The organism is Oribacterium sp. Sow4_G1_1, assembly GCF_052116105.1.
Classification (GTDB): Bacteria; Bacillota; Clostridia; order Lachnospirales; family Lachnospiraceae; genus Oribacterium.
The window spans coordinates 57,672-154,798 of sequence record NZ_JBQKLS010000005.1 but is presented as its reverse complement, the minus strand read 5'-3'; the positions used below and the strand labels follow the sequence as shown (position 1 = coordinate 154,798).

At 54.5% G+C, this 97,127-nt stretch carries 77 protein-coding genes (1 of these 77 only partly in view); 14 read left to right on the top strand and 63 right to left on the bottom strand.

All coding sequences use genetic code 11. The features are described 5' to 3' along the window. Positions 1 to 249 precede the first annotated feature (249 nt). The 24 genes from ACTQ52_RS05410 to ACTQ52_RS05295 form a co-directional block, all read right to left on the bottom strand. Complete coding sequence (locus tag ACTQ52_RS05410; protein ID WP_410042314.1) at positions 250 to 1,179, bottom strand: AEC family transporter; 930 nt, start codon at positions 1,177 to 1,179, stop codon at positions 250 to 252. Positions 1,180 to 1,298: 119 nt separating this feature from the next. Further along, entirely contained in the window at positions 1,299 to 2,738 is a 1,440-nt protein-coding gene (locus tag ACTQ52_RS05405; RefSeq protein ID WP_441981993.1) for a M28 family peptidase, read from the bottom strand. A 107-nt stretch (positions 2,739 to 2,845) separates the two neighbouring features. Beyond that, positions 2,846 to 3,076, bottom strand: coding sequence for a hypothetical protein (locus ACTQ52_RS05400; RefSeq protein ID WP_410042312.1), 231 nt, complete (start codon positions 3,074 to 3,076; stop codon positions 2,846 to 2,848). 24 nt (positions 3,077 to 3,100) lie between these two features. Then, positions 3,101 to 4,666, bottom strand: a complete 1,566-nt coding sequence (locus ACTQ52_RS05395) for a HAMP domain-containing sensor histidine kinase (RefSeq protein ID WP_410042311.1) — start codon at positions 4,664 to 4,666, stop codon at positions 3,101 to 3,103. Continuing rightward, positions 4,663 to 5,346, bottom strand: a complete 684-nt coding sequence (locus ACTQ52_RS05390) for a response regulator transcription factor (protein WP_441226976.1) — start codon at positions 5,344 to 5,346, stop codon at positions 4,663 to 4,665. Before ACTQ52_RS05390 ends, ACTQ52_RS05395 begins: the two co-directional genes overlap by 4 nt. Positions 5,347 to 5,443: 97 nt before the next feature. Further along, a complete protein-coding gene (locus ACTQ52_RS05385) occupies positions 5,444 to 7,435 on the bottom strand; it encodes an ATP-dependent helicase (RefSeq protein WP_441981992.1) in 1,992 nt (663 codons plus the stop codon). Between the two features lie 150 nt (positions 7,436 to 7,585). Then, positions 7,586 to 9,040 carry a glutamate--tRNA ligase gene (gltX, locus tag ACTQ52_RS05380; RefSeq protein WP_441981998.1) on the bottom strand — a complete coding sequence of 485 codons (1,455 nt, stop codon included), beginning with the start codon at positions 9,038 to 9,040 and terminating at the stop codon, positions 7,586 to 7,588. A gap of 10 nt (positions 9,041 to 9,050) precedes the next feature. Beyond that, positions 9,051 to 11,144 (bottom strand): polyribonucleotide nucleotidyltransferase, encoded by a 2,094-nt coding sequence (locus tag ACTQ52_RS05375; protein ID WP_410042308.1) that lies wholly within the window; start codon positions 11,142 to 11,144, stop codon positions 9,051 to 9,053. Between the two features lie 235 nt (positions 11,145 to 11,379). Then, positions 11,380 to 11,646, bottom strand: coding sequence for a 30S ribosomal protein S15 (gene rpsO, locus ACTQ52_RS05370; protein WP_410042307.1), 267 nt, complete (start codon positions 11,644 to 11,646; stop codon positions 11,380 to 11,382). Between the two features lie 168 nt (positions 11,647 to 11,814). After that, positions 11,815 to 13,422 carry a bifunctional riboflavin kinase/FAD synthetase gene (locus tag ACTQ52_RS05365; protein ID WP_410042306.1) on the bottom strand — a complete coding sequence of 536 codons (1,608 nt, stop codon included), beginning with the start codon at positions 13,420 to 13,422 and terminating at the stop codon, positions 11,815 to 11,817. Positions 13,423 to 13,429: 7 nt separating this feature from the next. After that, positions 13,430 to 14,407: a DHH family phosphoesterase gene (locus ACTQ52_RS05360; protein WP_410042305.1), complete on the bottom strand. Its 978-nt coding sequence runs from the start codon at positions 14,405 to 14,407 to the stop codon at positions 13,430 to 13,432. Between the two features lie 39 nt (positions 14,408 to 14,446). Then, positions 14,447 to 14,884, bottom strand: coding sequence for a 30S ribosome-binding factor RbfA (rbfA, locus tag ACTQ52_RS05355; RefSeq protein WP_410042304.1), 438 nt, complete (start codon positions 14,882 to 14,884; stop codon positions 14,447 to 14,449). Next, positions 14,881 to 17,637 (bottom strand): translation initiation factor IF-2, encoded by a 2,757-nt coding sequence (infB, locus tag ACTQ52_RS05350; protein WP_441981991.1) that lies wholly within the window; start codon positions 17,635 to 17,637, stop codon positions 14,881 to 14,883. The genes rbfA and infB overlap by 4 nt, the downstream gene beginning before the upstream one ends. Further along, the gene (locus tag ACTQ52_RS05345) at positions 17,627 to 17,947 is read right to left on the bottom strand and encodes a L7Ae/L30e/S12e/Gadd45 family ribosomal protein (protein WP_410042302.1); all 321 of its coding nucleotides are present in this window, start codon (positions 17,945 to 17,947) and stop codon (positions 17,627 to 17,629) included. Before ACTQ52_RS05345 ends, infB begins: the two co-directional genes overlap by 11 nt. After that, a complete protein-coding gene (gene rnpM, locus ACTQ52_RS05340; RefSeq protein WP_410042301.1) occupies positions 17,937 to 18,203 on the bottom strand; it encodes an RNase P modulator RnpM in 267 nt (88 codons plus the stop codon). The genes ACTQ52_RS05345 and rnpM overlap by 11 nt, the downstream gene beginning before the upstream one ends. 5 nt (positions 18,204 to 18,208) lie before the next feature. Beyond that, positions 18,209 to 19,354 (bottom strand): transcription termination factor NusA, encoded by a 1,146-nt coding sequence (nusA, locus tag ACTQ52_RS05335; RefSeq protein WP_410042300.1) that lies wholly within the window; start codon positions 19,352 to 19,354, stop codon positions 18,209 to 18,211. Then, positions 19,354 to 19,758: a ribosome maturation factor RimP gene (gene rimP / locus ACTQ52_RS05330; protein ID WP_410042299.1), complete on the bottom strand. Its 405-nt coding sequence runs from the start codon at positions 19,756 to 19,758 to the stop codon at positions 19,354 to 19,356. Before rimP ends, nusA begins: the two co-directional genes overlap by 1 nt. A gap of 132 nt (positions 19,759 to 19,890) precedes the next feature. Then, positions 19,891 to 21,267: a sodium-dependent transporter gene (locus ACTQ52_RS05325; RefSeq protein ID WP_441981990.1), complete on the bottom strand. Its 1,377-nt coding sequence runs from the start codon at positions 21,265 to 21,267 to the stop codon at positions 19,891 to 19,893. 122 nt (positions 21,268 to 21,389) lie between these two features. After that, positions 21,390 to 22,658, bottom strand: coding sequence for an AfsR/SARP family transcriptional regulator (locus tag ACTQ52_RS05320; RefSeq protein WP_441981989.1), 1,269 nt, complete (start codon positions 22,656 to 22,658; stop codon positions 21,390 to 21,392). Positions 22,659 to 22,780: 122 nt separating this feature from the next. Further along, the gene (locus ACTQ52_RS05315; protein WP_441981988.1) at positions 22,781 to 23,806 is read right to left on the bottom strand and encodes a putative manganese transporter; all 1,026 of its coding nucleotides are present in this window, start codon (positions 23,804 to 23,806) and stop codon (positions 22,781 to 22,783) included. Between the two features lie 126 nt (positions 23,807 to 23,932). Continuing rightward, complete coding sequence (locus ACTQ52_RS05310) at positions 23,933 to 25,528, bottom strand: CTP synthase (RefSeq protein ID WP_441226968.1); 1,596 nt, start codon at positions 25,526 to 25,528, stop codon at positions 23,933 to 23,935. A 361-nt stretch (positions 25,529 to 25,889) separates the two neighbouring features. Continuing rightward, a complete protein-coding gene (locus ACTQ52_RS05305) occupies positions 25,890 to 26,729 on the bottom strand; it encodes an ABC transporter ATP-binding protein/permease (protein WP_441981997.1) in 840 nt (279 codons plus the stop codon). Between the two features lie 188 nt (positions 26,730 to 26,917). Next, entirely contained in the window at positions 26,918 to 28,078 is a 1,161-nt protein-coding gene (locus ACTQ52_RS05300; RefSeq protein WP_441981987.1) for an efflux RND transporter periplasmic adaptor subunit, read from the bottom strand. 12 nt (positions 28,079 to 28,090) lie between these two features. Further along, positions 28,091 to 29,194, bottom strand: a complete 1,104-nt coding sequence (locus ACTQ52_RS05295; protein ID WP_441981986.1) for an S-layer homology domain-containing protein — start codon at positions 29,192 to 29,194, stop codon at positions 28,091 to 28,093. Here ACTQ52_RS05295 and ACTQ52_RS05290 point away from each other — a divergent pair. Both ACTQ52_RS05290 and ACTQ52_RS05285 read left to right on the top strand, forming a co-directional pair. Further along, a complete protein-coding gene (locus ACTQ52_RS05290; RefSeq protein WP_441981996.1) occupies positions 29,166 to 29,837 on the top strand; it encodes a response regulator transcription factor in 672 nt (223 codons plus the stop codon). The two genes, ACTQ52_RS05295 and ACTQ52_RS05290, sit on opposite strands and share 29 nt — an antisense overlap. 78 nt (positions 29,838 to 29,915) lie before the next feature. Further along, on the top strand, positions 29,916 to 31,328 hold the full coding sequence (locus tag ACTQ52_RS05285) for a sensor histidine kinase (RefSeq protein ID WP_441981985.1): 1,413 nt from the start codon (positions 29,916 to 29,918) through the stop codon (positions 31,326 to 31,328). Positions 31,329 to 31,385: 57 nt separating this feature from the next. Here ACTQ52_RS05285 and ACTQ52_RS05280 read toward each other — a convergent pair whose 3' ends face one another. The 13 genes from ACTQ52_RS05280 to ACTQ52_RS05220 form a co-directional block, all read right to left on the bottom strand. Continuing rightward, positions 31,386 to 32,399 carry an asparaginase gene (locus ACTQ52_RS05280; RefSeq protein ID WP_410042293.1) on the bottom strand — a complete coding sequence of 338 codons (1,014 nt, stop codon included), beginning with the start codon at positions 32,397 to 32,399 and terminating at the stop codon, positions 31,386 to 31,388. Then, a complete protein-coding gene (gene nudC / locus ACTQ52_RS05275) occupies positions 32,396 to 33,262 on the bottom strand; it encodes an NAD(+) diphosphatase (protein WP_410042292.1) in 867 nt (288 codons plus the stop codon). The genes ACTQ52_RS05280 and nudC overlap by 4 nt, the downstream gene beginning before the upstream one ends. A gap of 103 nt (positions 33,263 to 33,365) precedes the next feature. After that, positions 33,366 to 34,781: an MATE family efflux transporter gene (locus tag ACTQ52_RS05270; RefSeq protein ID WP_410042291.1), complete on the bottom strand. Its 1,416-nt coding sequence runs from the start codon at positions 34,779 to 34,781 to the stop codon at positions 33,366 to 33,368. A gap of 320 nt (positions 34,782 to 35,101) precedes the next feature. Beyond that, on the bottom strand, positions 35,102 to 36,112 hold the full coding sequence (locus tag ACTQ52_RS05265) for a LacI family DNA-binding transcriptional regulator (protein ID WP_441981984.1): 1,011 nt from the start codon (positions 36,110 to 36,112) through the stop codon (positions 35,102 to 35,104). Positions 36,113 to 36,294: 182 nt separating this feature from the next. Next, positions 36,295 to 38,766 (bottom strand): ATP-binding cassette domain-containing protein, encoded by a 2,472-nt coding sequence (locus tag ACTQ52_RS05260; RefSeq protein WP_410042289.1) that lies wholly within the window; start codon positions 38,764 to 38,766, stop codon positions 36,295 to 36,297. A gap of 29 nt (positions 38,767 to 38,795) precedes the next feature. Beyond that, positions 38,796 to 39,986 carry a DUF3990 domain-containing protein gene (locus tag ACTQ52_RS05255; RefSeq protein ID WP_441981983.1) on the bottom strand — a complete coding sequence of 397 codons (1,191 nt, stop codon included), beginning with the start codon at positions 39,984 to 39,986 and terminating at the stop codon, positions 38,796 to 38,798. 126 nt (positions 39,987 to 40,112) lie between these two features. Continuing rightward, on the bottom strand, positions 40,113 to 41,420 hold the full coding sequence (locus ACTQ52_RS05250) for a D-alanyl-D-alanine carboxypeptidase family protein (protein ID WP_441981982.1): 1,308 nt from the start codon (positions 41,418 to 41,420) through the stop codon (positions 40,113 to 40,115). Between the two features lie 106 nt (positions 41,421 to 41,526). Continuing rightward, positions 41,527 to 43,383, bottom strand: coding sequence for a YgiQ family radical SAM protein (locus tag ACTQ52_RS05245; RefSeq protein WP_441226960.1), 1,857 nt, complete (start codon positions 43,381 to 43,383; stop codon positions 41,527 to 41,529). A gap of 16 nt (positions 43,384 to 43,399) precedes the next feature. Beyond that, positions 43,400 to 44,836 carry a M20 family metallopeptidase gene (locus tag ACTQ52_RS05240; RefSeq protein ID WP_410042285.1) on the bottom strand — a complete coding sequence of 479 codons (1,437 nt, stop codon included), beginning with the start codon at positions 44,834 to 44,836 and terminating at the stop codon, positions 43,400 to 43,402. An 88-nt stretch (positions 44,837 to 44,924) separates the two neighbouring features. After that, complete coding sequence (locus ACTQ52_RS05235; protein ID WP_410042595.1) at positions 44,925 to 45,659, bottom strand: amino acid ABC transporter ATP-binding protein; 735 nt, start codon at positions 45,657 to 45,659, stop codon at positions 44,925 to 44,927. 4 nt (positions 45,660 to 45,663) lie between these two features. Then, the gene (locus ACTQ52_RS05230) at positions 45,664 to 46,443 is read right to left on the bottom strand and encodes an amino acid ABC transporter permease (RefSeq protein ID WP_410042284.1); all 780 of its coding nucleotides are present in this window, start codon (positions 46,441 to 46,443) and stop codon (positions 45,664 to 45,666) included. 241 nt (positions 46,444 to 46,684) lie between these two features. Continuing rightward, a complete protein-coding gene (locus ACTQ52_RS05225) occupies positions 46,685 to 47,677 on the bottom strand; it encodes a transporter substrate-binding domain-containing protein (protein WP_441981981.1) in 993 nt (330 codons plus the stop codon). A 387-nt stretch (positions 47,678 to 48,064) separates the two neighbouring features. Beyond that, the gene (locus tag ACTQ52_RS05220) at positions 48,065 to 48,655 is read right to left on the bottom strand and encodes a histidine phosphatase family protein (protein WP_441981980.1); all 591 of its coding nucleotides are present in this window, start codon (positions 48,653 to 48,655) and stop codon (positions 48,065 to 48,067) included. Between the two features lie 1,478 nt (positions 48,656 to 50,133). Here ACTQ52_RS05220 and ACTQ52_RS05215 point away from each other — a divergent pair. Continuing rightward, on the top strand, positions 50,134 to 51,714 hold the full coding sequence (locus ACTQ52_RS05215) for a glucose-6-phosphate isomerase (RefSeq protein WP_441227366.1): 1,581 nt from the start codon (positions 50,134 to 50,136) through the stop codon (positions 51,712 to 51,714). A 178-nt stretch (positions 51,715 to 51,892) separates the two neighbouring features. Here ACTQ52_RS05215 and ACTQ52_RS05210 read toward each other — a convergent pair whose 3' ends face one another. From ACTQ52_RS05210 to fumC, 6 genes are all read right to left on the bottom strand, one after another. Next, the gene (locus ACTQ52_RS05210; protein WP_441981979.1) at positions 51,893 to 52,639 is read right to left on the bottom strand and encodes a YoaP domain-containing protein; all 747 of its coding nucleotides are present in this window, start codon (positions 52,637 to 52,639) and stop codon (positions 51,893 to 51,895) included. Between the two features lie 233 nt (positions 52,640 to 52,872). After that, entirely contained in the window at positions 52,873 to 53,637 is a 765-nt protein-coding gene (locus ACTQ52_RS05205) for an amino acid ABC transporter ATP-binding protein (RefSeq protein ID WP_441227365.1), read from the bottom strand. An 11-nt stretch (positions 53,638 to 53,648) separates the two neighbouring features. Further along, positions 53,649 to 54,299 carry an amino acid ABC transporter permease gene (locus ACTQ52_RS05200; RefSeq protein WP_441227364.1) on the bottom strand — a complete coding sequence of 217 codons (651 nt, stop codon included), beginning with the start codon at positions 54,297 to 54,299 and terminating at the stop codon, positions 53,649 to 53,651. A gap of 223 nt (positions 54,300 to 54,522) precedes the next feature. Next, positions 54,523 to 55,416, bottom strand: coding sequence for an amino acid ABC transporter substrate-binding protein (locus ACTQ52_RS05195; RefSeq protein WP_441981978.1), 894 nt, complete (start codon positions 55,414 to 55,416; stop codon positions 54,523 to 54,525). A 354-nt stretch (positions 55,417 to 55,770) separates the two neighbouring features. Beyond that, complete coding sequence (locus tag ACTQ52_RS05190) at positions 55,771 to 56,946, bottom strand: NAD(P)-dependent malic enzyme (protein ID WP_410042275.1); 1,176 nt, start codon at positions 56,944 to 56,946, stop codon at positions 55,771 to 55,773. Positions 56,947 to 57,124: 178 nt separating this feature from the next. Beyond that, positions 57,125 to 58,489, bottom strand: coding sequence for a class II fumarate hydratase (gene fumC / locus ACTQ52_RS05185; RefSeq protein WP_441981977.1), 1,365 nt, complete (start codon positions 58,487 to 58,489; stop codon positions 57,125 to 57,127). Positions 58,490 to 58,716: 227 nt separating this feature from the next. On the opposite strand from fumC, the gene ACTQ52_RS05180 reads away from it, so the two are divergent. From ACTQ52_RS05180 to ACTQ52_RS05160, 5 genes are all read left to right on the top strand, one after another. Further along, positions 58,717 to 60,057, top strand: coding sequence for a TrkH family potassium uptake protein (locus ACTQ52_RS05180; protein WP_410042267.1), 1,341 nt, complete (start codon positions 58,717 to 58,719; stop codon positions 60,055 to 60,057). A 122-nt stretch (positions 60,058 to 60,179) separates the two neighbouring features. Next, positions 60,180 to 60,827, top strand: coding sequence for a potassium channel family protein (locus tag ACTQ52_RS05175; protein ID WP_441981976.1), 648 nt, complete (start codon positions 60,180 to 60,182; stop codon positions 60,825 to 60,827). Between the two features lie 10 nt (positions 60,828 to 60,837). Next, the gene (locus ACTQ52_RS05170; protein ID WP_410042265.1) at positions 60,838 to 60,960 is read left to right on the top strand and encodes a hypothetical protein; all 123 of its coding nucleotides are present in this window, start codon (positions 60,838 to 60,840) and stop codon (positions 60,958 to 60,960) included. 113 nt (positions 60,961 to 61,073) lie between these two features. Then, positions 61,074 to 63,197, top strand: coding sequence for a DUF4118 domain-containing protein (locus ACTQ52_RS05165; protein WP_441227359.1), 2,124 nt, complete (start codon positions 61,074 to 61,076; stop codon positions 63,195 to 63,197). A gap of 113 nt (positions 63,198 to 63,310) precedes the next feature. After that, a complete protein-coding gene (locus tag ACTQ52_RS05160; protein WP_410042263.1) occupies positions 63,311 to 64,012 on the top strand; it encodes a response regulator in 702 nt (233 codons plus the stop codon). Between the two features lie 127 nt (positions 64,013 to 64,139). On the opposite strand, the gene ACTQ52_RS05155 is transcribed toward ACTQ52_RS05160, so the two are convergent. Further along, entirely contained in the window at positions 64,140 to 65,180 is a 1,041-nt protein-coding gene (locus ACTQ52_RS05155; RefSeq protein ID WP_441981975.1) for a hypothetical protein, read from the bottom strand. A gap of 241 nt (positions 65,181 to 65,421) precedes the next feature. Between ACTQ52_RS05155 and ACTQ52_RS05150 the strand changes: the two genes are divergently transcribed. Then, entirely contained in the window at positions 65,422 to 66,183 is a 762-nt protein-coding gene (locus ACTQ52_RS05150; RefSeq protein WP_441981974.1) for a sialate O-acetylesterase, read from the top strand. Between the two features lie 35 nt (positions 66,184 to 66,218). Here ACTQ52_RS05150 and ACTQ52_RS05145 read toward each other — a convergent pair whose 3' ends face one another. The 4 genes from ACTQ52_RS05145 to ACTQ52_RS05130 all read right to left on the bottom strand — a co-directional run bounded on the left by ACTQ52_RS05145 (position 66,219) and on the right by ACTQ52_RS05130 (position 71,044). Continuing rightward, positions 66,219 to 68,615: an ATP-binding protein gene (locus ACTQ52_RS05145; RefSeq protein WP_441981973.1), complete on the bottom strand. Its 2,397-nt coding sequence runs from the start codon at positions 68,613 to 68,615 to the stop codon at positions 66,219 to 66,221. Positions 68,616 to 68,720: 105 nt separating this feature from the next. Continuing rightward, on the bottom strand, positions 68,721 to 69,410 hold the full coding sequence (locus tag ACTQ52_RS05140) for a response regulator transcription factor (RefSeq protein ID WP_410042259.1): 690 nt from the start codon (positions 69,408 to 69,410) through the stop codon (positions 68,721 to 68,723). 359 nt (positions 69,411 to 69,769) lie between these two features. Continuing rightward, positions 69,770 to 70,324 (bottom strand): cupin domain-containing protein, encoded by a 555-nt coding sequence (locus tag ACTQ52_RS05135; RefSeq protein ID WP_441981972.1) that lies wholly within the window; start codon positions 70,322 to 70,324, stop codon positions 69,770 to 69,772. A gap of 129 nt (positions 70,325 to 70,453) precedes the next feature. Continuing rightward, positions 70,454 to 71,044, bottom strand: a complete 591-nt coding sequence (locus ACTQ52_RS05130) for a hypothetical protein (protein ID WP_441981971.1) — start codon at positions 71,042 to 71,044, stop codon at positions 70,454 to 70,456. Positions 71,045 to 71,440: 396 nt separating this feature from the next. Between ACTQ52_RS05130 and ACTQ52_RS05125 the strand changes: the two genes are divergently transcribed. Next, positions 71,441 to 72,805: an MATE family efflux transporter gene (locus tag ACTQ52_RS05125; protein ID WP_441981970.1), complete on the top strand. Its 1,365-nt coding sequence runs from the start codon at positions 71,441 to 71,443 to the stop codon at positions 72,803 to 72,805. A gap of 128 nt (positions 72,806 to 72,933) precedes the next feature. After that, on the top strand, positions 72,934 to 73,503 hold the full coding sequence (locus tag ACTQ52_RS05120; protein WP_441981969.1) for a TetR/AcrR family transcriptional regulator: 570 nt from the start codon (positions 72,934 to 72,936) through the stop codon (positions 73,501 to 73,503). Positions 73,504 to 73,678: 175 nt separating this feature from the next. Here ACTQ52_RS05120 and ACTQ52_RS05115 read toward each other — a convergent pair whose 3' ends face one another. The 10 genes from ACTQ52_RS05115 to ACTQ52_RS05070 form a co-directional block, all read right to left on the bottom strand. Continuing rightward, positions 73,679 to 74,617, bottom strand: coding sequence for a cysteine ABC transporter substrate-binding protein (locus ACTQ52_RS05115; RefSeq protein WP_441981968.1), 939 nt, complete (start codon positions 74,615 to 74,617; stop codon positions 73,679 to 73,681). Between the two features lie 209 nt (positions 74,618 to 74,826). Beyond that, a complete protein-coding gene (locus ACTQ52_RS05110; protein ID WP_441981967.1) occupies positions 74,827 to 75,597 on the bottom strand; it encodes an amino acid ABC transporter ATP-binding protein in 771 nt (256 codons plus the stop codon). 129 nt (positions 75,598 to 75,726) lie between these two features. Further along, positions 75,727 to 76,551: an amino acid ABC transporter permease gene (locus tag ACTQ52_RS05105; protein ID WP_441227351.1), complete on the bottom strand. Its 825-nt coding sequence runs from the start codon at positions 76,549 to 76,551 to the stop codon at positions 75,727 to 75,729. Then, on the bottom strand, positions 76,532 to 77,191 hold the full coding sequence (locus ACTQ52_RS05100) for an amino acid ABC transporter permease (RefSeq protein ID WP_410042247.1): 660 nt from the start codon (positions 77,189 to 77,191) through the stop codon (positions 76,532 to 76,534). Before ACTQ52_RS05100 ends, ACTQ52_RS05105 begins: the two co-directional genes overlap by 20 nt. A 620-nt stretch (positions 77,192 to 77,811) precedes the next feature. Further along, positions 77,812 to 79,122 (bottom strand): phosphomethylpyrimidine synthase ThiC, encoded by a 1,311-nt coding sequence (gene thiC, locus ACTQ52_RS05095; RefSeq protein ID WP_410042246.1) that lies wholly within the window; start codon positions 79,120 to 79,122, stop codon positions 77,812 to 77,814. Positions 79,123 to 79,478: 356 nt separating this feature from the next. Next, a complete protein-coding gene (gene glpK / locus ACTQ52_RS05090) occupies positions 79,479 to 80,981 on the bottom strand; it encodes a glycerol kinase GlpK (protein ID WP_441981966.1) in 1,503 nt (500 codons plus the stop codon). 24 nt (positions 80,982 to 81,005) lie between these two features. Next, a complete protein-coding gene (gene alr, locus ACTQ52_RS05085) occupies positions 81,006 to 82,190 on the bottom strand; it encodes an alanine racemase (RefSeq protein ID WP_441981965.1) in 1,185 nt (394 codons plus the stop codon). Continuing rightward, the gene (locus ACTQ52_RS05080) at positions 82,187 to 83,140 is read right to left on the bottom strand and encodes an aldose 1-epimerase family protein (protein WP_441981964.1); all 954 of its coding nucleotides are present in this window, start codon (positions 83,138 to 83,140) and stop codon (positions 82,187 to 82,189) included. The genes alr and ACTQ52_RS05080 overlap by 4 nt, the downstream gene beginning before the upstream one ends. A 342-nt stretch (positions 83,141 to 83,482) precedes the next feature. Beyond that, a complete protein-coding gene (locus tag ACTQ52_RS05075; RefSeq protein ID WP_441981963.1) occupies positions 83,483 to 85,828 on the bottom strand; it encodes a hydratase in 2,346 nt (781 codons plus the stop codon). Positions 85,829 to 85,851: 23 nt separating this feature from the next. Next, positions 85,852 to 86,985 carry a 2-methylaconitate cis-trans isomerase PrpF family protein gene (locus ACTQ52_RS05070; RefSeq protein WP_441981962.1) on the bottom strand — a complete coding sequence of 378 codons (1,134 nt, stop codon included), beginning with the start codon at positions 86,983 to 86,985 and terminating at the stop codon, positions 85,852 to 85,854. A gap of 229 nt (positions 86,986 to 87,214) precedes the next feature. Here ACTQ52_RS05070 and ACTQ52_RS05065 point away from each other — a divergent pair, with 229 nt between their 5' ends. The 3 genes from ACTQ52_RS05065 (at position 87,215) to ACTQ52_RS05055 (ending at position 88,854) form a co-directional block, all read left to right on the top strand. After that, positions 87,215 to 88,093: a LysR family transcriptional regulator gene (locus ACTQ52_RS05065; RefSeq protein WP_441981961.1), complete on the top strand. Its 879-nt coding sequence runs from the start codon at positions 87,215 to 87,217 to the stop codon at positions 88,091 to 88,093. A gap of 50 nt (positions 88,094 to 88,143) precedes the next feature. Continuing rightward, on the top strand, positions 88,144 to 88,575 hold the full coding sequence (locus ACTQ52_RS05060; protein WP_441981960.1) for an Rpn family recombination-promoting nuclease/putative transposase: 432 nt from the start codon (positions 88,144 to 88,146) through the stop codon (positions 88,573 to 88,575). Positions 88,576 to 88,662: 87 nt separating this feature from the next. Then, on the top strand, positions 88,663 to 88,854 hold the full coding sequence (locus tag ACTQ52_RS05055) for a hypothetical protein (RefSeq protein WP_441981959.1): 192 nt from the start codon (positions 88,663 to 88,665) through the stop codon (positions 88,852 to 88,854). Positions 88,855 to 88,922: 68 nt separating this feature from the next. Here the strand turns inward: ACTQ52_RS05055 and ACTQ52_RS05050 are convergent, their stop codons facing one another. The 5 genes from ACTQ52_RS05050 to ACTQ52_RS05030 all read right to left on the bottom strand — a co-directional run. Beyond that, entirely contained in the window at positions 88,923 to 89,333 is a 411-nt protein-coding gene (locus ACTQ52_RS05050) for a VOC family protein (protein ID WP_441981958.1), read from the bottom strand. Positions 89,334 to 89,629: 296 nt separating this feature from the next. Next, positions 89,630 to 90,835 carry a Spy0128 family protein gene (locus ACTQ52_RS05045; RefSeq protein WP_441981957.1) on the bottom strand — a complete coding sequence of 402 codons (1,206 nt, stop codon included), beginning with the start codon at positions 90,833 to 90,835 and terminating at the stop codon, positions 89,630 to 89,632. A 10-nt stretch (positions 90,836 to 90,845) separates the two neighbouring features. Next, positions 90,846 to 91,733, bottom strand: coding sequence for a class C sortase (locus tag ACTQ52_RS05040; RefSeq protein WP_441981956.1), 888 nt, complete (start codon positions 91,731 to 91,733; stop codon positions 90,846 to 90,848). 153 nt (positions 91,734 to 91,886) lie between these two features. Beyond that, a complete protein-coding gene (locus ACTQ52_RS05035; protein WP_441981955.1) occupies positions 91,887 to 93,455 on the bottom strand; it encodes an isopeptide-forming domain-containing fimbrial protein in 1,569 nt (522 codons plus the stop codon). Between the two features lie 43 nt (positions 93,456 to 93,498). Then, positions 93,499 to 97,127, bottom strand: partial view of a SpaA isopeptide-forming pilin-related protein gene (locus ACTQ52_RS05030; RefSeq protein ID WP_441981954.1) — the 3' portion only. It continues 1,732 nt past the right edge of the window; only the last 3,629 of its 5,361 coding nucleotides appear in the window; the start codon falls outside the window, past its right edge — the gene reads right to left on this strand; it ends in the stop codon at positions 93,499 to 93,501.

Below are 97,127 nucleotides of genomic sequence, written 5' to 3'. Positions count from 1 at the left end.
ATCTTCAACTGCTTTTATCTTGAGTACTGGGTCTATCTTACTTTTCCTGGACATAACAATACCCCCAAGTAGGTTTCATTTTTCAATGTCCTACTTAGGGGTAGCATATCAGTATGTCGGTTCGGGGATTTTTTCAGCAAAAGAGCCACCCGTCTGACAGGTGGCTCTCTCACGCCACAAGCAGAATATGATTCGATGTCCGTCAGAAGTACCGCGACAGATCGTCGTACACATGTACAGCGGACGGTATTACAGCAGTGTTGTGATGATATAGGCCATCACCGGCAGGGTCAGGATACTGAGCACGGTGGACAGGATGACGGCACCGGCGACCTTCTCTTCATCATAGTGGAACTGCACGGCGAAAACCGTACTGATGGCGGCGCACGGACAGGCTTCGAGCAGCAGGACGACCTCGGAGGCCATGCCGAAGCTGATATGCAGGAAGCCATAAATCAGCAGGCATACCGCCGGAATCAGTATCAGGCGAATGCCGATGATGGCGAGAACGGCTCTGTCCCGGATCACCTTCGAAAGCTCAGAGCCTGCGAGTATCATACCGGTGATCATCATACTGATCGGAGTGTTCAGCCCACCAATCTGTGAAATCGGCTGATGGATCAGTTCAGGTACAGGAATCTGGAAAAGATAGAGCACAAGGCCGACGACTACTGCAATCATAGCAGGAGCACGGACGATCGTGTTCACTACCTTTTTCGCGTCGGTCTGACCGGAGACTCTCGCATAGCCATAGGTCCAGATCAGGATATTGAAGACGGTGTTGTAGCTGCTGGCATACAGGAGACCTTCGTTTCCGAACAGTGCCTGAATCAGCGGGAAGCCCATGTAGCCGGCATTGGAAAAAATCATCGCAAATTCGAAAATCGCCCGATTATCCTTTCCCATTCGTCGTGCGGCCAGCACAGCGATGACGAGACCGATCATAATCAGAATAAAGGAATGGATAAACGCCAGGACGATCCCGTGAAAAACCTCTGCATCAAATTCTGCGATATAGGAATTCACGAGCATGCAGGGTACGACGATCGATACCAGCAGACTGGAGAAGTGATGTCGCGCTTCCGGTGTCAGTACCTTCGCTTTGATCGCGAAATATCCTGTCATAATCAGCATAAAAAAGACGACGACCTGGCGGGCCGAGATGAGTGCAAGTTCCATGCGGGTTCCTCTTCGGTACAAAAAAGGTGGCTGACACATATCCATCGCGGTCAGGACGGTTTGTCCTGCAGCCGACATCAGAGGATATGTGTGCCACCTGTGAATGATATGATGACTGCTTACGCCGCTGTAATCGAGAGCGTATCGCCACTGACTGTCGCATCGGCACCTGTTTCCTGTGCCGTGGTAGCACTTACATGATACATCGCCTGTGCACTTGAATCAAGGAAGACTGTTTCATGGCTTCCGTTTTCTGTGTTTTTTTCACTTCCTTCACCGAAGAAGTTCCTCAGCATCGGACGAAGCATGGCCTCCTCCACCCCCAGTGCGGACGTGTCCACCGTGATCTGCTTCACACGTTCCGGCGTGGTCGCCACGTGTACCTCGACGGCGACCGGCGCATCCTGCTGCAGGATGTACAGCGCGGCGGTATAGATTTCGCAGCCGTCTGCATCACTTTTTCCGGTATCCGTCAGGCGTGTGCCGAGCTGCTGCTCGATCGCCGGGATCCCTGTGCCGGCTGGCCATGCATCCACCTGCGGCTGGAAGGCACCTGCAGCACGGACGTCCATCGGCGTCGCCTCCACTTCTGTTCGGAAGCGGCCACTCTTCTCCCGCATCAGCCCCTGCACGGTATCCCCGACGATGGCCGCTGCCTTCGCGAGCTCCTCCATCTCCGGAGCATCGCCCTCATCCTTCGATGACGGAACGCGGTTTCCTGTCTGTTCACTTTCGCCACGCTTCGGTTCAGTGCCGGCACTTTCCGTGTTTCTGTCTTCACGAGAGGCATCCGCGCCACCCTCCTGCAGGAGCATCGCCGCCGGGATGCCATCCATGCTGAACGCCGTATGATCCGACAGCTTATCCACGCGCATCGTCGCCTTCTGCCCGCTCATCCGCTTCACAGATTTCACGAGCCGGTCCGTGAGTGGATTTTCATGGCCGTTGCTCACGGCGATTTGAAAGGCGCCGGCGTCTGTATGGCCAATGTCGCCGACCTGGATGTCGGCGACCACCCGTGCCTTCTCTTCGTCCGGGAGGCTCTCGAGGTAGTTTCGTGCCCCCGTCTGCACATCCGCTTCTCCGTTAAATGCGATATAACGAAGCTCGACGGCACTCTTCTGTTTCTGTGTCTGCTCTGAAACGGCCTTCAGCACCGCAAGTCCAGCCGCGTTCGGCGCACCCTCCGGTGTATAGAGCGCTGTGGACAGCACCACGATGTCCGCAGCGACCGGATCTGTAGCGCCCTGCTGGATCGCGAGGAGCGTATAGCCGTCGCCCGTCTCCGGGATCGCATCGGCTTCGCTCTGGTAAGCCGTCGTCACGGCCTTTTTATAGTCCGAGGCATCGAGGCGAAGCTGATGATAGACGATGCGCGGTGCGAGCAGGCTGATACCGAGGAGGAGCGCCCGCACCCCATCGCGCCGGGCCTTCGTATCCTTATAGAGGACGGCATGCAGGAACTGCATCGCCGCGAAAATCAGCACCAGTACGCCGATGACATAGATAAACAGAAACACGAGATCCAGCGGATCCCGTAGCATGTAGGCAATCTTCATAAAACCTGTCTTTCCCTTATGGTGCCCTGAGGGGCGTTTCATCGGACGTAAAAGCCCTTGCCGTCCGGACGCGTCCGTCGGCAAAGGCTTTTACCGTCGATCATTCATTACTTCTGCATATTCTTCAGAGCTTCCACCATCTCGACGTCGTCCTGCAGGACGCGGAAATTCGTGGTCACCGGATGCTCACCCGGCTTCGTGATCGTGATCTCGATCACTGAGCCCTCCGGGATCCCGGTCGAGACAAAATGCTGGACATAGGAGACCACCTTCGGGTGATCTGCCTGGAACTTCTTGAAAAGGCCTGCGACCTTCATCATCGCTGCTGGATTCATCATCTGTTTTTCCTCCGTTATCATTTTTTAATTATAGCTTTTCTTCTCGGAATCGAGCGTGAACCAGAAATCCACACCGGTCCGTGTATTCTTCACACCGCACTTCTGGTGGTGGGAATCCATGATGGCCTTGACGATACTGAGGCCGAGGCCACTGCCGCCATAGGAGCGGGTATGCGCCTTGTCCACCTTGAAGAACTTCTCCCAGATCTGCTGCAGGTCCTCCTCCGGAATCGGCTTGCCGGTGTTTGACACATGGATGGAAACCGTGCCATTCAGCGCCTTTTCGGAAAACAGGCTGATATTGTTCGGTTCCTGCAGATGGTTGAGCGCGTTGTTGAGGTAATTTGTGATGACCTCCTCGATTTTAAATTCATCTGCCCATACCATCGTGCCTTCCGGAATATCGATTTCAACATGTGCATCCTTCTGACGAATCAGAATCTCCGATTTCGTCACGACGCCATGGACGACTTTTGAGATATCGAAGAGTGAAAAATCCGGCAGGTCTTTTCCCTGCTCGATGGAGCTCAGGTTCATAAGCTCATGCACCATGACATTCATACGCTTCGCTTCATCCACGATGACACCACAGTAGTATTCCCGTGCCGCCGGATCGTCCGCAAGTCCCTCATTGAGTCCCTCCGCGTAGCCCTGGATCAGCGCGATCGGTGTCTTCAGCTCGTGGGAGACATTGGCGATAAACTCCTGCTGGCGCGCCGCGATCTTCGTTTTGTTCTGAACATCCGACTGTAGTTCGTTATTTGCAGTTTTGAGCTCAGCGATGGCGCTCTCCAGTTTATCAGACATCACATTCATAGAATTACCGAGTACACCGATTTCATCACAGCGGCAGCCGGTATAACGTGTTGTGAAGTCCAGTCTCGACATCTTCTCACTTAGGCTGGCGATCTCGTTGATCGGCTTTGAGATTTCACGACTCATGAAGTAAACGATGATGGAGCCGATCACCATCGCACAGATGCCGATGATCAGGAGGAAACGGTTAAAGAAGGATACCGACTCGCGCAGGCTGGAAATCGGCATCGACATAATAAATGTTGTCGTATTATCCGAAAAGTATCCCCAGCTCTCTATGTAGAGGTTTCCACTGTTCTGGTCGCGGTTCCGCTCGATGATATAATTATCAAAGCTCGCAAGGATCTTTCCCTTCTCACCGAAACGGTTTCCGAAAATATACCGATTCAGCTTCTGGGACTGACGATTCAAATCGCCGAAGGTCGAGAATACCCGATCCGTCTGCGTGTCAATGATGATGACGCTGACATTACTCGTCTCTGAGAGTGACTTCAGATACGTTGTCGCCGGTGTTTCTGTTTGAGGATTCGAGGTATCGTAGTTGCTCGGAAACAGCTGACCGACGCGGTCGTCTGTATCCGTGCTGCTTCCCAGCATTGCATCGAGGGTCGAGTAGGCGTTCTCCAGGGTGCTGACCTTCTGCATCGTGTAGGAGCCTTCCAAAAAGAAGGAATTTGCCATCAGAATGGCGATGAGCAGCACTGCGATGAGACCCATAAAAATACCGGTGAAGCGCCATTTGATACTGCTTTTAAAACGATTCTGCTTTTTCATGCCTTCTCTTCCACTTCGAACTTATAGCCCATGCCCCAGACGGTCTTGATATAATCACCCTTCGTACCCATCTTCGCACGCAGCTTCTTCACATGCGTGTCGATCGTCCGGGCATCTCCGAAGTAATCATAGTTCCAGACGTTATTGAGAATCTTTTCGCGGGACAGCGCGATGCCCTTGTTTTCGATGAAGTAGAGCAGAAGCTCATACTCCTTGAAGCTGAGCTCGATTTCCTTTCCATCGATCTTCACGGAGTGTGCCGACTTATCGACCTCGATACCGCCGACACGTACGACCTCATCCTGGTTCACGCCGGAGCGGCGAAGGATCGCCTCAACACGGGCCACCAGGATCTTCGGTGAAAACGGCTTCGAGATATACTCATCGGCACCGTACTCGAAGCCCTTCAGCTCGTCCGTCTCCTCCGTGCGCGCCGTCAGCATGATGACCGGCACCTTACTGTGCTCCCGCACAGTTTTCAGCACCTCCCAGCCATCCATCTTCGGCATCATCACATCGAGGATGATGAGTGCGATCTCCTTATCTGCGAAAAAGACGTCGATCGCTTCCTCGCCGTCACCGGCCTCCACGGTCTCATAGCCCTTGATCTTCAGGAAATCGGAAATCAGCTTCCGCATCCGCTCTTCATCATCGACGACCAGTACTTTTAATCTATCCATCTTCCTACCTCTTACTATTTCATGCACGCGTATTCTGCTCCTTCGGCGCGCTCATCCGCCTCAGGGATCGTGATGCCGGTGATGCTTCCGCCATGGTTCAGCTCCTTCGTCTCCGGAAAATCTCCGGAAGCGAGCGCACCCAGCCATCGTGCTTCGGCTTCACATCCGACAGCCCGTCCAGCAGAAAGCGGCTCGGGCTGCATTTTTTAGCATAGCGACTCTCTGTGAAATAAATGTGAAGTTCTTTCTTCGCCCGCGTACAGGCGACATAAAAGGCCCGTCGCTCCTCCTCGATCTGCGCCGCCGTGACCGCCTTCGTATACGGTGTCACGCCCTCCGTCGCGTCGATGATATGGACGATATCGAACTCGAGCCCCTTACTGCCATGGAAGGTCATGAGCCGTATACCTCGCCCCGCCTCGTTTCGGGCAGCTGCCCGCTTCAGCTCCTCCCCGTAGTTCTCCGCATAGCTGAGCCACTTCCGCTTATCCGGCTCCTGCCGCGCGGACAGCTCCAGCGCATCCATTATAGCATGAACGCCGTCCAGCTCCGTATGATTTTCGCGGGCACGATCCTCCAGGTAGCTGATATACCCCACGCGCAGACCAATGTAGATGACCGCAGCTTCGGATGGCAGGGCACGGATGGCCTTTAAATCCTCTACGAAGCGGTCGAGAATCACGTCCATCCCGCGCTTATCGCGGTAGTAGCGCCGGAGCTTCTCGAAATCCATCGCCCGATCCCGGACGGCCTCCCGCGAGATATAGCGGTTCGGCTTATTCATGATGCGGAGGAAGTCCCGGCGGGTGCCCATGCCGAGGGCGAGCCGGATATAGGCGAGGATGTCCTGCGCCACCGTACTGTCATAGAGATTTTTCGTATGATCTCGCGTTGTATACGGAAGCTGCAGCCGTACAAATTCGGAGATCAGCGGACGCGCCAGGGTCTGGGTACGGAACAGAACGGCGATCCGCTCCGGTGGGATCCCGCGCGCGAGCTCCTCCCGGATGTTCTTCAGCACGAGCGCATACTCCTGCAGCGTGTCGGGCGCCTGATAACGCAGTGCGCGTCCACCCGGCCCCTGTACGGCTGTGATTTCCTTCGGGAAGCGATGTTCGTTCCGGGCGATGACCTGCGCCGAAAATGTGACGATTTCCTCGTGCGAACGGTAGTTATTGGAGAGTGTGATGCGTGCCGCACCTGGATAATCGCGCTCGAAGCCGAGCATGATGCCGGGATCCGAGCCCCGGAAGGCGTAGATCGACTGGTCGTCATCCCCGACGATGAAGAGATTGTTTTCCGGCAGGGCAAGCATGCGCACGATTTCATACTGAAGAGGCGAAATATCCTGGAACTCATCGACCATGACATAGTGGTACTTCTCCTGCCAGCGACGAAGCTCCGCCGGCTCGTCGCGGAAGAGCTGACGACAGCGAAGGAGCATATCATCGAAGTCCACGAGGCGCTGCTGCCCCAGGCTCTCCTGGTAACGCAGCATGAGGGCCGTGAACTGCTCGTTCGAAAGCAGGTTCGAATCAAATTCCGAGAGCAGCTTTCCGCTCCCCTTGAAACGCGAGATCTCGCCGATCAGAAGACGCAGAAAGTCCTGATCATAGCTGCAGTCGATACCGATGGCCTCCGCGATTTCACGCAGCATCTGCGACTGCGTCCGTTCGCTCAGGATGTTTTTATACGAAAAGTGATAGCGGATGCGGAGGATGAAGAAAAAGATCGAGTGGAAGGTGCCGAAGTTCACCTGGCCGTCGGCATCGCACAGGCTGCCCGGGAGGCGCGCATCCTCAGCGGACGAAAAAGCCGGACGATGCCCGGCTTCTGCTTCGTAGGCGTCCCCCAGCCGCTGCTTCAGCTGCTCCTCGAGGTAGAGCTTCCGAAAGCGGCTCTCCATCTCGAGGGCCGCGGCCTTCGTGAAGGTGATGACGAGGATGTCCTCCGGGCGCACGCCGCTCCGGATCAGCTGCAGGATGCGGTGCGTGATCACCGTCGTTTTCCCGGAGCCTGGTCCGGCCAGCACCATCGCCGGCCCGTCTCTGTGTTCGATTGCCCGTTTCTGATCGATAGAAAAACCCATGGCAGTATTCTACCATGGGTTTCTGAAATCTCCTATAGTCGTCCAAGCGACCATATTTTCTGCAGCTATATGTGGATGCGATACGCATATCAGCGTATGCAGCGGACACATCTGCCGCACGTGTCGCTCCGATATATGGAGCGATATGTCTTACGCCTCGAGGCGACGGATGCCCTCAGCGATACGCTGGAGGGACTCCTCCTTACCGAGGACCTCCATGATCTCGGTCGCACCGGCCGGGGTCATCTGACGACCGGAAAGCGCGATACGGATCGGCCACATGACGAAGCCGGTCTTGTAGCCCTTCTCCTTACCATATGCGGAAAGCAGCTCGAACAGTGCGTCGTTGGAGAAATCCTCCTGCGCACTGAGAAGCGGCTGTACCTCACGGAGAAGCGCGAGCGAATTCTCAAGGGTTGTCTTCGACTTCTTATTCACATAGAGATCTGTGCTGTACTTCGGAAGGGTCTCGAAGAAGCCGATCATTTCCTCGTTGATGTCCGGGAAGATCTCGATACGGGTCTTCACCATGGTCGCGATGTGACGGAGATCGAGCGGCTTCGTGATGATCTTCTGGATATATGGAAGCGCACGCTCGTAATACGAATCGAAATCCATCGCCTTGATGTACTCGCCATCCATCCAGCGCAGCTTCTCCATGTCGAAGACCGCCGGGCTCTTCGAGATACGGTGATAGTCGAACTTCTCGATGAGGTCCTGGAGGGACATAATCTCCTCGTTATCCTCCGGAGACCAGCCGAGGAGGGCGACGAAGTTCACGACGGCCTCAGCCACGAAGCCCTGATCGATCAGGTCCTCGAAGGAAGCATGACCTGAACGCTTGCTGAGCTTCTTGTGATTTTCATCCGTAATCAGCGGACAGTGCACATACTTCGGAATCTCCCAGCCGAAGGCCTCATAGAGACGATTGTACTTCGGGCTCGAGCTCAGATACTCGTTGCCGCGAACGACGTGGGTGATGCCCATCAGATGATCGTCGATGACATTGGCGAAATTATAGGTCGGATAGCCGTCGGACTTGATAAGAACCATATCATCGAGCTCGGCGTTATCGACGGTGACGTCTCCGTAGAGCTCGTCGTGGAAGGTCGTTGTGCCCTCGGTCGGGTTGTTCTGACGGATGACATATGGCATGCCGGCAGCGAGGTTTGCCTCGATTTCTTCCTTCGAGAGGGAGAGACAGTGCTTATCATAGTGCATGATCTCTTCGCCGTTGACCACGGTCTTCAGCGACTCCAGGCGCTCCTTCGTGCAGAAGCAGTAGTATGCCTTGCCCTCATTGACGAGCTGCTTCGCATACTTCATATAGATGCCCTGTGCACGACGCTCGGACTGCACGTACGGACCGCAGTCGCCCGGCTTATCCGGGGACTCATCCGGGATCAGGCCGGTATCGGCGAGGGTTTCATTGATAAGTTCGACAGCACCCTCAACGAAGCGCTCCTGGTCCGTATCCTCGATACGGAGGAGGAAGTCACCACCCTCATGCTTCGCGATGAGGTAGGCGTAGAGTGCGGTACGAAGGTTACCTACATGCATCCTTCCGGTCGGGGATGGTGCATATCTCGTTCTGATTTTCATAATATAGAACTCCTTAGTCTCTCAGATCCTGTGGACGCATGGTGAGATTGATACGGCCCATCTTGTCGATCTCCTGAACCTTGACGGTTACTTCGTCGCCGATGTTGACCACATCCTCTACCTTATCAACGCGACCATCGGCCAGCTTCGAGATGTGTACCATACCATCCTTATTCGGGCTGAGCTGTACGAAGGCACCGAAGTTCATGATACGAACGACCTTACCGGTCAGTACCTGACCCGGCTCGATGTCGTTGACGATCGACTCGATGATCTTCTTCGCCTTCTCGAGCGCGTTCTTATCGATGCCGGAGATGGAAACCATACCGCTGTCGTCGATGTCGATCTTTGCACCGGTCTCGTCGATGATGCCGTTGATGGTCTTACCCTGCTTACCGATGACATCACCGATCTTCTGCGGATCGATCTGCATGGTGATGATCTTCGGAGCGTACTCGGAAAGCTCGGCACGCGGAGCGGCGATGGCATCCTTCATAACGCCATCCATGATGACGAGACGTGCCTCGTGAGCTCTGTGGATCGCCTCGGTCACGATGTCTCTGGTGAGACCGTGAATCTTGATATCCATCTGGATCGCGGTGATGCCCTCATGTGTACCGGTTACCTTGAAGTCCATGTCGCCGAAGAAGTCCTCGAGACCCTGGATATCGGTCAGTACGATGTAGTCATCATCGGTGTCACCGGTTACGAGACCGCAGCTGATACCGGCTACCGGCTCCTTGATCGGAACACCGGCTGCCATCAGAGACAGGCAGGATGCACAGGTCGAACCCATCGAAGTCGAACCGTTGGACTCCATGGTCTCGGATACGGCACGGATCGCATATGGGAACTCCTCAACGGAAGGAAGAACCGGAAGCAGTGCCCTCTCAGCGAGTGCGCCATGACCGATCTCACGACGTCCCGGTCCACGGCTGGCCTTCGCCTCACCGACAGAGTAGCCAGGGAAGTTATACTGGTGAAGGTAACGCTTCTCGGTGATGTACTCATTGAGTCCCTCCACCTTCTGAACCTCGGAAAGAGGTGCCAAGGTGACGATATCGAGGATCTGGGTCTGGCCACGCTTGAACATCGCGGAGCCATGGACTCTCGGAATCAGATCCACCTCTGCCTCGAGCGGACGGATCTCCTCGATCTTACGACCATCCGGTCTCTTATGATCCTTCAGGATCATCTTACGAACAGTCTTCTTCTCATACTGATATACAGCATCCGGAAGCTGCTGAAGGGCATCCTCGTCATCCGCGAGTGCCTCCTCGAGCTTTCTGGTCACCTCGGCCATGTTGGCATCACGCTGCTGCTTATCATCGGTGAATACCGCGTTCTCCATCTCCGCCTCTGGAACGATGGACTTGATCTTATCGAAGAGCGCCTGCGGAACCGCATAGCTCTCATACGGAGTCTTCTCCTTACCACACTCGGCGATGATGGAATCGAAGAAGCTGATGATCTGCTTGTTGATCTCATCTGCCTTGTAGATGGCCTCGATCATCTGATCATCGGAGATGCAGTTTGCACCGGCCTCGATCATGATCACCTTATCACGGGTGGAAGCAACGGTCAGGTTAAGATCGGATACGGTCTTCTCTGCGTTGGTCGGGTTGATGATGAACTCACCGTTGATCATGCCGACCTGTGTGGAAGCGCATGGACCATCCCATGGAACGTTGGAAATCGCGGTTGCCAGGGAAGAACCAAGCATCGCAAGAAGCTCTGGTGAGCAGTCCTGATCGACGGACATCACGAGGTTGTCGAGCAGAACATCGTTACGGAAATCCTTCGGGAAGAGTGGTCTCATCGGACGATCGATGACACGGGAGGTGAGGATCGCATTATCGCTTGCGCGGCCCTCTCTCTTCTTAAATCCACCCGGGAACTGTCCTACGGCATACATCTTCTCCTCATACTCCACCTGGAGCGGGAAGAAATCGATACCGTCACGTGGCTGTGCCGATGCGGTACAGGTGGACAGAACGGTCGTATCACCATAGTGCATCAGTGCTGCACCATTTGCCTGGGCACATACACGGCCGATATCGACGGTCAGTGTTCTGCCGGCGAGTTCCATTGAATAACTCTTGTACATTCGTACCTCCTTTTATATAGACAGGGAGGTCCAAAAACACTGATCAGGCTCCCTTTTCGTGCGGGTCGGGCTCCTGCTGAAAACCGGGCCTCATCAGTGGTCTCGGATACTTCCCTGTCGATGATTTCGATAAATCCATGTGCACGATCGCAGAAAGGCACATAGTCCATACGATTATAGTATAAAAAAAGGACGGAGAAAAGTATCTCCGCCCTTTTTCTTTATGAGTTTTAGATTACTTTCTGATGCCGAGCTTCTCGATGAGGGATCTGTAGCTGTCCAGATCGTTCTTCTGAAGGTAAGCAAGAAGGCCTCTTCTCTGACCAACCATCATGAGAAGACCACGTCTTGAGTGGTGATCCTTCGGGTTCTTCTTAAGGTGCTCAGTGAGCTCGTTGATACGTGCAGTCAGAATGGCGATCTGAACCTCTGGTGAACCTGTGTCACCAGCCTTACGGCCGTACTGCTCGATGATCGCTGTCTTTTTCTCCTTGGAAATCATGGTAAATCCTCCTGATGTTAAACTATGTCACGCATGGTGACGACTTACGTTAACAGAGCTGCCGGATGGAGTTCCGCGCAACCATGCCAACGCGCATACGAATGTACTTTAACAGAAGTGCCACGGCTTGTCAATCGCCCATTGAGCGAAATACCGTCTTTTTTCGTGTTATTTCAGCCTGCCCGGGTCGAGCTCCATCGGCCAGGCTGCCGTGGCTGCGACATCCCTCTGGAGCTGCGCCTTCAGCTCGTCGATCGAGGCGAACTTATGCTGGTCACGAAGCCGGGTCATAAACTCGACGCGGATCTTCTTTCCATACAGGTCGCCATGGTAATCGAGGATATAGGTCTCGATGGAGGTCGGATTATCGTCGGCGATGGTCGGGTTATTTCCGACGTTCGTCATGCCACGATACAGCTGTTGCCCGATCAGGACACGGGTGATGTAGACGCCCGGCTTCGGATTCAGCTTTCCTTCCTTCGGGAGGATATTCGCGGTTGGGAAGCCGATCGACGCGCCGATCTCCTTTCCGCGCATCACGGTGCCGCTCAGCGCTACATGACGGCCGAGCAGTTCGGCGGCCTTTTCGACATTGCCCTTCTCGATCTCCTCGCGGATGAAGCTGCTGGAGATCTCGCGCTCCTGTCCGTTCTCATCGAGGACTTCCTTTTTCTGAATCACATGGACCGCGTAGCCGTACTTCGGTGCACGTGCTTCGAGGAGCGCGGCAGTACCCTGCGCCTTATACCCGAAGGAACAGTCCGTGCCCACGACGATATCCGACGCGTGCATCCCCTCGACCAGGACGGTGCGCAGGAAATCCTCCGCAGAGACACCCATGGTCTCCTGGTTCACAGGATAGGAAAAGACATAGTCGAAGCCGAGGTTCCGAAGGCGTGTCAGGTGCTCTTCGCTGCTCGAAATCGTATCCTGACGGACGCCGGTGAGGACGTCCGTCGGATTTGCGCTGAAGGTCAGGAGCGCCGTCTTCCGGTGCTTTTCCTTCGCGATACGGAACATGTTTTCGAAGATGAGCTGGTGCCCGAGATGGCTGCCGTCGAACTTTCCGAAGGAAACGACCGCCGCCTCCGGGACGTACATCGGTGGCTTCACGATACGGATCAGCTCGCCCCGCGCCTCATAACCGGCGATCTCCTCGATGGTCCGGCTGTCGGAGATCGAGAACTGACCGACACGTGTACGCTTCAGTGCAGACATCGCGGCACCACAGCCGAGCTTCTCCCCGATATCCTTGATCAGTGTACGGATATAGGTGCCCTTCGAGCAGGTGACGGTCATCCGTACGTATGGGAGGTCAATGCTGTCGACCGTGATGTCGTGGATGGTGATGCGGTTCGGCTTCCGCTCGATGACCTTTCCCTGCCGGGCGAGGTCGTAGAGCTTCTGTCCGTTCACCTTTTTCGCACTGTACATCGGCGGAATCTGGTCATAAGAGCCGACGAAGCTCTGCGCGGCTGCGCGGAGCTCCTCTTCGCTGATATCGACCGGATGCTCGCTGAGAATCGTTCCGGTCGTATCCTCGGTATCGGTCAGGATGCCGAGCTTCATCTCCGCCTCATAGACCTTTTCCGTCGCTTCGATCGAGGAGACCAGCTTCGTCGCCGTGCCGGCACAGATCACCAGTACACCCTCGGCCATCGGGTCGAGGGTGCCGGTATGTCCTATTTTCTTTTCATGAAGGATGGCACGAAGCTTCTTCGTGACGTCGAAGCTCGTCCAGCCCTTCTCTTTATAAACATTGATAATTCCGTCCATAGTTCCCTTAAAGCCGATTGGATACGAAATCCGGTGCATCCATCTGCTTCGAAAGCTCCTTCGTAATGTTGTTCATCACATCATGGTAGGAGCCCTGAAGTGTACAGCCGGCGGCCATTTTGTGGCCACCACCACCGAAGGTCATCGCCACCTTCGCTACATCCAGCTGGTTATTATTACTCCGGAGACTGACCTTGAAGTTCTGATTGCTCATTTCATACATGAACATCGCACAGTCGATGCCTCTCGTCTCCCGCATGGTGCTGACGACACTGTCTACATCCCGGGAGGTGACCTGGTAGAACTTCATATCCGTACAGGTCAGCCAGCCGGCGATACAGCGATGATCCATCAGCATCAGGCTTTCCATCAGTACGCGACCAAGTACCTGCTGCTGTGCATAGGTTTTCGTATAGTAGCTGTCGTCGACGATCCGGCAGAAATCGATGCCCTTCGCCATCAGGAAGCCGGCGATTTCCATCGTATGCTGCGAAGTGCAGCTGTACTTGAAGATGCCGGTATCATGTGCGATGCCGAGATAGAGGCACTCGGCTACCTTTGCATCGATGTAGCTCGTATCCATCAGATCATAGACGACCTCGGAGGCACTCGAAGCATCCGGGCGGATGGAGCCATGCGGGAACTGCTGTGCGCCCGGAACGTGATGATCCGCCACAAACAGCTCCTTCGCATTCTCTGCGAGGCTTCGGAAATCGCCGACACGATCATAGCCGTTACAGTCACAGATAATACAGAGATCATACTTCCGATCGGAAGGTGTATGCACGATGGTATCGATGCCCGGAAGGAAATCATACTTTTCGTTTGCAATCTGCAGGTAAACATTCACCTTCTTATCAGGATACTGATTCAGAATATAATGCTTCGTGCCCAGGGTTGAGCCGAGACAGTCCCCGTCCGGGTTCGTATGGCCCAGGATGCAGATACTGTCTGCCCTATTAATCATCTGCTGAAATTCATTCATCAATCGTACCTTCTCCATATATCAACATATCAAGCGTGATTACGCTTCGTCCGACGGCGCTTCCGAAGAATCCTCTGTATCCTCTGCGGATACCGAAGCGTCCGCCTCCAGACTGCGCTTCGCTGCATCCTCTTCATTCACCTTACGGATCAGCTCGTCCATATGCGCTCCATACATGATGGAGTGATCAGCGACGAACTGAAGCTCTGGTGTGTGCCGGAGATTGACGGTCTGTGCAAGCTCACGGCGCAGGAAGCCACTGGCGGCCTTCAGGCCCTCCATGGTCTTCGCAAGCGATTCCTCACTGCCGAGCACAGAGATATATACCTTACAGTACTGGAGGTCCGGTGTGACCTCGGCGTCGGTGACCGACGTCATCGGGGACACACGCGGATCCTTCAGGTCACGGATCGCTACGGAAAGCTCTCGCATGACCTCTGCGTTAATTCTTGTATTTTTTACAGAACCTTTTTTCAACGCTTAACCTCTTCCATTACATATGCTTCAACATAATCCTCAAGCTCGATCTCATTGAAGCCCTCGAATACAAGACCACACTCGTAGCCGGCCTTGACTTCCTTTACATCATCCTTGAAGCGCTTTACAGATGCGATTGCGCCCTCCCAGATCTTATCCTGCTTCGGGCCGCGGAAGATGCGGGCCTTGGCACCTCTCTGTACGAGACCGTCCTTGACCATACATCCTGCGATGTTGCCGACACCGGACGCCTTGAAGATCTGACGGATCTCGGCGTGGCCGATCACCTTCTCCTCGAAGACAGGGGCCAGCATGCCCTTCATCGCATTCTCGATATCCTCGGTTGCCTTATAGATGATGTCATAGAGACGAACATCGACATGCTCACGCTCTGCGATTTCACGTGCGGTCGCATCCGGCTTGACATCGAAACCGATGACGATGGCGTTCGACGCACTTGCGAGTACGACATCGGACTCGTTGATCGCACCGACACCGGAGTGGATAACCTTTACGGCTACCTCCTCGTTTCGGATCTTCTCAAGCGCATCCTTGACGGCCTCTACAGAACCCTGAACGTCGGCCTTGACCACGAGCGGAAGCTCCTTGATCTCGCCGGCCTTGATCTGATCGAAGAGTGCATCGAGGGATACCTTCTTCTTGGACTCCTCGACCATCTTCTGCTTGCTCTCCGTGACGAAGGCGGCAGCATAGGCCTTGGCCTCCTTCTCGTTGTCCTTCACCTGGAAGATCTCGCCCGCATTTGGAACAGAGCTGAGACCGAGGATCTCACACGGCTGTGAAGGTACGGCCTTCTTGATGCGCTTACCCTTATCGTCGGTCATCGCACGAACCTTACCGTATGCAGAACCGACGGCGACGACATCGCCCTGGTGAAGCGTTCCCTTCTGCACGAGGAGACGTGCAACCGGGCCCTTGCCGCGGTCGAGCTCTGCCTCGATGACAACGCCATACGCTGCACGGTTCGGGTTTGCCTTCAGCTCCATCACATCCGCCTGGAGAATGATATTCTCGAGCAGGTCATCGATGCCCATACCGGTCTTCGCAGATACCGGAACACAGATGACATCTCCGCCATACTCCTCCGGGATGAGGTCATACTTCATCAGCTCCTGCTTTACCTTATCCGGGTTTGCCGTCGGCTTATCCATCTTATTGATGGCTACGATGATCGGTGTGTTGGCGGCCTTTGCGTGGTTGATTGCTTCCACGGTCTGCGGCATGACACCATCATCCGATGCGACGACGAGTACAGCGATATCGGTCGACTGTGCACCACGCATACGCATCGCGGTGAAGGCTTCGTGGCCCGGTGTATCGAGGAAGGTGATGACTCTGTCTTCGTCATTTACATTGACCTTTACCTGGTAAGCACCGATGGACTGTGTGATACCACCGGCCTCGCGTGAGGTCACATTTGTATTACGGATGGCATCGAGGATGGATGTTTTACCATGATCGACGTGACCCATAACGCAGACGACAGGCGGTCTGGTGACCATCTCGTCATCGGAGTCCTCGACGTCATCCTTTACGAGCTCGGCGATGACATCGACCTTCTCCTCCTTCTCGCAGAGGATCTCATAATCAACCGCGATGTTCTCTGCATCCTCGTAGGAGATCTCTGTGTTCAGGGTAACCATCTTACCCTGCATAAAGAGCTTCTTGATGATTTCAGCCGCCTTGATGCGCATCTTGTCCGCAAGATCCTTGATGGTGATCACCTCAGGAATCGTGATGGACTTGATCTCCTCCTCTACCGGCTTCACAACCTCCGGCTTGATGAACGCGCCCTTGCCGGTCTTCTTCTTGTAGGAGACCTCATCGGCTCTCTCGTAGGACTGCTCTGCCGTATACTTGTTCTGCTTACGGTTGTTCCGGTTCCGCTTTGCTGCCTCTGCCTTCTCGTTATCGAAATTCTTATTTCCGAAGGTCTTTCCGGCCACCGGCTTATGCGCTACGCGGTTCTGAGTCGGCTTCGAAGCGACATCGACGGCTGGTGCAGCACCTGCGCCTGCCGGACGTCTCGTACCGAAACCGGCACCTGCCGGACGCTGACCCGGTCTCTGCTGACCATTGCGGTCGCCGAATGGACGGCTGCCCTGCGGACGATCACCGCTTCTCTGGCCATTACGATCACCGAATGGTCGCTGCTGACCATTGCGATCACCGAAGGAAGGGCCATCCTGCGGACGATCACCGCTTCTCTGACCGTTACGGTCACCGAAGGAGCGTGTCCCCTGCGGGCGATCACCGAAGCTGCGGCCACCCTGTGGGCGCTCTGCGGCTGGCTTCGCCTGCGCTTCCTTCGCATGCTCTGCGAGGGCCTTCGCGGCTGCGGCTGCCTTTGCAGCTTCTTCCGCCGCCTTCCGTGCGGCCTCTTCCTCTGCAGACTTCCGTGCCGCCTCTGCTCTTGCCTCCTCGGCCTCCTGACGCTTCTGGATCTCATTGAGCTCCTTCAGCGGTGTTACGCGTGCGGTTCCAGGTGGCAGCGGACGACCATTCGGGCTGGCCTTCCGTGCCGGCTTCTCTGCCTCCTGCGACTTCCGTGCGCCCTGAGATGCAGCGGTGCCGAACTTCGAGCCCAGTGGGCGATTTTTATGATTTGCGGAATTCTGCGAATGGAAAACAACAGCAAGTTTCTTTTTCTTAGGCGCATCTCCTGCCTTCGACTTATCCTTACTTCCTTCCCTGCTGTTCATTCCCAAATCTTTCTGGTTATCATCTGACATTCACATTACCTCCGTCAATATATTTGATCATCGCCTGGGCGAAGCCCTGATCTTCAATGCTTATCGACGATCGTTCGGATCGTCCCAGCTGGTGCCCCAGCGTTTCCTTGGTGCCCAGTTCCTGATATGGCACACTGCGATAGGTGGTCATATTTTTAAACTTCTTTTTCGTATTATCGGATGCATCCTCCGGGATGATCACGAGAAATGATTTGCCACTTTTGATGGACTTCTCCACGGCGAACTCACCGCTTTTACATTTCCCGGCCCGCTGACACAGTCCGAGCAATCCATAGATTTTATCTGTCAAGCTGCTCCAGTTCCTCTCTCAGTGTATCCAGGGTCTCCTTCGTGATCGCTTCCTTAAAGGACCGCTCCAGAGCCTTCCGCCGGAATGCCTTCTCGAGGCACTCCGGATTCTTACAGATGTATGCGCCACGACCATTCTTCCGGCCGCTCGGATCGATCGAGAAGCTGCCCTCCGGCTCATGTACGATCCGGATCAGCTCCTTCTTCTCTTTCTTTTCACCACAACCGATACAGGTTCTCTCAGGTACCTTCTTCATCTTCGTTACTCGTTCTCATCCTCCGAAGTCGTCTCGTCGTATGCGATATCGTCCTCATACTCGCCCTCGGCGCCCTCACTCTGATAGTCGATACCCATCTCGTCGAAGATGCCCTGCTCCTGTGCCTGGGACTCCGACTTGATATCGATCTTATAGCCGGTCAGCTTCGCGCTGAGACGTGCGTTCTGACCCTCCTTACCGATGGCCAGGCTCAGCTGATTATCCGGCACGATAACCATCGCCTCGTTGTTATCCTGATCGGCGATGACCGCGATCACCTTCGCCGGTGACAGTGCGTTCTCGATCAGGTACGCCGGGTTCTCATCATAGTTGATGATATCGATCTTCTCACCGTGAAGCTCATCGACGATGGCGTTTACACGGGAACCGTTCAGACCGACGCATGCACCTACCGGATCGACATCCGGATCGTGGGACATGACCGCCATCTTCGTTCTGGAGCCGGCCTCACGTGCGATTGCCTTGATCTCGACGGTACCGTCACGAACCTCGGCGACCTCATCCTCGAACAGACGCTTTACAAGCTCCGGATGCGTTCTCGAGATCATGACACGCGGACCACGCGGCATATCTCTGACCTCGACCACATACACCTTGATGCGCTCGTTCGTCACGAGGGTCTCGCCCTTGATCTGCTCGTTCTCTGCGAGATAGCCATCGACCTTGCCGAGATTTACGATGACAGAACGTCCGGTATCCCGCTCGACGGTACCAGTCACGACCTCCTTCTCCATGGAGTAGTACTCCTTATAGAGCACCTTACGCTCCTCCTCACGGATCTTCTGTACGATCACGCCCTTTGCGTTCTGGGTCGCGATACGTCCGAAGCTCTTGGAATCCACCTTCACCGGAACGATGGAGCCCAGCGTGTAGGCCGGATTGATCAGTCTGGCATCGGCGAGTGAGATTTCTGTGTTCTTATCGAAAACTTCCTCTACGACGGTCTTATCCGCGATGACGGAATAATCACAGGTGTCCGGATCTACGTTGACACGCACATTATCGGCAGAACCGAAATGGTTCTTGCATGCAGTCTGGAGTGACAGCTCGATCGCCTCGATGAGAGACTGCTTCGAGATTCCTTTCTCCTTTTCCAGTAAATCGAGTGCTTCGCTGAGTTCAGTGTTCATTAGTTTTTACCCCTCCCGGTAAGTGTATCTTCATTTGTATCTTCATGGCTGTCTTCGGAATCTGCAGCGGCGCCTTCATCGACCGCCGCTTCCTCCTCTTCAACATCCTCTGGAATCACATCTTCATTGCCAGGCTGATCCTTGAATCCGAGCGAACATACCTCCAGCATGTACTGCTCATCGATGAAATCCTCCTGGTCCAGCCATTTGGAAAGCCGTCTGGATACCTTCGCACAGTCGTTTACGGTCATGTCCACCTCGTCGAGACGATAGATGAACGCACGCAGATACCACTCATTATTTTCATAAGTGAAGGTAACGCTGTCGACTCCGTAGCCCTCCTTCGGACAGAAGCTGTCGAGGTACGTTTTTACTCTTTCAGTATAGTTGCCCTTTGCCTGCATTGAATTTTCCTCTAAACTTAAGTTAAAGGAGCGGGCGAAACGCCTGCTCCTTTAACTAGTCAACAAATACTCTATATTTATAGCACGGTCCTCAGGACAATGCAAGGCTTTTCGTGTGATTCAGCGAACAGCTCAGAGCAGGCCCTGGATCAGAATGATCAGAATCAGTACCGGAAGGACGAACTGGAAGTACGGCTTGATCGCCGCCGGCAGCTTCAGTCCTTCACCCTTGTTGCACTCTGCGAGGTAGTGATCGAAGCCCCAGCCCCAGCGGCTCACACAGAACAGAAGGTAGATGAGCGAACCCGCCGGAAGCAGGAGGTTTGATACGATGAAATCCTCGGAATCCAGGACGCCACGGGCACCGATGATATGGAGATCTGACCAGAAATTAAAGCCCAGAACGCACGGCACACTGGCGAGCAGCACGAAGATGCAGTTCAGGTAGACGGCCTTCTTTCGCTCCCATCCGAAGTTGTCGATGGAGGTCGAGAGCAGATTCTCGAAGACGGTGATGACGGTGCTGAAGCTTGCGAAGCTCATGAACAGGAAAAACATGGCGCCCCAGAGGCGTCCACCCGCCATATTCATAAACACCTTCGGCAGGGTCAGGAAAATCAGACTCGGACCGGCATCCGGCTGCACGTTAAAGGCGAAGCAGGCCGGGAAGATGATCAGACCGGACATGATCGCAACGAAGGTATCAAGCACGCAGATACGCGCAGACTCGCCGACCAGTGTATAATCGTCCGACATATAGGAACCGAAGATCTCGATGCATGCGATGCCGAGGCTCAGTGTGAAGAAGGCCTGATTCATCGCGGCGGAGATCACGGAGCCGAGTCCCTTCAGCATACTGCCGCCGCCCTGCTCTGCGACACGCACGAGGCTCGGAATCAGGTAGAAGCGTGTGCCCTCCGCCGAGTTCGGAAGCGTCAGGCTGTGGAAGGCCAGTATGACGATCAGTGCGAGCAATGCCGTCATCATGACCGTTGTCACCTTCTCGAGACCCTTCTGAAGACCGAAGGAGCAGACCAGGAAGCCGACCAGTACGGTCACGGCCATGCTCAGCATCATCTCTTTCGGAGCGTTCATCAGCTTCGCAAAGACCTCATCAGCGGCTTCCGTGCGGATGCCATCGAAGACGCCCAGGATGAACTTGAAGAAGTAGGACAGCATCCAGCCGGATACCGTCGTGTAGTACATCATCAAAAGATAGGAACCAGCGGTCGCAAACCAGCCATGAATATGCCACTTACTTCCCTTCGGTTCCAGTGCCTCATAGGCGCGCACGGCACTCTTATGCGATGCCCGTCCGACGGCGAGCTCCATCGTGAGCACCGGGATCCCCATGATGACCAGAAAAATCAGATAGAACAGTACGAAGATACCGCCGCCGTTCTGTCCGACGAGATAAGGAAACTTCCATACGTTTCCGATGCCGATGGCACATCCGGCACTGACCAGGATGAAGCCGATGCGGGACTTAAAGCCTTCCCGTTTACCCATAGTGTTTTCCCCCATAAAAAAAGTGTATCTGTCATTCCATATCTGAAACATCGAAGGTAAAGCGATATTTCAGATAAACTCAGACAGATACACTATTTTATACAGTTTCTGATTATTTTGCACTAACCATTTTCAACATTTTTCGTTTTGTCCAGGACAGCCGGGATCTCAGCGAGCGATACGATGCGATAGCGAAGCTCTGCGCGTGGTCCGGTCAGCTCCTTCAGCTTCCGTGCGAGGCGCTGATAGATGATGCTGCAGTCCTCCTTTTTCGTACCGATCAGCAGGAGCAGATACTGGCTCGAGCTGTACTTCGTAAACACATCGCCCTGACGCAGTCCTTCATACAGTGCCTGCTTCAGCGCCTCAGAGCGTGCGTTCAGCTTTTCCGGATTCTGAATCGGCTTTCCCTCGTAATCGACGAGGGTACAGAGCATCATGAAGATGCTGCTGCCACGGCGGGACATATTCCGACGAAGCACATTATAGACATCGATGAAGCTTGCGTACGCACAGTAGTAGGAACCGGTCCGCGGCTCCGTATCCTCACAGCTCTTCAGTGCCGCATCCCGCTTCAGAATATCCGCCTGGATATCTCCGATGTTCTCCGACACGACCTTCAGCTCCTCATAGATGCGGGCGTAGCACTGCACGAGCTCATCCGGAAGTGGAACCTCCAGCTCGTCCAGATAGTAGTGGGCGGTTTTATTATACAGCTCATAGGCTTCCTTCGTCTGTTTCTTCAGAATCAGCGCATCGATCAGCTGAATCTGCCAGCCGCTCTCCGGGTAAATCCGGGCCGCCTGGGCATACAGCTGGTATAAATGATCATAATCCTGCTTTTTACGGTAAAAATCACCGAGGAAGCGTACCAGCTCATCATAGCTTTCCTTCAGTCGGATAGACTCGACGATGACCCAGTTTTCGGTCGCAAAATCCGGCAGAAGCTCGCCCTGGTACAGCGCACCAGCCTGCTCGTAGAGGGCCGCCTTCTCTTCCGGTGCGACGGCCTCCTGGGCCCTCTGACAGAGTCGTCGGAAGTCTGCGAAATCATACGAAAAGCGATAGCCCTCCGGCCGCTCTGGTGTATATATGCCCTTCTTGCCTTCGATATAGCGCTTCCCTGGCATCCCGCTTTTTTTCAGCTGCGTCCGTGCCTGATGAAGCAGATTATTCAGGCTGTTGTTTTCATCCAGCAGCTCCTTATAAGCGAATACATAGTCGATCAGCTCCCGCTTCGCGATTCCGGTCTCATGATGTAAGAAAATCACCTGGATCAGCTTCAGAAAATTCGCCTTACTGTTTTCTCCGAAGTAGAGCTGCTGCCCATCTACCGAAACAGCAAACTGCCCCAGCATCTGTATAACGATACGCTTTTCATCTGTCGGCATACGTTTTCCCGCCCTTCTCTTTCTGATTGAAAGTTCTTATATTTATAGTAGTCGGCTGGAATCAAAAAGTAAACGAAAAAATTAAAAGCGCATCCATATTTAAGATTTTTACGTATCCGTCATCAGAATACGATGCCCAGATACTCGATCACGAGCCCCCAGAAGACACCGAGCCCATACAGCATGATCGTAATCCGGAGATTCTCATTCGGATGATCATTCGTACGGAACAGAACGAGCAGTCCGACACCGGCACCGACCAGGAGACCGGCCATCATCTGCCCGGCGTTCAGTATCCCCATCAGGTACAGCTGGGTGATGCTGACGGACGCAGCACAGTTCGGGATCAGACCGACGACGCCGGCCAGGAAGACACCGACGATCGGCTTTCCGGAGAGGAAGTGACCGAGGGCCTCGGCACCGATGCCCTCGACGAGGAGCGTGATGATCAGGGTGATGAAGAAGATGAAGCCGGTGATCTGAACCGTATGATGGAGTGCCGGCATGGCGATGCCCATGAAGCCCTTCTGATGATGGTGATGATGATGTCCTGCATGGGCGTGGGCAGCTGCATGCTCGTGGCTGTGGTGCTCCTCTGCGACATGACGATGTGTGTGGTCGTCTGCATTGGCCTCGTGCGTATGCGCCGCCTCTGTATGAAGCTCTTCCTCTTCATCATCGTCGCAGTCACAGTGCTCATGCAGACAGAGATCGTGAATATGCTTCTCCGGTGCCTTCGTATGGCGGCCATGCCGCATGAAGACGTCGAGCAGGAAACCACTGATGAGGCCCAGGATCGCCTTCGTCGCCAGAACCCGCAGCATCGTCGCCGGATGTACACCCTCCGAGATAAAAATCGGCAGCATCTCATCTGAGGTCGACAGGAAGACGGCGATCAGGGTGCCGACCGAGATCACGCCGCCCGCAAACAGACTGGAGGCCGCCGCCGAGAAGCCACACTGCGGCAGGATACCCACAGCCGCTCCGATCAGCGGACCGAAGTGACCGGCCTTCTCCAGCATCCCCGTCGTATGCTTCTCTGCCTTATGCTCGAGGTACTCCATCCCCATATAGGTGATCAAAAGGAACGGAATCAGCTTCGCTGTATCCAGTACCGCATCGAACAACGCGTCTAAAATCATTTCCATCTAATGTTTACTCTCCTTTATGTCATTCTTTATCGCGTTCTCTAGAATAACACAGGTGTCAACACGTAAATCATCATATGAACACACGTAAATATAAAAAGGGCCCCGAAGGGCCCTGAGTGAAAATTATTTACGAAGAGACGCCTCGATGAGACCGCGGAACAGCGGATGCGCGTTGTTCGGGCGGGACTTGAACTCCGGGTGCGCCTGGGTAGCGACGAAGTACGGATGATCCGAAAGCTCGATCATCTCTACGATATGGCCGTCCGGTGACTGACCGACGAGCTGCATACCGGCTTCCTCGAGCTCTGCGCGGAAGTCATTATTGACCTCATAACGGTGACGGTGACGCTCGGAGATCTGTGTTGTACCATAGAGGGCATGGGCCTTCGAACCGTCGCTCAGTACGCACGGATATGCGCCGAGACGCATCGTGCCGCCGAGATCCGTGACACTCTTCTGCTCCGGCATCAGGTCGATCACCGGATGCTCGGTGTTCGGATCGAACTCCGTCGAGTTGGCATCTGCCCAGCCGAGCACATCCCGCGCGAACTCGATGATCGCGATCTGCATACCGAGGCAGATGCCGAGGTACGGAATCTTATGCTCACGCGCGTACTGTGCTGCCATGATCATGCCCTCGATGCCACGGGAGCCGAAACCGCCCGGAACCAGAATACCATTGACTCCGGCGAGCAGCGTCTCTGCGCCGGACTTCTCGAGCTCCTCAGAATCCACCCAGCGGATCTTCACCTTCGCACGATTGGCGATGCCACCATGCTTCAGGGCCTCCACGACACTGAGGTAGGCATCATGCAGCTGCGTATACTTGCCGACGATGGCGATGACCGTCTCACGGCTCGGATGACGCAGATTCTCGACCATATGTGTCCAGTCGGAGAGATCCGGCTCCGGGCACGGCAGGTGGAGACACTCGAGGACCGACTGCGCGAGATGCTCGTGCTCCATCATGAGCGGCACCTCGTAGATGAACTCCGCGTTCGTGTTCTGCAGTACATGGTTCGCCGGCACATTACAGAAGAGGCCGATCTTCTCACGAATCTCCTGTGGAATCGGATACTCGGTACGGCAGACGAGGATGTCCGCCTGGAGGCCGAGTCGCTGGAGCTCACGTACGCTCATCTGCGTCGGCTTCGTCTTCAGCTCCTCCGACGCATGCAGGTACGGAATCAGCGTCACATGAATCATGATGGCATTCTCATGACCGACCTCCTGCTGGAACTGACGGATCGCCTCGAGGAACGGCTGGGACTCGATATCACCGACGGTACCACCGACCTCGATGATGGCGATGCGATCCTCGTTCTTGTCATCTGAATGATAGAAATCACTCTTGATCTCGTTCGTGATGTGCGGGATAACCTGCACGGTGTGTCCCTCATACTCGCCGTGGCGCTCCTTGTTGAGGACCGACCAGTAGACCTTACCGGAGGTGACATTGCTTCTGTGATCCAGAGACTCGTCGATGAAACGCTCGTAGTGACCCAGATCGAGGTCCGTCTCCGTACCATCATCCGTGACGAAAACCTCACCATGCTGAATCGGGTTCATCGTACCCGGATCGATATTGATATACGGGTCGAACTTCTGCATGGTAACCTTATAGCCACGGGCCTTCAGAAGACGACCGAGCGAAGCGGCTGTGATACCCTTTCCGAGTCCGGAAACGACGCCACCGGTGACAAATACGTACTTGATCATATGCTCCCCTTTCATGATCCCCCATGAAGCAGGCCAATGCCTCATGCGCCATGCACTCACCACCCACAGTAACGCCGGCAGCGATGCACAAAAAAAGAGGTGACCTAACGCAGGGACACTCTTCCTTGCCCCTGTGACGCCATTGCCACCTCACATCATATAAATATCGATATGCTTTTATCTTCGTTTCAGCCTTCTCAGCTTCAGAAAATAAAAACACGAAAATAATACCACCGCTCCCCCCGAATTGTAAACAGAAACTTCACGAAAAAAGACCAGTACCGGCCTCTCGTCAATGAAAGGGGTCAGACCCCCTTGCGTACCGGAACGTCGTGAAAAAGGCGCACAGAATACGTGTGCATCAATCGGAGCGGAGCGCGTCGATCGGGTTCAGCGCCGCGGCACGACGGGCCGGAAGATAGCCGAAGATGAGACCGATCATCACAGAGACCATGAAGGAGACCAGCACCGAAAGGAAGGTCGGCGAGGCATCGATCCCCATGATTTTTCCGGCAGCACTCGTGCCGACGAAGCCGACGGCGATGCCGATGAAGCCACCCAGGGAGCTCGTGACGGCGGCCTCGATGACGAACTGCGAGAGAATCGTCCGACGCTTCGCACCGAGGGCCAGCGCTTTATCGTGCGTGATCATGACGACGGTCGTTCCGTCCTGATTGATATCCTGTAAAAAGCCCATGACCTGGCGGGAGGTTTTCGTGTCCAGCGCACCGGTCGGCTCATCCGCGAGGATGAGCTCCGGATCACCGGCGAGGGCACGCGCGATGGACACACGCTGCTGCTGACCGCCGGAGAGCTGGGCCGGATGCTGCATCCACTTGTCCGCGAGGCCGACCCGCTCGAGCTGCTTCATCGCACGCTTCCGCTGATCCGACTTCGAGAGTCCGGCATAGAGGAGCGGCAGGGAGACATTGTCCACGAGATTATCCTTCGGAAGCAGGTTGTACTGCTGGAAGATGAAGCCGATCTTATGATTCCGGATGGCGGCGAGCTCGTCGTCTGCCATGTGGGAGGTGTTGACCCCCTGAATCAGATACTCTCCCTTCGTCGGCACATCGAGGGCACCGATGATGTTCATGAGGGTCGACTTGCCAGAACCGGACTTGCCGACGATGGCGACGAATTCCCCATGGTAGATGTTTACGCTGATACCGTCGTTCGCATGCACCTCCTCGGAACCCATCTGGTAGATTTTGTAAATGTCTTCGAGCTGCAGGAAAGGCACCTCCCCGTCATGCTCCGGCGGGATATAGGGACCGGCTGCACCATCGACGCCCTGGGCCGCCTGCGCGGCCCGCAGCTTCGCGATTTCCTCGTGATTTTCGGCGTATTCGTCGACTGTATTTATCACACTCATAGCATCACCTCCGTTTAACCCATCGGAGCGCCGCCACCTGGGTTAGCGCCACCCATACCGCCGCGATTACTACTGCCGCCAGCGTTAGCACCACCCATGCTGCCACCACCTGGGTTACCACCACCCATGCCGCCGCCCATGCCTGGCATCATCGTGTCAGTTGAGCTGCTGACGCTGGACTGTGAAATATAGACTTCATCGCCTTCGGAGAGATCACCGGACAGGATCTCGACGTACTCGTCGGAGGTGAGACCCGTGGTGACCGCAACTTCGTGGAAGCCCTCCGGCACATTGCTGCTCTTCGTATTTTGATCGCCGGACGTTTCACTCTTACCGGAGCTCTTTGTATCCGTCGACTTCTCGGCATTCGTCGGCTTCTCGCCCGCTGCATTTCCTTCCGGCTGGCCATCTGCTGTACCTTCCGGCTTTCCATCACCTGCAGCAGCGGTACCCTGAGTGGAAAGCTCGGCCTTCTTCGACGTCGTGGAATCCTTTACATAGACCTTGTTGCCACGCTGGAGTGCATCCACCGGAATCGCGAGTGCATCCTCCGCCTCATCGAGGATGATGACGCCGGTGACGTTCATGCCCGGGAGCAGATCACCGTACTCCGTCATCGTGACGGTGACCGGATAGTAGGTGACACCGTTCGCCGCCGTACCCTCCATGGACACCTTCGTGACGGTGCCCTCGAAGGTCTGATCCTCGAAGGCATCTGCCGTGACCTCGACCTTCTGTCCGACCTTCACGTTCGAGATATCGAGCTCATCGATGTTCATCTCGAAGGTGACCTCGGAAAGGTCATAGATGACGGCCAGTGCGGTCGCAGAGTTTCCGTTCTGCACATTCTCGCCGACATTGACGTTCTTCGTCGTGACGGTACCGGAAATCGGTGCGGTGATCGTATAGTTTTCGTAATTGTCGGTCGTCGTGTCGAGGTTCGACTGTGCATTCTCGAGGGAGGACTTCGCATCGGAGACCTTGTTCTTGTAGGTCTTCAGGATGTCGCTCGCATCCTCGGCGTCCATCGAGAAGATAGCCGTACCGACGCTCACATAGTCACCGGCACGGACGAGCAGCTTCTTGACGCTCACGGAGCCGGAAAGATCACCCGCCCGCAGCGTTCCGGCACCGGATGGCCTCACGGCATCCGCGTCTCCCGCCACATTCACCATGCTCGTATCGCATTATGCGATCGCGATGACTTCCTTCGCACCGCTCTGATCGAGATCCCAGACGATAGTGATCTCATCCGAGGTATCGATGGAACCGTAGATTGAGAACGCGTACTGCATATCCGAATTGTTAATGTTGTAGGTCTCGCCGCCGATCTCCACCTGAGTCGGGGTCATGATCTGACTCGAGCTGTAGTAGATCTGATCGACTGTGCCGGTCGCCGTACCCATGGTGCTGTCTGCATTGCCCGACTCCGAGTAAGCATAGACCGATTTCGTCGAGGTATTGTAGTACACGACCACGGCACAGCTCGTCGCTTCATCCTCGATGGCTTCCACACTGGAGGTCTCCCCGTTCAGATAGCAGCTGGCAACGCTCTTACTGAATGGCAGAATCGAGTTCAGACTCTTGCCAGACTTCAGGACATGCGGACCGTTCAGGTTCGCAGACAGCGTATCGAGCAGATTCAGCTCGTTGCTGTCAGACAGTGTAAAGCCGAACAGCGAACCGTAGATCGTCTGACTGCTCTTCGTCTTCCCATCGTTCTGGGCGGTGTTTGCCATCAGCAGATTGTAGAACATGTAGACGCAGTCCTCGTACGTCAGCTCGTCATTCACGTTCGTGCTGACCCGATCCGTGAGACCGATGGCGATGGCCTTCGCATTCCGGTTCGCGACGATGTTCCCGCTGAACTGATCGCTCGTGTAGCCGAGCAGCGTCAGCATCGCCTTCTCTGCCTCGGCGAGCTTGATGCCCTGCTCCGGCTTGAAGCTGCCACCGAGATAGGCGCTCATCCAGCCCTTCGAGGTCGCGATCCGTATATAGCCAGCGTACGGTGAGCTCTGCAGCACATCACTGAAGACAGAAACATTCGACTCCGCTGCAACGTTCGTCGCATAGCTCGAGGCATGCACCAGCATCTTCGCAAACTCCGCACGCGACACGGTGACCGCATTCAGACTCACATCGAAATTATCGATGATCCCGGCGCTCACCAGTGCCTTCTTCCGCTGCTCCAGCGTCGTCGAGGCCAGCGCACACATCGGCATGCCCGCCACCACCGTGACGACGCCCGTCATCGCTGCAATCGCACCACGCATCAGATATCTGTTCATAACTGCTCCTTTTTCGATCCGGGATCTGCTGACGGAGCAGGGCTATCAGGCCGAGGCGGTGTATGATGGAGAATCCGGGGTCGCTTATGCAGCAACCGGGGTCTATGATCTCCTCATCCTGGATGTCATGATGCCGAAAATGAATGGATACCAGGTGGCACGGGTCCTGCGCCAGCAGCACATCAGCACGCCGATCCTCATGCTGACAGCGAAGTCCGAGCTGCTGGACCGTGTACAGGGGCTCGATTCCGGGGCGGACTACTACCTGACGAAGCCCTTTGATGCGCGCGAGCTTTTCGCCTGCATCCATGCGCTGCTTCGCCGGCAGGGTGCTGAAGTCGATACCCTCAGCTTCGGAAACACGACCCTCGATCTCGCGACGAGTACGCTTTTATGTGAAGAAAAGTCTCTCCGCCTGAGTGCGAAGGAGTTTGATGTGATGCGTATGCTGATGCAGCAGAAGGAAAAGAATCTGTCGAAGGAAGCCATCCTCCAGAAGGTCTGGGGCTTCAATTCTGACGCCGTCGAGAACCATGTCGAGGTTTATGTCGGCTTTCTCCGGAAGAAGCTGCACTCCATCGGCTCGAATGTGCAGATCGTCGCTGCGCGCCGACTCGGCTATCATCTGGAGCTGGAGGGATAAATGATGAATAAAAGAAGCAGCAGAATGGACGGCCCTTATCCGATCCCGGATCTGCATATGAAAGCGGAGGTCTGAGCCATGGACATGATTCGAAAGCTCCGCGTCCGCTTCGTGTCGATCATGATGGTCATCGTCTGCACGATGCTGATCATCATCTTCGGACTCGTCGTGCACAGGACCCACTCCCGTATCCGGGAGGACGGCCTCCGCATGATGGAAAACGCCGCGTATGCCCCGATGGGCACCCTATCTGACCGCAATCCGAAGCGGAAGGACGAAAACAAGACGATGAACATACTGCTTCCGTTCTTCCGTGTACTGATCGACGCGGATGGGAAGATCGTCGACATGGATGGCGACTACTATGATCTGACGCAGGAAGGCTCGGAAGCCGTCCTCGAGGAGCTCGTCAGCGCGGCGACCGCCAGTGAAGAAAAGGTCGGCGACCTCCGCGACTATAATCTCCGCTACTATCGAAGCGGCGCGAGGAAGTGGTCTTACGGAAAAACGCCGGACAGAAATCCGGTGCCGGAGACGGCGCCGACCGCCGAAGCGACCTCGTCGTCTGCCGGTGAAGACGCCCCTGCAGACAGCGACGGCGGAGCTGAAGTTCACGTGCCGGACAGACCGGCGGAGGCCGAACCTGCGTCCACGGATGGCCAGATCATCATCTTCATGGATATCTCCTCCGAGATCACGACGATGCAGAACCTCTACCGGACCTGCGTCATCATCGGCCTCGGCAGCTTCGCCAGCTTCCTCGTCATCAGCATCTTCTTCGCGCGCTGGGCGGTACGCCCGGTCGAGGAAGCCTGGGCACAGCAGCGGCAGTTCGTTTCCGACGCCTCCCATGAGCTGAAGACACCGCTCACCGTCATCCTGACCGATGCGGAGATGCTGAAATCTCCGCGCTTCGATGAAGCGCATAAGGCGCAGTTCGTCGAGAATATCCTCACGATGTCGAACCAGATGCGTGGCCTCGTCGAGAGCCTCCTGCAGCTCGCTCGTGTCGACAGCGGTGCCATCCAGAAGATGCCGCTGCAGACCATCGACCTGTCTGGCCTCGTTTCTGACGAGCTGCTCACCTTTGACGCCCTCTTCTTCGAAAAGGGCCTGACGCTCGCGGAGGACATCACCGACGGCATCACGATCCACGGCTCGCCACAGCACCTGAAGCAGGTCGTCGAGATCCTCCTCGATAACGCGCAGAAATATGCGTCCCCGCAGGGCACGGTCCAGGTGACACTCCAGAAAAGCGGCGCGCACCACTGCCTGCTGAGCGTCTCAGATCCGGGGGACCCGATCCGCCCAGAGGATCTCAAAAAAATCTTCCAGCGCTTCTATCGCATCGACGAAGCCCGTGCGATGAATCACAGCTACGGCCTCGGCCTCTCCATCGCCGAGAACATCGTAAAAAATCATAAAGGCCGTATCTGGGCCGAATCTGCCGAGGGCATCAACACCTTCCGCGTCGAGCTCCCGATGGCATGACAGAAAGAACCTCCGGCGACCAGCCTTTTAGGGGCTGCCGCCGGAGGTTCTGTTTCTTCAGGCTTCCTCGAACGCGCAGAGGATATCGTTGTTCACCGGGGTGTAGAAGCCCTTTCGGATCTGTGTGTAATCCTTCGGATAGCGTGCCATCAGGTACATGAGCTTCGTGATCGTCGCCTCGAGGGTCATATCGTAGGCCTCGATGAGATTGAAATCCTTCTTCACCTTCTGACCGACCTGGTAGATTTCCATGTTGGAGCCCTCATTCACGACCTGCGTCGCCATCACGATGAACTTCCCCTTCGCCGCCCACTTCTCCATCTCGGCATAGAACTTGTCGAGCAGCTGGTCCGGGATACCGCCGACGCCGAAGGACTCGATGACGATACAGTCATAATTATCGAAGAGGTACGCCAGCAGCTCCGGCCGCGAGCCCGGAATCAGCTTCATGATGCAGATCGCATCCGACACCGTCTCCTGAAACTCGACCGGCTTCCGGATCGGCTCATACGGAATATAGCGGATGATATGTCCATCCTGAATCCGCGCCAGCACCGGGAAATTCACACTGTGAAACGCGTTAAACGAGCGCGCCATCATCTTCTTCGCCCGCGTACCGGCGATGACATTGCCGTCGAATACGAGGGACACGTTCTGAGAGTAGCTGTCGCAGGCATAGACGATACTGTCCCGCAGATTATCCTTCGCGTCGGTGCCGTCGATGTTGATCGGCTTCTGAGAGCCCGTAATCACAATCGGCTTCCGCGCATTCTGAATCATATAGCTGAGCGCCGCCGAGCTGTAGGCCATGGTATCCGTGCCGTGCGTGATGACGAAGCCATCGTAGCGGTCGTAGTTTTCATTGACCGCATGCACGATCTGTCCCCAGACCTCTGGTGCCATGTTGGTCGAGTCAATGTTGCAGACCTGGAGCACATCCACGTCGCAGAAGCGCTTCACCTCCGGTACGTAGCTCAGCAGCTCCTCCGCGGTCAGCGCCGGCTTCAGGCCGTCCTCTGTCTTCACCGAGGCGATCGTGCCCCCGGTACATAAAAGCAGTATCTTCTTCACGCTCTCGGCTCCTTTCCGTCCTTAAAGAGACACATCATCTCATTCGTCAGACTGAAATCATCCGGCTGCAGGACGATCTCCTCCCGCTTAAACCAGGAGGCCAGCTTCAGCTCGCTCTGATCCATCGTGATCGTCGGATCGCCATCCACATCACAGAAAAAGCCCATCAGGATATCATCGACGATGCCCCACGGCTGTGACTTATAGTAGCGGATGTTCTTCACCTTGAGCCCCACCTCTTCCATCACCTCCCGCTGCACGGTTTCCTCGAGGGTCTCCCCGATCTCCGTAAAGCCGGCGACGAGCGCGTAGTGCGCGAAGCCGCGCGCATACTTCGTGAGGATGATCTCATCTCCGTGGGTGATGCCGACGATGACCGCCGGCACGATACGCGGATAGATGATGCGTCCGCACTCCGGGCAGCGGATCGCACGCTCGATCTTTCCGAGCTTCGTCCGGGAACCGCAGCTGCCACAGAAACGGTTCTGATGATACCAGTTGCTGAGCTGCAGTGCCGTGCTGTTGATGAACTGGCGCCACTTCGGACCGGCCAGGGACTCGCGCAGATCATGCAGGGTCGCCCGCGTATAGCCCGGAAGACTCAGCTCGACCTCTGGCAGGAGGAAGTAATCATCCTCGTCCACCGTGAACAGATAGATCAGATGACTCGTCTCGACCGGGATGTTTCCCTGCGCCTGCACCTCCTGAAAGGTCGGGAAGGTGAAGCTCGTCGTATCCAGCATACGCAGTAAGACGGCATCCCGGCGTGCACCGGCGAAGTTCAGTACGAAGCTCTCCGGCTTCGCCGTCTTCGATGGATCGTAGTGATTGATCAGCTTATGTGGGTAAATATCCTGAATCATAGGGCTCCTCCAAATATATACATAGTTATAGAGATGACGAGATACGATCGCATCCCAGTGCTCAGCAGGGCAATGCTTCTGCCGACACCCGGTGGCCTCACGCCTAGCTGTGTTCTTCTGCCGGATGCTCGATCACCGAGTGTGACAGCCACTTCCCACTCATGAAACGATACAGGAAGAAGGCACCACGTACACACCAGTCGCTCGCCATACCGATCCAGACGGCGATCGGACCCATCCCGCATACACGGATGAGATAGGTCACCATCGCGACTCTCGTGATCCACATGGACAGTGAAGATACGATCATCGTAAATCGTACATCACCTGCGGCGCGTAGTCCATAGGAAGGAAGAAAACTCGGTACCCAGATGAAGATTTTCGAGATCGTGATGAAGATGACCATATCGTAACAGATCTTCGCGGCCGCCGGCTCCATCCCGGCGAGCCACATCACCGGCTTGCAGGCGACGAAGGTGATGGCACAGGAGAAGATGATGATCCAGTTCGAGATATCCATGAGGTGGACGATGTAGTACTTCGCCTCCTCCTTCCGCCCGGCACCGAGTGTCTGCCCCACCATCGTCATGAGGCCGATGCCGACCGCGAGTCCGCCGATCCCGTTGATGTTCTCGAAGATGATGGCCATGGCCTGTGCCGCGATGGCGGTCGTGCCGAGGGTCGATACCGAGGACTGGATGGCGAGCTTACCGAACTGGAACATGCTGTTCTCGATACCGGACGGGATACCGATGGCGAGGATACGCGCGATCATATCGAAATCCGGTTGGATCCGGTAATCCCGCAGCACGATGACCTGCTTCGGCTTCCGCAGGAACACGAAGAGGATGATCGCCGCCAGGATACGGCTCAGCAGGGTCGAGAGCGCTGCACCGGCGACACCCCAGCCGAAGCCGAAGATGAAGATGGCGTTTCCGATGATGTTCATCACGTTCGAAATCACCGAAACCTTCATCGGGAAGCGGCTGTTTCCACCGGCACGGTAAAAGGCGGCACCGATCTGATAGAGCCCGAGGAACGGGAAGGAGGCTGCGGTAAAGCGGAAGTAGGTTTCCGCCGCGGACAGTACCGCCGGCTCCACGCTGCCAAACACGAGTCGGAGGATCTGCGTGTTCAGGGCCTCCGAAAAGAGCGTGATGACGATGGCGATCGACGTCATCGATAACACGACCTGGCGGGCAGCTGCATTGGCCTTCTTCGGGTCACCGCTGCCGATGTACTGCGAGCAGAGAATCGTGCCACCGGTCGCCATCGCGGAAAAAAGCTGGATGACGAGGTTGTTGATGGAATCTGTGAGGGAAACGGCCGAGATCGCTGCACTGCCGATTCGGGTGACCATCATGGAATCCGCCATACCCATGAAGCTCGCGAGCAGATTTTCGATCATCAGCGGGATCAGCAGCTTCCAGATCGCCGAACGGTCGAACATCATATGGTCCCAGTCGATCTTAGCTGCATCATAAACACGGTTTTTCAGTTTCAGTAATTTATAGTACATGGCCTGCCCCATTCCCTGTAAGCGTTTTCATAGCGTTCATTATAGCGGATTCGAACGCGCATTTCCATAGTCCGGGCAGGGATTTACAGAGCCGCGTCGAGAGCGGGGAGCGTAACCGCTTCCCCGACATCCCATGTCCCCATGACAATAGAAAACCGCCCGGCACACCACAAAAGTGCCGGGCGGTTTTTATATGCGGCAGTGTCCTGGCTGCTTATACCTGACAGCTGCCATCACGAGCGGAAACGTAGCTAGTGCTTCCACCCGCATAGCTAAAGTTTCTGTAGGTTGGAGAGAAAGGGAATCCCACTGTGAGGGGGTCACAGTGTTGATTCACTCCAATGTACAGAGCACTTAAGCGTCTGATGAGACTTCTCCTCGTATTTCTCCTCGATCTGATCGATGAGGATTTCGGCGGCCTTCTGTCCCTCCTCGTAGGCAGGCTGGACGATGGTCGTGATTCTCGGGCTGGAGAAGGAAGCCCATTCGGTATTATCGAAACCGATGATGCCGAGCTTCTGCGGAATCCGATCACGGAGCGGCTGTAATGCATCACAGACCTCCGGAAGTGCCCAGCAGTTCGGAACATACACCAGGGTTGCATCTGTATCCTTCAGATTTCTCTGCACGAAGGAGAGAATATCTGCATGGTTGATCGCGCCATCGCGGATCTCCAGACTCTGGAAGCTGAGACCGCTCTCCGTGATACAGTCGATGAAGCCGGAGGAACGCTCGATACGTGTACTCAGCTTCGACGGATCGGCACCGATCATCAGGAAGTTCCGATAACCGCGCGCGATCAGCTCCTGCATCGCCTTATGGGTCGCCGTATAGTTATCGGTCTTCACCCAGAAGGAATCATCCTCATACACCTTACTGTCGAAGTAGACGAACGGTTTCTTAAGATCCGTGATCAGCTTCGAGGTCTCATGGAAGCCCGGGGTCGGCTGGATGATGAAGCCATCCGCACCGAGGGTCAGCATACGATTCACGTAGCTGGACTCCCGCCTCGGATCATAGCCTGAATTTCCGATCAGCGTCTGGTAGCCATGCTTTCGAGCGGTATCCTCGATCCCCTTCACGATTTTATTTGAGAAGGTGTTCGTGATATCACCGATGATGACACCGATGAGGTTCGTTTTCTTCTGGTTCAGTGTACGGGCAGCAACATTCGGACGGTAGTTGGTTCGGAGGATGATCTCCTGAATCTTCATACGGGTTTCCTCAGACATCTTCTCGGTTTTCCCGTTCAGATAGAACGAAACCGTCGTCTTCGAAACCCCAGCCATCTCGGCGATGTCCTTAATGGTTATTTTTCCATCACGTCCCATCGTCTTCCCCCATTCGACATGCTGCTACAGTTAACTGGTTTAATCAACTGAATATATTTTACTAGTATTTTAACGAAAGTCAACAAAGCAATCAAGCCCTGGCCGTGCTTTTCTGTCATGTCTGTCCATCTTTCACCAGATAACGCCCCTCTGCGTTTAGAGCTTCGATACGGACATATTCACTATCGCTTATCCCGGTCGATGAACTCGAGACTGATGATACCGACCACGATGGCGACGAGGCCGATCAGCAGGATGACGCCCCAGCTCTTCAGGATGTTCTCCACGGTGCCGGCATAGAGCGGATTCTGCATCTGCTTCGCGCAGAGGATATCCATCTTCATGCGGAGATCCGAGGACTGGATGTAATCGACGATCTTCTGCACCTCCGGAATGCTCCGAAACTGATAGATCGAGGCGAAAAGCGCATGGCTCGGCAACGCGTTGTAATCGGCGATAGAGCAGATCGCGACGGTGCCCCAGTGGCTGATGGTCAGCTTCTCAACGAGCTCTGCGGCGCCTCCGTCAAACGGGAAGATGATACCGGCAAACACGAGCTGCACGATGAGCAGGAACGGCATGACGGTCATCGCTGAGGTCGTAGTGCGCACGATGCAGGACACCATCAGTGCGACGAGGTCAGCGGCATAGGTGATGATCCAGAGCGTCATCGCGAAGTCGACCAGGAAGTTTCCTGTGACAATGCTGCCGACCGGGAAGCGGATGCCGTACCAGACATAGATGCCGACGGAAATCAGAACCTGCAGGAGGCAGATCAGCGCCTGGTACAGCATGTGTGCCATGATATACGCACTGATATGGAGTCCCGCGCGGTGCTCCCGCTTGATGATCGCACGCTCCCGGCAGACGACCTGGATGGAATTGAAGAAGCCGTTCCAGATGCAGACGCAGACGAGGGCAAAGGCACCCGCCTGCAGGCGCTCCATATTGGCAAACAGGCTCTTCCCGACGACGAAAGCCACCATGAGTGAGATGATGGCCGACAGCGGGAGCAGTACCCAGTCGTGCTCATGGATGAAGAGACGGAACAGCTTCCCGAGGTAGATCTTCACCTGGGCCGGACGGCGGGTATGCGTCGGTCGATAGGTATCCGCGATGCCCTCCTGCCGTGCCGTCGTGGTCGTGCTTTTCGTCTCCTTCGCGGCTTCCGCCTCACGATAGGCCCGGAAGGCCTCGATATAGTGATCCGCGAGTCCCTCGCCGCCTTCGTTTTCCGGATTGATGGCGAGGATGATGTCCTCCATGGTGTCGCGCCCGAAGAACTGACGCGCCTCCGGGATCGTTCCATAGAAGGCGAGCTGTCCGGTATGCTGACTGTTCTTAGCGAGGACGATGACCTTATCGAAGAGATCGATGACACGGTCCGGCGTATGGGTGATCACCATGACGATCTTCTGCTGATTCGCGATCTTCCGAAGCTGCTCCATGAGATCACGTGCCATGACACCGTCGAGACCGGAATCCGGCTCGTCGAGCACGAAGAGACTTGGGTTTGAAATGAATTCAACGCAGATACTTAAGCGCTTCCGCTGCCCGCCGGAGAGCTTATCAACCAGCTCATCCTTCACCGGCGTGAGACCGAAGAGCGCGAGAACTTCCTCAACCCGCTTTTTCCGCTCCGCCGTCGGTGTGCCCTCCGGGAGGCGCATCTGCGCTGCATTTGTCAGGGTCATGATGACGGTATCATCGCCACGCAGAAGCTCCTGCTGCGGCACCATACCGATCTCATATTTCATTCGGGAATAGTCCTCATAGACGTCGAGGTCGCCCTGCTTTATCTCCGCATGGGCCTTTTCATAGCCGGTGACGGCATTGATGAAGGTCGTCTTCCCGGAGCCGGAACCGCCGAGGATCAGCACCATGCTGCCCGGCTCGATGCTGAGCTTGATGTCCTTCAGGAGCAGCCGCCGCTTCAGAAAGCTGCCGACCGAGCGATTATCGATGTGGATCTGGAGATCGTGGTTCCGGAAGGTTGTGTGGTTGTACGCGAGATAATCGCCGGCGAAATAAAAGACGGTGTCGCCGATGTTGATGACGTCGTTCGGCGAGAGGACCATGACGCCATCGACACGCTTCTGATTGACATAGACGCCACGTTCGGTCTTAACATCCTCCACCTGCCAGTGACCGTAGATGTAGCGGATCAGCGCATGGTGCTCATCCGGCTTCTCCAAGCTGTCCACTTCAGGAGATGAGAGGCCTCGCCCGACATGGCTGTAGATATGGTAAACCGACTGCTCCTTCCGGAGCGGCAGCTTCTTCCAGACGAGCTCACCGTCGAAACGGAGCAGGAACACGAGAATCAGCTGCTCGCCCGCCTTCTGGATGCGGATGATGTCGCCGTTCTGAAGCAGACGGTCCTCTCCCTTTGGCAGCGCAACACCGTTGATGCTCGTCGTGTTGGCATTCGTCAGATTCTCGTAGTGCCACTCGCCGAGATAGTGGGCGAGCTTTCCCTGCGTATGTGCGAGGAAAGGATACTCAAGGGCGATTTCGGCCTGGCTTCTGCGACCGAACAGACGTCGCCGCCCGAGGGTCAGGCCCCTTTCCACCTTAAACTGAACCGATTCGCCGCCGACGCTGATCGCGACGAGCTCTGCCGGCTCCACGAGATCCCGTAAAATATCGCTCATAGCTGCCTCCCGGACATTTCGTCCATCCCTCACTCTATTGTATTTTTATTCACGATTGCAAAATATTTCATATATAATTTTTCGCAGGCTACACTTAATCCGGTTTCGTGCAAAGGATAATAGGCTTCACCCAAAAGTTCCGGTGGGAGAATTCGAACCAGCACCGCCGATGAAAGGCGATAACGCCACTGCATATAGGTGTACACATCTGCCATCCAGTCTGACAGAATCCCATCCATATAATTATTTGTGTTTAGGGGTACCGTTTCTATATCTACCGAATGATAGAGCTGCCTGATTCCTTTATTTAACGCCGACCAGCTACCCTGATCCATCTTCAGGCGAATCGGAGACTTCTCCATGTACAGTTTCACGGCTCCATGAAAATCATGACCGGATTTTATAAATTCATGAAACAAAAAGCGTGTTAATTTCATGACACCACTTAAGTAGAACCTGTCATAAGCATAGTCATCCTTTGAGGGCTCATGCTTCACACTTCTGTTCACCTGATATTTCATCGGTTTATTTTCGTTCAGATGGTAGTACTTATATGCTTGATCATATACGTATTTATTCTTTAAAACATCCTGCACGGTCATGCCACTTGGTTGGAAGCCTTCAAGCTGAATCGCCTTTCTGCGTTTATTAAGAAAAGATTCTACTTCTCTTCTTGCCTGTGCATCATAATCCTGATACTGAATCGTCTCCACTACAGGTTCATATCCTATAAATTTTATAGACTGAAAAGCTCTTTGACTTTTTATAAAAACCTGCTCTCCCAACTCTGCTTTTCTAAAGAAACGTTCAACTTCATCTGCCGTCAGCTGATTTTTCAAAAAGGAATCGATGACTTTGATATAGCTGTCGTCTGCACGATACCCTATGATGACATCATATTCTGCGGTGTCAATTTTATACATATCAACCAGCTTTTCAGCGATATAAAATGTATCTTCATCGATCACTCCGCGATGCGCTGTCACTTCCGCAATCCATGTCAGAACGCCATAGTCATCCAGATGGAGTACATTCAGTTCCTTAATCGGAAGTTCATATGCGTTACAGTATGCATTTTCAGTTCCATTTACCACTGCCCATGCATTCGCTTTATCTTTATCTTCTGTCAAATAGAAACCTGTCCCATAATCATTATCTTCTTTGCCTGCACCAAACACAGGCTGCTCCACGATCTGATCACTGCCATGATAAACAATCATTATTTCACCTCCAATCTGCTATCGCTATTTCACGGTTTCAAGATTCATAATTATATTATAAGCCCTGGTTCAGCGAATGAACCAGGGCTTATAATATAAAAGTATTTTTGTATCTATTTCAATATGCTATTTCGCGTACTGGCTGTACAGGGCGGCATGAGCGGATACGACGTTCCATGCGCCGGAGGTTTTTCCGGTGACGCAGATGTAGTGGCGTCCGGAGGCGGCGGTAAAGTAGGAAACCGCGCAGTTGCCGGCCTTCGCGACGTAGCCGGTCTTCGCGAAGTTCACCTGCCCGCCGGTCGTCTGTGTATCGATCCGCTTCAGGAAGAGGTTCGAGAAGCTGAGACCAGTGGTTCGCTTATTGTTCGCCTGTGTCGTGTAGCTTCGTGTCGTGAGGATCGTGGCAGCGACACTGTTCTGCGCTGCAGCCCGCATGATGATGGCCATATCTTCTGCTGTCGAGTAGTGGTTATCGTTATACAGTCCGGTGCAGTTTGTGAAGTGCGTCGTGGCGGATATACCAAGCTGCTGTGCCTTCTGATTCATGAGCGCCACGAACTGCTCCTCGGAGCCGGCGATGCGGCGCACGAGGGCGAGGGCGGCATCCGCACCACTTGGGAGGATGAGGCCATAGAGGAGATCCAGCATCGTCACCTGCTCGCCCGCCTTGAAGCCGCAGTTTGATGCCCCCTCCTTCTTGACATAGTCGACGATGTCCTGGGTGATCTCGAGCTTTTCACTGAGATCCGTGATGTGCTCACAGGCCACCAGCAGGGTCATGACCTTCGTCATGGACGCCGGATACATTTTCGCGTTGCCGTTCTTCTCAGCAATCACTAGGCCGGCATCTGCATCGACGAGGATCGCGAAGTTCGCGTTCACCTCCGGCTTCAGGGTCATCGCGGTCCGCAGGAAGCCCTTAGACGGCTGCTGGAAATAATTCGTCGTCTGCTGTGTTGCCGCGGCGATGGTCTGTGTGCTCTGCTGCGCGGAGGCCGCTGCCTGTGCAGTAGCTGAACTCTGCGCGGTCTGATTTGTGGCTGCCGTACTGCTCTGCTGTGCAGAAGCCGCTGCCTGGTTGGCGGCAGCCGCCAGGGCGGCACTGTCTGCGGTCGTCGACGTCGTCTGGTTCGCTGTGTCTACCGCGGTGCCTGTCGGGCCGGTGAGGCCGGTCAGAGTGCTCATGGCATCGGTGCCCTGCACGACCTGTGCGCCTGCGCTGCTGACTGACGCAGCGGTTTCCGTCGTCGTGGCGGTTTCTGCACCTCTGTTCTGGACGCCGGCAGCGGCCGACGCTGCGAGCGGCCCCTCATCTGTGATTTCCACGAAGGTACTGCTGTCGGCCAGCGCGGTGGTGGACAGACTGGTCGCACTGAGCGCGGCGATCAGGAGTCCGGCGACGATACGATTTCTATAAAAATGATGTCTCATAAAGCTCTCCCGGATAAAATGTATCCTTATCTTACCACAGGAAGCCCCGTGATTTTCTTACTAAAACTTTACAGTTTGTTACGATTCAGGCAGGGCCCCGGAGTGACTACCGTTTCCTCTCACCGCGTCGTCGATTATGACCGGAGGAGGCGGTTTTCGTGGTGGTCTTCCGTGGGCGGATGAGGCAGCTCGGGTCGAAGCCGATGAGGTCTTCACGGTGCTCCCGGAGGAGCGCTTCCTTTACGAGCTCGTAGTTCTCCGGATTCCGGTACTGGATGAGAGCACGCTGCATCGCCTTTTCATGCGGATTTCGCGGCACATAGACCTTCTCCATCGTGAGTGGGTTGAGGCCGGTGTAGTACATGGTCGTCGAAACGGTGCCAGGGGTCGGGTAGAAATCCTGCACCTGCTCCGGGATGTAGCCCATGTCGCGGATGTACTCCGCGAGCTTGATCGCATCCTTCAGTGTGGAGCCCGGGTGACTGGACATGAGGTACGGCACGATATACTGCTTGAGTCCCAGCTCGCGGTTGATTTTCTCAAATTCCTTCACGAAGCTGTTATAGACCTCGACCTTCGGCTTGCCCATCTCCTTCAGTACGCCGTCGGAGACGTGTTCCGGTGCCACACGCATCTGACCGGAGACGTGATACTGGCAGATCTCGCGGAGAAACTCCTTATTCGGGTCTGCCATGAGGTAATCGAAGCGGAAGCCGGATCGGATGAAGACCTTCTTCACGCCCGGCAGCGAACGCACCTCGCGGAGCAGCTTCACATAGTCGCTGTGATCGACCTTCAGGTTCTTACACGGCTCCGGCCAGAGACATTTGCGACCGACACAGGTGCCTTTCGTGAGCTGCTTCTCGCAGGATGGTCCACGGAACTCGGCGGTCGGGCCACCGACATCGAAGATGTAGCCCTTGAACTCCTTATCCTGCGTGATCTCCTTTGCCTCCGCGAGAACGCTTTCGTGGGAGCGGCACTGTACGATACGTCCCTGATGCATGGTGAGGGCGCAGAAATTGCACTCGCCGAAGCAGCCGCGGGCCTGGGTGATGCTTTCCTTGATCTCACCGAAGGCCGGGATGCCGCCTGCCGCATCGTACATCGGATGCCATGCACGCATGAACGGAAGCGAGTAGACATCATCCATCTCGAGCTGGGTGAGCGGTGCCGCCGGCGGGTTCTGTACGACGAACATCGCCCCATCGTAGCATTCGTAGATACGCTTCGCAATGATCGGATCTGTGTTCCGGTACTGGATGGCGAAGCTCTCCGCGTACTTCCGCTTATCGCTGCTGATCTCCTCATAGTCCGGGAGGCGGATGGCATCGTAGATCTCATCCTCGTAGCGTGTTTTATAGACCGTACCGGAGATCCAGGTGATGTCCTTCACCTCGAGACCGGAGTTCAGGGCATCTGCGATCTCCACGATACTGTGCTCGCCCATGCCGTAGGACAGAAGGTCGGCACCACTGTCGAGGAGCACGGAACGGCGTACGCGGTCGGACCAGTAGTCATAGTGTGCGAGCCGACGCAGACTCGCCTCGATACCGCCGATGATGATCGGAGTATGCTTATAGCTTTTCCGTATCAGGTTACAGTAAACCGTCACCGCGCGGTCTGGACGCTTGCCCATGACACCGCCCGGTGTGTAGGAGTCGGTCTTCCGATGATGCTTCGCGACGGTGTAGTGATTCACCATGGAATCCATGTTGCCGCCAGACACGAGGAAGCCGAGCCTCGGCTCCCCGAACTCCATGACGGACGAAGGATCGTTCCAGTCCGGCTGCGGCAGCATCGCGACCTTATAACCGTGTGCCTCGAGCACACGGGAGATGATGGCGGGCCCGAAACTGGAGTGGTCCACATAGGCGTCACCCATCACATAGACGAAATCCGGCTGTGTCCAGCCACGCTCCAGCATATCCTCCCGGTTGACCGGTAAAAATCCTTCGTACATAGAAATCTCCGTTAAATCAAATGGTAATCGGCTTTGCGCCCTCTTCGATCGGGCATACGTAGCCGCTCTCGGTGCGCTTCTCAAACTCTGCTCTCGCTTCCTTCAGCAGCTCCGGCTTCTCATAGAGGTCGATAGCGCTGAGCGCGAGGACCTTACCGGCGAGAAGCAGGGCCTTGTGGCCGATGCTCGAACCGCCGCAGGAAACATTCTGCCAGCTGTGGCCTGGTGCGCCGCTGACGAAGCCTGCGCATTGGATCTGAGCCGTCGGTGTCTGCCAGGAAACATCCCCGACATCCGTGGAGCCGGCGCAGAACGCCGTGCTGTGGTAGAGCGGCATGAGGTAGTTGTTGATCGGTATCGTACCGTGCTGTGACTTCTCCTCACTGTATGCCCGAATCTCCTCGTCGAGGGTCGGTGCGAAGCCCGGTGCAGTATTGACCGGACAGGTCGCATGCACCTTTCCGGCAAATGCGAGCTCCTCCTCGGTATAGGTCGGAAGCTCTACCTGCGCGAAATTATCGTAGAGTACCTTCTCCAGTGCGAAGTTCGGCACCAGATCCGCCGTACCATCGATGAAGGTACGCTCGAAGGTTGTCTCGGTCATCAGGGCTGCGCCCTCCGCGATCTTATCCACACGCTTCTGAAGCTCCACACAATTCCGTACCTTACCGGCACGCACCATATAGAGCACCGTCGCATGATCCTGCACGACATTCGGTGAGATTCCACCGGCATCCGTGATGGCATAGTGCACGCGGCACTCGGACTTCATGTGCTCACGCAGGTACTGCACGCCCGTGTTCATGAGCTCCACCGCATCCAGTGCCGAGCGGCCATTCTCCGGATCGCCGGCCGCATGCGCGGAGCGTCCGTGGAAGGTATACATAACCTGAATCGTCGAGTTGTTCGTACCGGTCTTCACCTCATTGACATCCTCCGGATGCCAGCAGAACGCCGCATCGAGGGCGCGCCACATGTTGTCACGCGCCATGAAGGCCTTCGCCGCACCGCCCTCTTCACCCGGGCAGCCATAGAAGATTACTGTGCCCTCGTGACCACTCGTCTCGAGGTAGTTCTTCACCGCAAACGCCGCGGCCAATGCACCTGCACCTAACATATTGTGGCCACAGCCGTGCCCAGCGCCACCCTCTACGAGCGGCTGATGCTCCGTCGCACCACACGCCTGACTGAGACCGGACAGTGCATCGAACTCACCGAGGATACCGATGACCGGATGACCCGAACCATAGCTTCCCGTGAATGCCGTCTCGATCCCATCGACACCCTTCTCCACCGTGAAGCCACCCTCCTCGAGCACCTTCTCATAGTACGCCGCACACTGGAACTCCTTCAGACTGAGCTCCGGATGCGCCCAGACGTAATCCGCCACACCAGTAAATATATCCTTATGCTGCTCGATAAACGAAAGAGCAGCCCTCTTCTGATCCTCCATGATGAAACCCTCCTTATAAATTTTCATATAGTAGTATATACAAAAGCGACGCCTGCGAAAACAATGCAAACGCCGCTTTGTTATAAAATCAAACCTCGAGGACCTTCCCGAGGAAGTCCTTCAGACGCGGGCTCTCCGGATGCTCGAAAATCTGCTCCGGTGTCCCCTGCTCGACGAGCTTACCATCTGCCATAAAGACCACGCGGTTGCCCACCTCACGGGCGAAGCCCATCTCATGGGTGACGCAGACCATCGTCATGCCTTCGTGTGCAAGTTCCTTCATAACCTCGAGCACCTCGCCGACCATCTCCGGGTCGAGCGCACTCGTCGGCTCATCGAAGAGCATCACCTCCGGGTTCATGCAGAGTGCACGCACGATCGCGACACGCTGCTTCTGACCACCGGATAACTGCACCGGGTAGGCCGCCGCACGATCGCGGAGACCAACACGCTCCAGGAGCTCCAGGGCCTTCTTCTCGGCCGCCTCCTTCGACTCGTGCTTCACGATCATCGGTGCGAGGGTCAGATTCTCGAGGATCGTCTTGTGTGGAAAGAGATTGAAGTGCTGGAACACCATCCCCATCTTCTGACGGTATTGATCAAGATTGATCTTCTCGTTCACGATGTCCTTATCTTCGAAGATGATACTTCCATCGGTCGGCGACTCGAGGAGGTTCAGGCTCCGGAGGAAGGTGGACTTACCGGAACCGGACGGTCCGATCACGACCATGACGTCGCCCCGGTTGATATCGATGTCCAAGCCATCGAGGGCCTTGATCTTTCCGTAGTTATAGTACATTTTCAGGCCACGGACCTGAATCATTGGCTTATCGGTTGTCACTTTGACGCATCCTCCTCTCAATGTACTCGATGATCTTACTGGTCGGGAAGCACAGGCAGAAGTACAGTAAGGTCGCCATAATGAGCGGCTCTGCGATGATGAAGGTCGCGGACTGTACACTCTTTACGTTAAACATGATGTCCTGTACACCGATGGTGTAGCAGACAGACGACTCCTTGATGATCGTCACGAATTCGTTCGCAACGGCCGGCAGGATGTTCTTCACCGCCTGTGGCAGGATGATATGGAACATAGTCTGGGACTTCGTCATGCCGAGGGAACGAGCCGCCTCGGTCTGTCCAGCATCGACGCCCTCGATACCACCACGGATGACCGCACTCATATATCCACCGGAGTTGAGTGCCATCGCGACGGCTGCCGGGAAGAAACGCTCGAACTGGATGAAGCCGAAGAATGTGAATTTCGGCAGGGTGACGAATCCGAAGATGATGTAGTACACGAGGAAGATCTGAACCAGCATCGGGGTGCAACGTACGAATTGGACGTAAGCATTAGCCAGCAGATGTACCGGATTGAACGCGGCGATGCGGTCATAGCGCTTTTTCTTCTGAATATCCTCCGTCTTGATCTTCTCGAGATGACGGAACGGACGTACATCCGACAGCAGCATCAATGCAAGTAAAAATGCAAGGATGAAGCCGAAGAATACGGTACAGGCTGCCAGAAGGATGGTGACGATCATTCCCTGCTGGAACATGGTGCCGTATTGAAATAACTTCTCAAAATTGGCCCAGCTAATGGTCATAGGTAAATCCTGCCTTTCATAAGTAGTGATATGTATACTCTACATCGCGATGTGCTTTGAGTATATACGTAGGACGCTGAATGTGCATTTATTATAAGAAACATGGCGCATACGGATCATCGCGAAACGCATGTGTATTTTCCGCTGTCGTGCACCTCAGCATGCTGAGTATAGACTCAAAAATCTCCCCGGGGAAGCCCCCCGGAGAGAAAAGAATCAGTTTTTGTGTCGCAGTCCGCGTTTAGTTGGAAGCAACCTTGCCATCTGCGTCGAGCTGACCCTCATAGACATTGCCCTCATCCGATGCAAGCTCCTGAGCGTCGGCTACGTACTGGTCCATGGAACCATCAGACAGTGCGTTGTTGATGACGGCATTGACAGCCGGAAGGAGGTCGCTGCCCTTCTTAAGAGCGATGGCAGAACCCTTCGTGTCGTACGGAACATCCCATGCGATTTCGAGCTCCGGATAGTTCTTGATGTACTGCTCTGCGACGGCGGTCTCGATGAAGCCACCTTCGAGCTTACCGGAAACAAGCTCAGAAACGATATCGGTTACCTTTGCGAGACCGATGATGTTTGCATTCGGCGTGTTCTCCTTTGCGAGATCCATCTGGATGGAACCGTTCTGTGCACCTACCGGAAGCTTATCAAATGCAGCATAGTCCTTATACTTATCATGATCTGCCTTGCGGATGACGAAGGACTGACCACCCTTGTAGTAAAGGTCGGAGAAGTCGAAGGTATCTGCACGCTCCGGGCTCGGGGAGAAACCAGCCATGCCGAGGTCGACGTTTCCGCTCTGAAGCTCCATGAGGATGCCATCGAAATCCATCGGTACGAACTGAACTTCGAGGCCGAGATCCTCAGCGATTCGCTTTGCGAGTGCGACATCGAAGCCGGAAAGCTCTGGTGTGCCATCGGCATTGATGTGGTAGAACTCATATGGTGCGAAGTCCGGAGAGGTCGCAACGGTCAGCTTGCCAGCGTTTACGGTCGTGAAATCCTTCGGAACTTCGACGATCTCTCCGTTTCCCTCTGCAGCGCCCTCGGACGCTGCCTCCGTAGCGGCAGCAGTGGTGTCCTCTGCTGCGGCGGTCGTCTCTGCAGCGGCAGCGGTGGTGGCAGCCTCGGTCGCAGCGGCGGTTGTCGTCGCCGGTGTGCTGGATGATCCGCAGGCTGCCAGAGAAGCAGCTGCGAGAACAGTGGTCATCAGAATAGCTAAGTTCTTCTTCATAATAATCCTCCTCAAACCGAATCATATATTACGGTTATAAATCAAAAGCGTTTTCATAACCTCTCGCTTTTTGACTATGAGGAGATTATAATCCATTTTTCAGAGAATGCAAGTATTTTTATGCATCAAATTGTATTTAATCGCATTCTTATGCATGCTACTCATGAATAAATGCATTTATACATGCATATTATGCAATCTATACAAGTCCTTTCACTCGCGACGGTCTTCTGCCGCACATCAGCTAAGAGTTACATTGGTTCAGACGTGGCTCGGCGGACAGCCGTCGGAAGCACAGTACTACGTTTGAACAATACAGCTAAGGATTATCATCCGGATGCAGGTCTTCCTGCTCCGGTGAGTCTGCGCCGTTTTTATTGAGGCGCATCACTTCGGAAGCTTCAGATCCTCGAGGTACACGTGCCGGCCATCTTCCACACGGAACACGCGGATCTCGCAGTTCCGCGGCTTCGGTCGCCAGCAGATCCCGTTCCTTCGATCCATGAGGTATCCGCTGAGGGCCCGCATGATACCGCCGTGGCAGGCGATCAGCACATGCTCATAGTCCTTCTGCTCCAACTCCTCGAGAAACGAGCGGCTCCGTGCGACGAGCGATGCGATGCTCTCCACCCCGTCCTTCTCCGGGCACGGAAAAAGCTCCGGCAGCGCCCAGTACAGCGACATCGGCAGACTCATCTTCGTATACCCCTTCTTCTCGAAGCGCCCGAAGTCCGCCTCGATCAGCCGCTCATCGATGATGACCTCAGCCATCGGTACGTCGCCCATGATAGCGCCCGTTTCGATCGCACGCTTGAGAGGGCTTGCATAGACCGCATCGAAGTGCATATCCCCGAGCTGCGCCCGCGCCGCCCGTGCCTGCGCACGGCCCGTCTCGTTCAGCGGCTCATCCGTCCGCCCCTGCATAAGATGCTGCTTATTCAGATTTGTCTGCCCATGACGCGTTAACCAGATGGTCATAGAGAACCTCGCTTTCGTTTTCTTCATTATAATATTTCTATACTATAGCGTAGCTTGCGTGGTTAATACAGTTATATTTATCTCTGATTATTCAGGTAACAGGTTACTGTTCATTCGCAGCTCGGCGGACGGCAGCCGAAGGTTCAAAAACTTATATGAATCCAGTCGTCTTTTAGACTGGATTTTCTGCTTGCAGGAGGTATATTTTCGGCAGATGCAGGCGACGATCTACATGATTCGATAATTTACGATTTTGTGTATATGAAAGTTGCGCTCAAAGCTGGACTTGGAAGAGAAACTATACACGGAAGGAATTTTTCAGAAATCGTGTCTATGAGAATTACGCTCCGAAACTGGATTCAGGAGAGAAACTATACATGGAAGGACTTTTTCGGAAATCGTGTCTATAAAAATCGAAATCAGATGCTGATTTTCGCTGTCAATTACCGATTAAATATACACGATTTCAGAATGAGAACGTCCGTGTCTATTTTACCTGTCGATTTTCGATTTCAGGCAGGAAATCCATATACACGATTTTAGAAAAAAGCATCGCATGTCCAGTCGTTACTGCTCGGGCAAGGCGATGTCTTCATCCTCGTTTGATTTTCATGAGACGCCTATGCCGAGCGTCTCTTTTTGTTTGCCCACCCCATTCGGCTGCCTTTATCTATTTACATATCGGTCCCGCCCCGTGCAAACAAACAAAAAAATCGACAATTTTTTCTTTGCGTGCGGATGCCGCGCTGGAATACTGCTCGATTTTCAGACCATCATCGAGCGCGGCCCGGAAATTTTTACTGGCGAACCGGGTGAAATAGATGAAGATGGATGGCACTATCCAATACCCAGTTACTTTCGAAATCGTGGATATTTTTAACACCATCTATCATTTTTGTGTACGGAGCTAAACTATCTAAGATTTTCAAAAAGGGCACTTATTGGATAGTTTTCTGCGAAATCAGGCATACGCATATAAGCGTACTATCGAAGAATCCTTGCTTTTTTAAATGGTGGATATGTATTTCTGACTTCAGAGAAGAGTTTCTTTCGGCTGATATCCAATAAACCTTCTTTTTTTTAATACTGGATATGCGAGCCCGGATTCCTCTTAGGAAACAAGGCTTTTCGTATCCAATATTTTTGAAATCGCCTGAGAGTGGATATTTTGCAGCCATCTGTCATGCTTACAGTCAAAAAACATATCCAGTATTTTTATCATCAAACCATATTGGATAGTAACGTTGGCCAGAGGCAGCGAAGGGGCGGCAACAGAGTACTGTTCCTACGTTGCTGCCCCTCCGGCTCCTGCCTGAATCCAGTTGACGAGTGGACAGTAACGGCAACAGTTCACCCATCTGTTAAATTCGTAACATTCCTCTTTAGAAATCCTTCGCACAATGATATAATGAAAAACGGTTTGCTTGCGATGTGGCCCGGCCGCATCACTGAAAAAGTACCTTATGGAGGAAATGACGATGCTGAATTGGAAGAATCTTGATACGCTTTCATCCTATGCAGAGCTGCAGAAGGTGAAGGCAGTGAACCTGAAGGAAGTCATGACCGGCGAGAATGGTGCCGCTCGTGTAAAGAACTATTCTGTGCCGATGGCAGAGGGAATGGCATACAACTACGGTGCGAAGGCTGTCGATGAGGATGTCCTCGCAGCACTCGTGAAACTGGCGTCGGAAGCACAGCTTGCAGAGAAGTATGAGGATCTCTACAACGGTGATATGATCAACACTGGTGAGAAGCGTCTCGTACTTCACCAGCTGACCCGTGGACAGCTCGGTCAGGATGTTGTGGTAGACGGTGAAAACAAGCGCGCATTCTACGTTGAGCAGCAAAAGCGCATCGCCGCATTCGCGGAGAAGGTTCATTCCGGTGAGATCGCCAATGCAGCCGGCGAGAAGTTTACCACGGTCGTTCAGATCGGTATCGGCGGAAGTGACCTCGGTCCACGCGCGATGTACCTCGCGCTTGAGAACTGGGCGAAGACGAAGGGTCTCCTCAAGATGAATGCACAGTTCATCAGTAACGTCGATCCGGATGACGCAGCCGCTGTTCTCCGCAACATTGACGTCGCTCATTCCCTCTTCATCCTGGTTTCCAAGTCCGGCACGACGCTTGAGACTCTCACGAACCAGACCTTCGTGATGAACGCGCTTCGGAAGCTCGGCCTCGATCCTGCGAAGCACATGATCGCCGTTACTTCCGCAACTTCTCCGATCGCCACCAGCCCGGAGTATCTCGCAGCGTTCTATATGGATGATTACATCGGTGGACGTTACTCCTCTACCTCAGCGGTCGGCGGCGCGGTTCTGTCCCTCGCCTTCGGTCCGGAGGTCTTCGCAGAGTTCCTCGAGGGCGCTGCCGCAGAGGATAAGCTCGCTGCAGAGAAGGATCCGATGAAGAACCCGGATATGCTTGACGCACTGATCGGTGTATATGAGCGTAACATGCTCGGCTACGAGAGCACCGCGATTCTGCCGTACTCCCAGGGCCTCAGCCGCTTCCCGGCACATCTTCAGCAGCTCGACATGGAGTCGAACGGTAAGTCAGTAAACCGCTTCGGTGAGCCGGTGGACTATCCGACCGGTCCGGTTATCTTCGGTGAGCCGGGCACCAACGGCCAGCACAGCTTCTACCAGCTCCTGCACCAGGGCAAGGACATCATCCCGCTCCAGTTCGTCGGCTTCCGTGAGAACCAGATCGGCATGGATGATACCATCCAGGGCAGCACCAGCCAGCAGAAGCTCTGTGCCAATGTTGCCGCCCAGATCGTTGCCTTCGCCTGCGGTAAGGAAGACGAAAACCGCAACAAGAACTTCGAGGGTGGCCGTCCTTCCTCTATCATCATCGGTCAGCAGCTGAATCCGAGAACCCTCGGCGCACTGCTCGCACACTATGAGAACAAGGTGATGTTCCAGGGCTTCTGCTGGAACCTGAACTCCTTCGATCAGGAGGGCGTACAGCTCGGTAAGGTCCTTGCGAAGAAGGTACTCGCTCACGAGACTGACGGCGCACTGAAGGTATACAGCGATCTTCTGAATATCTGATCGCACAAGGAAGATGCAGAGCATATTCTGAATAGTATATTTCGACATTAATTAAGAGCCAGCGCGGTTGCGCTGGCTCTTTTCTAGTGGTGTTTATACAATGCTGCCTTTTCTTTCAAACGCTGTCTTGGTACAGCATCACTCGCTTGGACAGCACTGGCGATGCCTGGTCTGCTGCTCACTCCGAAATCCCTGCCAGTTTCCTGAATTTTTTATCAGACAGTATGCCCTGTGTCAGGAACTGTCCGTCCCGGAACAGGGCGTAGGTGGTGACCGGCGCGGGCACGTTCTGCGCGGCTTCTCTGTCAGTGATGTGGATGGCCTTAAACGGAACGCTGTGTTCCTCCGCGATCTCCAGAATCTTCGGTACCCAGTAGTATGTGAACGGGCACTGGTCGGTGTAGTAGAGGACGAATCCACTCTTCTCTACCTTCGGGTGTCGCGCACAGTCCTTGAATCTCGGTGGCGCTGCATTATCTGCAAGGGGAAGGTACATGAGATTGATTCCGCAGTCGGAGATGTCTGCCACACGAAACCCCTTATAGGTCAGGAATTTCGGGTCAGCGAGAAATTCCCGCTTCCGGCCCTCCGCGCACAGAATACAAATGCCGTTCTTCTCCTGCGCCCTGGCATCGCGGATGCACGCCTCCAGCAGATCATTTGAGTATCCATGTCCCTTCATGGAGCCGGATACCCAGAGGCAGTTAATGTAGAGATATTCGTCTGCCTCAATCGGCACCCATGCATTTTCGACCGGTATATATTCGATAAAGCACTTCCCGCGCTCCTCGCTCCGATAAAAAACCAGACCCTCGTCGAAGCGCTGTCTCATCCACTCTTTTTTAGCAGCGCTCTGCTTGCCAGACATGGCGCAGCAGATATGCTCCTTATCAATATTTTCTTTTGTGATTCGAATATAGTTCATCCGTCATCCAACTCCTCATAAAAAAGTAACCGCTCGGTAACTCTAAGTATAGTTACCGAGCGGTTACCTGCCAATAGATTTCAGGGATGCCCATTCATAAAATGTCACCTATTCGTAACTGTTCGGGCAGGGGATCCGGAGGGGCGTCAACGAAGGCACAGTACTCCGAGTCCACTGCCCGAACGGTTGCACCTATTAAAAAACAGCACCCGTTTTCCGAGTGCTGCGTCTTCTTACAGTATATTCTTGTATCGTCCGAGGAAGCTCTGCATACGTTCGTTCTCGGAGTTAAATACGTGCTCCGGAGTGCCTTCTTCGACGATGACACCGTCGGCCATGAAGATGACCTTATCGGAGATGTCGCGGGCGAAGGCCATCTCGTGGGTGACGATCACCATCGCGATGTGCAGGTCCTTCAGGGACTTGATAACCTTCAGGACTTCCCCGGTGAGCTCCGGGTCGAGGGCGCTGGTCGGCTCATCGAAGAAAAGAACCTTCGGATTCAGCGCCAGGGCGCGGGCGATGGCGACACGCTGCTGCTGTCCGCCGGAGAGCTGGTACGGATAGTACTTCTCCTTATCCGCGAGGCCCATCTTTTCGAGGAGCTCGCGGCCGATCTTCTCTGCCTCCTCCCGGGACTTCTTCTGCACATGGATGACCGCGTCGGTCACGTTCTGAAGCACATTCCAGTGTGGGAAGAGGTTGAACTGCTGGAAGACGAGGCCGTAGACCTGCTTGATCTTCCGGAGTGTTTCCTTATCGGCGTATGCTGCACGCCCGTCGGAAGCATTGTCCGCAACCACCGTATCCTCATACTTCAGTGTACCGGCGTCCATCGTTTCGAGCAGCGTGGCGCAGCGAAGCAGGGTGGACTTGCCGGAACCGGACGGGCCGATGATCGACACGATCTCGCCATCCGCGACGGTCAGGCTGATGTCCTTCAGGACCTGGAGGTCGCCGAAGCTTTTCTTCACGTTTTTCATTTCGAGCAGATTCATCGCTTACCTCCTTACTTATAGTAGTTCATCTTCTTCTCGATGCGCTCCATGAGGAAGGCGACGATGAAGTTAAAGACATAGTAGAACACGCCGGCGACGATGAGCGGGGTCATCGATGTCTGGCTGGACGACAGGGCTTTCGCCTTCGTAAACATCTCCATGACCGAGATGGAGAACGCGAGCGAGGTGTCCTTGACGAGGGTGATGACCTCGTTCGTGATGGACGGAAGGATGCGCTTCATCACCTGCGGCAGGATGATACGGAAGAAGCTCTGCACGCGGCTATAGCCGAGGATGTCGGCGGCCTCGTACTGTCCGACCGGCATGGACTGGATGCCCGAGCGGTAGATCTCCGCGAAGTAGGCAGCGTAGTTGATGATGAAGCCGATGTAGACGGCGGAATTACGGTAGGTCGGGCTCAGCTTGATGTGGCAGAGGTAGTACGGACCGTAATACACGACGAAGAGCTGCAGCATCAGCGGAGTTCCACGCATGATAGAGATGTAGGCCTTCGTGAGTCCGCTCACGACGCCGTTTTTCGACATACGCCCGAAGGCCACCAGCAGGCCCAGCGGCAGGCTGAACAGCAGGGTGATGGCGAAGATCTCGACCGAAACGCCAAGACCCTTCAGTAATTCCAGGATGATCTGTGACAGTGCCAAGGTAATTCCTCCAAAAGCAAAATTTGATGGTTTTAACAACCAGTCTTCATCATATCATATTCTCGCGAAAACCAAAGCCGAGGACACAGCTTCCTGCATAAAAGTGGCACATCCGAAGCAACGCTCTGGAAAGCCCTTAAACGCAAAGATGAACCTGACAGGAGTCTGGCCGGTATCCGCCGGAGCCTTCTTCTGTCAGGTCCCATGTCTACACTCGCATGTATCACTTCAGGGTGAATACGTCGGAGCCGAACCAGTCGTTCGAAATCTTCGCTACGGTTCCGTCGTCCTTCATCTCCATGAGGGTGTCATAAACCGCCTTCGCAAGCTCGTCCTCACCCTTCTTGAAGCCGATACCGTACTCCTCTGCGGAGAGGGTATCATCGAGGATCTTCATATCCTTACCGGAAGACTTGATCTGGTAGCCGGCGACGATGCTGTCCATGCAGACCGCATCACAGGCACCGGACTCGAGATCCATGAGTGCCGTGTTATAGTCCGCAACCTCGGTCATCGATCCGAAGCTCGCACTGAGCTCTGCGTCACCCTGCAGTGCAGCGAGTCCCGAAGAATCCTTCTGAACCTCGACGGCCTTGCCTGCGAGATCCGCCTTCGACGCGATATCGCTGTCGGCAGTCACGACGAATACCTGATTGTTCGCCATATACGGGCCTACCCAGGTGTAGGCGTCCTCACGTCCCTGCATCGTGAAACCGTTCCAGATACAGTCAATGTTGCCGGAGTCGAGTTCCATGTCCTTCGCATCCCAGTTGATCGGCTGCGGTACGAACTCGAGGCCGAGACGGGAAGCCACTTCCTTCGCGAGATCGAGGTCGAAGCCGGTGAACTGTCCATCATCACCGACGAAGCCCATCGGCGGGAACTCCTGATCGAAGCCGACCGTGAACTTGCCGCTCGGCGTTTTCACCGTTCCCTCTGCAGCTGCTGCGGTATCACCCGCCTCGGTGGTGGCTACTTCTGTGGTGGCTGCCTCCGTCGCTGCTGCGGTTGACGCTTCCGCTGTGGTCGCCACCGGTGTCGAACTGGAAGAACCGCAACCCGCAAGCGCACCCGCTACCATCACCGCTGCTGTCATCATCGCTAAAGTCTTTTTCATAATTATCTCCTCCTGCACTTCCGTGCGACGAGCCGGCCTCCGGAGGCCCCTCGTGAATCCCTCTTATGATTCAACACTCTACCATGGTAAAGCAGCGATGTCAACCATGAGTTTTTCGAAAAGATGAATCGCAAATTACTACATCGTAAAAAACTTTGTTATAAAAGCGATGCCCGACTTTAGCCCTTCGGGCACAGAACAAGTTCTGTGGGAGGTCGTTCCGGAGTTTGCCTGATGCAAACCGCCCTAAAGTCAGGCCATGGAAGCCTGACTTTAGCCCTTCGGGCACAGAGCATAGCTCTGTGGGATATCGTTCCGGAGTTTGCTGATGCAAACTCCTACACTCCTACACTCTTATACTCTAGCGACGCCGCTTTTCCGCGCTGCTTCTGCAGTGGCACTGGCCACCGCGTCACGTACGCGTGGATCGAAGGCCTTCGGGATGATGTACTCTGGGGTGAGCTCGTCGTCGGATACGAGGCCGGCGATGGCATACGCGGCGGCTTCCTTCATCTCGTCGTTGATGTCGGTTGCACGTACATCGAGGGCGCCACGGAAGATGCCCGGGAAGACAAGGACATTATTGATCTGGTTCGGGTAGTCGGAACGACCGGAACCGATGACGGCTGCACCGGCTTCCTTACTATCCTCCGGCATGATCTCCGGGGTCGGGTTCGCCATCGCGAAGACGATACCGTCCTTCATGCTTCTGACCATCTCCTTCGACACGAGACCGCCGCGGGAAACGCCGATGAAGGCGTCCGCACCATTCAGTGCATCGGCGAGTGTGCCGTGGATGTGATCCTTATTTGTGATGTGGGACATCTCCTCCTGACCGAAGTTGAGGCCTTCATCACCCTCGCAGATGATGCCATGAATGTCGCACATGATGACATTGCCGAAGCCCATCTTCACGAGAAGCTTGCCGATCGCACAGCCGGCCGCGCCCGCACCGTTGATGACGATCTTCAGCTCGCCCATCTTCTTGCCGGTGACCTTTACGGCATTCAGAAGTGCCGCAGCTACCACGACCGCGGTACCGTGCTGGTCATCGTGGAATACGAGGATGTCGCACTTTTCCTTCAGCTTCTTCTCGATCTCGAAGCAGCGCGGAGCCGCGATGTCCTCGAGGTTGATGCCACCGAAGGAGCCAGCGAGCAGGGAGATCGTGTTCACGATGGTGTCCACATCCTTCGAGCGAATGCAGAGCGGAATCGCGTCCACGCCACCGAACTCCTTAAACAGTACGCACTTGCCTTCCATAACCGGCATGCCGGCCTCCGGACCGATATCACCGAGGCCGAGAATCGCGGTACCATCGGTCACGACCGCGACGGTGTTCCAACGGCGGGTCAGCTCCCACTGCTTCTCCGGATCCTTCTCGATCTCCTTGCAGACCGCAGCCACGCCCGGTGTATAGGCGAGGGACAGCGCCTCGGAACTGTCGACCTTTGCGCGTGACGCCACCTCGATCTTCCCCTTTAATTCATAGTGCAGCTTGATAGACTCTGCAGATACATCCTTTGCCATCGTTGTGTCCTCCTCGATGTTTATTTCTTTTTTATTTTATATTCGGCCAATGCTTCCGACGGAGCAGCTATCTCCAGCCGGTCAGCATTGGCACCGGATACTTCTGTGGTCAATGTCTTCGGCGGAGCGATGATTTTCAGCCTGACGGCATTGACACCGTACAGCATAGATGCTGATGTTAGACCATCTTCTCCGGCCGTACCGCCTCGTCATACTCGCTCTCCGACAGGAAGCCAAGGGCGAGCACCGCTTCCTTCAGGGTCGTGTTTTCCTCGAAAGCCTTGTGCGCGCAGGCAGCCGCGTTCTCGTAGCCGATGACCGGGCTCAGACAGGTCACGAGCATGAGGGAGTTGCGGAGATTTTCATTCATTTTTTCCTTCTTCGCCTTGATGCCGCGGACGCAGTGGAGCTCGAAGGAGACCATGCCGTCGCTTAGGAGGCGGATGGACTGCATCATATTGTAGGCGAGCACCGGCATGAAGACATTGAGCTCGAAGTTACCCTGGGATGCGCCGATACCGATCGTGCTGTCGTTGCCCATCACCTGGATCGCGATCATCGTGATCGCCTCGCACTGGGTCGGGTTGACCTTACCCGGCATGATGGAGCTGCCCGGCTCGTTTTCCGGGATGGAGATTTCGCCGAGACCGCAGCGCGGGCCGTTCGCGAGCCAGCGGATGTCGTTCGCGATCTTCATGAGGTTTGCAGCGAGGCCCTTCAGTGCGCCGCTCGTGAAGACGTAGCCGTCCTTCGAGGTGAGCGCGTGGTACTTGTTGCTGCTCGGCGTGAAGGTCTGTCCGCTGAGGCGCGAGATTTCTTCACAGCAGGCCGTGTCGAAGCCCGCCGGACAGTTGAGTCCGGTGCCGACCGCAGTACCACCGATGGCGAGCTTCCGAAGATGGTCGGAGGCCTCGAGGATCTGTGCTCTCGACTCCTCGAGCATGCCGCGCCAGCCGGAGATTTCCTGACTGAAACGGATTGGAACGGCATCCTGCAGATGCGTGCGGCCGATCTTCAGCACATCATGATTCTCCTCCTCGAGACGCTTCATCGTCGCGATCAGCGTGTCGATTGCCGGGATGAGCTGCGCGTGAATCGCGAGCACCGCGGCCATGTTCATCGCTGTCGGGAAGGTGTCGTTCGAGGACTGGGACATATTGACATGATCGTTCGGATGGATCTTCAGCTCCGGATGATCATGCATCGCGATATGTGCGATGACCTCGTTCATATTCATGTTCGACTGTGTGCCGGAACCGGTCTGCCATACCTTCAGCGGAAACTCCTCCGGGTACTTGCCGTCACAGATATCGCGGCAGGCATCCGTGATGGCCTGCGCCTCTGCCTCTGGAAGCTTGCCGAGGGCGTGGTTCGCGGTCGCCGCGGCGGACTTCAGCACCGCGAAGGCGTGAATCACCTCGCGTGGGATCGTCTCCGTGCCGATGCGGAAATTCTCCAGCGAACGCTCGGTCTGCGCACCCCAGAAATGCTCTGCCGACACACAGACCTCACCCATAGTGTCATGTTCGATACGATATTCCATGTATTTCCCTCACTTATATACTTAAATCTCTGTTCATTATAATCCCCGGAAGGCTGCGAGGCAACGGCGATTCCGGCGTCCGGGTGATTTCGAATCACCAGCGGGTAACCGTTCAGACCGGGGCCCTTTCATCTTTACACCATCTTAATACCATCCTTTATTCCCTTATCCCTCCTTTAACTCCTGCCTGTTATCATAGGTGCAATTCTGAGAAAGGGAGAATTTCTATGACTGAAGAACAGCTTCGGCGGATGCATCGTCTTTCGTCGTTTCAGATTATCACCGGGGGCTTCGCCTGCGTCATCCTCGTGGGTGCGCTGCTCCTGATGCTGCCGATTTCGTCGGCGGGCGGCCTCTGGACGCCGTTCCACGAGACGCTGTTCACGGCGACCTCGGCGGTGTGCGTAACCGGCCTCGTCGTGCAGGACACCGGCACCTACTGGTCGAGCTTCGGCCAGGCGATCATCCTCATGCTGATCCAGATCGGCGGACTCGGCATCATCACGGTCGCCGCCGCCTTCGCTCTTCTGTCCGGTCATAAAATCTCGCTCATGCAGCGCAGCACCATGCAGGACGCCATCTCGGCTCCGAAGGTCGGCGGCATCGTCCGGCTCACGCGCTTCATCCTGTGCGGCACCTTCCTCATCGAGCTCCTCGGCGCACTTGCCCTGCTCCCGGCCTTCTGCCGCGACTACGGACTCCTCGGTATCTGGTACGCCGTCTTCCACTCGATCTCGGCCTTCTGCAACGCCGGCTTCGACCTGCTCGGCCGTCCCGGAAATCTCTATCCGTCGCTGACCGCCTACACCGCGGATCCCGTCGTTAACATCACCATCATGCTCCTCATCGTGATCGGCGGCATCGGCTTCCTGACCTGGGAGGATATCTGCACGAACCGGCTCTGCTTCCGACGCTACCGTATGCAGAGTAAGGTGATCCTTGTGACCACCCTCGCGCTGATCGTGCTTCCGGCAGCGCTGTTTTTCGCCAATGACTACAGCGGTCTTCCGCTCGGTGAGCGTCTGCTCGCCGCCACGTTCCAGTCGGTGACGCCCCGTACCGCCGGCTTCAATACCACCGATCTCACGAAGCTCTCGGGCGCTTCCCGTGGTGTCATGATTCTTCTCATGCTGATCGGTGGTTCACCAGGATCCACGGCCGGTGGTATGAAGACCACCACCTTCACGGTGATGATGGCGAACGCCATCGCGACCTTCCGTCAACGTGAGAGCGTGCAGCTTTACGGACGACGCGTCGACTGCTGTACCGTGCGAACCGCCGCAACGATCATGATGATGTACCTCACGCTCTTCTTCGGAGGCGCCCTCGTCATCAGCATCTATGAGGGGCTGCCTTTTTCCAGCTGCCTCTTCGAGACCGCTTCCGCCGTCGCAACCGTCGGACTGACCCTCGGCCTCACACCACATTTACACATTCTGTCGCAGCTGATCCTCATCGTGCTCATGTACATGGGCCGTGTCGGAGGCCTCACCCTCATCTACGCGACCGTTTCGAGCCGAAAGACCATCGTCGCCAGACTGCCACAGGAGCAGATCACCGTCGGATAAAAAATCCAGGCGTTCAGCTAAGGGCACCCGGAGAGACGGCACCGGAGGCAACGTACTCCGAGACCTGTAAAACCTGAGCCGGGGACCCGGATATGAACTCAAAAATAAAGGAGTAAACTACTATGAAGAATATTTTATTAATTGGTGCAGGGCGTTTCGGTCGTCATCTCGCGATACAGATGATGCAGCTCGGTCATCAGATCATGGCCGTGGACATCTCAGAGGAGCGCATCAACTCAGTGCTTCCGTATGTCACCACTGCGCAGATCGGTGACAGCACGAACGCGGATTTCCTCCGCTCCCTCGGCATCGGTAACTACGATGTCTGCTTCGTCACCATCAGCGGCAGCTTCCAGAACTCGCTGGAAACCACCTCACTTCTGAAGGAGCTCGGCGCGAAGTGCGTGGTCTCCCGTGCAGAGCGTGACGTTCAGGCGAAGTTCCTGCTTCGTAACGGTGCTGATCAGGTCGTCTATCCGGAGAAGCAGCTCGCACAGTGGGCCGCCATCCGTTATACTGCTGACCACATCTTCGATTACATCGAAATCGATAAGCAGCATGCCATCTTCGAAGTCCCGATCCCGAAGAACTGGCTCGGAAAAAGTATCGGTGAGCTCAATATCCGAAAGCTCTACGGCATCAACATCCTCGGCGTGAAATCGCACGGTGAAACGAATGTCACGGTCACCCCGGATGTCGTCCTCACGGACGACGTTACGATTCTTGTCATCGGCGAGTACAAGGCACTGCAGAAGTGCTTCCAGATCTAGGAGGTGCGCCATGGATGTCGATGGGATCCTTCTGATCATCGCCCTGCTTCTCTTCTTCCGCTTCGGGATCTACCTCGTAGCCGAGGAGGACCGCGTGGTACGCTACCTCCGGAAGCATGGCCGTAAGCCATAATATCCCTGACTGAACTGTGATAAGCATCACAAGTCCGATCAGGGCAACATAGGAAGTCGAACCTCCGGTCCGGCTTCTTTATGTTATAATGGCTTTTGAAAGGGAACTATCGTATGACAAAAGCAGAAACAAAATCCAGTAACCCATCAAATGAACATATCCTCGTCTGCCTCTCCTCCTCGCCGTCGAACGAGCGCATCGTCCGCATGGCAGGACAGATGGCGCAGGCCTTCGGGGGCACACTGACCGCACTTTACGTACAAACGCCGGGGAACCAGGCGCTGAGCAGCGAGGACGAGGCGCGCCTCCAGACGCACGTCCGCCTCGCGACGGAGCTCGGCGCGGAAATCGTCACCACCCACGGCGACGACGTCCCGACACAGATCGCCGAGTACGCGCGCGTCTCCGGCATCACGAAGATCGTCCTCGGCCGCAGCGGCGCGGAACGCCGGCACTTCTGGAGCCAGCCGTCCCTGACCGAACGCCTCACCGAGCTCGCGCCCACCGTCGAGATCCACATCATCCCGGATGCAGAAGTCGTCCGCCATACACAGCGGCCAATGCTGGCGATCGCACCGTCGATACCCACCCTGCGGGATCTTGTTCTCACGCTCGTCATTCAGGCAGCGGCCACCATCATTGGCTTCCTCTTCTTCCGCCTGCACTACACAGACGCGAACATCATCACGATCTATCTCCTCGGCGTATTGCTGACCTCCGTCAGCACAAACGGCTACACCTGCGGACTGCTGGCGTCGGTCCTCAGTGTCTTTCTCTTCAACTATTTCCTGACCGAGCCGCGGCTCACGCTCGTCGCCTACGGGAAGGACTACCCGGTGACCTTCGCCGTCATGCTCGGCGCATCCATCCTCGCCGGCACCCTCGCCGCGAAGCTGAAGGCCCATGCCGAGCTGTCCGCGCGGGATGCCTATCGTACGAAAACCCTCTTCGACGCGAACCAGCAGCTGCAGAAGGCCGAAACGCCGACCGACATCTACCGCACGACCGCGACGCAGATTCAGCGTCTCGTGCAGCGCGATATCCTGGTCTATCCTGCGATGCAGCTGGATGTCCCATACGGACAGACCACCGGTACAGCGACTGCTATGCAAGCAGCGGATGCCGCCACGCCATCACCGTATGCTCCGGCATCTGCTGCTTCGATCACAGGCACCAGCCCATCTGGTGGTGTCGCCTCGTCCCGTTTCTGGGATGGCTACCTCTTCCCTGCGAATGGCGGTGCGCCACGCAGTATCCCGGAGAATGCCTGTGAGCCAGAGGTCGTCGACTGGGTCTTTCAGCATCGGAAGCGTGCGGGTGCGAGCACCGAGAAGTTTCAGAACGCACACTGCCTCTACCTTTCGATCCGCACCGGCCAGCAGGTCTACGGCGTGGTCGGCGTGCCCTGCTCAGCGAAGGCTCCTCTCGACGCCTTCACTTCCAGCATCCTCCTCTCCATCCTCGGTGAGTGTGCCCTCGCGCTTGAGAGCCTTCACAACGCTGAGGAGCGCGAGAAGGCCGCCGTACTCGCGAAGAACGAGCAGCTGCGGGCGAACCTGCTTCGCTCCATCTCGCACGATCTTCGAACGCCGCTCACTTCGATTTCGGGCAATGCAGACGCCCTGCTCCACAGCTACCAGGCGCTCGACGACGACAGCCGGACACAGATGATCACGGATATCTACGATGATGCGCAGTGGCTGACGGAGCTCGTGGAGAATCTCCTGGCGGTCACGAAGATCTCGGATGGCAGCGTGAAGCTGCAGCTCTCCGACCAGGTCGTGGATGACATCGTGGCGGAGGCACTCCGGCACATCGACCGCCACGCGACGGAACACCACATCACGAGCGACTGCGGTGAGCTGCCGCTCCTCGTACGGGCAGATGCGCGCCTCATCATGCAGCTTCTCATCAACCTCGTGAACAACGCGATCAAATACACCCCGGCAGGATCACATATCGAGATCCACGCCTTCCGTGAAGCGGAGCATGCGGTGATCGAGGTCTCCGACGACGGCCCGGGTATCCCGGATGCGCAGAAGGCGCAGGTCTTCGAGATGTTCTATACCGGGAGCAAGCGCGTGGCAGACAGCCGCCGAAGCCTCGGCCTCGGGCTCTCCCTCTGCCGCTCCATCGTGCATGCACACGACGGCGAGCTCTCGCTCCGCGATCATCAGCCACACGGCTGCGTCTTCTCCTTTACATTGCCGCTCAGTGAGATTAATCTCAATATGTAAACATGAACAAGCCAGTGAAGAGGCGACCACTCGCAGGCCTGACGATGATGTACATCCCTAGGCATTGGCCTCACTCGTGTATATAGAAACCCGAATGATATGAGGTGAATAGAATGAATAAAGCACTGATCCTCGTGGTGGAGGACGATACGCCGGTCCGGAATCTCATCACCACCACGCTGAAAACCCATGATTATAAATATCTTTCCGCACCGGATGGCACGAGCGCCATCCTCGAGGCGTCGTCTCATAATCCGGACATCGTGCTGCTCGATCTCGGGCTGCCGGACATCGACGGCGTAGAGGTCATCCGGAAGATCCGCACCTGGTCGAACATGCCGATCATCGTCATCAGCGCACGCACCGAGGACAGCGATAAGATCGAGGCTCTCGACGCCGGTGCCGACGACTACCTGACGAAGCCCTTCTCCGTCGAAGAGCTCCTGGCACGCCTCCGTGCGACGCAGCGCCGCCTCGGCTTGATGAAGTCCGAATCCGGACAGGAATCTCCGATCTTCACAAACGGCGAGCTGAAGATCGACTACGCCGCCGGCTGCGCCTATATGCAGGGCGAGGAGCTGCACCTCACCCCGATCGAGTTCAAGCTCCTCTGTCTCCTCTCCCGGAACGTCGGGAAGGTCCTCACCCACACCTACATCACCAAGCAGATCTGGGGAAGCAGCTGGGATAACGACGTCGCCTCCCTCCGCGTCTTCATGGCGACCCTTCGCAAGAAGCTCGAGCGCGGCGAAAACGCCCAGCCGTACATTCAGACGCACATCGGCATCGGCTACCGCATGCTGAAGGTCGAGTAAAAAAAGCTTTCCGGTTGCCCGGAAAGCTTTTTCTGTCTTCTGCGAAGCCATACGGGGTCAGACCCCCGCGTGGCGTCATCAATCTCCTTACGCTATTCATAAGGGAGTCTGACCCCCATCAGCAGATTTATCCATCCGCTTCCATCTTCAACGGTGCGCCGCAGTGCGGGCAGGTGCCGATCGTACCAGCATAGTAGGTGCAGCCACAGTAGTCACACTTCAGCATCTTCGGCTTACCATCGATCTTATAGGTCCGGATGCCCTTTTTCTGTCCATCCAGATAGTTCGCACGAACCGCGATGGCCGTACCGACGAAGGCACCCACGAGGATCAGACCGAAGAAGAACTCAGCGAAGCCGCCGCCCAGGTTCTCCATATCGACCGTGAAGCCCTTCGCCTCGTAATACGCGAGATAATCATCGAAGGTCGTCGCCATCGCGTCGCCGACATTATCCCCGTTCGCACGGGCGAGGTTCTTCTGAAGCAGATCGATGAGCTGATCCTCATCCTTCTTCTTCGCCGTCTTTCCGAGATCATCACCCCACATCGTATGGTAGTGGAACTCGTTGAAGCCGGTCTCCGGATTCTCCGCGCCGTAGCCGTAGGTGATCAGCACATGATACTCATCATCGAAGTTACAGATGTACTCGTTGTACGCGAAGCTCTCCATATCATCGTAGTCCAGCTCCCAGGCGGCATCGTTCGTAAACTCAACGGCCGGGATGATACCGGTGTGATCCCGGAACGCGCTGAGACTCTGATCGAGCCGGTCCAGCTCTGCATCCGTCAGATGCCCGTAGTCGTCCTGGATGAAGATCGACTGATCCACGTACTCCGGCACAACGGTCTTCTTATACCCGATGGAGAACGCGGAAAACATCGTGACGAGACCGAGCAGCATGATCACGATCCCCGGGATACCCGCGATGACCGCGAACACGACCGAACGGATATACTGCCCCTTCGTCGTCTCCTCGTGATAATTCGGCTCATCCGTATAAACGACCTTCGGCTCATTCATCCGATTATAGATGACGAACGCCCGACCGCCGGTGAACGGCGTACTGGAATGTCGGTAGCTCTTCGCACTGCCACCGGATCCGCCACTGGAGCCTCCTGAATAACTGCTTCCACCTGAATGACTGCCGCCCCCTCCTGAATGTGGCATGGTGCACCTCCTTCTCAAAACGCATCAAAGGATGCGAGTATTCCGAATCATCATAGATACTATTATTTTAACCTGTTCGACCCGTGTTTCGCAATACAAAAGGGGCTGCGGTCTGCATCAAGGGCCCAAAATCGACTTCATCGCGATTTTCCATTTTCCTGCATTGACATCGGATATGAAATGACGATAATTACGGATGTAAAACGTGAATGATTTATCAAAAATAAATGGGGGTGTTCTTATGTTACCATCCAGCGTGGATTTACTTGCATTTATGGGGCAGAGCAACATGGCAGGCCGTGGTGTCGCGGCACAGGCGCCGGCCGTCCCGGAGGGTCACGGTTATGAGTTCCGTGCCATCACGGCACCGGATCGTCTCTCACCGCTCGTGGAGCCGTTCGGCCAGTATGAGGATAAACCAGATGGCATCTACGAGCCGGGCATGAAGTCCGGCTCCATGGTGTCTTCGTTCGTCAATGCTTACTACGCGGAGACAAGTACCCCGGTCGTCGGTGTATCGGCAGCGAAGGGTGGCTCTGCCATCGCGGAGTGGCTGCCGGAGGGCGCGTACTACCGGGATGCGGTCGAGCGTGTACAGCGCTGTGAGCTCTGGCTTTCTGCACGCGGTGTAAACATAGCGCATCGGAATATGGTCTGGTGTCAGGGCTGCACGGATGGCGATCTGCATACCGACCCGCAGGTATACTATGAGCGCACGAAGCTGGTCCTTACCTCCTTCATGCGTGACTGTGACCTCGCGTACTGCTTCCTGATCCGCATCGGAAATCACCGGGACGATCCGGCGCTCTATGTACCGATTCAGAAGATGCAGGAGAAGCTCGCCGCGGATGTACCGAACATCGTCCTCGTGAGCCAGTGTCTCGCTTCCTTCGCCGCAAAGGGCCTCATGAAGGACGAATTCCACTACCTGCAGGAGGGCTACAACCTCGTCGGCGAGGAAGCCGGCAAGGCCAGCGGCGCATTCGTTCGCACAGAACACTGACGACAGGCGTAAGCCAGGGGCCCCTGGCTTAGCGCTTACAGTGTCGGAAATTCCTTTTCGAACTCTGAGCTCAGGATGAAGCGGTCGATCATGCCGTTGTTGAGATACCACTCGTAGTCTGCACCGCCCTGCTTCGCCATCAGAACGAGCCGGACGCCTGGGTTCAGTCGTCGGATGATTTCGCAGAGCTCGATGCCGTTCATGGTCGGAAGCCTGTACGCCGTGATGACCATATCGTAGGCGTCTGGCGCCTTCTGGATGCGATCGATCAGCGCCGCCGGATGGCTGTAAAAATCGATGGCCTTTTCGGATGCGCGGACGAGCGATTTCCACGTCTTCTGCCGCTCTTCGCGGACGACAAAAGCGATCTTCGCGATCGGTTTCGGATGTTTCTGGCTGTACATGCTCCCGGTGACAGACATTTTTCCGACCGTAACGCCCGTATTCCCGTCCGGGCCCCGGCGATCCGCGGCATCCGCTCTCTGCCCTTCGGCTGTACCACGGTCAGATGCAGCACGTGCATCCTCGTCATCCCCGACATCCTCACAGAGCGGTATCTCCATGGTGAAGCAGGTCCCTTCACCGAGCGTGCTCTCGACGTGGATCGTACCGCCGATCGAGCCGAGGATGTTCCGGACGACGGACAGCCCGAGGCCGGTACCATGACGGGAGCCCTTCGTCGTATAGAACGGCTCGAAGATCTTTTGCTGTACATCCTCACTGATGCCACAGCCGGTGTCACGGACGCGGAGAATCAGATGTCCATGCCCGCCCATCAGCTCGATCCCGAGCTCCTTCCGCTCCGTCTTTTCCATCGCCTGAAAGGCATTCTTGCAGAGGTTCATGAGGATATGCTCCGCCATGCCCTTTCGTCCGAGGATATAGAGCGGCTCCTCTGTGATGTCTGTATGCACGGTGATCACCGCCGGTGCCAGCTGCTCGACGATACCGACTGCATGCCGGACCTCCTCCGTAAAGTTCAGCTGCTCCAGACGTACGCCGGTATCCTGCCGTGCGAAGGCCAGCAGCTGCTTCGAGAGGTCCGAGGCCCGATCGACCGATACCAGCATCTCATGGATCATCTCTTTATTCTCCGTCGAGATATTCGCATCGTTCTCGAGCAGCTCCGCGTAGATCATGACGGGCGTCAGATAGTTATTGAACTCATGCGCGATGTGGCTCGACATCATGCCGAGCGACTGGATACGCTGATAGTACCGGATCTCCTCGTTCTTTCGGGCCACCGTCTCCATGCCCCGGTTGATTTCCTTCAGGTACGTGATCTCCTTTTCCTGGGCTACTGCCTGAAAATGGCTCTGCAGCACGAACACCACGATGATCCCGAGCAGCATGATATAGACGAACACGATGCCGATCATCGTCATCATCATATCGTCGAGCGGCGCCGAAAGCTCCGTCACCGGCAGCGTCGAGTTCACGATCCAGCGCTCTCCCTGGATATAGATCGCCTGAAAGGCCACCACACGCTGTATCCTCGGATGCGTCTCATCCGACCAGTCATAGGTATCGATCACACCGGTTCCGGAATCCTCGGTCTCCTGCTTCTCCAGCCACGCATGCATGCTGCTGTAATTGAGCTCCGGATACAGACGCTCACGTCCATAGAGCGCATCGAGGCCGATCTGCGATTTCGCATGATGCATGATGATGTACAGGTCCTGATCCTTCACCACCGAATAACCGTTTTTTCCGATTTTGACCTTTGCCACGCTGTTCTCGTACAGTGCCTCCATATTCATCGCGAAGCACAGCTGATAGGTGCCCTCCTTCGTATCGATTTCCTTCTGGATATACAGCTCATACCAGCCTGTAACCGATGAGATTTTTTTCCCCGTGATCCGCGCCGCATGCTCGGTGCCGGCATTGGCCTCCGAAATCGCCCCGCGATCCGTAGCCCCGCTTCCTGTGCGCATGCTTCCGCCGCTCATCCGATGGCCGCCCGCGGTCGCTGTCGCTGCATCCGAGGAGCTCGCCTCCGCGTCGTCCAGAGAACGTTCCGTCTTCCCGCTTCCGATCTTCGTCACCATGGTCGACTGCCCCGGCGCATAGCGCGTCACCGTCCCGTCGGGTGCCGTCACCGTCACCCAGTTATACAGCGCGCCGTTTTCCTGCAGAAAGAAGTCCGTTCGTTCACGCATTCCATTATTTCGGATCCAGTCCTCTGGCATGCCCGCATTCCGATAGATGAGGTCGATCTGATGGATCTTCTGCTCGAGATAGGAATCGAGGTTATCACCCACGATACCGGCGATCGTCAGCAGCTGACTCCCCTCCATGGAGATTGCCTGCCGCCGATAGTTCTGGTAGTAGCGAAAGCCGGACAGCGCCGCGATCATCGAGAGCAGCAGAAAGACGACCACCGCTCTCAGCTCTGTCTGTTTATTCGTAAGCCCGTTCCGGATACGTTTCATCTCACTCTGCCCTTTCTTCCTTCTGCTTTCATCCTGCACCCGCCGTGCGTTCGTCCTCCTCTCAGTACGATGAACTCACTCGCCACCGGGCCGGGCGATATCGGGTCACTCCTCCACGGTCAGCATGTAGCCGATGCCGCGCACGGTCTTCAGGTACTTCGGCGACTTCGGGTCCTCCTCGATCTTGCTGCGGATACGCTTCACATAGACCGTGATCGTGTTGTCGTCGACGACCGATTCGTTCCACACCTGCGCATACAGCTGCTCCTTCGTGAACACCTGTCCCGGATGCTCCAGCAGGAAGCGGAACAGCGCCTGCTCACGCGCCGTGAAGTTCAGCGGCTTCTCATCCTTCAGGCACTCCATCTTCAGCATATCGACCGCAAACGGACCGCGGCGAATGCCGACATCGGACACCTCCTGGCTGTAGACCTGACTCCGCCGTATCAGCGCCTTCGCGGTCTGAATCAGCACCGCCGTATGAAACGGTTTCGTAAGGTAGCTGTCGGCGCCGAAGCCTAGGCCGAGCACCTGATCCATCTCATCCGACTTTCCGGACAGCATCATGACCGGCGTGTGGTCTCCGGCTGCACGCATCTTCTGCAGCACCTCGTAGCCACCGACCCGCTCCATCATCACATCGAGGATCACCAGCTGATATTTCTCTTTTTTCAGAAGTGCGAGGGCCTCGAGTCCATCCGACGCCTCCGTCACATCCATGCCCTCGCGCCGAAGCGCCATGCGGACCGCAAGCCGGATCGCCTGCTCATCGTCCACCAGTAACACTCTGTTCATATATTCATCTCCTGTCATCACGGACTGACCTGCCTTTCTTCATTTTAGCACAAAAGAGCGAAATCAACACTGTCGCGCTGATTTCGCCCTTTCGCGTTTGTTATTTTATAGGAGTTTATCTAAAAAAATATTAGATAACATAGATGAATATACGGTGACTGTGTGATGACAAATCTGTCATTTCATCATTTCCCCGTCATTATTTGCCGAAGGTCAGTACGCCCTTGCGGTAGGATGGATCGTGTATACAAAAAGAGCCATGCGCGGGCATGACTCTGTACGTATAATTTTATATGTTGTTTCCGCTGGCTCCGTTCAGCTGAGGGCCTACGTGCCCTGGACGACACCTCGTGTTTCGCTCAGAAGGATGGCGGGGTGATGGCAAAGATGACGCGGGCTTCGGTGGTGCCGCGGTTATGCCATACGTGGGCGACATACGGCGGGATGCGCACGCTGTCTTCTGCGGTGAGCGAAAACTCGGCACTGTTCATCTCCAGGACGACGCTGTCGCCGGAAATCAGATAAGCGACTTCCTCACCTTCATGGCTGCGAGCGTCGCGGTAGGAGCTCATGCCGGCCGGGATGATCATCATGCAGAACTCGATGCTGCCCTTCGTGTCCGGTGTCAGCAGTTCATAGCGCACATCCAGAGCGCTTTTAAAGCCGAGGGAAAGGCGATCCTCCGGGTGAACGACCGGAGATTCATGGTCTTCTTCGCGGAAAAACATGTAGATCGGTGTGTCCAGCGCAGTGGCGATGCAGCGAAGTGTATTGATCGATGGATTGACCAGGTCGTTCTCGATCTGGCTCAGCATCGACGGTGTAATCTCTGCAAGATTCGCCGTTTTCCGCACGGAAAAGCCCTTCGCCGAGCGGATTTCCTGTATCTTTTTTCCGAGACTAAGTCCATTCATATAGTCGATCCCACTATGTGCCGTATAAAAATAAGCCGTTTAAATTATCCCACACTAACTTGATGAAGTCAAACAATAGTGAAGTGCGTTTCTCATTCCCAATGGTTATATACGCCATCTGCAAAACACTCAGCAGCATATGGGATCGTTATCGCCGGATGCGCTCTGCAGTCCGATGAAGCCGAAGCTTTCATCGAAGAATTCGATGCCCTCCGCGACGCCGGCACTGCCGTCAAATGGATCTTCATTGATACTGGTCCACTGCTTTCCGGCATCGGTCGACTTTTCGAGACCGTAAAAGCGAGACCCCAGTGCGGCATCCATCACCACCAGCCGATAGCCTGCATTGGCGTCGGACTGTGCGAAGGTATAGACGGAACCGTCGGCCTGATCCACAGTCCAGCCGGTCGCACTTTGCGCTGTCTCGACGATCTGATCCTCGTGCTGCGCGTTCAGCGCGCTCTGCGGGATGTATTTCGGCTCCATGATATAACGCTCCGGTGTGATTTCCGGATGATCCGGCATGTAGAGCGACATCTCGTAGCCGCTCACCTCACCGCCGGCATTTACCATGTAGATGGCATCGGCGGTACCCGAAACACCGTCCCCGTCGGCATCGCCCTCGATGAAACGAAGGCCTTCGTCCGTCCGGAAGCTGCGCTTTCCATAATAAAGGATTTCGAACGTAGCATCCGCGTCCGCCACCGCCCAGCTGCGCACCGTCGCTTCGGTATCCGCTTTTGAGAGAATATCCGGAAGCGGCGACCACAACAGCGCAGGGTCGAACGAGGTATGCGCCGCACCGTCCGTCCATAATCGATCATTTTCTTCATAAGAGTCCTCTGTTTCTTCATTGTTATTTCTCTGATTCTATAGTGTAACGCAAAAGATAGACGGATAAACAGAAGAATTCTTTTCGATTTTAGAAGTTCTTTTGCATGGATTTCTGATCCTACATATCTCTACTCAGACGTGGCTGCCCACCGGGCCACGTCTGAATGGACTTGTGTATGACCATGCACAGCGTATAGAACATACTGGGAATTGTGCTATATATAGCATCATGTTATAGTAATAAAGTTAAACCAGCATATATAAGGAATAAAGGATGTAGAAATGACGACTACCGAAACCATGAAGGAAAATAAAATGGGCGTGATGCCTGTAAAGAAGCTGATCATAAATATGTCTGTACCGATGATGATTTCCATGCTGGTACAGGCGCTCTATAACATCGTTGATTCGATTTTCGTCGCACAAATCAGCGAGAATGCACTCGCGGCTGTTACCTTTGCCTTCCCGCTGCAGAATCTGATGATCGCGGCAGGATGTGGCACCGGCGTCGGCATGAACGCGCTACTGTCACGTTCGCTCGGCGAGAAAAATTTTGAGTGTGCAGATGATGCCGCAAATAACGGACTCTTTCTGAGCATCGTAAACTTTATCATCTTCCTGCTCGTCGGCATCTTTGTGACGAAACCGTTTATCCAGAGTCAGACGAGCGTTCCGGAAATCATCCAGGCGGGTGACACCTACCTCAGCATCGTCTGCATGTTCTCGGTCGGACTTTTCTTCCAGCTGACCTTCGAGCGCCAGCTGCAGTCGACTGGTCAGTCCGTGCTTTCCATGTGCTCTCAGCTCACCGGTGCTATCCTGAATATCATCTTCGACCCGATTATGATTTTCGGTCTCTTCGGCTTTCCATGCCTCGGCGTAGCCGGTGCCGCCTATGCGACTGTATTCGGTCAGTGCATCGCCGCAGTCCTCGGACTTTTCCTGAACCTGCATATGAACAAGGAGCTGCACATTTCGCTGTCCCGGATTCTTCACCCGAAGAAGGAAATCATCGGTCAGATCTACTATGTCGGTGTTCCATCGATTCTGATGATGGCGATCGGTTCCATCATGACCTACTGCATGAACCTGATCCTCGCCGCTTTCTCCACGACGGCAGCCGCTGTATTCGGTGTGTACTTCAAGCTTCAGAGCTTTTTCTTCATGCCGGTCTTCGGCCTCAACAACGGCCTCATCCCGATTCTCGCCTACAACCTCGGTGCTCGGAAGAAGCAGCGCATCAACGAAGCACTGAAGTTTGCCATCACACTCGCGATCTGCATCATGCTCTGCGGCACACTCGCCTTCGAGCTGGTGCCGGAAGTACTTCTTCGTTTGTTCAATGCTTCCGACGATATGCTTGCGATCGGAACCCCGGCACTTCGCATCATCGCGTTTCATTTTCCGCTGGCCGCCTGTGGCATCGTCATGGGCTCGATCTTCCAGGCCTTCAGTCAGAGCTTCTACTCCCTGATCGTTTCCCTCGGACGCCAGCTCGTCGTACTCATCCCGGTTGCCTGGCTTCTCTCCCTCAGCGGCAACGTCAACAACGTCTGGTGGTGCTTCCTCATCGCTGAAGGCGTAGCTATGGTCCTGTCCACCTTCTTCTTCCGAAAAGTATATCGGAAGAAAGTTGCGCCACTGTAAGGTGAAGATCCAACTTCATTCTATTTTTATCATTCCTTTAAAACGCAAACTATTGTATTATAAAAGGATATAAACGCTGCTTTTCCGCATGGAATATGCAGTATCCGGCGAGGTAAAGGAGTGACAGAATGGCGAAATTCACCAGGCAGGCGATCATGTACAGCACGCTGAAGCTCTTGCAGGTAAAACCGATCGATAAGATCACGGTGCGGGACATCTGTGATCAGTGTGAGCTTACACGAAATACGTTTTACTACTATTTCAGTGATATCTATGAGGTGGTGGAGGAGCTTCTGAAATTCGAGAAGGACAAGTCTCTTTCCGAGCAGCAGGAGTTCGACAGTCTGTATGATGCGTATCTTCAGAAGTATCATCTCGTACTGGAGTATAAGAACGCGGTCTATCATCTGTACAATTCGAAAAACCGCGACATGATCCTCCGGTATCTCTATGACATCACGGACGATTTCGTCGAGAAGTACGTACGGAACGAGGTCCGTGGACACCACTTAAGTGAGGACGATATCCACTTCATCACCCGCTTCTACAGCTGTTCGATGGTCGGCAGTATCCTCCGCTGGCTGCAGGAAGGCATGAAGGACTCGCAGGAGGAGATCATCTATAAGATATCGATGGCCTACCAGGCGACGATCCAGACGCTGATCCAGCAGATCGAAGCGTCGAAGAAGACAAATTAAATATCTGCCCGCTCATTTCCGGGCAGCCACGGGGTCAGATCCCCGCTGAGATTTTTTCATCCCCTGGCACCTGGCAGAAAGGGGTCTGACCCCTGTCCATCCATGCACGACTTGAACTGAATCTGGCTGACAATCTGATAGCAAAAAAGGAGCCGCAATCTGCGGCTCCTTTTGTTCAGTCTACGACACCACCCTCAACGACCATGGAATCCGGGTTGGTATCCTCACCGAATACGGCCTTCAGGGTCTCATCATAATCCTTATGGAAGAAGTTTTCCTCACCGAGGGTCTTGATCTCATCGTTCAGGAAATCGAGCACCGTGCTGTTGCCCTTTGCGACTGCGGCTGCGATGGTGTCATAATCGCCGAGGGTCTCGATACCCACTGTGAAGCCAGGATTTGCCTTCGCCCATGCGATGACCTCTGTGTTATCGGTGGAGAATGCATCGCCTCTGCCATCGAGGAGCGCGTTGTACGCATCGGCATACGCATCATACTTCTGGAGCTTCACCTCCGGGTAGTTCTTCTCGAAGTAGGTCTCTGCCGTGGTTCCCTTTGCGACGATGAGGGTCTTATCCTTCAGCTCATCGATGGAGCTGATGACCGCACTGTCCGGTGAAACGACACCGAGTGCGACCTTCATGTACGGCAGTGCGAAGTCGACCTGCTCCTGTCTTTCCGGCGTCACGGTGAAGTTTGCGAGGACAATGTCTACCTTACCGGTCGCCACGTACTCTACGCGAGACGCAGGGTCGAGGGAGGTGAACTCTACGTTTACGCCGAGGTCATCTGCGATTCTGTGTGCATAGTACACATCATAGCCCTGGTACTCACCCTTATCATCGACATAGCCGAATGGTGCCTTATCTGAGAAAACGCCGATCTTTACGGTTCCGGACTGCTTGATCTCGTCAAGTGTACGGAAATTACCGCTTGCAGCTGCGCTGCTCTCAGCCGCCGCTTCTGTTGCGGCAGGGGTAGTTGTGTCTGTCGCAGCCTCTGTGGCAGCCTTCGCCGCGGCAGTGGTTGCGTCCGGTGTAGAGGAAGCGCCGCATGCAGCCAGACTCGCTGCTGCTACGATGGCGGTAAATGCTGCAAATACTGACTTTTTCATAATTTTTCTCCTTTTTTGATATTGTTCAGCATCTTCATGTCGATCTTTCAGATTCGCTACGCCAGGCGTCCTGTAACAGGGGCTTCTCCTGAGCGTCGACCATCCTTCTCTGATCGGTCATGCGCTGAACGGCTGATTAGAATGTTATGTAAATGTATATATGTTCATCTGCGTTCGCTTTCCGGACAGCTACCGCAGGATAAACCACCTCACTCCACATCGTTCTTTCGCTTCTTCGCGACGAACTCGAAGTTCTCGAGGAACTCCTTCGCACGTTCGCTCTTCGGACGGGTGAAGAAATCTTCTGGTGTCGTCTCCTCGACGATATGACCGTCATCCAGGAAGATGATCCGGTCGGCGATGGCTCTCGCGAAGGCCATCTCATGAGTGACGATCAGCATTGTCAGACCCTGCTCCGCGAGCTCGAGCATAACGTCGAGTACCTCACGAACCATCTCCGGGTCCAGCGCCGCGGTGACCTCATCAAACAGCATCATCTCCGGATGCATCTCGAGGGCCCGCACGATCGCGACACGCTGCTTCTGTCCACCGGACAGCATACGCGGATAGGCGTTTTCCTTATCGGCGAGTCCGACGCGCCGAAGAAGCTCTCTGGCCTCCTTCTCCGCATCCGCCTTCGAACGCTTCTGCACCTTCTGCGGTGCCATCGTGATGTTATCGAGGATCGTTTTATGTGGGAAAAGATCATAGCTCTGGAACACCATGCCGATCTTCTGCCGGTACTTCGACATCTCCGCACTGCTCTTTCCCGAGATTTCCTCTCCGTCGAGGGCGATAGTTCCATGATGGATCGTCTCGAGACCATTGATGCAGCGGAGCAGTGTCGACTTTCCGCAGCCGGATGGTCCGAGCAGGACGACGACCTCGCCCTTCCTTACGTCGAGATCGATCCCCCGGAGGATCTCGAGCTCGCCGAACGATTTATGCAGATCTTTAATTGAAAGCTGTATGTCAGCCATATCACCTGTTTCCTTTCTACGGGAGTTTATGGGGTCAGTTTACGTGAGTTTATGGGGTCTGACCCCATTAAATTTTTCTAAACAGAATCTAAACCGGAATTTATGGGGTCAGACCCCCTTACGAAAACCTTAATTTTTCCAGCGCTTCTCGAGATAGCGGGCCAGCATCGAGATCGGCCAGCAGGAGAAGAAGTAGAGGAAGAAGACGACGCCGTAGATCGGGAGCGCCGCGGTCGGGTAGGCGAAGCGGTTCGCGTCGATGATCTGCTGTCCGGTCTTTAGGACCTCCACGACGCCGATCAGGACGATCAGGGAGGTGGTCTTGATCATACGAGTAATCAGGTTGATCGCCAGCGGGATCAGGCGGCGAAGCGTCTGCGGGATGATGACGTAGAGGCTGGTCTGCAGCGGGGTCATCCCAAGCGCCGCTGCACTCTCGTACTGGTGCTTCGGGATACTGATGAGGGCGCCTCGTACGAGGTCTCCCATCTCTGCGGTGCCCCAGAGGACGAAGACAATGACGGCACTGAGCTCACCGGAGAGATTGATTCCGAAGGCCCGGGTCGTGCCGAAGTACACGATGAAAAGTAATACCAGCTGCGGCATGATACGGATGAAATCGAGGTACACGCGGCTCAGTGCCTTCGTGACCGGATTCTTCCTCGTCATGAGCATACCGAAGAGGATGCCCAGCGGGATGGAAATCAGTACGGCGATGAGGGAGATACGGATGGTCACCCACAGTCCGCCCAGCAGTCGGATGAAATTATTTCCCTTAAACAGGATCGAGATCGCCGGCGCCTTCTTCTGGTCCGCGGCCGCCTGTGCGGCGGCGATGGCCTCCGGTGTGGCAGCTGCCAGCAGTTTCATCCCGAGGCCGCGGAAGCTGTCCGCGAAGTGCAGAAGCTCGAGGCCGAATGCATTGGCAACGTGATTAATGACCGAATCCAGCATAGCGCAGCCTCCTTTCAAGTACGGTTCCGAGGATGGAAATCGGAAGCAGGATGATGAGGTAGGCGATGACCAGCATGCCGAGGGCTTCCGGGGTCTTATAGTAGAGACCGATGAGGTCCTTCGCGACGTACATAAGGTCCGCCAGGGCGATGCCACTGAACACGGAGGTTTCCTTCAGAAGGAAGATGACATTCGCCACGAGAGACGGCACCGAAACGGCCATGGCCTGTGGGAGAATGACACTCCACATCGTCTGCACCGGGGTCATACCGAGGCTGAGCGCTGATTCCTTCTGGATCGGCTCAACGGTTTCGAGACCGGAACGGAAGGCTTCGGTCATGTAGGAGCCGCCGAGGAATGCGAGTCCGACGATACCGCAGAGCTCCGCGGACCAGCGGATGCCGATCTTCGGAAGACCGAAATACAGAAAAAAGAGCTGTACGAGCAGCGGCGTGTTGCGGCTGAGCTCGACGTAAACGGAAACGATGTGGCGCAGCACCGGGATCCGGTAGTACTCGACCGCGCTGCACAGGATGCCGACGACGGTCGCGAGCACGATGCCCAGAGCACCAATCGTAAGCGTCAGTCGCGCAGCCTCGACGTACATCGGAATGTACTGCTGAATAAACTGAAAATCCAAACTTTTGCTCCTCTCACAGATCTGCTTAACCTTGGATGCCCGTAAGAAATATTTTCCATTTCTTACAGTTTTTACGGTCGTCGAGGAAAGCTACCGTCGCTTTTCTCACCACTTCTGTAAAAAAGAAAAAAGGACCCGCGATGTGCGAGTCCTCTTCGTCCCAATCAAAACAGATCCTCTATTTCTAAATAGATCCTATCTTCCCGGATGAAATTCAACGCACATCAAAGACGCCCTATGGCAAGCCATACAGCAGCAACAGCAACAACATGTATTCATATAACGGTTGCTTCTGAACGTCATGTGCGTTTCCTCCTGAAAGATTTTTCCGGCAGGTCTAATTCCTACTTCCCTACTGGAATTTGCTTAACTTTATCACCATGAAGTGCTGCCGTCAATGCTTTCGACCGGATTCTGCTATCACCATTCGGAATAGAAGTGAAAACCCCGACGGTGTGTATGCGCACGGATCTCTCTTGAAAAAACTGCAGTACACTGGTACTCGCAGCCTGTACTGAATCCGAAAACTTGAAAACCCCGACATGCCATGCACGCCGGGGTTTTCAGGTTCATTTTTCAGGATAATAGTAAAAAATACTGAAAACAGTATTTCATCGCGATTACAGAATGTCGATGTGCTCACCGGCGAGGGCCTTGTTCATGCTGCGGACAGCACAGAATTTACCACACATACTGCAGGTATCGCTGTGGTCGTCCTCCGGGAGACGGTCATTACGGATCTTCTTTGCGGTCTCCGGATCGAGTGCACACTCGAACTGTGCGTCCCAGTCCAGGGCCTTACGTGCATCGGCCATCTTATCGTCGATGTCACGCGCGTGCGGGATCCCCTTCGCGATATCCGCTGCGTGGGCCGCGATCTTCGAAGCGATAATGCCCTGCTTTACGTCCTCAAGATTCGGAAGTGCGAGGTGCTCTGCCGGTGTGACATAGCAGAGGAAGGATGCGCCGTTCATCGCGGCGACAGCACCACCGATGGCTGCCGTGATGTGATCATATCCCGGTGCGATATCCGTCACGAGCGGTCCGAGAACATAGAACGGTGCGCCCATGCAGAGGGTCTTCTGTACTTCCATATTTGCAGCGATCTGGTTCAGTGGCACATGACCCGGACCCTCGACCATGACCTGAACGTTATGTGCCCATGCACGCTTCGTGAGTTCACCGAGACGTACGAGCTCCTCGATCTGGCATACATCGGTCGCATCCGCGAGACAGCCCGGACGGCAGGCATCGCCGAGGGAAATGGTGACATCATACTCCTCACAGATATCGAGGATCTCGTCGAAGTACTCGTAGAACGGGTTCTCCTGACCGGTCATACTCATCCATGCGAATACGAGGCTTCCGCCACGGCTGACGATGTTCATCTTACGCTGGTGCTTGCGGATCTGCTCGATGGTCTTCCGGGTGATACCACAGTGCAGGGTTACGAAGTCGACACCATCCTGTGCATGCAGACGGATGACGTCGAGGAAATCCTTCGCGGTCAGGGTATCGAGGTCACGCTGATAGTGGATGACGCTGTCGTATACCGGCACCGTACCGATCATCGCCGGACACTCCTTACAGAGCTTCTGACGGAACGGCTGCGTATTTCCATGGCTGGAGAGATCCATGATGGACTCCGCACCCATACGAACAGCACTCATCACCTTCTCCATCTCGAGATCATAATCCTTCATATCTCTCGACACACCGAGGTTTACATTGATCTTCGTTCGAAGCATCGAGCCGACACCCTCTGGATCCAGGCAGGTATGGTTCTTGTTTGCGCAGATCGCGACCTTACCCTCTGCCACAAGCTGACGAAGCTTCTCCTCCGTCATATGCTCCTTCTCTGCGACGATCTTCATCTGCGGCGTGACGATACCCTTCCGCGCCGCATCCATCTGTGTTGTATAATTCTGCATATTTTCTCCTTTTTCTGATTCGGGATCAGCCATCATCTGTTCAGCCGCTAGACCATGACTCTGGAAAACAGCGCTCCCGCATCCTCAGGATGCCTCGCATCATGGCCTTTCTTCTGAACATATAAAAAGAGAACACCCGCAGGTGTTCTCTCAGATCCATAAACGTACAGAAGACGTCTCATCCTAAGTATTTACCTACGTTGGCATTATCCAAATCAGGTTGCGGGTCGAGATTTCTGAATCTCCTCTCAGCCGACAGCAGTCAGCTCCCCTCTTTATAATTTTGCATTTGTTAAATTATAGAACGCCTGCCTCCTGTTGGCAAGGCCAGGAAGAAAAAAGATTCAGCAAAAGATTCAGCATCCGTCTTCCTTCGCCCAGCCGTAAGCATACTTGACGGCCTTGTTCCAGCCCTTGATCTTCTTCGCTCTGTCCTCGTCAGAGATCTTCGGCTCGAAGGTCTTATCGATCGCCCAGTTCTTGATGACGTCTTCCTTGCTGGTCCAGTAACCGACGGCGAGCCCTGCAAGATAGGCTGCGCCCATCGCGGTGGTCTCTACGCACCGTGGGCGCTCTACCGGAGCATCGATGATGTCAGACTGCGTCTGCATCAGGAAGTCGTTGGCACTTGCGCCACCGTCTACCTTGAGGGCTGCCAGCTCGATACTGGAGTCCGCCTTCATGGCGTTCAGCACGTCATTTACCTGATACGCGATGGACTCCAGCGTTGCACGGATGATGTGATATTTATTCACGCCACGTGTGATGCCGACGATGGTTCCTCTTGCGTACTGATCCCAGTGCGGCGCGCCGAGGCCGGTAAATGCCGGAACGACATAGCATCCGTTAGTATCTTTTACCTTCTTCGCCATATACTCGGAGTCCGGTGAAGAATCGATGATCCGAAGCTCATCTCTCAGCCACTGAACCGCTGCACCTGCGACGAAGATGGAACCCTCGAGTGCGTAATTTACCTTGCCGTCGAGTCCCCATGCGATGGTGGTTACGAGACCGTTCTTAGAGAAGATCGGCTTCTCACCGGTATTCATCAGCATGAAGCAGCCGGTTCCATAGGTGTTCTTCGCCTCACCAGGATGGAAGCAGGTCTGTCCGAAGAGCGCCGCCTGCTGGTCACCGGCTGCACCTGCAATCGGGATCGCGCCACCGAGGTACGAAGGATCTGACTCGCCGTATACGCAGCTGGACGGCATCGGTGTCGGCAGCATGCACTTCGGGATATCGAGCTCTGCGAGGATCTCATCATCCCACTCCAGTGTGTTAATGTTAAAAAGCATCGTACGGGAAGCGTTGGAATAATCGGTTACATGAACGTGGCCCTTGGTCAGCTTCCAGATCAGCCATGTCTCGACGGTACCGAATAAGAGCTCACCCTTCTCTGCTCTTTCTCTTACACCCTCTACGTGATCGAGAATCCACTTCACCTTCGTGCCTGAGAAGTACGCATCGATGACGAGACCGGTCTTCTCTCTGAACTTATCGGTGAGGCCCTTCTCCTTCAGACTGTCACAGTACTCGGAGGTTCTGCGGCACTGCCATACGATCGCATGATATACCGGCTCGCCGGTTTCCTTATCCCATACGATGGTGGTCTCTCGCTGGTTGGTGATACCGATACCTGCGATATCCTCTGCAGTGGCACCGATCTTATTGATCGCCTCGACGGCTACACCGAGCATGCTCGCCCAGATCTCCTCTGCATCATGCTCTACCCAGCCCGGCTTCGGGAAGTACTGTGTGAACTCACGCTGTGCCACGCTGCACATCTCACCCTTCTCGTTGAACAGGATACACCGGTTACTGGTCGTTCCCGCATCCAGCGCCATTACATACTTAGCCATACCTCTTTCTCCTTTGTTCAATGTTTACATCCTGAGCAGAAGTTCCTTCGCGACGACGTCACCGCCATCCAGGTAGTAGCGCGGCACGCGCTTGCTGACGGCGCAGATGAACTCGTACGGGATGGTACCGGCGAGCTCCGCGAGCTTTTCGACCGGCTGCTGTGTGCCAAAGATCTCCACGACACTTCCGACGTCAACATGGACCTTATCCGTAAGATCGATCATGCACATATCCATGCAGATCTTGCCACGCTGAGCGGCCGGACCATCGACGGTCATCAGGCTGCAGCGGTTCGACAGTACACGGAAGAAGCCGTCGGCATAGCCATACGGCACGACGCCGATGCGCTCCTTTTTCGTGGTCGTGTAGATGCCGCCGTAGCTGATATGCGTACCGGCCGGATAGATTTTAATCGTGCTGACCGTCGTCTTCAGTGACATGAGGGGCCGGAGGCCGAGCTTCTGCGCGAACTCGCCATAGCCGTACAGCAGGAGGCCCGGGCGCACCATATCGAGCCAGGTCTCCGGATAATTCACGGTCGCACCGGTGTTGGCGCAGTGCCGAAGGACGAAACGGTGCCCCCACTTCGCCTCGGCAGCTGCGATCACGTCCGTGAAAAGCTTAAACTGATGCTCGGTGTACGCCCGGCAGTCCTCGCCCGGCTCGTCGGCCACTGCGAAATGCGTGAAGATCCCCTCCGCCTCGAGGCCCGGCAGCCGGCACGCCTCCACGATCCCGTCGACGCCATGCTGGAAATAATCGCCGTCACATATATATCCGAGCCGCGACATGCCGGTATCCACCTTGATATGGATCTTCAGCGTTCCGCCGTACTTCACCGCCTCCGCACTGTATTCATGCGCCTTCGCCTCACAGGTCACGGCCTGCGTGATATTGAAGCAGATCAGCCGGTCGACCTGCTCCTTCGGCGTGTGTCCGAGAATCAGAATCGGCATCGTGATGCCGTGAAACCGGAGCTCCATCGCTTCGTCAATGCTGGAGACCGCGAGGTAATCCGCGCCGAGCTCCTGCAGCTTCTTCGCGATATGTACTGAGCCATGCCCGTAGGCGTCGGCCTTCACCACACCGAGAAATTTCCGGTCACGCCCGATATAGTCCCGGATCGTATGATAGTTGTAGCTCAGAGCATCGAGATCGATCTCCGCCCAGGTCCTCCGAAGTGTTGACGTCATATCTGTAGATTTCATCGCATGCAGCCTCCTTCGATGCTGATCGACCAGTTGTTTGTATAGGTTTGCTCCGGCTCCACGGTGATGAAGTCCGGCTTCGTTTCGAACTCGTCGACGACGCCGTCTGTCGACGGGAGGGACGACCACGGCTCGATGCAGACGAACGGGGCGTCGGTTTCCGGTGCGTGCCAGATGCCGAGGTACGGCATGTCCGGGAAGGTCACGGTGACCTTCTTCTCGTCCTTCTGCGAGCCCAGGGTGACGGTATGCGGCATATCCTTCAGGATGATCGCATCGTGGTCAAACAGGCTATGCTGCAGCGGCAGATAGCGTCCTTCCGCCAGCGCGTAGTCATGCATGCCCCCGCTGATCGTATAGTGCTCGGTGAGCTCCATCTGCTTCGGGGTCGATACCTCATGGAAGTCGAGCCGGTAGTCCTCGAAACGGAGCGCCGGGTTCAGCGGCACATTGAAGCCCGGGTGAATGCCGTAGCCGAAACGCATGGTGCGCGTATCGCAGTTTCGAACCTGAAACCTCACACTCAGCGTTTTTCCACATAAGCTATAGAAGATATCCACGGTCCAGTCGCGGTCATAGAGCTGACGCGTCGACGCATCCGACGTAAGCTGCAGATGCAGGGAAGTCACCGTCTCTGCCTCAGCGCCAGCCTGACCTGCTGCATCTCTTACCGTTTCCGCTCCTGCCTGCTCCTCGCGCTCCACCTTCGTGAGCTCGTAATCCCGCAGGAAGCCGTGCTGTCCCATCTCGTGGAGCGCACCATCCATCCGGTACTGATTATTCGTGAGCCGCCCGATGCACGGGAACAGCTGCGGCGCGTGGCGCTTCCAGTACGTCGCATCTCCGCTCCAGATATACTCCGTCTGATCCGCGTCCTTCATCGACACGAGCTCGCCACCCTTACTCGACACCTGCACTTCCATCTCACTGTTCTTCAGTGTGTAAATCATCACCACCACTCCTTCTTTCCCGCACAATCCGCCGCAGCCAATACTTCCGGTCTCCACCTTATCACACCGGCTCGATGCTTCATTCCCGGAAAGTCTTCTCACGAAGCAAGCTCAGCTTCATATATGTCATCCTTGACCATTCCCGAGAAACATTTCCGTCTCAAGTCGTCATTTCTTTAACGATATAACTATATCCCACTTCCAGATAGATGGAAAGTGTATTCTTCACTCCAGAATTCTCTTTCTGTGTCATATTTCGCAAACGCCGAAAAGCCCAGAGAACCGTCGTTGGCGTACTGTGCTTCCGATGACGGGCCCTCCGGGCTCTTAGAAAACGGTGTCTTACAATCCCATATCTTCGCGGTAAGAGTTGATCATCGAGCCGGCGAGGAGGATTTTCTTCTCGGATTCGGTGACGTCCTTCAGCTCGAGCTTCATCTCACGGGCCTTCGTTCCATCGGCGCTGATCACGCTTGCAGCGACCTCCGTAGCGCCGTCTGCGACTGCCTGGCGGATGCCCGGGAGCCATACATACTCGCCGACAGAGAGGTCAATGTTCTCGTCCGGATACGTAAATGGCAGCATGCCCCAGTTTACGCAGTTGCTGCGGTAACGCTTCGTCGCATAGTCGATGCAGATGTTTGCCAGGCCGCCGAGTACCTTCTGGCAGGAAGCCGCATACTCACGAGCGGAGCCATCGCCCGGGCGCTTCGCATACAGTACCGAACCGAGGCCGGTAGACTTCATGAGCTGTGACAGCACTTCCGGATCGTCTGCCTGGACGCCGACAGCATGAAGAACGGAGTAGAACTTGCGGGCGGTCTCTGTATCACCGGCGAGTCTTGCCTTCTCGAAGGCCTGCGCAGCCTTTGCATTCGGTACGTACTGCGGATCCTTACGCTGCAGGGTGAACTCGGAGATCTTGTACGGATTCGAGCGGTAGGATGCGGTTTCACCGGACGGGATCAGCTCATCGGTCGTGGTGACATCATCGCGGATGACGGAGGCTACCTGAAGGAGGAGGTTATCGGTCAGGGCAACCATCTCCGGCCAGTCCTTGATCGCCGGACCATACTGGATCTCGGTCTCCGGTTCTGCCTTGCCGTAGCCGTTGTAGACGATGTTCTCGTAGATGCGCTCATCGAATTCATACTTCGGATACTGAATGTTCTCGAAGATGTCCTTCATCTCCTCTGCGGAGGTCAGAAGACCGCCATTGAACGCGGTTGCGGCGATGGAGCGCGAATCCATCAGGGCTGCACTCGCGACCTGACCCTGACCAGGCTTACTGCCCTCACGGTTCGGGAAGTTACGGGTGGAATGACGGATCGAGAACGCGTTGTTCTCAGGGCAGTCGGATGCACCGAAGCATGGTCCGCAGAATGCGGTCTTCACACGTACGCCGTGAATTAGGAGCTCGTTCATCGCACCGATGCGGTTCAGCTCGACCATGATCGGCTGGGATGCCGGGTATACGTTAAATGCAAACTGTCCGAGCGCCTGCTTACTCTCGTGCGCTACCTGCTCGACAGCATAGATGTTCTCAAAGGAACCTGCGGCACAACCGGCGATCGCTGCCTGATCCACGCGGATACGACGATCGACCGGGAAGGCATCAGAGAGTGCATGCGCTGTATCTGCCCACGGAACGATCTTCTCCTCGAGGTTTGGGTGGATATCCGGAGTGTTCTCGAAGGTCTTCACCGCCTGCTCCTCGACCCACTTCGCATACTTCTCCGGCTCTGCGATAACCTCACGAAGCGGGAAGGCGTTGCTCGGGTGATACGGGAGGGCGATCATCGGCTCGACGGTATCGAGATCGATCTCGACGACTGCATCGTAGAGCGCGGCATCCCCCGGCTGCATCTTCTTATAGTCTTGCGGACGCTTGTGAATCTCGAAGTACTCCTTTACGACGTCGTCGGTCTCCCAGATGGAGGAGAGACAAGCGGACTCGGTGGTCATGGTATCGATGCCGTTACGGAAATCCATGGACATGGAGTGCACGCCCGGTCCGATGAACTCGAGGACTGCGTTCTTCACGAACTTGTTCTTGAAGGTCGCACCGATCAGGGTGAGAGCCACATCCATCGGGCCGACCCATGGCTTCGGACTGCCGTGCAGAAGCACTGCGATCACCTTCGGGTACCTGATCTCATAGAGCTTGCCGATCATCGCCTTCGCGAGCTCCGGACCACCCTCACCGATGGAAACGGAACCCTGGGTGCCATAACGTGTGTGGGAATCGGACACGATCGCCATGTCGCTGGACTTGATCAGCATCTCACGCATATACTGGTGGATGACCGCCTCGTGTGGCGGAACGAAGATACCGCCGAACTTATGGCAGGCGGTCTCTGCGTACTTATGAACATCGGTGTTGATGGTACCGCCGACGGCGGCGAGGCAGTTGTGGCAGTTCGTGAAAACGGTCGGCATCGGGAACTTTTGAAGTCCGGATGCGACGGCTGTCTGCAGTATGCCGACATAAGTGTTATCATAGACACCCATCTCATCAAAGCGGATCTGGAGATTCTCCATATCGCCGCTGTGGTTGTGTGCCTGCAGCACCTGATAACTCAGTGTCTGCTGCTTCGCTGCCGCGAGGTCGATCTCCGGATGCTCCGAAACCGACGCCAGCACATCATCATGTAAAACAAGCTGTGGACCCTCATGTAATCTGATCATTTTTCTCTCTCCTTCGTCATTCATCAGCGGATATATACATATCCGTCCATGATGCGCCGAGCCGTCCTAGTAACGCCGCCCTTCAGTACAGTTTCACCATCCATCTTCATATCGACTTCGGTGACACCGGAGGAGTGGCCGAGGCGAATGATGTCGCCCTCTACCGGACGCACGAGCTCGGACACGATGGTTCCCGAAATCTTCGCTGCAGCGCCGCTCGCGACGGCAACGGTCATCGGATATGCCTTATGCAGCATGCCGACGGAAATCGCACGTACGCAGAGATCCATCGCATCTGCCGAAACGATCTTGCCATCCATGTTCACATAGTCCTGCGGTGCGCTCACGATCGATACCTTCGGTGCGGAGGTTGCCTTCGTGCGGGCCTCCATATAATCCTCGACGAAGCCAATCTTCTGTGCGGCCATACCACGGATGCGCTCGATGTGTTCCATGACCTCTTGGTTGTTATTGAGCTCGGTCAGCTCGGTACCCTGGATGCCGAGATCTGAAGCCTTGATGAAGACAACTGGATTCGAGCAGTCCATGACAGTAACGGTCGCAGGACCATAACCCGGAACATCAAAAACCTCCTGCTTCTGGCCGGTCGGGAAGAGCTTACCGGTACGGGAACCGGACGGATCCTCGAAATACATATCGATACGGGAGCCGCTGCCCGGCACACCCTGGATCACCTCATCGCCATACATGCAGGCATGGCCGTCCTTTACGCGCACATGCTCCTCGATGACCTTATCGGTGTTGGTGTTGTATACACGAACTACGGTGATCGGCTCGACCGCCTCGACGAGTCCCTCATCGATGGCATATGGTCCGACCGCAGAGGAGATGTTTCCGCAGTTTGCGGAACCATCGACTCTCGGGATCTTGACATCCACCTGACGGAAGGTATAATCCACATCCACACCCGGACGATCGGACTTCCTGATCACGGCGATCTTCGAGGTCGAGGAAACAGTACCGCCCATACCGTCGATCTGCTTTACATCCGGTGTACCCATGACCTTCATGAAGATCTCCGGCCACTCGTTCTCATCCTTCGGAAGATCCTCCGCATGAAAAAAGACTGCCTTTGAGGTACCACCTCTCATGTACACACATGGAAACTTCCGCTGCTTCTGATCAAATTCTGCCATTTTTACATCCTCCATTTTCACGATGACGATTTCCTCTGATAGCGGGTTTTCGGGCGGTGATCCGCTCTGCTGCCATTTATGCAATCATCGATGCTACCAGACCGTTTTCGAGTTACATACCGCTCTCTACTCCGCTTTTCTAAAGCTAGATTACTATTTGATAACCATTCTGTAAAATTGTATAATTTCATCAAACTTGATTCACATTTGGAATGTTGAAAGGTGCATTATGGACGAAAAAGACATCGAAATCTTCCGCTCTCTCATCCAGACCGGCAATATCACGAAATCCTCCGAGAAGCTCTATACGACGCAGTCTTCGCTTACGAAGCGCATCCAGAAAATGGAGGAGGAGCTCGGCTGCCAGCTGTTTATCCGTACAAAAAGAGGCGTCCTTCCGACTCCCGCGGCAGAGAAGATCCTGCCCGATTTCAATCATATCCAGGAAACCCTGGACCGCATCCGGAACTACACCCAGTCCGCAGAAGGTACCATTGCCGGTTCTCTCCACCTCGGTGTGTCGGTGAACTATGCTCGCTACCGTCTTCCCGCTGTATTAAAGCACTACATGGAGAAGTACCCGGCGGTGGATGTCGATGTCCGCACCGACCAGTCGACGAATCTCTACCGAAAGCTATCGAACAACGAGCTGAACATCGCCATCGTCCGCGGTGAGTTCCGCTGGGATGAAGGCGCATATCTCCTTTCTGAAGAACCGGTCTGCCTCGTGGTGTCCCGTGAAAATGCGCACACACCGCTCAACGAGCTCCCGAGCATTCAGCGCCACTCCGACCCCGCTTTTGAAGAGAGTGCCCGCCTCTGGCGCGTCGAACAGCACATCGAGAAGTCCCACTCGAGTCTCCACATCAACGACATCTCCACCTGCCTCGCGATGGTGAAAAGCGGCATCGGCTGGGCCATCCTCCCAGAGATCTGCCTCGACGGCTTCGACGGCGTCCGCACACCCCTCGTCCTGCAGGACGGCACCCGCATCACCCGGAAGACCTACGTCCTCTATAAACACGACTACTACGAGCTCCCGCAGGTGAAGCTCTTCATCGATGAAATACGGAAGGACGCCGAGCAGCATTTCTCTCCTATGCCATAATTCCATTGCGAAATGAAGCGTGATATACCGAAGGAAAAGAGACGGAAACATTGACCAAGCGATGTGAAATGGAGCTGTCTCAGCAGGGGGCAGAGAAAACAAAAATATTTTCTGAAGGCGAAAACCAGACCACGAGTGATCCGGATATGCCGCTTCGCGTCATAGGCTATGATGGCGCGGAGTATCGGGCACAGCTGTTGAATAAACAGGCGGTACATTATCCAGTCGTGACGCTGGTGCTTTACTTCGGACATAAACAGAGGTGGAGCGGACCGTTAAAGCTGAAGGATAGACTGGATATCCCGAAAGAACTCGATAAGTATGTGAATGATTACAAAATTCATGTATTTGAGATTGCGTTTATGGATCAGAAGGAGGTAGACTTATTTCAGAGTGATTTCCGGGTCGTGGCGGACTATTTCGTGCAGAAGCAGGAGAATGGAGATTACGAGCCGAAACCACAGGACTTGAAGCACGTGTAGGAAACGCTACAGCTGCTCAGTATCATGACAAACGACCATCGGTTTGAAGATGTTTATAATGAAGCATCAGATGCTCAGAAGGGAGAGATGCGAAATATGTGTGAGATTCTGGATAAGATTGAAAACAGAGGAATAGCCAAAGGAAATGCGGAAGGAAAGGAACAGATGGCGGATCTCATGAAAATCCTGCTTACTGAGAATCGCATCGAGGATGCGAAGCGTGCAGCGGAGGATCCGGCATATTGCGATGAACTGATGAAGCAGTATGGAATCGGTTGATAATTCCAAATGTCACATTGAATGAAAGAGCCCGGCATCTGCCGGGCTCTTTATGTCATCAGATTCTCTTATTTCGAAACCACCGGAATCGCTTCTGCGTTGTTCTCTACGTAGAACGGTGCCTTCTTTACAGTGATGTGGATGCGGAAACCGTTGATCTCGTCCTGCAGAAAGATGAGCTTGATCGTCTTGCCATCCTCGTCATAACGCGCGTGCTCATAATCCATCGCATAGCCGAGCCTCTCGAGGTAACGGATTGCCTCCGGCATATCGTCGACGAAGAAGCCGAGGTGCCCCATCGAGCCTTTGCCCATCTTCTTCATAAGCTCCATCTTATTATCCTCGGTGAAATAGGACGCCGGAATCTCACGATAATTCTGGTAGCCCATCACCTCGGTGAAAAAGCGCTTCATCTTCTCGCCCTCCTCAGGGCTCTGCGCGTTGATACCAACATGTCCAAACTCAAATTTAACCGCCATGGTTCATCCTCCTGTATGCCGTCTGATCGTGCGCTTCACTCTCGTCGCGCACCTTCCTTACTTTCGGGCAATGCCTACGCCCTCTTCTGATATCTCCATCCTATCATCCTGCACAGCCGAAAGGAAATGACCTTTTCTCCGCATGCTTCATTCCGAAATGGAATCATATTGGTACGTCTCGTTTTGCTTCCTCGAAAAAGGAAACAGCCGAGGCAGATGCCTCGGCTGACTTCAAATTCATTTCTATTTCGTCTGTTCGTTACGCTTCGTGTATGCCATTCTGTTTCCTCCGCATATCACGCTTCGTTCGTGTGTCTCTTTTTCTTCTTGTAGGTTACGCCCCATGCGGCGAGGAGTACGACCGCTCCGCCGAATACAGCGCCATAGGTACGCATGCTGCTTTCATCACCGGTCTTCGCTCTGCGGGATGCGCCGAGGACTCTGCCAACCGGCGTATCTGCAAGCTTGTCTCGTACCGCACCGAGAACTCGTCCCACTTCACCTTCCGGCTCTACGGTCGGCTTTCCGGTCGGGCCGTTCGGATCTGTGCTCGGATCACCCTTTGGACCACCACCGCCGGAGGATCCGCCACCGCCGCTGCTCTTCCGGTAGCTGTTCTTAAACTCTACGATGCTCACTTCCGCACCGTTCTTCGTGATGGTCTTCTGGGCTTCGAGCTTGTCCTCTGCGTTCCGGATGACATTTACAGTCATCGTGTAGACGGAATCATCATAGGTCCAGCGGGCGTTGCTGCCAGCCTTCTCGGTAAAGGTATATACATACGGACCGCCCACGGTCGTGTAGCTGATCTCGCCGAACTCGATCTCACCTGCGCCCGCCGTTACGGTCTTCGGCGTGCCTGCTGCAGTGCCTTCCGGCATCGGCGCGTCGGCACTCGGCGTCATCACGAACTCGAACTTCTCGTCACTCGTGATGCTGTTGCCGTACTGGTCGGTGATGACCTTGCGTACCGGCGGATCCAGCTTCGCGGTCGACAGTTTCCAGGTCTTCGGCATCGCCTTCACTTCATACTCATAACCACCCTCGACGGCCTCCGGCATGATCACCAGGAACGGGCTGAAGCTGTGCCATGCGACATGCACGGTCTTCTGCTTCACGAGGTACAGTCCGATCTCGAGATTGCCGACCGTCTCGCCCGATATGATGTCATCCTTCCGTGCAGCGATGCTGTGATCCTCCGCGTATTTCGCGAGCGTCTTCGGCAGCTCCGCCGAGTTCAGGCTCTCGCGATCGATCGTCACGCCACTGCCTGCGAAGTCCTTCGCCAGGGTGAACTCTGTAACGGAGCTTCCATCGACCACACCACCGACACGGTACAGCGTATAGGTCCCGGCTTCGTCTTTGTCGACCGCTGCGCCCTTATGATCCTGGTCACCCGGCGTAATCGTGATGCTTCCGAGCTTCGTCTGGCTATAGCTCTCGACAGACGCAAAGGCTGTAACTGTCTGCATCGCGAGAAGTGCCACTGTCGTGATTCCCATCAGCCATTTTTTAATTCGTCTTGTTTTCATCATCTGCTTCACCCGATTCCTTACTCCTGTGCTCATCCTTCTTCTTCGACGGCATCAGCAACGCGATCAAAAACAGCACCGCGACGCCCATCACCGCAAACGGGATGTACTTCTGAATCTTCTCCTGTGTCGTGAGCTCTCGCTCGACGTGAACGACCGGAATGCTCTTTACTTCTTCCTCCGGCAGGTTCTCGATCCGGTGGCCCCTCACCAGAAGCCGGTGAGTATTGATACCATACGGCGTACACGTCATCAGTGTAACATAATCCTGTCCATCCTCTACCTCCAGCGCCTCCAGCTCTGTCGGCAGCACCGTCAGAATCTGGTCCACCTGATACGTCATCTTCCGGTCCAGCACGTTGAGGATGAAAATGTCTCCCTCGCCCAGCTCCGGCAGATCCGTAAACAGCTTCGCACTCGGCAGTCCCCGATGCGCACTCAGCACCACATGTGTACCCTCGCCGCCGACCGGAAGACTGGATCCCTCCAGATGTCCCACCGCCTCGTTCAGCACCGCACCGGATGTGCCATGATAGAACGGCAGCTTCACGCTGATTTTCGGGATCTCCAGGTAACCCATCATCCCCGATCCATCCACGTTCAATGCTGTCTCATAGCCTTCCGTCCGATTGTCTTCCGAAAACGGGTTAGGATTCTGCCTTAGTCTTTCGTTATACTCCTCTGCGACTTCGAAATACTGACTGAAGTCCTCAGGGGTGATCTCCTTCACCGTATCATCATAGTTTACGACCACGCGCGATGCATGCTTCGCGTTCACGTACTCACTGACGTACGGATAAAGAACGATACCTAATCCAGCCAGAAACAGCAGAATGATCAGTATAGTCGCGATAATTCGTTTTTTCATTCCAACCTCCGGCTTTCAGCTTCGGGAAATGTTTCACGTCCCGGAGAGTCCCAGGAACCGGGACCTGGTTCCTGAGCTACTCCCGGATGTCAAGCACCCGGTATCATACATTTGAGAGATATGATCGTCGTTCGAAAGATTACTTGCACCTGATTATGCTCTCTTCTTGATGATGAGGGTAATCGCTGCACCAGCCATCACGATCAGGCCAACCACTGCGAATGCTACCGTACCCATACCACCGGTGGAAGGAAGCTGAATACCTGCCACATTCTGAACATTTGCCTTATTTACACCGGCTTCTCCAGCCTCTACCGTAAGTGCCATTCTTTCAGTCAGCTTGTTATAACCTTTAGGTGCCTTATCCTCCTGCAGATAATATGTTTTACCTGCTGCAAGACCTTCAATGGTAGCAGAATGTTTATTCACAGAACCACCTGCATAAATCTTCGTCTCTTTTTCAGCACCCGTAAGAACTCTATAAGTATTAGTTCCGTCGCCCTTTAAAGAAACCGGAATCTGGTTTCCGCCAGTCTCCGCATCCCAAAGTGTAAACTCTGCATCACCAGCATTCTCAGGAATAAACTGATCAGCGCCATCTACCTTCTTAAGTACGAAATCGTAAGCCTTTACCTCAACCTGCGATTCAATGCTCGTATAATGTGCATACTCAAGATGAGCGGTGTTTGTCTCTGCTATATTTGTCACAGCCTTATTGTTAAGTACTGCCTGATAGGTCAAAGTAACTGTCTGGCCCTTATTCGCAGCTACAGCAGCTCCCGGAATAAGGATTTCAATTCTATTATTGTCTTGTGAAACTGTAACAGCATTCTCCCCAGTAAGTTCAGTAGTACCAACCTTTGCTGTTACATCAATAAGTTCGTCAGCGTCTTCACCATCAAACGGAGTAAGTCCTTCTGACATAATATCAACAACCTTAATTTCCTCTTTTGCTGCATAAGCGGGAATGTTTACATTAACAGCATAGGTAATTATTTCTCCATAACTAGCCGTTTCCTTATCTTCAGTTTTCTCTAATGAAGGATAGTCATTCTTTTCATTAATAGTAACACCCTTCTCACCAGTTGTCTGTACAGCGAGTACAGTACCTAATGAAGACTTGATAAGATAATAACCATCTGAAAGCTCATCTGCTACAGCCTTCACGGTTGAGGTTTCTCCTTCTGTCACCTTCGCCTGATTAAAAGTGCCCGTCGCAATCGCTTTATTTAGAATCTTATCATCATCAAACTTTTTGATAATATCTGCAGCGGATATGGAAGTACCCGTAGCTTCAACAATCCATCTCGAACCATCCGCAGACTTTGTAACTGTGAAAAGACCTGTCTTTCGAATCTGATCGGCGAGCTCTTCACTTTCTACATAATATGATACACTCTGAATATTGTTATCAGCATCATACAGGATGTCGGCTTTTAAAATCTGGTAGTACGTATAACTCGTGTTATCTGTGGTTCCTTCTGCTGCTGTACTATTAATGGTAATGCTTGCAGCCATCGAGGTGAACGACATTGATGCAACAAGTGCGCTTGCAGCTAATGCTGCAAAAATCTTCTTAAACTTTTTCATTATCTCTCCCTTTCTGTCTTCTTCGGACATGGTGTGGTGTTCGTTCTTCTGTTTAAACCACAGATGGTTCTCTTTCTTTTGATTCTCTCCTCCGGTCTCTGCCGGAGGAGAGATAAATTCATGTTCCTTCACGTTCTTCCTGGCGCTTCAGTTCTCCAGTGTAGAGGTTTCAATGTTAATGCAAACATCCTTTCTCCCTGCGTTTCACAAGGATGAGATATCCTAAAGCGATCAGCATGAGTGCCATACCGCTCATCGTCGTCATCAGTGTGCCCATGCCGCCGGTCTCCGGAAGCTGGATGCCCGCTGCATTGTAGATGGTGATGGTCTTACCGTCTTCACCAAATGCAACAATTCCATCTATGTTATTTTGGGTTGTTTCTTGCAGCTTTCCATCAGTAATGGTGAATCCGATCTTCTGCGTCAGAAGATTGTATCCTGCCGGTGCTGTGATCTCGGTAAGCTCGTAAGAACCATCCGGAAGGTGTGTTAATGTGGTGCCCGCGCTGGTAACCTTAAACTGTCCCTTTTCATCGGTGATTTCACCAAAGTTTGCAAGCTTTGTTCCATCCTTCTTAATTTCGAACTTTGCCTCGATAGATTTGCTAGCGTCGTTGGCGTCCTTCTTAAAGAAAGTAATCTGCATAGCAGCATTTTTAATCTTCTTATCACTGATCGCGGAACCGTCCGCCACCTTAGAAATGCTGGACGTTACCTCTGTACCGGTCACAACGATGCTTATCTTGTAGATCGTACGGTTATCAAGAACGTATCCGCTCGGTGCCTGGATTTCCTTCATATAGTACATAGCCCCGGTTTTCGTATCGTACGGAAGCTCTGTGAAGGTAACCTTTCCATCCTTATCCGATGTTGCGGTCTTGTAAGCTGTCGTTTCGGTTACATCGGTATACAGTGCAAATTGCGCACCCTCAAGTCCTGTGTTCGGATGATCTGCATCCACCTTCGTGAATTCTACATTCACCGATGGCGAATGATATTTATTTACGAAGGTCACTTTGTTGTCGTAATATTGATATGTTCCATTCTCCTTCTTTGTCTGTAATGAGATTTCTCCAGATGTCGTACCGGTCGTCCATGATGTCGTTTCTGTTATGTCGCCAATCGCGTAATCTGTACCGGTATACGGTGTCGTGCTGCTTCCACCGTCTGTTTCTGAAGTAATATTCTCGATTACCTTATAGGTCTTTGTAGGATCCAGATCCTTGAATGTATAGGACTTTGAACCAGCTGTTCCTGTGAATGAAGAGTACTTAATATCCTTATAAAGGATCTCATACTCCGTCTCGTTCTCTCCCTTCTGCAGGAGCGTGAAGGTCGCATCCTCAAACTTGTCTGCATCGTTTGCATCTGGTGCGGTATTCGAATCCTGGTCATTGACCTTAAACTTCTTCACAATGGTCAGTGACTTCGGATTGTTCTGAGCATTATTCGTTACTTTTACATCTACGTAACCTGCTGAAGGAACCTTAACTTCGCCCTTGATTTCTATCTTATTCGAGTTATATGCCGTATAACTCACTTCGTAAATTCTTCCATATTCCGGCTCCGTCACCTCAATCCGAGTACCTTCCGCTATTCCGGCAAAGTTCGCTGTATCTTTCCCGTGAATCGTGAATTTACCATTTTCATCTGTGTGATAAGTCTTCGAACCCGTGCTGGTCAGTGTGTACTCCTGACGTGCTGCGACCGCAAAATCTGATGCACCTTTCGCCTTCATTCGAAGCTGTAATGTGTAGTTTTCCTTTGCTGCCTGTGTATCATTCAGGCCTTCAACCAATTTCTGAATGTTTACACTGCCATCCGGAATCGGAGGGATGTTCACCTTGATCTTCAGGTTCGATGCACCCTTACCACGTTCCATGTAGAAGAACTGAATCTTATGATCGGAACCATCTGCAAATGTTTTTGTTCCCTCCTTCCAGCTTGTTTTATCAAGCTTTCCAGCCGCAGAATACTGATCATAAATATTAGTTTCTTTCCAGACAACCTTCGTATTTGTTGCATGGTCCGTAAATCCGACCGTTCCGTCTGCGAAATTGATAAATCCACTCTGTGCATCATGGATACCACCGAGATCCAGCACGAGAACGCCATCGATGTATACCACCATGTCGTCATCACCGGTGAATTCGAAAATCATGTCTTCATTGTTCACCTGACCACCTACTGGCTGATAGAACTTTGCCCAACCATACATACCGAAAAGGAAGTTTTCAGTTTCTTTAAATCCATATAATGCTTCGTAATATCTCGGATCCGATGCATCCAGAACCGTACCCTCGTCATCATATTGATTGTAATTCCTTACATTTCCTGTTTCCAGGCGATTATAAGGCATGAAATTTCCACGCTTAAACCAGTAGTCTGATTGATTAGAAGGTGTACCCAGCTGATTATAAACGGTGAACTTACTTGTTGTTTTTCCACTGTCATCTATTAATGTTGCGAAGTTCTCCGCACTGTTGTAATAGAAATATCCGGTCTCATCATATACGGACTTTATGAACAGATGATTTACTTCTGTCTTGTCTGTTGCCGGGAACCACTGGCTAATAGATGCATTATTATTTCTCGTCAGTGTCGGATAGTCGTCACTTCCTGTAACCCTGGAATATAGCCCTTGCGTAATCGAACCACTATTCTCACCATAGGTTCCACCACCGATACCTGCCGCATTCTTATAGTCCTTCATATAAAGGTGGAAGCCCTTAGTCTTATTATCCACTGTCTCTACAGTAGTAAGTGATCTTCCATTACTATAAACTACATAAATCGTATCGTTATTTGCGATGTATCCACTATCTACATGCTTATCTTCGCTTCCCTCCACCTTTGTTGTAATTGTATACTGCCACTTAGTCTGTTTATCCTGCGTGACTTTCTTCAGCTTGTTATCAATCCGTGTGCTATTTTTGAACGATGTACCCTTCCGTGCCAATTTGACTTCTTTAAAAGTCATTTGCTGAGCATAATCCGCTGCATACTTACTGAAATCAAATTCTGTAATATTGGTGTCGCTATCCGTTATATTATTTAATTTCCAATGATTATTCGTGTAGACCTCTCCACCATTTGTATCCACAAACTTAACTGTTGCGCTCTCGTTATTCTTTCCAAATGTAATGGTGAAGCCAGAGAAGCTGTTTACGGTGAAGGTACTTTCAACTGCAACGGCTTCTTCCGGGAGAATCTTCTTCGATTCTGCTGCGGTTTCTGCGATGGCTGCGGTTTTTTCGTCCGCGTTTTCACTATCTACGGTCTGGAGCTCGGTGACCTTACCGTCTCCGTCGACCGGCTTGATCGTTCCGTGGTCGGATGTAGCGTCCTCGCGATATTCTGCGACGGTGTCGACATTGACCGCGTCCGTGCTCTTCTCGTCGAGGTGGCGGATTGCCATGGTGCTGATGTCCGCATCCTCCGGGAGGGCTTCCTTATAAACCTTGATTCTTACCTTGACTGCGCTGGAAGGTTCGACTTCCTCGCCGGCTGCGTTTACGAAGCGGATGTCCAGGGACTGGGAGTTCTCATAGACGCCGTCGGCCTTGAGGGCTTCGACCTGCTTCTCGTTGAGGGTATCCTCGTTCACTGCCAGGCTGCCATCCTCGGCTTCTTCCGGCTTAGCGAGTTCCTTGAGTTCGAGCTTGACGCTCTCGGTAAATGCGTTATCCTCTGCGAATACATTGACTTCGTAACGATCGGTGATCTCTGCAGACCAGAAGGACTTCGAGAGTTCATCGAGGGTGTACTGGAGGACACGTGCGCTGGCTACGGAGCCATCCACGA

Excerpts from the sequence above, each read along its gene's own strand:
- ACTQ52_RS05145 (WP_441981973.1), bottom strand. The coding sequence starts at position 68,615 with ATGAAACGTATCCGGAACGGGCTTACGAATAAACAGACAGAGCTGAGA.
- ACTQ52_RS05215 (WP_441227366.1), top strand. The coding sequence starts at position 50,134 with ATGCTGAATTGGAAGAATCTTGATACGCTTTCATCCTATGCAGAGCTG.
- ACTQ52_RS05365 (WP_410042306.1), bottom strand. The coding sequence starts at position 13,422 with ATGGACGGAATTATCAATGTTTATAAAGAGAAGGGCTGGACGAGCTTC.
- ACTQ52_RS05165 (WP_441227359.1), top strand. The coding sequence starts at position 61,074 with ATGACAAAAGCAGAAACAAAATCCAGTAACCCATCAAATGAACATATC.
- ACTQ52_RS05115 (WP_441981968.1), bottom strand. The coding sequence starts at position 74,617 with ATGAAAAAGTCAGTATTTGCAGCATTTACCGCCATCGTAGCAGCAGCG.
- ACTQ52_RS05240 (WP_410042285.1), bottom strand. The coding sequence starts at position 44,836 with ATGGAGGATCAGAAGAGGGCTGCTCTTTCGTTTATCGAGCAGCATAAG.
- alr (WP_441981965.1), bottom strand. The coding sequence starts at position 82,190 with ATGAAATCTACAGATATGACGTCAACACTTCGGAGGACCTGGGCGGAG.
- rimP (WP_410042299.1), bottom strand. The coding sequence starts at position 19,758 with ATGCAGGCAAAGGGCAACTATACTGAAAGAGTAAAAACGTACCTCGAC.
- ACTQ52_RS05170 (WP_410042265.1), top strand. The coding sequence starts at position 60,838 with ATGGATGTCGATGGGATCCTTCTGATCATCGCCCTGCTTCTCTTCTTC.
- ACTQ52_RS05160 (WP_410042263.1), top strand. The coding sequence starts at position 63,311 with ATGAATAAAGCACTGATCCTCGTGGTGGAGGACGATACGCCGGTCCGG.
- ACTQ52_RS05285 (WP_441981985.1), top strand. The coding sequence starts at position 29,916 with ATGGACATGATTCGAAAGCTCCGCGTCCGCTTCGTGTCGATCATGATG.
- fumC (WP_441981977.1), bottom strand. The coding sequence starts at position 58,489 with ATGGAATATCGTATCGAACATGACACTATGGGTGAGGTCTGTGTGTCG.
- ACTQ52_RS05295 (WP_441981986.1), bottom strand. The coding sequence starts at position 29,194 with ATGAACAGATATCTGATGCGTGGTGCGATTGCAGCGATGACGGGCGTC.
- ACTQ52_RS05260 (WP_410042289.1), bottom strand. The coding sequence starts at position 38,766 with ATGAGCGATATTTTACGGGATCTCGTGGAGCCGGCAGAGCTCGTCGCG.
- nudC (WP_410042292.1), bottom strand. The coding sequence starts at position 33,262 with ATGATTCAGGATATTTACCCACATAAGCTGATCAATCACTACGATCCA.
- ACTQ52_RS05050 (WP_441981958.1), bottom strand. The coding sequence starts at position 89,333 with ATGGCGGTTAAATTTGAGTTTGGACATGTTGGTATCAACGCGCAGAGC.
- ACTQ52_RS05105 (WP_441227351.1), bottom strand. The coding sequence starts at position 76,551 with ATGCTGGATTCGGTCATTAATCACGTTGCCAATGCATTCGGCCTCGAG.
- thiC (WP_410042246.1), bottom strand. The coding sequence starts at position 79,122 with ATGCAGAATTATACAACACAGATGGATGCGGCGCGGAAGGGTATCGTC.
- ACTQ52_RS05125 (WP_441981970.1), top strand. The coding sequence starts at position 71,441 with ATGACGACTACCGAAACCATGAAGGAAAATAAAATGGGCGTGATGCCT.
- infB (WP_441981991.1), bottom strand. The coding sequence starts at position 17,637 with ATGTCAGATGATAACCAGAAAGATTTGGGAATGAACAGCAGGGAAGGA.
- ACTQ52_RS05110 (WP_441981967.1), bottom strand. The coding sequence starts at position 75,597 with ATGGCTGACATACAGCTTTCAATTAAAGATCTGCATAAATCGTTCGGC.
- ACTQ52_RS05305 (WP_441981997.1), bottom strand. The coding sequence starts at position 26,729 with ATGGGTTCCGAGGAGGTGCATGCGAACGACGGTATCAGCGTAAACATC.
- ACTQ52_RS05220 (WP_441981980.1), bottom strand. The coding sequence starts at position 48,655 with ATGACCATCTGGTTAACGCGTCATGGGCAGACAAATCTGAATAAGCAG.
- ACTQ52_RS05150 (WP_441981974.1), top strand. The coding sequence starts at position 65,422 with ATGTTACCATCCAGCGTGGATTTACTTGCATTTATGGGGCAGAGCAAC.
- ACTQ52_RS05140 (WP_410042259.1), bottom strand. The coding sequence starts at position 69,410 with ATGAACAGAGTGTTACTGGTGGACGATGAGCAGGCGATCCGGCTTGCG.
- ACTQ52_RS05390 (WP_441226976.1), bottom strand. The coding sequence starts at position 5,346 with ATGGATAGATTAAAAGTACTGGTCGTCGATGATGAAGAGCGGATGCGG.
- ACTQ52_RS05180 (WP_410042267.1), top strand. The coding sequence starts at position 58,717 with ATGACTGAAGAACAGCTTCGGCGGATGCATCGTCTTTCGTCGTTTCAG.
- ACTQ52_RS05395 (WP_410042311.1), bottom strand. The coding sequence starts at position 4,666 with ATGAAAAAGCAGAATCGTTTTAAAAGCAGTATCAAATGGCGCTTCACC.
- ACTQ52_RS05245 (WP_441226960.1), bottom strand. The coding sequence starts at position 43,383 with ATGTACGAAGGATTTTTACCGGTCAACCGGGAGGATATGCTGGAGCGT.
- ACTQ52_RS05315 (WP_441981988.1), bottom strand. The coding sequence starts at position 23,806 with ATGGAAATGATTTTAGACGCGTTGTTCGATGCGGTACTGGATACAGCG.
- ACTQ52_RS05270 (WP_410042291.1), bottom strand. The coding sequence starts at position 34,781 with ATGTACTATAAATTACTGAAACTGAAAAACCGTGTTTATGATGCAGCT.
- ACTQ52_RS05225 (WP_441981981.1), bottom strand. The coding sequence starts at position 47,677 with ATGAAGAAGAACTTAGCTATTCTGATGACCACTGTTCTCGCAGCTGCT.
- glpK (WP_441981966.1), bottom strand. The coding sequence starts at position 80,981 with ATGGCTAAGTATGTAATGGCGCTGGATGCGGGAACGACCAGTAACCGG.
- ACTQ52_RS05120 (WP_441981969.1), top strand. The coding sequence starts at position 72,934 with ATGGCGAAATTCACCAGGCAGGCGATCATGTACAGCACGCTGAAGCTC.
- ACTQ52_RS05385 (WP_441981992.1), bottom strand. The coding sequence starts at position 7,435 with ATGGGTTTTTCTATCGATCAGAAACGGGCAATCGAACACAGAGACGGG.
- ACTQ52_RS05250 (WP_441981982.1), bottom strand. The coding sequence starts at position 41,420 with ATGAGACATCATTTTTATAGAAATCGTATCGTCGCCGGACTCCTGATC.
- rpsO (WP_410042307.1), bottom strand. The coding sequence starts at position 11,646 with ATGATTTCCAAGGAGAAAAAGACAGCGATCATCGAGCAGTACGGCCGT.
- ACTQ52_RS05325 (WP_441981990.1), bottom strand. The coding sequence starts at position 21,267 with ATGGGTAAACGGGAAGGCTTTAAGTCCCGCATCGGCTTCATCCTGGTC.
- ACTQ52_RS05300 (WP_441981987.1), bottom strand. The coding sequence starts at position 28,078 with ATGGTGAATGTGGCGGGAGACGCGGATGCCGTGAGGCCATCCGGTGCC.
- ACTQ52_RS05375 (WP_410042308.1), bottom strand. The coding sequence starts at position 11,144 with ATGTACAAGAGTTATTCAATGGAACTCGCCGGCAGAACACTGACCGTC.
- ACTQ52_RS05410 (WP_410042314.1), bottom strand. The coding sequence starts at position 1,179 with ATGGAACTTGCACTCATCTCGGCCCGCCAGGTCGTCGTCTTTTTTATG.
- ACTQ52_RS05230 (WP_410042284.1), bottom strand. The coding sequence starts at position 46,443 with ATGACCATTAGCTGGGCCAATTTTGAGAAGTTATTTCAATACGGCACC.
- ACTQ52_RS05190 (WP_410042275.1), bottom strand. The coding sequence starts at position 56,946 with ATGGCAAAGGATGTATCTGCAGAGTCTATCAAGCTGCACTATGAATTA.
- ACTQ52_RS05320 (WP_441981989.1), bottom strand. The coding sequence starts at position 22,658 with ATGCCGACAGATGAAAAGCGTATCGTTATACAGATGCTGGGGCAGTTT.
- ACTQ52_RS05075 (WP_441981963.1), bottom strand. The coding sequence starts at position 85,828 with ATGATCAGATTACATGAGGGTCCACAGCTTGTTTTACATGATGATGTG.
- rnpM (WP_410042301.1), bottom strand. The coding sequence starts at position 18,203 with ATGAAGAAGGTACCTGAGAGAACCTGTATCGGTTGTGGTGAAAAGAAA.
- ACTQ52_RS05210 (WP_441981979.1), bottom strand. The coding sequence starts at position 52,639 with ATGAACTATATTCGAATCACAAAAGAAAATATTGATAAGGAGCATATC.
- nusA (WP_410042300.1), bottom strand. The coding sequence starts at position 19,354 with ATGAACACTGAACTCAGCGAAGCACTCGATTTACTGGAAAAGGAGAAA.
- ACTQ52_RS05265 (WP_441981984.1), bottom strand. The coding sequence starts at position 36,112 with ATGGGACGTGATGGAAAAATAACCATTAAGGACATCGCCGAGATGGCT.
- ACTQ52_RS05045 (WP_441981957.1), bottom strand. The coding sequence starts at position 90,835 with ATGGGAATCACGACAGTGGCACTTCTCGCGATGCAGACAGTTACAGCC.
- ACTQ52_RS05135 (WP_441981972.1), bottom strand. The coding sequence starts at position 70,324 with ATGAATGGACTTAGTCTCGGAAAAAAGATACAGGAAATCCGCTCGGCG.
- ACTQ52_RS05255 (WP_441981983.1), bottom strand. The coding sequence starts at position 39,986 with ATGATTGTTTATCATGGCAGTGATCAGATCGTGGAGCAGCCTGTGTTT.
- ACTQ52_RS05055 (WP_441981959.1), top strand. The coding sequence starts at position 88,663 with ATGCGAAATATGTGTGAGATTCTGGATAAGATTGAAAACAGAGGAATA.
- ACTQ52_RS05195 (WP_441981978.1), bottom strand. The coding sequence starts at position 55,416 with ATGAAAAAGACTTTAGCGATGATGACAGCAGCGGTGATGGTAGCGGGT.
- ACTQ52_RS05360 (WP_410042305.1), bottom strand. The coding sequence starts at position 14,407 with ATGAATGAATTTCAGCAGATGATTAATAGGGCAGACAGTATCTGCATC.
- ACTQ52_RS05205 (WP_441227365.1), bottom strand. The coding sequence starts at position 53,637 with ATGAATCTGCTCGAAATGAAAAACGTGAAGAAAAGCTTCGGCGACCTC.
- ACTQ52_RS05405 (WP_441981993.1), bottom strand. The coding sequence starts at position 2,738 with ATGAAGATTGCCTACATGCTACGGGATCCGCTGGATCTCGTGTTTCTG.
- ACTQ52_RS05310 (WP_441226968.1), bottom strand. The coding sequence starts at position 25,528 with ATGATCAAGTACGTATTTGTCACCGGTGGCGTCGTTTCCGGACTCGGA.
- ACTQ52_RS05400 (WP_410042312.1), bottom strand. The coding sequence starts at position 3,076 with ATGATGAATCCAGCAGCGATGATGAAGGTCGCAGGCCTTTTCAAGAAG.
- ACTQ52_RS05175 (WP_441981976.1), top strand. The coding sequence starts at position 60,180 with ATGAAGAATATTTTATTAATTGGTGCAGGGCGTTTCGGTCGTCATCTC.
- ACTQ52_RS05235 (WP_410042595.1), bottom strand. The coding sequence starts at position 45,659 with ATGATTCAGGTCCGTGGCCTGAAAATGTACTATAACTACGGAAAGATC.
- ACTQ52_RS05070 (WP_441981962.1), bottom strand. The coding sequence starts at position 86,985 with ATGGCAGAATTTGATCAGAAGCAGCGGAAGTTTCCATGTGTGTACATG.
- ACTQ52_RS05065 (WP_441981961.1), top strand. The coding sequence starts at position 87,215 with ATGGACGAAAAAGACATCGAAATCTTCCGCTCTCTCATCCAGACCGGC.
- ACTQ52_RS05040 (WP_441981956.1), bottom strand. The coding sequence starts at position 91,733 with ATGAAAAAACGAATTATCGCGACTATACTGATCATTCTGCTGTTTCTG.
- ACTQ52_RS05080 (WP_441981964.1), bottom strand. The coding sequence starts at position 83,140 with ATGATTTACACACTGAAGAACAGTGAGATGGAAGTGCAGGTGTCGAGT.
- ACTQ52_RS05155 (WP_441981975.1), bottom strand. The coding sequence starts at position 65,180 with ATGCCACATTCAGGAGGGGGCGGCAGTCATTCAGGTGGAAGCAGTTAT.